This window comes from Herbiconiux sp. VKM Ac-1786, from assembly GCF_015350805.1.
In the GTDB taxonomy this organism is placed as follows: domain Bacteria; phylum Actinomycetota; class Actinomycetes; order Actinomycetales; family Microbacteriaceae; genus Herbiconiux.
In genome coordinates this window covers 394246-505478 of sequence record NZ_JADKSG010000002.1, presented here as the reverse complement: position 1 = coordinate 505478, position 111233 = coordinate 394246, and the positions used below count along the sequence as shown (strand labels likewise).

Genomic DNA, 111233 nt, shown 5'->3' with positions numbered 1-111233 from the left:
GCGCGCACCCAGAGGCCGATCTTCAGCCACTTCGCGACGCCGCCGCCGATGTCGCCCGGGAAGAGCAGGAAGCCGGAGGCGGACCCGGCTGCGGGCCCGGCGGTGGTCGGTGCGGTCATGGTGTTCCCCCTCGTCCGTGCGCGCACTCCCGTCGCGCCTGCGGCAAATCTAGCGGACCCTTGGGGCGCGGTGGGAGTACCCCGAGAGCCGCCGCGCCGCCGACCGCCATGGTCTACCGTGATGCCGAGCAATCGTCATCTTCGGAGGAATCATGCACCAGTCGTCCGCCCGCCCCAGAGGCCGGCTCCGTCTCTCGGCCTTCTCGACCGCAGCCGTCGCAGGAGCCGTGCTGCTCGCCCTCTCGGCCTGCACCGGGGGAGCGCCCGGCACCGATGCGCCGCCCACCTCGGAGTCGCCGCTCGCACCGTACTTCGACGCCATCTACGGCGGCAGCTCCGACGAGGAGATGCAGCTCCGCAACGACACGATGCAGACCGCGGCGGCCGCGTGCATGAAGGAGCAGGGCTTCCCGTACGAGCCCGACACCTCCTCGGGCATCTCGATCGACGACGCGGCCGGTGGAACCGTCGAGTGGGGGAGCCGCGAGTTCGCGGAGCAGTACGGCTACGGCGTCGTGAGCAGTCCGTACTCCTCGCCGACCGTCGACCACGACTGGGTCGACCCGAACGCCGACTACCTCGCGGGGCTGAGTGACAGCGAGCGGGCCGCCTGGGAGGAGGCGCTCTACGGGATGCCCGTCGAGGCGGCCACCGGGCCGGTGCCCGACTGGGACTGGACGACCGCCGGCTGTATGGGCGCGGCAGCCCACGAGGCCGACCTCGCGGCGGGCGTCGCCGTGGGCGATCCCGAGTCGCAGGGGCTGATCGACGAGTTGCAGGCGCTGCCCGACCGGGCGGCATCGGCGGATGCGGTGGTCGACGCCGAGCGGGACTGGAGCGACTGCCTCGCCGCCGCCGGGCATCCCGGGTACGAGCACAAGGGCGACCCGATGACCGACTTCAGCGATCGCTACGGCGTCCTGGCCCGCCCCGAGACGGCGCCCGTCGACGGGGCCCAGCCGGCGGACGTCGACGAGGCCGCACTCTCCGCCCTGCAGGAGGAGGAGATCGCCGTCGCGGTCGCCGACCTCGACTGCGCGGAGTCGAGCCACTACGACGAGCTGCTCGCCGCCGAGCAGCAGCGCCTCGACCAGGACTTCGTCGACCGCAACCGGGCGGCGCTCGACGCTCTGGTGGCGACCCATGACGACTGACGCGGCCGAGGTGGCGCGGCCGGGCCGTTCGCCTCTCCGCGGGTCGCGACTCGTGATCGTGCTGGCCTGCGTGGCGCTGCTGTCGCTCGTCGCCGGTGTGGCGATCGCGCAGCTCGTGGTCTCGCCTGCCGAGCTGGCGGCCCGGACGAAGGCGCCGGAGGCCGGCCCGATCTTCGCACCGGTCGAGCAGCGGGTGATCGAGAACCGGGTCACGGCCCGCGCCGACGTCGGTTTCGCCGACGCCGTCGACGTCACGATCGACACCTCCGGCCTCACCGGGCCCGCGGTCGTCACCGGGCACGTGCCCGAGGCAGGCGCGGAGGTCACCGCGGGCGGGGTGGCGCTCGAGGTCGCCGGCCGGCCGGTGCTCGCACTGCCTGGGGCGCTGCCGGCGTACCGCACACTGCGGGCCGGACTGTCCGGCCCCGACGTGCTGCAGCTCAAGGCGGCCCTCGCGGGGCTCGGCATCGACCCGGGAGACACGGCCTCGTCGAGTTACGACGCCGCGACCGCGGCGGCCGTCGGCGAGCTGTACCGGCGGGCCGGCTACACGCCGCCCTCCCCGTCGCCCGACGCCGCGGCGACGCTGCGCTCGGCCCAGGCGACCGAGCGCGCGGCCGAGTCGGGCGTGGCACAGGCCCGAGCCGCACTCGACCGCGCCGCCTCGCCGGCTCCGGCCGCCGCGCAGCTCGAAGCCGAGAACGGGGTGCGTCAGGCGGAGCGGGCGCTCGGCGACGCGGTGGCGGCCGGGGAGTCGCCGAGCATCCTGGACCGGCTGCGCGACGAGCTGGCCCTCGCGGCCGCCCGCCGGGACGCGGCGCTGGCGCCGGGGGACACGAGTGCCGAGAGCGCCGCCGTCGACGCCGCCCTCGAGCAGCTCGCCGACGCTCAGCGTGACCGGGCCGAGGCCGAGACGGATGCCCTCACCGCCCTCCCGGCCGCCGAGGTCGTCTACCTGCCCACGCTGCCCCGCCGGGTCGACAGTGTGCAGGCCGTCCGCGGCGAGATCGTCAAGGGGGCGACGATGAGCGTCTCGGGCGCGGCGCTGAACCTCGTCGGGACACTCACCGAGCAGGATGCGGCCCTGGTGAAGCCCGGGATGCCTGCCACGTACACCGGCACAGATGGCACGGCGCGGCCCGCGACGGTGAAGTCGGTCACGCCGAAGAAGCCGGCCGAGGGGGAGAAGGCCACGAAGTCCTCCGAGCTGGTGCTCGATCCGGAGGCTCCGGCGCCCGACGTCGCCGAGCGCCTCCGGGGCAGCAACGTGCGGGTCGACGTGCCGGTGCAGGCCACGGCCGGCGCCGTGCTGGCGGTTCCGGTGGCCGCGCTGAGCGCGGGGCCGGGCGGCGAGAGCCGGGTCGAGCTCGCGGTCGAGCATCCGGAGGCACCGACCACGACCGAGATCGTCACCGTGACGACCGGGCTCGCCGCGGGCGGCTACGCCGAGGTGCGGAGCGACGACGACCGGCTCGTCGCCGGCGCGCGCGTGGTGGTGGGACGATGACGAGCATCCCCGGACTGATCGAGCTGCGCGGAGTGACCCGCGCCTTCACGGCGAACGGACAGTCGCTCGAGGTGCTGCGCGGCGTCGACCTATTGGTCGATCGCGGCGACTTCGTCGCCATCACCGGGTCGTCGGGAGCCGGCAAGTCGACCATGCTGAACATCCTCGGGCTGCTGGACCGGCCGACGTCGGGGGAGTACCTCTTCGACGGGCGGCCGACCGCCGCCCTCGGTGACCGTGAACGGTCGGGGGTGCGCGGGGCGGGGGTCGGCTTCGTGTTCCAGTCGTTCCATCTGCTCTCGGCGCGAACGGTGCGGGAGAACGTGCTGCTCGCGTTCGTCTACGGCGAGACGGAGGAGCGACCCCGCTCGACGAGCGAGCGGCTGGCGCTGGCCGAGGACGCCCTGAGCCGGGTCGGCCTGGCGCGACGGTCGGCCGCGCATCCGGGAACCCTGTCGGGTGGGGAACGGCAGCGGGTCGCGATCGCCCGCGCGATCTGCACGAGGCCGCGGCTGCTGCTCGCCGACGAACCGACGGGCAACCTCGACCGGCGCAACTCGGATGCGGTGCTCGACCTGGTCGAGGAGCTGAACGCCGACGGGCTGACGGTCGTGGTCATCACGCACGACGAGGCCGTGGCGCGGCGGGCGCATCGGCACCGGGTGCTGGAGGGTGGGCGGCTGTCGTGAAGGCGGCTTCCGTTGTGACGGCTGTCGTGAAGGCGGTGCGGCGGCGCGGCGCGGCGCACCTCGGGGTCCGGACGCGGCTGCTCCGCGACATCGGGGGAGAGGCGCTGGCGAGCGTCGGTGCCCGGCCGGGGCGGCTGCTGCTCGGCGTGCTCGGAACGCTCGTCGGGATCGGCGCGCTCGTGATGACCCTGGGGCTCGGTCAGACGGCCTCGGGCCAGCTGTCGTCGCGCTTCGACGCGGTCGCCGCCACGCACGCCGAGGTGGAGCCGGCCACGGCCGAGGGGAGTGACGGCACCGCGCGTCCCGTCGCCGCGTTCCCGGACGACTCGCTCGCCCGCGTCACCGGGCTGGCCGGAGTCACCGCAGCGGCGCTGCTCGCGCCCGTCGATCTGGGTGGTCGCGAGATCACGACCGTCCCGGTGCTCGACCCGGCCCGCGCGCCCACCACGCCGCCCGCCGTGGTGGCGGCATCCGGAGATCTGCTCACCGCGGTCGGCGGTCGGCTGGAACGCGGGCGGATGTTCGACCGCGGCCACGACGAACGGCACGACCGGGTCGCCGTACTGGGCGCCGAGGCGGCCGAACGCCTGGGGATCACGTCGATCGACTCACGGCCGACGGTGTTCATCGGGGAGCACGCCTATGCGGTGATCGGCATTCTCGCGAGCAGTGAGACGCGTCGGTCGCTGGAGTCGGCGGTGATCCTGCCCCTCGGCACCGCGCGGGCGGAGTTCCCGGGCGTGACGGCCTCGACGCTGGCCCTCGGCATCGCGCTCGGTGCCGGCCGGCTCGTGGCGCATCAGGCGCCGATCGCGCTCGCCCCGTCAGCTCCCGAGGCATTCTCGGTTTCGGCGCCGGGGGAGCCGACGACGTTCCAGACCGGGCTGCAGGGGGATCTCGACCTGATCTTCCTGGCGATCGGTGTCATCACGCTGCTCGCCGGGGCCGTCGGGATCGCCACGACGACGCTCAGCGGCATCGCGGAGCGGATCGGCGAGATCGGCCTGCGCCGGGCGCTGGGGGCGACCCGCGGGCAGATCGCGGGGCAGTTCCTGGCCGAATCGGCCGCCGTCGGGTTGCTGGGTGGCCTGATGGGGTCGGCGGCCGGCGTCGTCGTGGTCGTCGGCGTGTCGGTGGCTCAGGGCTGGACGCCGGTGCTCGACCTGGGGCTGGCGTTCGGTGCGGCGGCGGCTGGCGGTGTCGTCGGGCTGCTGGCGGGGCTCGTGCCGTCGTCTCGTGCGGCGGCGATCGAGCCCGCGGATGCGCTGCGGACGACCGCGACCTGACCGGGTCTCGATTCGCTGATAATGCACATTATGTCAAGTAAGTGGGATCGGGCAGGACGGGGGCTCACCGCCCCATCGGCTTCCACTTCGGCAGGGCGATCGGTTCGGCGACGGTCTCGGGTGGGTTCTCCAGCAGGCGAAGCGACGAGCGGACGTTCAGCACCGCCAGTGTCGCGTCGACCATCCCCGACCTCCTCATCACCATGGCGGGCAAGAGCGTGAACTACCCTCACGGCACGGCGAACCTGGCCGAGATCTTCCGCTCGTGGAGGGAGACCACGCGGGCGCTGCACGAGGCCGTGACCGTTGCCGCGCATCCGCCCCGCCCGTGGAGCAACTCGTCGACCGCGACCATCTACCACCACGCCAACGACCGGCCGATGGGCCAGATCGGTGAGGGCTTCTCGGTGAACGTCGCGACGAGCTGGGAGGCCCAGTTCTTTTGCGGCGAGCTGGCGATGACCCGCCGATTGGCGCTCGGCCGGGCGTCAGCCGGCTGCGGCTTGGGCGTCGCCTGCAGCATCGGCGTCGGCGTCGGCGTCGGCCTGGCGGATCGAGAAGAGGTTGCCGAAGGGGTCCAGGAGCTGGCAGAGGCGTTCGCCGGTGAAGACGGTCTTCGGGCCGCGGTGGGCGGTGGCACCGTGGGCCGTCCAGTCGTCGACGAAGGCGTCGACGTCGGGGACGGTCCAGTACGGGCTGGTACCCGACGGGCCGGGTGTGTTGAGCTCGTCGGTGCGATGCAGGGTCAGCCGCGTGCCGTCGATGTCGAAGGCGACGAGCGCTCCCCCGCGCGCGACGGGCTCACGGCCGAGTCGCGCGGTGTACCACTCCACTGCGGCGTCGAGATCGTCGACGAAGTAGAAGACGTTGCCGACACCGGCGAAGGTCGGGGCCGTCATGCGGCACCGGCCGGGGCGGCGCCGAGGCGGGATGCCAGCCGGAGGGCGGTGGCGAGGGCGGTCGCCGTGGACGTGGCCGTGTCACCGTGCGGCCACTCCCCTGTCCCGGTGCGGCGGTCTTCCGCAGCGCAAAGCGCCGATCGCCTGTCCGACATGCGAGCCCCTCTCGGTGAACAGTTGCGCTGCGGATCAGCGCCGCACCCCGAGCCTACGAGTCGGCCGGCCATCGAGGGACACCCTGCCAGGGCCACCCTGCGCGCCCGGAACGCGGCACGACCCCGCCCGTCCGCCCTCGACTACACCTGATGATCGCACTCGGGTTAGAGTTGCGCTCATTGCCACGTCACGCCCGCGCAGCGACCCGCCGAGGAGGGGATCTCCCGGGGTCTCCCGCGCCCTCTCCGCCGCCTCCACCCTCGCCTCGCTCGCCGTCGTGGTGGCGCTGACCGCGGCCGTGCTCGTGGGCGTCTCGGGCTGGGTGGCCCGGGCGACGGCCGACGCATCGGGTGAGGCGGTGGCCTCGGCGGTGGGTGCGGCCGGTGCGCTGACGGTGTCCGCACCGACGGCCTCGACCAAGGGCGACGACTCGGGCGCGGCGGCGACGGCTCAGGATGCGGCCGTCACCACCTTCCTGCGCGACCGGTTCGCCGGGGCCGGGGTGCAGCTGTCCCACACGACGGCGGTCGCCGCGGTCGCACTCGCGGTGGTGCCGGATGCGGCGGCGACCGAGGGAACAGGAGGCACCGCTGCGCGCGCACTCGCGGTCGCCGACGACACGCTCCCCGACGACGCCGCGCTCGTCGACGGCGCCTGGCCGGGCCCGGGCGAGACCGCGGTGCAGGCAGCGGCAGCCCGAGCGCTCGGCATCACGGTCGGCGACACCGTGACGCTCGGCGGGGCGGCGACGTCGCCCGGCTCGGGCACCGTCCTGACCGTCAGCGGAACCTGGCAGCCGCAGGATGCGCTCGCACCCCGCTGGGCCGGGCGGCCGGCCTTCACCTCGGGTCACGACGGCGCGGATGCGGGCCCCTTCGTCGTCACCGGTGAGCAGCTGATCGCGTTCGGCGGCACCCCGAGGTCCTCGTGGGTCGTCGCACCCGACGGCCGGCCCGACCCCGCGCAGGTGCGCGCGATCGCCGAGGCCGCCGAGGCGAAGGCGCTCGAGGGGGCCCTCGACGTCGCCGGGGTGATCGGCACCGATCCGGTGGCGATCACGGGCGGCCTCGGTGACACGGCCCGGCGCGCCGACGCCGCCGCCACGGCGGCCACCAACCTCACGGCCGCCGCCCTGGTGCTGCTGGTGCTCGTGGTGGCGCTCGGCAGCAGCCGCCTGATCGTGCTCGGATCCCGCCGCCGCGAGAGCACCGACCTGCTGCTGCGGGCCCGCGGCGCCTCCCGGGGCCAGCTCGTGCGCTGGTCGGCGGCCGAGACCGCCGCGGCCGTGCTGCCGGCCGCCGCGCTCGGCGTCGCGGGCGGCTGGGCGGCGCTCGCCGTCCTCGGCGTCGCCGCAGGCAGCGGCGCGAGCGACGGCACCGTCGGTGGCGCAGTCGACGATGCCGTCGGCGGCGCAGTCGGCGGCGCCGCGCTCGACCCGGTCGGCCTCCTCGCCACGGCGGCTCTCGTGCTCGCCCTGCTCGGCACGGCGGCCGCGCAGCCCGTCCCGCTGCCCCCGCTCGGCCGGCGCGCGGTGCCGGCCGGCGCCCTGCGCATCATCGGCCTCGCCGTCCTCGTGGTGGCGGCCGGCGTGGCCGTGGGGCAGCTCATCTCCTCCCCCGGCGAGCTCGGCTCGGCGGGCATCGCCGCGGTGCCGCTCGCGCTGCTGGCCGCGTCGGTCGCCGCCTCGGCCGGGGTCGCCGCGTGGGCCCGGCGCCGCACCGCGCTCGGCGGGCGCGCCCGCTCCGTCTGGCTCTTCACCGCGTTGCGCTCCCTCCGCGTGCGCGCGTCCTGGTTCACGGCGGTGGCGCTCGTGGTCATGCTGGCCTCGGCACTCTGCGTCGTCGCCTCCGCGCTCCCCGGCTCGGTGCAGGCAGCTCAGGATGCGCGGGCCTCCGACAAGGTCGGCGCCGACGCCGCCCTGCAGCTCGACACCCCGACCGTGGTCGCGGTGACCCCCACCGCAACCACGACCGCCGACTCGACCGCGACCACCGGCACCGGCACCGCCACCACCCACACCGCGCCCACCGCCGCCACCCCCGCCGCCCCCACGCTCCTCGCCGCCCTCCGCGACACCCCCGGCACCCGCACCGTCGCGGCCGTCCTCGCCACCACGGTCGCGGTCGGCCGCGAGAACATCCGCGCCATCGCCCTCCCCGGCGACGCAGCGGAACCGCTCACCGGCGAGGCCTTCCTCCCCGACTCCCCCCGGCCCTCCGGCGTCGGCCCCACCACCGAGACGGTGAGCGTCCGGGTCACGGCCGAGGAGCGCGACCGCCCCGGCTCCCTCTCGGGCACCGCCTGGCTCGCGGCCACCGACGGCGCGCTGGCGGCCGTCGACCTCGGCACCGTGACGCTCGCGGCCGCCGGCGGCGCCGAGCTCGCCGCCGCGCTCCCGACCGGTTTCGCCGACGCCGAGCTGCTCGGAGTCGACCTGCGCTACGACGCCGCCGGCGACCCCGACAGCGAGCACGTCACCGTCGACGGCGTGGCCGGGCTCGACGCCTCGGGCACCGTCACGAGCGGCTACGGCACCGACCGGCTCTCGAAGTCCGAGCTGCAGCTGTCGTCGAGCCAGGCCGTCGGCCGGGTGCTCGTCGACGATCCGGATGCTCCCCTGAACGTCACCCTGAGCACCGACGCCGCGGCGAAGCTCGGTCTGGCGGTGGGCGACGACTTCGGCTTCACCCCTGCCTCCGGACGCAGTCTCGACGCCACCGTGCAGCGCCTCGTGCCGAGCGTGCCCGGCGCCGGCGGCTCCCCCGCCCTCGCGCTCGACACCGCCGACCTCGCCCGCGCCTCCCTCGGCGCCTCCAGTTCGCTGCTCACGCCGGCCACCGTCTGGGTGGCGACGAGCGACACCGACGCGGTGGCCCTCACCGCGGCCGCCCGGAGCGACGCCCCCTGGAGCATCGCCACCCGGCAGGCGGCCGGGGCATCCGGATTCGTGTCGACCGGCGTCGCGGTCTGGCTGCTGGTCGCCGGCGTGGCCGTGCTGATGGCCTTCGTCGCGATCGCGGCGAACGGGGCGGTGCTGCGCCGGGCGCGCCGGGGCGACGAGACCACGCTGCGCGCCCTCGGCTTCGTCGACCGGCAGCGCCGCCTGCGCCGCCTGGCCGAGACGGGGGCGGCCGTGGCGGTGTCGGTCGTGGCGGGTCTGCTGGTCGGGGCGCTCACGGCCGCCCTCTGCACCCCGGTGATGGGCACCTCCGCCGTGGGCGGCCGCACGGTGGCCCCGCCGTTCGCCGACTTCGCGCTGCCGGTGCTCGCCGCGATGCTCGCGGCCCTCGTCGTGACGCTCGCCGCCGCCACCCTGCTCGCCGCCGCGGAACCCCGATCGGAGCGGGCCCGATGAGCCGCCCCGGCCGCCGACCCGGTGGCGGGGTCAGGCGCGGGCAGGCACTCCCCACGACGACGGCCGAGGGGCGACGGATGCGCGCCGCGACCCCGAAGCGCGCACCCCGCGTTCCGGGCACCGCCCGCTTCGCCCGGCGCGCGGTGGCGGCCGCACCGGCCATGACGATCGCGCTCGCCTCCATCGGCTTCATGCTGCTCGCCGCTCTGGTGCTCGGACCCGCCCTGCTGACGCAGTCGGCCACCGCCGCCCTGCGCTCCGACCTCCACGCCGCGGGTGCGGCCCGCACCGACGCCGTCACCGAGGGCATCCAGGGCGTGGACGCGGGCCCGGCCCCCCAGGGCACCGGCGACTCCCCCGCCGACACGGACGGCGCAGCGGGCCCGGCCGGCACGGCGGGCGCACCAGGCCCGGCCGACGGCGCCCCCGCCCGCAGCGACGAGGTGCAGGCCGTCTGGGGCCGCCTCGACTCCTCGCTTCGCGCCCTCCGCGCCGAGCAGCCCGAGCCCCTCGCCGGCGCCCTCGGCGACCCCGGCGAAGCCCTCGTGTTCGACGCCCTGGCGGTGGCGCCCCTGGTCGCGGGCACCCCCCTCCGCGACTCGGAGCTGTCACTGGCCCTCGACCCCGACCTCGCGAGCGACGTCACACTGGTCTCGGGCGAGCTGCCCGGCCCCGCGCTCGCCCGCGAACCGGTGCCGATCGCGCTCTCGACCGCCGTCGCCACCGAGATGGACTGGCCCGTCGGCGAACAGCGGATGCTCCCCGCACTCGGCGGCAGCCCGATCATCGTGCAGCTGAGCGGCATCGTCGAGGCCGCCGACGCCGACGCCCCCGTCTGGAGCCACATCGCCGAGACCCTGCGCCCGGCCCTCGTCGCCCGGAGCGACGGCGGCACCTACGCCCGCGGCACCGCCCTCGTCGACCCCGCCTCCCTGGAGCGCCTCAGTCTCGTGGGGCCGGGCTCGCGCACGCTCGCCTGGTTCCCCGTGGCCGTCGACCGGCTCGACGCCCCCGACGCCGAGCTGCTCGCCCAGCAGACCCGGGCGTTCTTCGGCACTCCGCGCGAGCTCGCGGGCGGCAACGACCCGCGCTACTCCTTCGGGGGCGAGCTGCCCGCCCTGCTCGACGACTCCGTCGCCGCCCAACGCGAGACCGACTCCTTCGTCTGGACGGCCCTGAGCGGCCCCGCCCTCGGCGGCGCCGTCGTGCTCGGCCTGCTGCTGACCCTGCTGGTGCGCACGCGCCAGGGCGCCCTCCGCCTGCTCGAGGCCCGAGGCGCCTCCACCCCGCGGCGACGCCTCGTGCTCGGGGCGGAGGCGGCACTCGCAGTGGCGGCGGGTGGCGCCCTGGGCGCGGTGCTCGCCCTGGGCGCCTCGTGGTCAATCACCGGCGGCGTGCTGATCGCACCGTGGGCGGCCGTGACCGCCGTGGCGCTGGTCGTCGCGGTCGGGTGCGGAGCCGCTCTCGGCCACCGCCCGGCGCTCACCCGCCCGCGCCCGGGAGCCCCGGCATCGGGAGGGTCGCCCGCCGCGGCGACGACCCGGCTGGTCGGCGAGGCCGTGCTCGTGCTGCTGACCGCGGCGACCGTGCTCGCGCTGGTGCAGTGCGTGCCGGTGCCGGCCGTGCCGGTGCTCGCGCCGGTGCTCGTCGCCCTCACCGTGGGCGTGCTCGCCGCCCGCGCCCTGCCCGCACTCCTCGGTGTCGTGCGGCGCCGTGCCCGACGCTCCGCCGGGGCGATCCGGATGCTCGGCTCCTCCCTCTCGACCGGTGCCTACAGCGCCCCGGTGGTGATCGGCGTCGCGAGCGCCCTGGCCCTGACCCTGTTCTCGGGCGCGCTGCTCACCACCTCCCGGGAGGCCGTCGTGGACGGCGCCGTGGCCGAGGTCGGCGCCGACCTCGCCCTGCGCGGCCCCGGCCTCACCGCCGACGTGGTCGACCAGGTCGCCGCGACCCCCGGAGTCGACGCCCTCGCCGCGGTCGTGGTCGACCTGCCCGTCACCGTCACGGTCGGCGCCGGGGCGTCGCGCCAGAAGCTCCGGCTCGTGGTGACCGACACCGCGGCACTGCAGCGGGTGCAGTCCGGCGAACCCGGCAGCACTCCGGTGCCCGAGGGCCTGGCGACGGTCGGGTCCGACGGTTCCCTCCCCGTCGTGGTCTCCGCGTCCGCCGCCGAGGCCGTGGGCGACGCGGAGCTCAGCCTGCGCGGTCACACGCTCGAGATCGTCGGCACCGCGCCCGATCGCTCCGCACTCACCTCGGCGGGCACCTGGATGCTCGTCGACTCCGCCGCCGCCTCGGCCGTCATCGGCATCAGCGGCACCGCCGACGTGGTGCTGGCCGACCTCGACGGCTCCCGGCCCGAGGCGGAGGTGCGGGCGGAGCTCCGCACGCTGCTCGGCGACGACGTCACGATCCGGTCGCCGACGGCGCAGGCCGAGCAGGCCTTCGCGAGCCCGCGCATCGGGGCCGAGCAGACCGCCCTGGTGAGCGCCGTGGTGGGCGGCATCGCGGCGGCAGCGGGCGCCGTGCTCCTCGCCGCCCTCGCGGCGGCCGGCGCGCGCCGGCGTCGTGAGACGGTGATCGCCGCCCTCGGCGCGCGGCGCCGCCAGCTCTCCGCGCTCGCCGTCTGGGCGGCCGCCCCCGCCGCGGCCGTCGGCACGGCGGCCGGCCTCGTCGCCGGTCTCGCGCTGCCCCCGCTGCTCATCCCCCTGCTCGGCCTGCCGTCGCTCGACGGAGCCGACGGAGCCGACGGAAACGTCGGAGCCGGCGGAGACGCAGCAGCCGGCAGCGCAGCCGCCGCCGTGCACCTCGACTCCGTCCTCGCCGTCGTGACCGTGGCCGCCTTCCTCCTCGCCGCCGCCGCGGCCGTGCTCGTCACGGCCGCGCAGAAGGGAACACCCCGATGATCTCCCCCGCCCCCTCCCGCGCGCGTTCCGCACCGACCGCCGTGCCCCGGGACGCCCCCGCCGTGCTCTGCGCCGGTCTGGTGCGCATCTTCACGACCGCCGGCGTCGAGGTGCAGGCCCTGCAGGGCCTCGACCTCCTCGTGGAGCGCGGCGAGCTGGTCGCCATCGTCGGCGCCTCCGGCTCGGGCAAGTCGACCCTGCTGAACGTGCTCTCGGGCCTCGACACGCCGACGGCCGGCCAGGTCGAGGTGGCGGGACGCGACGTGCTCGCCCTCGACGAGCGGCAGCGCGTCGACTTCCGCCGCCGCACCGTCGGCTTCGTCTGGCAGCAGACCGGCCGGAACCTCCTCCCCTACCTCACGGTCGAGGAGAACGTCGCCGTGGTCGCCGCGATCGCGGGCACGCCGAAGCGGCAGCGGGCCGGGCGTGTCGACGACGTGGTGGGCCTGCTCGGTCTCGACGGCATCCGCGACCGCCGCCCCGCGCACCTCTCGGGCGGCCAGCAGCAGCGCGCGGCCATCGCCGTGGCCCTCGTCAACGAGCCCGAGGTGCTGCTCACCGACGAGCCCACCGGCGAGCTCGACGAGGCCGCGACGGCCGACGTGCTCGAGGCCCTGCGCGGGGTGAACGCCGAGCGGGGCGTGAGCACGGTGATCGTGACGCACGACGCCGGGGTCAGCGACCATGTCGGGCGCACGGTGCGCATCCGAGACGGCCGCACCTCGACCGAGACGCTGCGCCGGTGGGACGTCGACGCGGAGGGCGACGAGCTGCACGTCGCCGAGGAGTTCGCGGTGCTCGACCGCTACGGCCGCCTCCAGCTGCCCGAGGAGTTCACCGGCGCGCTGGGGCTGAAGGAGCGGGTGCGGCTGGGACTCGAGCCCGACCACATCCGGGTGGAGCAGGGCCACGAGCGGTCCCGGCCCGTGCCTCGGCGTGGACGCCATGCCCTGGGCGGGGAGGAGGAGTGATGTCCGTGGTGCTGGAGGGTCAGGGGCTCGGCCGCGTGTACCGCACGCCGGCGGGCGACGTGGTCGGCTGCGAGGGGGTGTCACTCACCGTGGCGGCCGGCGAGCTCGTGGTGGTGATGGGCGCATCCGGAGCCGGCAAGAGCACGCTGCTGTCGATGCTCTCGACGCTCGACCGGCCCACCTCGGGCCGGGTGCTGGTGGCGGGGCAGGACGTCGCCGCCCTCGACGAGCGGCGCCTCGCCGAACTGCGCCGGCGCGACGTGGGCATCGTCTTCCAGGACTTCGCCCTGCTGGACGACCTCACCGCCCAGGAGAACGTGGAGCTCCCCCTGCGGCTGCTCGAGGTCGACCCGGCCGAGCGCGACCGGCGTGTGGCCGAGGTGCTCGCCCAGGTCTCGCTCGCGGATCAGGCGGCGCAGCGACCGGAGGAGCTCTCGGGCGGACAGCGCCAGCGGGTGGGGATCGCTCGCGCGCTGGTGGCGGGCCCGTCGCTCCTGATCGCCGACGAGCCCACGGCCCAGCTCGACAGCGGCAACGCGGCCCTCGTGCTCGACCTGATCCACGAGGCCGTGCGCTCGCGCTCGCTCGCGGCGGTGGTGGCCACCCACGACCCGGCCTTCGCCGAGCGGGCCGACCGGGTCATCGTGCTGCGCGACGGCCGAGTCGACCCCCGCTGACCGGTCGGGGCTCTTCGGTCGTCGCTGTTCAGTCGTCGCCGATCACGTCGTCGGGCGGCTGGCCGAACTCGAGCTCCCACTGGATCGCCTCGGGCGTGGCGTCGCCCTGCCACTCGGCGTAGCGGGTGCGCCAGGCCTCCACCGCCTCCTCGGGCCACAGGGCAGGGTCGTGAGCGAGGCCGAACTCGTCGACGAAGCCGTCGTAGAGATCGGGGTAGCGGGGTCTGTCCATGCATCCAGCGTTCGGACGATCGCCGCGGATCCGCCACCGCCTTGACAGCGGCGGCCGGTTCCCGCTCGCCGGGCGGGGCTTGTGCCCGCGGGGCACTTCGCATACTGGACAGGCGGCCCCGCAGCCCCTTCTCCCCACCGGGCCCGGGTCGGAGGATCGGATGATGGACGGCGACGACGGGCACGGGTCTCCGCCTCCGCCGCCCTCCCGCCCCGAGTCGCTCGTGACCGGCCGACACGGGCGGCTGCTCGTCCTGACGCTCGGGGAGCCGGCCGTCTGGACCGTCCGGCGTTCGGGCGCGCGCCCCACGCTGGCGCTGCTCAGCGACGAGACGCACGACGACGCCCGGGGTGGCATCCGCTACACGCTGCGCGGCCCCGGCCTCGACCTGACCGGCCCGGACTGGCGTGCCCTCCTCGACGCGCTTCCCTAGCGGAGCCGGTCGACGGGCGGGGTCGCCCCAGCGCGCGGACGGCGCGCACGTCACCCCGCCGAGATCTCCTGCCGCCGGGCGGGCAGATAGAGCAGAGCCCCGACCACACTGAACGATCCGGCCACGACGAAGGCGACCCCGGTGCCGAGCGCGTCCGCCAGCGGGGTGAGCAGCAGCAGCCCGAGACTGTAGCTGCCGCCCGCGACCATCGAGTTCATCGACAGCACCACCGCCCGGTTGGCCCCGGTCGCCTGCCGGTGCAGCAGCGCGGCGTGCATCGGCCCGGCGGCCCCGTGCGTCAGGTAGGCCAGCCAGAACGCGGCGATCAGCCCGACCGGCCCGGCGACCAGCCCCATGGCCACCACCATCAGGCCGTTCAGGATGCGCGCCCCGATCGCCGTGGCCGAGACGCCGGCGCGCCGGCTCACCAGCCCGGCCACCGCCGATCCCGCGGCGAACAGTGCCCACGCGGCCGCCGCCGAGGGGCCGAACAGCGCGCCGGCCGCGTCCTCGCCTCCGACGAGGGTGGCGAGCCGCACCGGCGTCAGCGTCTCGAAGGCGATCATCGCGAAGCTCCAGAACACCTCGACGAGCACCAGCGACCTCAGCACGGGTGCCGTGCGGAGCATCCGGAGACCGGCCAGGACGACCCGGGGAGCATCGGCGGCGACCCGCCGGCGGCCCTCGGAGACCCGGGGATGACGCGGCTCGCGCACGAGCACCGCCACCAGCACGGTGTGCCCCGCGGTCAGCACGGTCGCCACCACGAACGGCGGCACGAGGGAGGACCAGGCGTGCACCGGGTGCCAGGCGATCAGCGCCCCGCCCGCGAGGGCTCCGCCGGCGATGGCGACGCCGAGCGCGGTGGCGGCGCGGCTCAGTCCGCGTTCGACGGGTGCCGCCGGATCGGCCGCGTGGGCGGTGTCGACGAACCAGGCCTCGAGCGGACCCGAGTCGAGCGCCCGGAAGACGCCTTGCAGCACCAGGGCGGCGGCGAACATCCAGAACCCCGACGCGGTGACGAACAGGAGGGACGACACCACCGCCAGCCCACCCGCGACGATCAGCAGCGGGCGCCGGCCGAGGGCGTCGGCGAGACCGCCGGTGGGCAGCTCGAGGGCCAGCACCACGAATCCCTGCACGGCCAGCAGCGTGCCCACCTCGGTCAGGCCCAGGCCGCGTTCGAGGGGAAGCAGCACGGTGAGGCCGAAGACGAGCCCGACGGGCAGCCACCGGGTGACGGTGAGCAGCACCAGCCGGCGCTCGGCGGCGGCGACGGTCAGCGGGGCGGGCGCGGGCACTCCGGTGTCACCGCCGGGGTCATCGCCCGGGGTCATGGCTCGTTGTCACTGCTCAGGGTCACGGGTCGGCTCGGGTTCGCCGTCCTCGGGCGGGTGCGGGTCGAGCGGGCTGGTGTGCCGGTAGAGGAAGACGCGTCGGGCCCGGGGATCGCCGGCACCGAGCATCCGGTACCGCTCGACGACGGCGGCGAGCTCGGCGTTCAAGTCGGCCGTCTGCTCGGGCGTGACGGTCACGACGGTGTCGCTCTGGCCGAGCACGTCGACCCACTCGGCCGGCCACGCCGAGGCCGAGTCGTGCCACTGCTCGGCCCGGGCGGCGAACTGCCGCAGGTAGTCGCGCTGCAGCCAGTCGAGCGCGGTGCGCGCGTCGGGGTCGTCGGCGAAGTCGGACTCGGTCCAGGAGTGGAAGTCGGTGGCTGCGCGCCAGAGCCGCCGCCGGCCCTCCCCCGCACCGGTGTCGGCGACCAGGCCCACCTGCTCGAGGGCGCGGAGGTGGTAGCTCGTCGCGCCGGTGTTGGTCTGCAGCCGGGCGGCCAGCTCGGTGGCGGTGGCGGGACCCTCCGTGCGGAGCCGGCCGAGCAGCCGCGACCGCAGCGGATGTGCGAGCACCCGCACCGCGCGCTCGTCCAGCTGCACCCCGACGTACTCCCCCGACGCATCGCTCATGACCCCACCCTGTCATGCAGAGAATCTATGCACAAGTAGTGTGCATGGCATTGAGGTGCCCTATTGGGCGGTGGCCGGCTCCTCGTCGAGGATGTACAGCGTCACGTCGTCGAGCTCGAGCACCTCGACGGTGTCGTCGTCGATGACCGCCTCGACCGCCGGCTCGACGGGGAACCGGGGCGACTCCCGGGTCGCGACGGCCACGATGTCGGGGTCGTCCGGATCGGTCGTCCAGTGCCCGGCGAGGTAGGTGGTGTACTCCCACGGCGCCATCCCGCCGACCAGCACGTCGCCCTCGGGCACCCCCTCCGCGTCGAGCGACGGCAGCACGAGCGCCATGCCGACGGCCCGCTCGGTGGCGATCACGCCCGAGACCCAGAGCGACGACCCGACCGCCACGATCACGAGGGCACCCGCCAGCAGTCGCAGCAGTCGCGTGCGCGACGCCAGCAGCACCGACACCCCGATGCCGGCCAGCACGCACGCCGGCCACACCCAGACGTAGTAGTAGTGCGAGAGCATCACCCGCGACACGAACAGGTGGAACACGAGCAGGAACGCCATCCCCGCACCCACGTAGAGGGTGAGGGCGGGCGGCCGCAGCCGGAACGCCGCGATCATCCCCACGACGAGCACGGCCGTGGCCGCGATGCCCATGCCCTCGACGGAATACAGCAGGTTCGTCCACCACGGCGGGTCGGTCGTCGCGACCCCCGCGACGACGACGAGGTGCCCGGCGGCGTTGTGCTCCGACTGCATCTGCAGCATGTACGACACGGCCGAGCGGAGGCCCATCGGCAGGTAGAGCAGCACCGAGACCACCCCGAAGACCGCGACGAACACGATCGCGCCGGCCACCGCATCCGCCACCCGTCGCGCCAGGAGCGGCAGCAGCAGGATCGCGGGGATCATCACCGCCGTCGACACCTTCGACGTCACCGAGAGCGCCATCGCGACCGCCGAGACGACGAGCCACAGCCAGGGCAGCCAGGGCCGGCTCCCGGATGCCCGTTCCGCCCGTGACCGCAGCCGGAACCACTGCCAGGCCGCCGCGAACGCGCAGATCGCGAAGAGCACCATGAACGGCTCGAGCACGGCGAAGCGGTCGAGCCGCGGACCGCTGGTGACGCCGTGGGGCATCAGCATCCACGCCCCCGAGGCGAACAGCGCCCCGGCCCAGCCGATCTCGCGCTTCAGCCAGAGATAGATCACGACTCCGGCCAGCAGCACGGTGACGGCGACGGCGATGCGGCCCGCGAGTGCGCCCTGCCCGAGCACGAGCTGCGCGAGCCCGATCAGCAGCTTGGCGGTCGGCGGATGCTCACGGTTCGCCGAGAAGTCGCCGTGCACGTACGACCAGCCGGCCTCGACGTAGATCGGCTCGTCGGAGTTGTAGTTGGCGGCGCCGAGGTTCCAGAAGGCCTGGTACGCGGCCCAGGCGAACACGATCCCCACCGCGACGAGCCGCGCCCCGCGCCGCGCCGGCACCCCCGGGCGCGCCCTCACGCCCCCTTCGGTCACAGCGGCACGGCTCACCCGCCAATCCTAACCGACCGGTGGGCGAAGTCGACACAACCTCATTACTCCGCTAGATTGCCCGGGTGACCGATGCCTCCCCTGCGCCGCGGCCCCGGATCGCCAGCCTCGATCTCGTGCGCGGGCTCATGCTCGTCTGCTCCGTGGCGATGAACAGCCTGCTGGTCACCCCCGAGTGGCTCGACCATGCCCCCTGGGCCTCCGTCCATCCGATCGACCTGGTGTTCCCGGTGTTCGTGACCCTGAGCGGGTGCGGCCTCGGATTCGCACTGGGACGGGGGGTCGGGTTCGGGGAGCTGGCGCGCCGAACCGCGGTGCTCCTCGCAGCCGGGCTGCTCTACAACGCCATCGTGTCGGCATCCTGGAACCTCGACACGTGGCGGGTGACCGGCGTGCTGCAGACCTATGCGATGGTCGTCGTGGTGATCGGGCTGCTCCACCTGCTGACCCGCGGCTGGCGCGGTTGGGCCGCCATCACAGGGCTGTTCGCCGTCGCCCACACGGTCCTCCTCGCCGGCTGGGCGGAGCGGTGCGTGGGCGGGGTGCTCACCCGGGAATGCAATCCCTCCGGGGCGATCGACACGCTCGTCTTCACGGCCGACCACATCTATCAGCTCGGGGCCGGCGGCCACGATCCGGAAGGGCTGGTCGCCCTGCTGGGCACGCTCGTCAGCGCCTCGGCGGGAGCCACGGTCGGCCATCTGCTGCTCTCGGTGCGACGACGGGCGCTCGCGCGGTCGGCGGGGGTCGGCGCGGCCGTGCTGCCCCTGGTCGCCCTGGCCGCCGCTTTCCTGGCTGCGGCGTTCGTTCTGACCTGGGCGCCCACGCTCGTCGGGGCGCGGCCGGTGCCGATGATGAAGCGCCTCTGGTCGCCGCCCTTCGCCCTCGCGCTGGCGGCGGCGACGACGATCGCCCTGCTGCTCGGGCACCTGCTCGTCGACCGCGCCGGCACCGGGCGCGTGCTCCGCGGCCTCAGCTACCCGATCCTGGCGCTCGGACGCAACAGCCTGCTGGTCTACTTCGGATCCCACGTGCTGATGGGTCTGCTCAGCCGCCCCCTGCCTGACGGCACGGTCCCGGCCGAGACCATCGCGGCGACGATCGCGGTCGCCGGCCACGTCCAGGCCACCTGGACCGCAGCCCTCCTGCTCTTCTGGATCCTCCTCACCAGCCTCCTCCACCGTCACCGCCTCTACCTCCGCCCGTGACCGCTCCACCGCGCCCATTTCGCCCGCCGCGCCCACCGCAGCCGCCCGTCGCCCGGATGCTCGGCCGCCTTCTCGGCTGGCTCGGTGCGACCGCGGCGATGACCGCCGCCGTGGTGAGCGGCCTCGCGCTGGCGCCGAGCCCGACCGGGCCACCCCGCAGTGCGGTCTACGTCGTCGTGCCCCACCCCGACGACGAGTTCCAGGTGTGGTCGCTGATCGAGCAGTACACGGTCTTCGTGGTGCTCACGCACGGGGAGCAGACGGAGTACTGCGAGCCGTCCGAGTACGAGACGTCGGCGCAGCCCGACCTCGAGCACCCCGCCGATCCGCTCCCGACCGGCAGGTGGTCACCCGCCTGCAGCGAGGCGCGGCAGAACTCTCTCCTGCGCTATCTCGGCGACATGTCGGCGACGGATGCCCGCATCCCCGGCGACTTCGCCCCGCCGGTGCGCACCGCACCGCTTCCGCTGACCGACGGCCCCGTCTGCCGCTCCGACGGCGCCGACGAGTGCACCTCCGCCGACTCCACGGCGGAGGTCTTCGTCGATCGTCGGAACCGCGGGGCCGTGGTCTTCTTCGACCTGGGCGACGGAGACCTCACCGAGGACGAGGCCGTCTGGGGCATCCGCACCGCCCTCGACCAGCGAGCCGCCCTGGGGCTCGACACGTCCCTGCCGGTCAGCGCCGTGCTCGGCGCCTACGCCGACGACGACGGCGGCACGGGCGGCAGCAGCGGTCAGAGGTGCTTCCCGTACGCGCCTCCGGATCACCTCGCCCTGCACCGCGCCCTCTGGAACGTCGACTTCCACGCCGGGCTGCAGGCAGCGGCCACCTGCGCCGACGATCCGCACCGCTCCATCGCCGCGACGGTCAGCGACGCCGCGGTCGACGCCGCCTTCCGCATCGGGGAGGGCGGCGAACGCCTCGGCGCCCACGTGAAGAACTACGGCTGGCTCTGGCCCGACTACTACCACGTCGCGCGGGAGGGCGAACTGGACCTTTTCACCCAGCAGCAGTACTTCTGGGTGCGCTTCGACGAGTGACGGCACCGCGCAAGTGGGCGGCGGGCGGCTGGGCCGCCGGGCGGCGGGACGGCGGACGGCGGGCGGCGGGGCGGCGGGCTAGCGGCGGGCGGCGGCCCAGGCGCGGTCGCTCTCGGGCGAGCGGAGGTAGTCGAAGAAGGCCGCCTTCGCGTCGGCGAGGGTGTGGTGCTGCCCGACCTCCTCGTCGACGAAGGTGTAGCCGGCGTCGACGTGGGCGAGCGTCCAGCCGAGGCGGCGGGCGACCGCGTTCATCCAGATGTCCTCGAGGAAGAGGTAGGGCAGGGGCAGTGCCGTGAAGAACCGCCGGTCGTCGACGATCGAGGCGTCGAGCACGCTGCCGCCGGTGCCGACGTAGGTGGCGTCGTCACCGGTCGCCGGGGTGCGGTCCCAGTAGCCGGTGCCCTGCGTCCAGGCCCAGACCCCGTGCACGGTCCTCGGGGCGAACGCGGCGAGCAGCGCGGCCACGAAGGTCGGCGCGATCTCCTGGTCGTCGTCGAGCAGGATGACCGGGCCCGCGAAACCCGTGCGGCGCAGCCGCGCGAGCAGGTAGAAGCGCGCGATGCCGCCGACGTTGATCGGGCTCTGCACGAGCTCGACGCTCGCGAGCGCCCCCTCAGGGGCTCGGCGCCGCAGCACCTCGGCGTAGCGGGCGCGGTCGCGGCGCTGGTTGTTCCAGAGCATCAGCCGCACCGGACGATCGCTCTGCTGGGCAGCGAGGCCGTCGAGCACGGCCTCGAGCCGGTCGGGCCGGTTCCACAGGCACATCACGACCGGAACCGCGGACGCCACCGGAGCGCCCACCACCCGGCGCGCCGGGACGAGCCCCCGGGCTCCGAGTCCCATGAGCACCGAGCGGGCCACCAGCCCCAGTCGTCGACGGATCATCGGCCCCATTCTCGTGCACCCACCGCTCCGTCCGCGAATCCCCCTCGACGAACGGCGGCGGCTCGGTGCCGCCTCGGCCGCCCGGCGCCCGGGGTAGGCGCCCGTAGGCCGAGGCCGTAGCATCGTGTCGTGACCCGCCGCATCCGCTCGCTCGTGATCGCCCTGCGCGTGGCCTACGCCGCCAGCCTCGGCACCTTCGTGCTCGCGGCGGTCGTCGCCGCCGGCGCGGCCGTGACCACGTTCTCGAACGAGCCGGGCGGCGGCTTCGACATCGCGTTCGACGTGCCCGACGACTCCCCCGCCCTCGTGCCGACGTTCTGGCTGGCCCTGCTCGCCTTCGCCTTCGCCGCCGCCGGGGCGCTGCTCACGGTGCTGGCGCGGGTCTCGTCACCGGACTACTCCGTCGACGAGCACTGAGGCGCCACTGACAGCCGGGTCGCCGTCCCCACTCACGACCGCAGGTCGAGCCGCATGAGCACGCGCGGGAACCCGTTCAGCACCGAACCCGTCTCCGCCGCCACCTCGAACCCGGCCCGCTCGAACAGCGCCCGCGTGCCCACGTACGCCATCGTCAGGTCGACCTTCGCCCCCCGGTTGTCCACGGGGTAGGCCTCGACCGCCGGCGCACCGTGCTCCCGCGCGAACTCGACGGCTCCCGCGACGAGCCGGTGCGCGAGCCCCTGCCCGCGGTGCCCCGGCCGCACCCGCACGCACCACAGCGACCAGACCGGCAGCTCGTCGACGTGCGGGATGCGGCGGTTCCGCGCGAAGGTCGTGTCGGCCCGCGGATGCACGGCCGCCCATCCCACGACCTCGCCGTCGTCGTAGGCGAGCACCCCCGGCGCCACGTCCTCGGCGACCAGCTCGCGCACGAGCTCCCCGCGCTCGACTCCCCGCAGCGCGTTGTTGCGGGCCGACGGGATGCGGTAGCTCAGACACCAGCACACCGACGCGTCGGGCCGCTTAGGACCCACCACCGCCGCGACGTCCTCGAACACGGTCGCCGCCCGCACCTCGATCGCCATACCGGTCAGCTCCGGTAGAGACCGTCGGCGTAGGACGCCCCGTAGTACCGCGCGAGCTCCTCGAGAGGTTCATCGGGGCGCTCGACCGCCTTCGCGATCTCGGGGCGGGACGGCACCGCGTCGGGATGCCAGCTCGACGGCTCCCACAGCTCCGAGCGCAGGAACGCCTTCGCGCAGTGGAAGTACACCTCCTCGACGTCGACCACGAGGGCGACGAGCGGCCGGTGGCCCTTCACGGCCATCTCGTCGAGCAGGGCCGCATCCGTCGACAGGCGCGCCCGCCCGTTGACCCGCAGGGTGTCGCCGCGGCCCGGCACGAGGAAGATCAGGCCGGCGTGCGGGTTCTCGAGCACGTTGTGCAGGCTGTCGGCGCGCCGGTTGCCGGGCCGCTCGGGCAGGGCCACGGTGCGCTCGTCGAGCACGACGGCGAACCCGGGCGGGTCGCCCTTCGGCGACACGTCGCAGCGGCCCTCGGCGTCGGAGGTGGCGACGAGGCAGAACGGGGAGGCGGCCAGCCAGGCGCGGTCGACCTCGTCGAGCACCGGCCGGGCCTTGTCCCGCGTGCGCGGAAGGGGCGAGCCGAGCAGCGCCTCGAGCTCGTCGTGGGTGCGGGGCGCGATACCGGGTTCGAGGGGAGTCACCCTCCGATCCTGGCGCACCGGGCTCGAGCTGTCAGCCCCCGGGGAGCGCCGCGGCCTTGGCGAGCAGCACGGCGCGGGCCCGTTCGTTGCGGGTCAGCCCTGCCGCCGCGACCAGCTCCGAGCGCGCCTCCGGCACCCGGCCGAGCTGCGCGAGCAGTTCGCCGCGCACGCTCGGCACGAGATGCGAGCCGGCCAGTGCGCCCGTGGCGACGAGCTCGTCGACCATCCGCAGGGCGGACGCCGGCCCGACCGCCATCGACACGGCCACCGCCTTGTTCAGCTCGACCACGGGGTTCGGCGCCAGCGCTCCGAGCGCCTCGTAGAGCAGCACGATGCGCTCCCAGTCCGTCCCGGCCACGTCGGGAGCCACCGCATGGCACTCGGCGATCGCCGCCTGCAGCGCGTACGGCCCGCGACCCCGGCCGCGTCGCCGGGCCGCCTCGTCGGATCGGGCGAGCGCCGCCCGGCCGCGCCCGAGCCGAGCCCGGTCCCAGCGCCGCCGGTCCTGGTCGGCGAGCAGCACCGGGCTGCCGTCGGCGGCCGTGCGAGCGGGGAAACGCGCCGCCTGCAGCTCCATCAGGGCGAGCAGCGCGTGCACCTCCGGCTCGCGCGGCAGCAGACCGGCGAGCACGCGGCCGAGGCGCACCGCCTCGTCGGCCAGCTCGGGCCGCAGCCACCGCTCGCCGGAGGTCGCCGAGTACCCCTCGGTGAAGATCAGGTACAGCGCCGCGAGCACCCCGCCGAGCCGCCCGGTCCACTCGGCGGGCTCGGGGCTCTCGAACGGCACGTTCGCGGCGGCGAGCGTCTTCTTCGCCCGCACGATGCGCTGCTGCACCGTCGCCACGGGCAGCAGGTACAGCCGCGCGATCTCCTCGCTGGTCAGCCCGCCGACCACCCGCAGCGTCAGCGCCACCTGCGCGTCGCGCCCGAGCACGGGGTGACAAGCGATGAAGACGAGCCCGAGCACCTCGTCGCCGACGAGATCGCCGGCCCGAGCATCCGCCCCGCCGCCGACACCGGTACCGACACCGGCATCAGCCCCGGCGGCCAGCGACGCGTACCGCTCGTCGAGGCCGCTCCCCCGCCGCAGCGCGTCGACCGCCCGCCGTTTCGCCACCGCCGTCAGCCAGGCGCCGGGGTTCCGCGGTTCGCCCTCGACCGGCCACTGCACGAGCGCCTGGGCGAGGGCGTCCTGGGCGGCGTCCTCGGCGAGGCCGAAGTCGCCGAACGCCCGGGCCAGCCCGGCCGTGATGCGCGCCCCTTCGATGCGCCACACCGCCTCGACCGCCCGCCGCGCAGAGGCGGCGGCAGCAGCACCCGCGCCGGCACCCGCGCCGGCGCCATCGGCCGCACCGGCAGGATCAGCCACGCCACTCCTTCTCCTTCTGGATGAACTCGTTGTCCGCGAACTCGGCGAAGTCGCTCTCGTCGGTGATCCGCCGCACCTCGAGCTTCGAGCCGGCCCCGAGCGGTGCTCGCTTCGCCCACTCCAGCGCCTCCTCCTTCGTGGCCACCTGCACGATCCAGAAGCCGTTGAACAGCTCGTGCACCTCGCCGTAGGGCCCGTCGGTCACCGTCGGGGCCTCGCCCGAGAAGTCGACGACGAAGCCCTCCTTCGCATCCGACAGCCCGTCGCCGCCGATCAGCACGCCGGCGGTGATCATCGACTCGTTGTAGGCGCCCATGGCGTTGATGACCTCCGTGAAGTCGAGGTCCTTCGACGCCTCGAGGGCCTCGGCGGTGGTGCGCATGATGAGCATGTACTTCATGGGTGTCTCCTTCGTGGGTGTCCGTCGCGAGGCGCTCCGGTGCACCTCCTACTATCGCGTCGAACGGCGCGACGCGATATCGACATCGCCCCGAAAAAAGATCAGCGGATGCGCGGCGCCCTCATCTCCCGCCCCGTTTCCAGTACCCGCAGAACGTGACGTCCGCCTTGGGCACCCCCCGCTCCGCGACCAGGTGTCGCCGCACCCCGGTCGCGACGGCGGACTCCCCCACGGCGAACGCCGCCACCCGCCCCTCGAGGGCCGGCAGCCCCCGCACCGCCGGCAATGCGGCCTCCCCGGGAGCGGCCCCCGGCGACCTCGTCACCCAGTGCACCTCGATGCCCTCGGGCGCGTCGACCTCCTGCCGGTCCCGCTCGTCGAAGAGCTCGATGACCGCGTGCCCGCCGGCGTCGCGGGGCAGGTCGCGCAGGATGCCCGCCACCGCCGGCAGCCCGCTCTCGTCGCCGACGAGCAGCACGCTGTCGTGCGGCCCGCCGTCGTGGTGCCGTGGCGTCCAGCCGCAGCCCTGGTCGATGAACGCGACCTCGGCGAGCGGCGATCCGGGCTCGACGGCGCTCGCCCAGGGCCCGGCGACCCCGGCGTCGCCGTGCACCACGAAGTCGACGTCGAGCTCGGCCGGCTCGGCCCGGTACGCGCGCACGGTGTAGTTGCGGATGACCGGCCGGGTGCCCTTCGGCAAGGTGAGGTACTTCAGGTAGCCGCCGAGGCCGAAGCTGTCGGGCAGCCGCTCGAAGCGGGTGCCGTCGCTGACGGGCACGGCGAGCCGGAACCACTGATCGAACCCGCGGAAGCGGAACCGCTCGAGATCGCCCCCGCCGAACGTGAGGCGCTGCATGTGCGGGGTGACCCGCTCCGATCGCAGCACCGTGGCCCGCACGAGCCCCGACTCGGCGTGCGTGACGGTGATGTTGCTCATGCGCTCCCCCTCCGCTGGTAAGGCTACCCTAAGTTACCTCAGCGCTGCAGGGCCCGACGCAGGGCGGCGCTCCCGAGCAGGGTGACGTCGTCGGCCGGTTCGGCGACGACGGCGAGCTCGCGCGAGGCCTCGACGAGCGGATGCGCGGGCGCCAGTACCGCGGCCCCCCGCGCCACGGCCGATCCGACGAGGCTCCGCAGCTCCCGTCCGAGCCGGCCCTCCGCGCCGGTCGCGACCCGCGCCTCGGCGGGATCGAGCCACAGCAGATCGTCCTCCCGCAGATCGCCGAGCAGCTCGAACGCCGGCTTCGTCACGAGGGTGACGTCGCGGTCGGCGAGCAGCCGGGCGAGCATCCGCAGCCCGGTCTCGTCGATCGGCACGGCGTCGCGACCGTACTCGACGGGCGGCGCGTCGTCGGGGTCGGCGGGGTCGGGCGTGACGACGCGGGGCTGCGCGCCCCGGGCATCCGGTCTCGCCGTGCCCCGCAGGTAGACGTAGCGCGCCGCGCGGTCGGCGGGCGCGAGCGACACCGCCGCGACGGGGTCGAGGTCGCGATCGCGCACCCCCGCGAAGAAGGCGGGCGAGTGCCGCTCGGCGAGCCACCGGAGCGCGCGCACGAGCGCTTCGACGTCGTCGCGCACCACCTGCCAGACCTCGACGACGGCCGCGTTCTGGCCGGCCAACGTCGCCGAGACCTCAGGATGCGCGGACAGCACCGCGATCGCGGTCGCCCCGCCGTCGAGGAACGGCTCGGCGTAGCCGTCGAGCTCTGCGGGCACCGACTGCAGCGCGAAGCCGGCCAGGCGCCGCGCCGAGGCGCTCTCGAGGAAGGGCGCCGGTGGCCGACGGCTCAGCGGCGCGGCTCGTCGAAGTAGGAGAAGCCGATGGCGTTGCGCTCGCGCGCGGCCTCGGCCCGCTCCTCGCGAAGACGCTCGGACCGCTCCCGTCGCTCCTTGAGCACCTCGGGGTCGACGTCGAGCTTGCGCACCGTGACGCCGCCCTTGGAGGCGGGGCTGGTCTTGGCCGTCTTCGAGGCCGGCCGCGTGCTCGACGCGCCGGCGGACGAGCCGCCGCGCACCGGCGTGGACGGGGTGACCCCCGTGCCGCGGCACCGCTCGTTCAGCTTGTTCTCGTGCTGGATGAGGGTCTGCGACACGAAGCCCACCGCCACAGACTTACCGCAGACCGGGCATTTCGCTGTCGCACCGCTTGCCATCAGTTGATCAGATCCTCTCGAACGTTCGTCGTGCCCCCGCTGTCCCCTCTTCTATGGTCGCACGGAACGGGCCCACGTTCACCCCCGGGCCCCTCGTCGGGGTCGACCGTCGTACGATCGTGACATGCCTCTCATCGGAGAATACGAACCGGGAACCAGCGACTGGGCGCGTGAGCAGCTCGAGACCTACGAGGGCTCGGGCGGTACGAAGGGCACCACCCTCCGGGGCATGCCCGTCATCATCCTCACCACCGTCGGCGCGAAGTCGGGGAAGCTCCGCAAGACGCCGCTGATGCGCGTCGAGCACGACGGGGAGTACGCCGTGGTCGCCTCGCTCGGCGGAGCCCCGAAGCACCCGGTCTGGTACTTCAACATCGTCAAGGAGCCGCACGTCGAGCTCCAGGACCGCACCGAGAAGCACGACTACCTCGCCCGCGAGGTCACGGGCGAGGAGAAGGCGGTGTGGTGGCAGCGCGCCGTCGAGACCTACCCCGACTACGCCGACTACCAGACGAAGACCGACCGGGAGATCCCGCTGTTCGTCCTGCGCCGGATGGACGAGGGCTAGCGGCAGCTCCGCTGTCGGCTGCGGCCGGCACCGGGGCGGCTACTCCTCGCCGAACCCCGACTCGACGAGGTCCGCGAGCGCGTCCACGGCGTCGCCCGCCGCCGGGTCGGTGCTGGCGATCTCGACCGTCGCGCCCTTCACCAGGCCCATCGACATGATGCCGAGCAGGCTCTTGGCGTCCTTGCCGTTGACGGTCACCTTCTGGTCGAAGGTGCTCGCCAGCTTCACGAACTCGGCGGCTGGTCGCGCGTGCAGCCCGTCGCGGTTCACGATGGTCACCGTGCGCGACGGGGTTCCGGATGCGGTGGCCGGCTCCTCGAAGACCGGCACGACCGCGTTCGCCCCGGCCCCCGCATCGCTCTCGCGTCCGGGCTCGCCGAGAGGCCCCGCAGCCGACCGCGCGGCCGTCACGACCTCGTCGAGCGTCGCGCCCGACTCGGCGGCCACCGCCGCGGCGACGCCGCCCTCCACGAGCGGCGCGTCGACGATGCGCACCCGCACCTGCACCTCCTCGTCGAGGAAGTCGAGCGCGGTCTCGGCCGTGAGGATCGCGGAGCCGAGGTCGCAGAGCACGGCGACCCCGTGACCGGAGTCGGCCTCGGTGACGGCGGCGCTGACCTTGTCGAAGCTCGTGCCGATGCCGCCCTCGTCGGTGCCACCCGCGGCGACCAGGCTGGTCGAGCCGGCCATCTGGGCCGCGAGCTCGACGAGCCCCTCGGCGATCTTCGCGCTGTGCGAGACGAAGACGACGCCGACCTTGCCGGGGGTGCCCGCCATCAGGCGGCTCCCCCGGTGCTGGCTCCCCCGGTGCCGGCTCCCCCGGTGCCGGCGGCCGAGTCGGCCGCGGCCCGCAGGATCAGCGACGACGACTGCGCGCCCGGATCGCGGTGCCCGATCGCCCGCTCGCCGAGGTAGCTCGCGCGACCCTTGCGGGCGACGAGCGGCTCGGTCGCCTCGGCGCCCTTCTCCGCGGCGTCGGCGGCGGCCGCCAGGATCTCGGCGGGCGACCGGCCCTCCGCCTCCGCGGCGGCCGCGGCGTCGACCGCCGGGGTCCAGGCGTCGATCATCGTCTTGTCGCCCGGCTCGGCCTTGCCCCTCAGCACCACGCCGTCGCGCGCCGCGGTGAGGAAGGCCACCACGGCGGCGCCGTCGAGCTGCTCGTCCTTGCCGACGGCGGCGGCGCCCTTGAGGTAGGCGGTGCCGAGGAGCGGCCCCGAGGCACCGCCCACCGTCGAGATCAGCGTGGTGGCGACGAGTTTCAGGGCGTCGCCCGGAACCGCGTCGTCGGCCAGTGTGTCGAGCTTGGCGAGCACGGCCGTGAAGCCGCGGTCGAGGTTCTCGCCGTGGTCCCCGTCGCCAATCTCGCGGTCGAGCGTCACGAGCTCCACCCGGTGGTCGTGCACCACCTGCGCGGTGCGCCGGATCCAGTCCGTCGTCCAGTCGATGCCCAGAGCGTCAGCCATGCCCTCTACCTTCCCCAGCGCAGAGCAGCCGTCTGCACCGGTGCGTCCCACAGTCCGGTCAGTTCCTCGTCGAGCTTCAGCACGCTGATCGACACGCCCTGCATCTCGAGCGACGTCACGAAGTTGCCCACCAGCGAGCGGGTCACCGTGATGCCCTTCTCAGCCAACACCTCCGCGGCGTGCTTGAACACGATGTAGAGCTCGACCTGCGGGGTTCCGCCCATGCCGTTCACGAGCAGCAGCACCTCGTCGCCAGAGGCGAACGGCAGGTCCTCGAGGATGGGCCCGAGCAGGCGGTCGACGATCGCGTCGGCCGGCTCCAGCTTGATCCGCTCCCGGCCCGGCTCGCCGTGGATGCCGATGCCGATCTCGATCTCGTCGTCGGCGAGCACGAAGCTCGGCTCGCCGGCGTGCGGCACCACGCAAGGGGTCAGCGCGACGCCCATGGTGCGCACCTGACCGTTGACCTTGGTGGCGATCGCGGCGACGGCGTCGAGGTCGTCGCCCCGCTCGGCGGCGGCGCCGGCGATCTTCTCGACCAGCACGGTGCCCGCGACGCCGCGCCGGCCGGCCGTGTACAGGGAGTCCTTCACGGCGACGTCGTCGTCGACGATCACGGTGCGCACCTCGATGTCCTCGGCCGAGGCCAGGTCGGCGGCGGTCTCGAAGTTGAGCACGTCCCCGGTGTAGTTCTTCACGATGTGCAGCACGCCCTTGCCGCCGTCGACGGCCTTGGTGGCGGCGAGGATCGGGTCGGGGGTCGGGGAGGTGAAGACCGGTCCGGGAACGGCGGCGTCGAGCATCCCGAAGCCCACGAAGCCGCCGTGCAGGGGCTCGTGCCCGCTGCCGCCACCGGAGACGAGACCGACCTTGCCGGCCACGGGAGCGTCTTTGCGCGCGATGTAGATGGGGTCGTGCGAGACGGTGACGAGGTCGCCGTGCGCGGCCTCGAAGCCGACGACCGCCTCGTCGACGACGTTCTTCGGATCGTTGATGAGCTTCTTCATTGAAAATCCCTTCGGTCTCCGTGCGTCAGCGCGACGGGAGTCGGCGCCAGGCCGCCCGAGACGAATCTACGCCGGTCAAGCATGTACCTGGCAACTTCCTGGGGATACTGTTGGCACGAGCCGGTCACCCCGGAGGCCGCAGCGAGCGGCCGAACAGTGCGAAGGAAGGTCATCGTGGACAATCTCGGTATCGATTTCTTATCGGAGCTCGTGGGCACCGCCATGCTCGTGCTCCTCGGCTGCGGCGTCGTCGCGAACGTCGCCCTCGTGCGCACCAAGGGCTTCAACGGCGGGTTCCTGATGGTCAACATCGGCTGGGGCCTCGCGGTCTTCGCCGGTGTGATCGTGTCGTACGCCTCCGGGGCGCACCTCAACCCCGCCGTGACGCTCGGCCTGCTCGCCAACGGCGCGACCTCGTTCGGCTCGGAGGCCACCGCGGTCGACGTCAATTTCCTGTCGGTGATCACGTACATCGGTGCGCAGCTGATCGGTGCGATCATCGGCGCCGTGTTCGTCTGGCTGGCCTACAAGCAGCACTTCGACGAGGAGCCCGACGCGGCCAACAAGCTCGGCGTGTTCTCGACCGGCCCGGCCATCCGCTCCTACGGCTGGAACCTGGTCACCGAGATCATCGGCACCTTCGTGCTCGTGTTCGTCGTGATCGGCTTCGGCGGCGGACGCCAGGGTGACGGGGGCCTCGCGGCCCTCGGCGCCCTGCCGGTGGCGCTGCTCGTGATCGGCATCGGCGCCTCGCTCGGTGGCCCGACGGGCTACGCCATCAACCCGGCCCGTGACCTCGGGCCGCGCATCGCTCACGCCCTGCTGCCCATCAAGGGCAAGGGCACGAGCGACTGGTCGTACGCGTGGGTGCCGGTCGTCGGACCGATCATCGGCGGCGTGCTCGCGGGACTGCTCGCCATCCCCCTCCTGCCGATCCTCACCTAGCACCCAGCGGGCCGGGCCACGATGACGTGGACCGGCCCGCTCCCTTTCCGCGTCACCTACGAAGGAGTTGTCATGACGGACTACATCATCGCGATCGACCAGGGAACGACGAGCACCAGGGCGATCGTCTTCGATCACTCGGGCTCGATCGTCTCGACCGGCCAGCTCGAGCACGACCAGATCTTCCCGAAGGCGGGCTGGGTCGAGCACGACCCGAAGCAGATCTGGGACAACACCCGCGAGGTGATCGGCCAGGCGCTGTCCAAGGCCAACATCACCCGGCACAACGTCAAGGCCGTGGGCATCACCAACCAGCGCGAGACCGCCGTGGTCTGGGACAAGAACACCGGCGAGCCGGTCTACAACGCCATCGTCTGGCAGGACACCCGCACCCAGGGCATCGTCGACCGACTGTCGGAGGACGGCGGCGCCGAGCGCTTCAAGGACGTCGTGGGCCTGCCCCTGTCGACCTACTTCGCCGGCACGAAGATCGTCTGGATCCTCGAGAACGTCGAGGGTGCCCGGGAGCGCGCCGAGGCAGGCGACCTGCTCTTCGGCACGACCGACACCTGGGTGCTCTGGAACCTCACCGGCGGGGTCGACGGCGGCGTGCACGCGACCGACGTCACGAACGCCTCGCGCACCCTGTTCATGGACCTCGAGACGCTCGAGTGGCGCGACGACATCCTCGACGTGTTCGGGGTGCCGAAGTCGATGCTCCCCGAGATCAAGAGCTCGTCGGAGATCTACGGCACGGTGCACACCTCCTCGCTCCTTCGCGAGGTGCCCGTCGCGGGCATCCTGGGCGACCAGCAGGCGGCCACCTTCGGCCAGGCCGCGTTCGACGCCGGCGAGGCCAAGAACACCTACGGCACCGGCAACTTCCTCATCTTCAACACCGGCACCGAGATCGTGAAGTCCAAGAACGGACTGCTGACGACCCTCGGCTACAAGCTCGGCGACGCCGAGCCGCACTACGCCCTCGAGGGCTCGATCGCCGTCACCGGCTCGCTCGTGCAGTGGCTGCGCGACAACCTCGGTCTGATCAAATCGGCCCCCGAGATCGAGGAGCTCGCCGCCACGGTCGAGGACAACGGCGGCGCCTACTTCGTGCCGGCGTTCTCGGGCCTGTTCGCGCCGTACTGGCGGTCGGATGCGCGGGGTGCCCTCGTGGGCCTCACCCGCTACGTCAACAAGGGGCACATCGCCCGCGCGGCACTCGAGGCGACCGCCTTCCAGACCAAGGAGGTGCTGGACGCGGTCAACGCGGACTCCGGGGTGCCGCTGACCGAGCTCAAGGTCGACGGCGGCATGATCGCCAACAACCTGCTGATGCAGTTCCAGGCGGACATCCTGGACGTACCCGTCGTGCGGCCGGTCGTCGCCGAGACCACCGCGCTCGGAGCGGCCTACGCGGCCGGCCTCGCCGTCGGCTACTGGGCCGACCTCGACGAGCTGCGCGCCAACTGGCAGGAGGACTCGCGCTGGACGCCCGACCTCGACTCGGCCGAGCGGGACCGTCTGTACCGCAACTGGAAGAAGGCCGTCACGAAGACCCTCGACTGGGTCGACGACGACGTGCAGTAGCCCGTCGGATCTCTACGCGCGGGTGGCCGCGATCCAGTCGTCGAGCTTCTGGGTCGCGGCCCCCGTGTCGATGGCGGTGGCCGCGATGGCCATCTTCTCGGCCAGGCGCTCCACCATGGCGCGGTCGACCTCGGCCGGGTCGGACGCCAGCTCGAACGCCACGAGCCCCGCCGCGGCGTTCAGCAGCACCATGTCGCGCACCGGCCCGGCGTCGCCGGCGAGGGTGCGGCGCACGATCTCGGCGTTGTGCTCGGCGTCGCCCCCGCGCAGCTCGTCGATGGTCGAGGTGCGGATGCCCAGGTCCCGCGGGTTGAGGTCGTGCTCCTTCACCGACCCGCGTGAGACCTCCCAGATGTGACTGTGGCCCGTGGTGGTGAGCTCGTCGAGACCGTCGTCGCCGCGGAAGACCAGGGCGGTCGCGCCGCGGGTCTGGAAGACGCCGGTGATCAGCGGCACCCGGTCGAGGTGGGCGACACCGACGGCCGAGGCCTCGGCGCGGGCCGGGTTGCAGAGCGGGCCCAGGAAGTTGAACACCGTGGGCACACCGAGCTCGGCACGCACCGCCCCGGCGTTCTTGAAGCCGGGGTGGAACTTCGCGGCGTAGGCGAAGGAGATGCCGGTCTCCAGCAGCACCGCGGCGACCCGCTCGGGCTCCAGCTCGAGGTCGATGCCGAGGGCGCGCAGCACGTCGGAGGAGCCGCTCAGCGACGACGCCGCCTTGTTGCCGTGCTTGATCACGGGCACACCGCTCGCCGCCGCGACGATCGACGCCATCGTCGAGACGTTGACCGAGCCGTAGCTGTCGCCGCCGGTTCCGACGATGTCGAGCGCGAACGGGTCGACCTCCAGCGGGAGGGCATGATCGAGGATCGCGTCCCGGAAGCCGACGATCTCGTCGACGGTCTCGCCCTTGGCCCTCAGCGCCACCAGGAAACCTGCCAGCTGCGCCTCAGTCACCTCTCCTAGCATGATGCGGTCCATCGACCAGGTGGCCTGCGAGATCGAGAGATCCCGCCCGGTCAGCAGTCGAGCGATCATCGAGGGCCAGGTGAGCGTTTCAGCCATGGGAGCGATCCTACGGGCCGCTCCGAACCGGACACGCCGGTCGTCGGGCCCAATGGTGCGCCGAATGCAAAACCACGCCCCGATATCGGACATAATGGAACAGTGACGAGCAGCTCATTGACCCATTCTCAGAGTGCCCCTGTGGTCCAGCGCCCCAACACCGTGGCGGTGGGCACCATCGTGTGGCTCGGCAGCGAGGTCATGTTCTTCGCGGGCCTCTTCGCCATCTACTTCACGCTGCGCTCCACGAACCCCGGAGCCTGGGCCGAGCAGGCCGGTGTGCTGAACGTGCCGTTCGCGGCCGTCAACACGATCATCCTGGTCATCTCGTCGTTCTGGTGCCAGTTCGCCGTCTGGGCCGCCGAGCGCGGCCAGGTCAAGCGCACCAGCTGGGCCCCCAAGGACTGGGGCCTGACCGAGTGGCTGTTCCTCACCTACGCCTTCGGCGCCGTCTTCGTCAGCGGCCAGGTGCTCGAGTACGCGACCCTCGTCTCCGAGGGCATCACCATCGACGGCAACGCCTACGGCTCGGCCTTCTACCTCACCACCGGCTTCCACGCCCTGCACGTCACCGGCGGCCTCATCGCGATGCTGCTCATGCTCGGCCGCGTCTTCGCCGTCAAGAACTTCGGTCACAAGGAGGCGACGTCGATCATCGTCGTCTCGTACTACTGGCACTTCGTCGACGTGGTCTGGATCGGCCTGTTCTTCGTCATCTACGTGCTGAAGTAGCGCTTCACCCGATCAACCCGATGCAGCACCCGCAGTACCGAAAGAGAGTTGAGAGAATGGCCCGCAGGAGCAGGAAAGCAAACAGACGCCACCCCCTGGCGACTGTGCTGCTGATCGCTATCGGCCTCGTCGTCACGGGCGGCGGCTACGCCGCGTTCAGCAGCACCACCGCTGCGACCGCCGAGACGGACATGTCGAGCCAGCAGGTCATCGACGAGGGCGAGAAGCTCTTCGCCTCGAACTGCGCCACCTGCCACGGCATGAGCCTGCAGGGCACCGACGACGGCCCGAGTCTGATCGGCGTCGGCGCGGCCTCGGTCAACTTCCAGGTCGGCACCGGTCGTATGCCGCTCGCGATGCAGGGCCCGCAGGCCATGCAGAAGCCCGTGCAGTTCACCGACGAGCAGACGGCCGCGATGGCCGCCTACGTCGCCTCCATCTCCCCCGGCCCGGCCATCCCCGACGCCAGCCTGCTGCAGGCCGACGGCGACGCGGCGAACGGCGGCGAGCTGTTCCGCATCAACTGCGCCATGTGCCACAACGTCGCCGGCGCCGGCGGTGCGCTCACCGAGGGCAAGTACGCCCCCGAGCTCACCGGCGTGCTCGCCACGCACATCTACGAGGCCATGCTCACCGGCCCGCAGAACATGCCCGTCTTCAACGACGACAACCTCACGCCCGAGGACAAGCGCGACATCATCACCTACCTGAAGTACGTCGAGAACAACCCGTCGCCCGGTGGCTTCGAGCTCGGCAACCTCGGCCCGGTCGCCGAGGGCCTCTTCGCCTGGATCTTCGGCCTCGGCGCGATCATCGGACTGATGGTCTGGCTGACCGCCAAGTCCAACTGATCCGCGTGACCACAGCAATCACCAGCAGCAGCTCGAAAGGGATACACAATGGCACATGACGAGGTGAGCGGCATCGACTCAGCCGCCTCCGATTCGTCGGCCGTCGAGACGAGTCATCGCACTTCGGCGGGTACAGCGGTCATTGGCTCCGACGTGGAGAACCCGGGAGAGCCGCCGCACCGCGCGCGCGTCACCGATCTCGACCCGGCGAAGGCGAAGCACGCCGACCGCACGGTCTACACCCTGTTCTACCTCTCGATCGCGGGCAGCATCTTCGCCCTCGCGGCCTACATGGCCTTCCCGATCGAAGACGGCGACCCCGTCGCCCTGCGGCTGAACACCCTGTTCATCGGCCTCGGCTCCGCCCTCGCCCTCTTCGGCATCGGCCTCGCCGCCGTGCACTGGGGCAAGGCGCTGATGGTCGACAAGGAGGGCATCGACGTCCGCCACCCCGTGCGCGGCACCGACGAGACGCGGGCCCGGGCCGTCGAGATCTTCGACCAGGCCGACAAGGAGTCGGGCTTCGGACGACGCACCCTCATCCGGAACAGCCTGATCGGCGCGATCATCGCCTTCCCGCTGCCCGGCCTCGTGCTCTTCCGCGGCCTCGGCCCGCAGGACCAGGACCCGGTCGAGCTGCTCAGCCACACGATGTGGAAGAAGGGCTCGCGGCTGACGCTCGACCCGAGCGGCATCCCGGTGCGGGCATCCGACATCACCATCGGATCGGTGTTCCACATCATCCCCGAGGGCCTGAACGAGCGCGAGGACCTGCTCGAGCAGAAGGCCAAGGCCGCGGTGCTGCTCATGCGCCTCGACCCGGCCGACCTGAACATCAGCCCGGAGCGCGAGGGCTGGTCGTACGACGGCATCGTCGCGTACTCCAAGATCTGCACGCACGTCGGATGCCCGGTGGCACTCTACGAGCAGCAGACCCATCACCTCCTCTGCCCCTGCCACCAGTCGACCTTCGACGTGGTGAACGAGGCCAAGGTGATCTTCGGGCCGGCCAAGCGGCCGCTGCCCCAGCTGCCCATCGAGGTCGACTCGGAGGGCTACCTCGTGGCGCAGAGCGACTTCCACGAGCCCGTCGGACCTAGCTTCTGGGAGCGTTCATGACCAGCACGATCGAGAGGACCGAGGCCGCAGAGTCTCCGGCCACTCCGAAGAAGGGCGGCGGCATCACCGGCGCCGCCGCGAACTACCTCGACGAGCGCACGAGCATCTCGGCGGTCGTCAAGGAGTTCGGCCGCAAGATCTTCCCCGACCACTGGTCGTTCATGCTCGGCGAGGTCGCGCTCTACAGCTTCGTCGTCATCATCCTGTCGGGAACGTTCCTGACGTTCTTCTTCCAGGCCTCGATGGTCGAGACGCACTACGAGGGCGCGTTCGTGCCGCTCAAGGGCGTCGAGATGTCGGCCGCCATGGACTCGGCGCTGCACATCTCGTTCGACGTGCGCGGTGGCCTCCTGGTTCGCCAGATCCACCACTGGGCGGCGCTGCTGTTCATCGCCTCCATCGGCCTGCACATGCTGCGCGTGTTCTTCACGGGTGCGTTCCGCAAGCCCCGTGAGCTGAACTGGATGATCGGCTTCGTGCTGTTCGTCCTCGCCATGGCCGAGGGCTTCACCGGCTACTCGCTCCCCGACGACCTGCTCTCGGGCAACGGCCTCCGCATCATCGACGGCCTGATCAAGGGCATGCCGGTGATCGGCACCTGGACCTCGTTCCTGCTGTTCGGCGGCGAGTTCCCGGGCACGGCGATCGTGGGGCGCCTGTACACGCTGCACATCCTGCTGCTGCCGGCCATCCTGGTCGCCTTCCTGGCCCTGCACCTGGTGTTCGTGGTCGTGCACAAGCACACCCAGTTCGCCGGCCCCGGCCGCACCGAGAAGAACGTGATCGGCTACCCGATCCTCCCCGTGTACGCGGCGAAGGCCGGCGGCTTCTTCTTCCTGGTGTTCGGTGTCATCGCCCTGATGGCGTCGTTCTTCACGATCAACCCGATCTGGAACTACGGCCCCTACGACCCCTCCCCCGTCTCGGCCGGAACCCAGCCCGACTGGTACATCGGCTTCGCCGACGGCGCTCTGCGACTCATCCCGCCGGGCCTGGAGTTCGTCTGGCTGAACCACACCTGGTCGTTCAACATCATCATCCCGGTGATCGCGCTGGTGCTGCTGCTCCTGTTCGTCGCCATCTACCCGTTCGTCGAGAGCTGGGTCACGGGCGACAAGCGCGAGCACCACATCCTCGACCGCCCGCGGAACGCCCCGACCCGCACCGCCATCGGCGCGGCCGGCGTCACGTTCTACGCGGCGCTCTGGGCGGCGGCCTCGTCCGACCTCATGGCGACGCACTTCCAGCTCTCCATCGAGGGCGTCATCCACGTCGTCCAGGCGTGGGCGGTGCTCGGCCCGTTCATCGCGTACTTCATCACGAAGCGCGTCTGCATCGGACTGATGAAGAAGGACCGCGAGATCGTGCTGCACGGCTACGAGTCGGGCCGCATCGTCCGCCTCCCGGGCGGCGAGTACATCGAGGTGCACGAGCAGCTCGACGACTACGAGCGCTGGAAGCTGGTCGACTACGAGTCCTTCGAGCCGATCATGCTGCGCCCGAACTCGAACGGCAAGATCACCCCGGTGATGCGCCTGCGGTCGGCCATGTCGAACTGGTTCTTCGAGGACCGCATCGCCCCGGCCTCCCGCGCGGAGCTCGACGCGGCCCACGGCCACGGCCACGCCCCCGCTGTCGGCACCGGCTCCCCCGCCCGCGGCGAGCTCGAGGACCAGACCGGCGGCAACACGCACCACTGACCGCGCGCGGGCACCCGCCCGCCGCAGCTCCGCCCAGCGCCCGTCCCCTCCCGGGGCGGGCGCTTCGCGTTGTGTGAGTAGCAATTGCTCCTCACACCCTGTGCTTCTCGGGCATCAGTCTCAGATGACCTATACCACCGAAAGAAGGACAGGCCCGTGAACACTCCCCCGCGCCACCGATCCCGCAGCCGCGGGTCACTGATAGCCACATTGACACTGGCAGCCGTCGCGCTGTCAACAGCTGCCGGGACACCGCTCGCCGCATCGGCCGCCGGCGGCCCCTGGTTGATCTGTCCCCCCGCGGTCACCAAGATCGGCGCCACGGTGAATTTCGAGACCGCGGACAACGAGAACGGATCGGGCTTCGACGGGACCATCATCGCCGGTGCCCTCCCCGACGGTCTGAAGATCGGAGCGAGTCCTCGCGGTGGGGCGCCGGTGATCACGGGAACACCCACGAAGGTCGGGAGCTTCCCTTTCACAATGGAGGCCCGCAACAACGTCGGCAGCTTCAGCAGCAAAGCCTGCACGATGGACATCGTGCCCGCAGCGTCCATCGTCGAGCGGATATCCGGCGAAGACAGATATGACACGGCGAGCCAGATCGCCGGTTACAAGAAGACTCCGCTCGTCTACATCGCCAGTGGGGAGAACTATCCCGATGCGCTGAGCGCCGCCGCAACCGCCGCAGAACGCCAAGCACCCCTCCTGCTGACCACGAAGAAGGAGTTGCCCTACTACGTACGCACCCAGCTCTCCGCCTACCTCAAGCCGGAGAACATCGTCGTCGTCGGGGGTGAAGCCGCCGTTTCCGCCGATGTGATCGCTGATCTCTCCGGCCTGTCCAACCACCCGACAGTCACGCGAATCGCAGGAGCTGATCGCTTCGAGGTGTCACGCAACCTGATCACTCATCCGACCATCGGAGCACCGTCGTCGTCGTCGGTGTTCGTGGCGACCGGGCTCAAGTTCCCTGACGCGCTGAGTGCCAGCCCGGCTGCGGCCAAGACCCAGGCGCCGGTGCTGCTCGTGAACGGTGCCAGCACCGGTCTTACGCCGCAGGAAAAAGCCTTGCTGACCGCCCGAGGAGTGTCCAGTAGCACAGTCATCGGTGGCGAAGACACAGTCTCTTCCGGAATCGCCGCTGACCTTTCCGTCCTCGGAGCCAAGGTGACACGGCTCGACGGTGACGATCGATTCCTGACCGCGGCAAAGGTCGTGTCCGCGACGTTCACCGCACCGGTGGATACCGTGTACCTCGCGACGGGCTCCGACTTCCCCGATGCTCTTGCAGGAGGGGTGCTCGCAGGGCGGAACAACTCACCCGTGCTGCTCGTCCGCAAGGAGTGCCTGCCTGCAGAGGTCGCTGCACAAGTCCGCGCCCTGGCACCGAAGCACCTCGTCCTGCTCGGCGGACCGGCTGTCCTCGACGCCACCCTCGGCACTATGCCGCTGTGCAACTGACGAGCTGACCTGACAACGATGAAGGCCCGCGCCCCTGAGGGCTGCGGGCCTTCTCCCAGTCGAGGAAGGCCGACAGCACCGCGCAAGGCTGATGCCGACCGTGTCGACCCACTCGAGCTGGCCTTGGTACCAGATCAGCAACTCATGGGGCTACTTCACCTTGTCACTCATGAGGTGGTACGTCGGGGCATCGGGCGTGTCCGTCGCCGGGCGCACGCCAACCGGGATGCCGGCCTCGGGGTGGCAGAGGTCGAACTCCGACGGCTCCGACCGGAAGCGCGGGTTGGAGGTGAAGTTGTGCCGCGGCGGTGGGCACGAGGTTGCCCACTGACCAGGCGCGACCGTCCTCAGCGCGAATCTGGAGAACCTGCCGATCTGCCCGTGACAGGAGGAGGGGGTCGCTGAACTCGTGTCAGCGCACCGTCCGCCGAAGCGCTCGTCCCTTCCTGGGGCGGGCGCTTCGTCGTTCCCCAGGAGCGTCCGGCCCAGGAAGGCACGACCGTTCGGCTCGGCGCCAGCGACATCGACCCGCTGCTGCGGCAGAGCGTGGGTGTGAGCTTGCCACGCCCCGTGGAACGCAGAAGGCCCGCTCCGGGTGGGAGCGGGCCTTCGGGGTGGTGCGGGGAGTGGTCAGCGGGCGAAGTAGCCGCGGTAGTACTCGTAGGTCCAGCCGACCACGGCGACGAGGACGAGGGCGCCGGCGAGGAAGCAGATCCAGAAGCCGACCGCGAGGCCGAGCATGAGGAGGGCGCCGCCACCCGCGAGGATGATGGGCCACCAGCTCCAGGGGCTGTAGAAGCCGATCTCCGGGTCGCCGTCGTCGATGTTGGCGTCGAGGCGGTCTTCGGGTAGTTCCGCGCCCTGGGCCTTGTGCACGCGGCTCAGGTAGAAGGCGAGGAAGGCCGACAGCACCGCCGCGAGGCTGATACCGACGGTGCCGACCCACTCGAGCTGGCCGTCGTACCAGATCAGCGACCACACGGTGTAGGCCGCGGCGGCCAGCACCATGAAGACGGTCAGGATCCAGAAGAGGTTGGTATTGGCTCTCATGGGGCTACTTCACCTTGTCGTTCACGATGTCGTACGTCGGGGCGTCGGGGGCGTCCTTCGCCGGGCCCACGCCGACCGGGATGCCGGCCTCGGGGTGGTTGAGGTCGAACGCCGGCGACTCCGAGCGGATGCGCGGGATGGAGGTGAAGTTGTGCCGCGGGGGCGGGCACGAGGTCGCCCACTCGAGCGATCGGCCGTAGCCCCAGGGGTCGTTCACCGTGACCTTCGGCGCCTTGCGGGCCGTGACGTAGACGTTCAGGAAGAACGGGATCATCGAGGCCGCGAGGATGAACGAACCGATGGTGGAGAGCTGGTTCATCCAGGTGAAGCCGTCTTCGGGCTGGTAGGTCGCGTACCGTCGCGGCATGCCCATGACGCCCAGCCAGTGCTGGATCAGGAACGTCGTGTGGAAGCCGATGAACAGCAGCCAGAAGTGCCAGTGGCCGAGGCGCTCGTTGAGCATCTTGCCGGTCCACTTGGGCCACCAGAAGTAGAAGCCCGAGAACATCGCGAACACCACGGTGCCGAACACCACGTAGTGGAAGTGCGCCACCACGAAGTAGGTGTCGGAGACGTGGAAGTCGAGCGGCGGCGACGCCAGGATGACGCCGGTGAGGCCACCGAAGGTGAAGGTGATGAGGAAGCCGATCGCCCAGACCATCGGGGTCTCGAACGTCACCGAGCCGCGCCACATCGTGCCGACCCAGTTGAAGATCTTCACACCCGTCGGCACCGCGATGAGCATCGTCATCAGGGCGAAGAACGGCAGCAGCACCGAGCCGGTGACGTACATGTGGTGCGCCCAGACCGTGACCGACAAGGCGGCGATCGAGATCGTCGCGTAGATCAGGGTCTTGTAGCCGAAGATCGGCTTGCGGCTGAAGACGGGGAACACCTCGGAGACGATGCCGAAGAACGGCAGCGCGATGATGTAGACCTCGGGGTGGCCGAAGAACCAGAACAGGTGCTGCCAGAGCAAGACACCGCCGTTGGCGGCGTCGTAGATGTGGGCTCCGAAGACGCGGTCGGCGCCGAGGGCGAAGAGCGCGGCGGCGAGCACCGGGAAGGCCATCAGCACGAGGATCGACGTCACCAGGATGTTCCAGGTGAAGATCGGCATGCGGAACATGGTCATGCCCGGGGCGCGCATCGTGATGATCGTGGTGATGAAGTTCACGCCACCGAGGATCGTACCGAAGCCCGAGAGGCCGAGGCCGAAGACCCAGAGGTTTCCGCCGTCTCCTGGTGTGAACGTCGTCGACGACAGCGGCGCGTAGGCGAACCAGCCGAACGAGGCGGCGCCCTGCGGGGTGAGGAAGCCAGAGACCGCGATCAGCGAGCCGAACAGGAACAGCCAGAAGGCGAACGCGTTCAGACGCGGGAACGCCACGTCGGGCGCACCGATCTGCAGCGGCATGATCACGTTGGCGAAGCCCGCGAACAGCGGCGTCGCGAACATGAGCAGCATGATCGTGCCGTGCATGGTGAACAGCTGGTTGTACTGGTCCTTCGTCTGCAGCAGCTCGAGACCTGGCTCGAACAGCTGGGCGCGGATGACCAGGGCCATCACTCCGCCCAGGCAGAAGAACAGGAACGACGAGATCAGGTACATGTACCCGATGGTCTTGTGGTCGGTGGAGGTGATCCACTTGACCAGGATGTTGCCCTTGCGGCCGACCGTCTTGGAGGGGGTCGGAGTGGGCGCCGGGAGAGCTGCGCCGCTCGCGGGCGCAACGTCGACGGTTGCAGTCATGTCGCGTTCCTACTCTTCTTCGTGCGCGGGCTCGCCGATGCCCGGGAGGTTCTGGTTGCGGTCGTACTCGTGACCGAGCTGGCCCTCGTTGCCGGCGGCACGGAGGGACTCGATGTAGCTGTCGTACTCCTGCTGGGAGACGACCTTGACGTTGAAGAGCATCATCGAGTGGTACTCGCCGCACAGCTCGGCGCACTTGCCGGTGTACGTGCCCTCCTTCTCGGGCGTGACGTACATGTAGTTCGTCTTGCCGGGCAGCATGTCCTTCTTGTAGAGGAAGTCGATGACCCAGAAGGAGTGGATGACGTCGCGCGACTCGAGCTGGATCTCGATCTGCTTGCCGACGGGCAGGTACAGGGTCGGGATCTCGGACTCGACGAGGTTGCCGTTGTCGTCGTCGGGGTCGTCCTGACCCTGGACACCGGCGTAGTAGACGTCGTCGTTGGTGTAGTTGAAGTCCCAGGCCCACTGCTTGCCGAACACCTGGATGGTGTAGTCGGGCTTCTCGTAGGCCGCCTCGATCGCGCTCTGGTCGCGCGCCGTGAAGGCGAAGAAGCCGAGAACGAGGATGAGCGGCACGACCGTGTAGAAGATCTCGATCGGCATGTTGTAGCGCAGCTGGGCCGGCAGACCGGTCTGGCCCTTGCGACGGCGGTAGACGACGATCGCCCAGATCGTGAGGCCCCAGGTGAGCACACCCACGATGAGGAGCACGATCCACGACGTGACCCAGAGGCCGATGACGCGGTCGACGTTGTTCGTGGTGCCGGGCTCGGTGGGAAGCCAGCCTTGGAGCTGGTCCTGCGTGCAGCCGGCGAGGACAACGGACATGAGCGCCGCGATAGGGATCGCGGCCCATCGGAGACGTCGGTTAGAGCGCACCAGAGACCTTTCGGGAAGCTACACCATCAGTGTATTTGACCTTCTCCTAGCCTACTGTGTCGATTTACCGGTCGGAGCCACAGCCACCCCGCATCCGAGGGTGGTAGCGCGCGAAAAAGGGGCCGTCCCGGTGTGGAACGGCCCCTTCTCGGATGCGCGGGGATCTGCGCTGACGGCGTGGCGACTAGTGGAACGAGTCTCCGCACGCGCAGCTGCCCGAGGCGTTCGGGTTGTCGATCGTGAAGCCCTGCTTCTGGATGGTGTCTTCGAAGTCGATGGTGGCGCCCTCGAGGTAGGGGACGCTCATCTTGTCGACGATGACCTCGACGCCGTCGAAGTCGACCGCCGCGTCGCCGTCGAGCATGCGCTCATCGAAGTACAGCTGGTAGATCAGGCCCGAGCAGCCACCGGGCTGGACGGCGACGCGCAGACGCAGGTCGTCGCGGCCCTCCTGCTCGAGCAGGTTCTTGACCTTGGTGGCGGCGGTGTCGGTGAGACCCACCTTGTGAGCCGGCGCCTCGACGGCAGCCGTCAGGATCGTGTCGCTCATGTGCACTCCTTGTCGATCGGAAGGATGGATGAAGTCTAACTCCGTGAACCCGGGACCCGGCTCAGGAATTCCCGCCGCGCCCGTCGAGCCTCAGCAGCAGCAGCGCCTCGGTCTGGATCGCCCGCTTGAAGACGCCGAGGTGGAGCGACTCGTTCGGGCTGTGCGCCCGGGTGTTCGGGTCTTCGACGCCGGTGACCAGGATCTGCGCCTCGGGGAAGACCCGGGCGAGGTCGGAGATGAACGGGATGGACCCGCCGATGCCGGCCTCGACCGGCTCGGCGCCCCACGCGTCGCGCATCGCGTCTTTCGCGGCGGTGACGGCCCAGCCCGAGGTGTCGACGAGGAACGGGTCTCCGGTGTCGACGTCGTCGATGGCGACGTGCGCCCCGAACGGGACGTGGCTGCGGATGTGCCGCTCGATGGCCTCGTAGGCCTGCTGCGCCGGCTGGCCGGGGGCGATGCGAGCGCTGATGCGCACCGAGACGCTGGGGATGAGGGTGTTCGAGGCGTTCGCCACCGACGGCGCGTCGATGCCCGTGACCGTGACCGTCGGCTTCGCCCACAGGCGGGACAGCACCGACCCGCTGCCGAGCGGGGTGACGCCGTCGAGCAGGCCTGCGTCGTCGCGGAGCGTCTCCTCGCTGTAGGGCGGGGCGTCGATCTCGCGGCCCTCGAGCCCCTCGACCGCGACCGCACCCGTCTCGTCGTGGAAGGACGCCAGCAGGCGCACGGCGGCGACCATCGCGTCGGGCGCCGCTCCCCCGAACATGCCCGAGTGTGAGGCGTGCGCGAGCGTGGACACGGTGAGGCGGAAGGTGACGTTGCCACGGAGGCTGACGGTGAGCGACGGCGTCTGCGCATCCCAGTTGTCGGAGTCGGCCACCACGATGACGTCGGCCGCGAGCTTCTCGCGGTGCGCCTCGAGGAAGTTCGCGAAGGAGCGGGAGCCGAACTCCTCCTCCCCCTCGATGAAGAGGACGAGGCCCAAGTCGAAGTCGGGGCCGGCGACCTCGGTGAGCGCACGGATGGCGGACAGGTGCGACTCGACCCCCGCCTTGTCGTCGGCGGCGCCCCGGCCGTAGAGGCGGTCGCCGCGGACGGTCGGCTCGAACGGCGGCGACTCCCACTCCTCGTCGCGCCCGGGGGGCTGCACGTCGTGGTGCGCGTAGAGCAGCACGGTGGGCCGCCCGTTGCGGGCCGCGCGGGTGGCGAGCACCGCGGGCTGGCCGAGCTCGCCCGGCTGCCCGTCGGCGTCGGCCATGGGGGCGCGCAGGATCTCGACCGACTCGAAGACGCCGAGCTCGCGGGCGTGACCCGCCACCGCCTCGGCGCTGGCCGCCACGTGGGCCGGGTCGAACGCCGACCACGACACCGAGGGGATGCGCACGAGCGCACTCAGTTCGGCGATGCTCGCCGGGAGCGCGAGCTGCACCGCCTCGACGAGGGCGGCCTCACGGTCGGTGAGACCGCGAGCAGCATTCTGAGGCAACGAGGAGTCTGGAGCGTCTGTCATGAAGGTAATCTTAAGAGACCGACGAACGAGGACACCGTGGCCAGAAAAAGCAGTGCAGCAGAACCCGTGATCGAGGCTCCTGTGGAGGAGCAGACCGGAACGGGCAAGGGGCACGCGACGCCGACCCGCAAGGAGCGCGAAGCGGCCAACAAGCGCCCCCTGGTTCCCAACGACCGCAAAGAGGCGACGAAAGACGCCCGCCGCCGCCAGCAGGAGCTGCGCGAGCGCGCCCGCGTCGGCATGGCGAACGGCGACGAGAAGTACCTGCCGCTGCGCGACAAGGGCCCCCAGCGCCGTTACGTGCGCGACTACATCGACGCGCGCTTCAACCTCGGCGAGTTCATCATCCCCGCGATGTTCGTCGTCATCCTGCTCACGCTGGTGCCCGCGCCCGAGCTGCAGGCCGGCGTCATGCTCGGCCTCTACGCCTTCGTGCTGATCGTGATCGGCGACTGCGTGTTCGTGAACTTCCGCCTGATGAAGAAGCTGCGCACGAAGTTCGGCGCCGAGAACGTCGAGCGCGGTCTGCGCTGGTACGCGACCATGCGCGCGCTGCAGTTCCGCCGCCTGCGCCTGCCCAAGCCGCAGGTCAAGCGCGGCGAGTTCCCCAAGTAGCCGAACCCCCGGCGTTCGAGACCGCGGCAGCCGACCCCGAAGCCTGACCGTGGTCGGGCGGAGGGGCTAGGCCCTCGACAGCCCGCGGTTGATCTCGCGGGCCCAGAGCGGACCCCGGTAGAGGAACGCCGTGTATCCCTGCACCAGCGTCGCCCCGGCATCGAGCCGCGCCGTGACGTCGGCCGCGGTCTCCACTCCCCCGACCGAGATGACGCACATCGACGCGGGCACGACCGAGCGGATGCTCCGCAGCACCTCGAGCGACCGCGCCGCCAAGGGCGCCCCCGACAGCCCACCCGCCCCGGCCGCCTCGACGACCGAGGCCGGCGTGCGGAGCCCCTCGCGGGAGATGGTCGTGTTCGTGGCGATGATGCCGTCGAGCCCGAGCTCCACCGCGAGCGAGGCGATCTTCGCGACCTCGTCGTCGGTGAGGTCGGGCGCGATCTTGACGAGGAGCGGCGTCGAGCCCGCCTCGCCCTTCACCGCCGCGAGCAGCGGTCGCAGCCGGTCGAGCTCCTGCAGCCCGCGCAGGCCGGGCGTGTTGGGCGAGCTGACGTTCACGACCAGGTAGTCGGCCATCGGCGCCAGCGCCCGCGTGCTCTCGAGGTAGTCGTCGACCGCGTCGTCGACGTCGACCACGCGGCTCTTGCCGATGTTGACCCCGATGACGGGTCGCGGATGCTCGGCCGAGCGCACCCGCGCCAGCCGCAGCGCCGCGGAGGCCGCCCCGTGGTTGTTGAAGCCCATGCGGTTCACGACGGCACGGTCGGCGATCAGCCGGAACAGCCGCGGCCTCGGGTTGCCGGGCTGGGCCCGCGAGGTGATGGTGCCGACCTCGACGTGGCCGAAGCCGAGGGCGCCGAAGCCCCGGATGCCCTTCGCGTCTTTGTCGAACCCGGCCGCGAGCCCGAAGGGCGTCGGGAAGCGCAGGCCGAGCGCCGTCACCGAGATGTCGGTCGTGGGCCGGGTGAAGCGGGCGACGAGCTTCTCGAGCCCGACCCGCGGGATGCCCTCGATGACCGAGAAGGCCAGGTGGTGCGCCGCCTCCGGATCCATCTTCGACAGCACGTGCCGGAAGAGCAGGCCGTAGGCGCTCACTCGGCCGTGCGAGCGGTGTCGCCCCCGGCCGCGGCCGCCTGCTCGTGCTCGACCCGGAGCAGCGTGATGGCCGCCTCGAAGTCGTCGAGCGAGTCGAAGCCCTGGTAGACGCTGGCGAAGCGGAGGTAAGCGACCTCGTCGAGCTCGCGGAGGGGCTGCAGGATGGCGAGACCGATGTCGTTCGCCTCGATCTGCGCGGCGCCGCTCAGCCGCACGGTCTCTTCGACCCGCTGCGCGAGCACCGCGAGGTCGCTGTCGGTGACCGGGCGGCCCTGGCAGGCCTTGCGCACACCGCTGACGATCTTCTCGCGGCTGAACGGCTCGACCACGCCGGAGCGCTTGATGACGTTGAGCGAGGCCGTCTCGGTGGTGCTGAAGCGGCGACCGCAGTCGGGGCACTGACGGCGGCGGCGGATGGCGAGGCCGTCGTCGGTGGTGCGCGAGTCGACGACGCGGGAGTCGGGGTAGCGGCAGTAAGGGCAGAACATGGCCCCTCCAGGGTACCGGCTCGCACGCGCATCCCGGCCGCACCGCGCACGCCTGGGGAGAACACCGCCGCCCCGCGGCACGGTGCAGGAGCCGTGCCGGAGCGGCTGGGACTACCGCGCGAACCGCGCCGTGACCGCCTCGCCGTGCGCCGGCAGGTTCTCGGCGTCGGCCAGCGCCACGATGCGGTCGGCGACTTCGCGCAGGGCCGAGGAGGAGTAGCGGATGACCTGCTGCGGCCGGAGGAAGGTGTACGCCCCGAGCCCGGAGGAGAAGCGCGACTGCCCGCCGGTCGGCAGCACGTGGTTCGACCCGGCGAGGTAGTCGCCGAGGCTGACCGGCGAGTAGGCGCCCACGAAGATGGCGCCGGCGTTCGTCAGGAGGGCGAGCGCCGCATCCGGATCGGCCACCTGCACCTCGAGGTGCTCGGGGCCGTAGGCGTTGCTGAAGGCGGCGGCCAGCTCGATCGAGTCGACCAGCACCACGGCCGACTGCGGGCCGTCGAGGGCGATCGCCACGCGGGCGGCGTGCTTCGTCGACGCGGCCACCGAGTCGAGCTGCGCGAGCACGGCGTCGGCCAGGGCGGGCGAGTCGGTGACGAGCACCGCGGCGGCGAGCTCGTCGTGCTCGGCCTGGCTGACCAGGTCGGCGGCGACGAACGCGGGGTCGGCGGTGCCGTCGGCGACGATCAGGATCTCGGTGGGGCCGGCCTCGGAGTCGATTCCGACCACGCCGCGCACGACGCGCTTGGCGGCCGCGACGTAGACGTTGCCGGGGCCGGTGATCACCTGCACCGGGTCGAGCCCGATCTCGTCGACGCCGTGGGCGAGGGCACCGATCGCGCCCGCTCCCCCGATGGCGTAGACCTCGGTGACGCCGAGGAGCCCGGCCGCGGCGAGGATCGTCGGGTGCACGCGTCCGTCGAACTCCCGCTGCGGCGGGGAGGCGATGGCGATCGATCCGACGCCGGCCAGCTGGGCGGGCACCGTGTTCATCACGACGCTGGAGGGGTAGACGGCCTTGCCGCCCGGCACGTAGAGCCCGACGCGATCGACCGGCTGCCAGCGCTGCTGGACCACGGCGCCGTCGGCCAGCTCGGTGGTGCGGGCATCCGGGATCTGGGCCGCGGTGGCCTGGCGCACCCGCACGATCGCCTCGTCGAGGGCGGCGCGCACGGCGGGCTCGAGGCCTGCGACGGCCTCGTCGATGTGCTGCTGCGGCACCCGCACGTGCTCGGGCTCGACGCCGTCGAAGCGGCGGGCCTGGTCGCGCAGGGCGACGAGACCGTCGCTCCGCACCGCCTCCACCAGGGCGGCGGCGGCCTCGTGGGCCACCGAGACGTCGGTGTCGGCGCGCGGCACCAGCTGCACGAACTCGGATCGGGTGGGGGTCTGGCCGCGGAGGTCAATCGTTCGGATCATGGCGGTACCAGCCTACCGGCGGGCGGCGGGCGGCTGGCGGCCGGCTCAGACCGGCGGCCGCCCGTGCACCCGCTCGAACGCCCGGAACCAGCGCGCCCGCGCCCCCGCGATGACGAGCATCATCACCCCGGCCCCACCCGCAAGGATGAGCAGCCCCGCGCCGACCACGGCCGCACCGGCGGACTCCTTGCCGATCGCCGACACCCCGAACAGGATGCCGACGCCCAGCAGGAGGACGCCCAGCAGCGCTTCGCTCAGCGGCTTCTTCAGCGTCATGCGGAAGCGTCCGGACGGCGAGTTGGTGCTCATCCAGGCGAACGGCTCCGGCGGCAGGCCGTCGGGACGGGGTGCGGGCGCGTTCATGCGGCGGGAGGGGCGGGGAGGTCGGGGAGGGCGACGAACGCGGCCAGCCGGTCGAGCAGCGCCGCGTCACCGACGTCGTCGCTGCGGCCGTCGCCCGGCGCCTCGGCGTCGGCGAGATCCCAGCGGCGACCGAAGGGGTCGGGTGCCGCGCTCGGCCGCACGAACAGGTGGTGCTTCGGCGAACCCGGCACCTCGGTGCCGAAGTACGCGGTGCCGAGCGGATGGCGAGCCGCGTTGTCGGTCACGAGCCGCGCGAGGAACTGGGCATCCGTGTAGGCGGGGGCCCTGACCACCATGGTCCACGTGCTCATCGCGGCGGGCGAGAGCAGCATCGACAGCCCGGGCGTCTGCAGGTAGACGGCCGCCTCGACGTCGCCCTCGTTCATCATGGCGATCTCCGTCCAGCGCACGGCCGTCTGGATCGCGGCGATCAGCAGGCGGATGCCGCCGCGCGGCTCGAGCACGTCGCCGTCGACGGTCAGCTCGCCGCGGGCCACCAGGCTCGACGCGCCGAGCGCCGCGGTCTGGTCGGTGACGAAGCCGGGCTTCACCTGCAGCATCTTCTCGGCCTGCGCGCGCGCCGGGCCCTCGGCCAGCGACAGGGCGTAGGCGAGCTCACCGGCGCCGTAGCTCGGGGCATCGACGGTGGAGGCGGCGGGCTCGGCTGCGTCCCGGGTGCGGGTGTCGTTCATCTCTGCTCCCTGGTTGTGAGGCGGTCCCTGGTCATGAGGCAGTCCCTGGTCATGAGGCGGGCGTAAGGGGGAAGGCGGTCAGTTACCGCGGCGCTCACCACGGCCACAGGTCCTCCGCCACGTCGGCGACGCCCTCGGCGAAGTCCTGGGCGCCCTCGGCGATGGCCTCGCCCGCGTCGCCGATGGCCTCGGCCGTGTTGTCGACCGCGTCGTGGAAGATCGGCACGTTGTCGTAGAGCAGTCCGCCGAGGGCCATGCCGCCCGAGACGGCGCCGAGCACGAGGCTCGCCGGCGGGGGCGTGAACAGGGCGATCGCTCCGATGGTGGTGGCCACCCCGTCGTAGCCCGCGCGCACGTAGTCGCCGTTCTGGTAGCTGTTGTAGGCCCCGGCGTAGCCGAGCACGACACCCGCGGGACCGAGCACCTTGCCGGCCGTTCCGAGGAACTCGGCCGCCGAGCCCACCCGGCTCGCCAGGGCGCCGTCGCCGAGCACGTTGCTGAGGCCCTGGGTGAGCGAGCCCCAGTTGTTGCCGCCGAAGAAGTCGCTCGCCGTGTTGAAGCCGCCGGCGAAGGCCCGGAAGTCCAGTGCCGCGTCGAGGGACGAGAAGGCCCCGCCCAGCCGCAGCTGGAGCAGCGCGTCGATGCCGCCGACGATCCCGGCCGCGTCGAGGTAGTCCTGCAGCGACCCGACCACGGGGCTGTTCAGGATGTCGTCGAGCAGCGAGCCGTCATCATCCGTCTCGCCGCTGCCCGAGCCGTTCGCCCCGGGGAAGGGGTTGTCCCCCTGGTCGTCGCCCTGCCCGCTGCCGCCGGGCCCCGATCCCCCGGGCCCGCCCCCGCCGTCGACCGCGCTGGCCTGCTCCTGCTGGTCCGCGTTCTTCACCAGAGCGGATGCCGCCGCGACGAGCGCCTGGTTCGCACTCGAGAGCGAGACCCGGTAGGTGCTGTTCCAGTCGTGCTTGAACAGGGCCGCATCCGGACCCGACCAGGCGCCGGCGCCGTTGATCGAGGCGGTGAGCGTGCTCGCCATGCCCGCGAGCTGCGTCGCCTTCTGGTCGAAATCCTTCGCCAGCGCGCGCAGCTGGTCGGCGTCGGCGCCCCAGAAACCACCCGTCATCTCAGCCGTCCCCTCCCCCGGTCATCGGGCCCCCGGTCATCGGGCCCTTCGAACCCACCGGAATCCTCGCACGCCTCAGCCGGGAGTGCAGCCCGCGAGGGTGGGGACCACTCCCCATTGCGCTCCGCTCAAACCAGGCAGTTGGGCCCGAGCAGCGACTTCAGCTCGCCGTACAGATCAGCCGTGACGCGCACCTGGTAGGGCACCTCGAACACGCGCACGTTGTCGCTCTTCATCAGCCTGAGCCGCACCTCGGTGTCGCCGGCGTGCCGGATCAGCACGTCGTTCAGCGCCTGCACCGTGTCGGTCGTCGCCCGCGTCTCGGCGAGCGAGATGTGCAGCGGCCCCGAGCCGCCGACCTGCGACAGCGCCGGCTGGAACAGGCTGTACGCGTGCAGGTTCATGCCGTCGTCGCGCATCGACACGCGCCCGCGCACCACCACGATGGCGTCGTTCGTGAGCGCCGGACCGAACTCCTGGTAGGTCTTGCCCATGAACATCGCGGTGATCTCGCCGCCGAAGTCCTCGACGGTGATCATGCCGTACTGGTTGCCCGACTGCTTGGCCACGCGGTGCTGCACGCTCGTGATCAGCCCGGCCACGGTGACCTGATCGCCGTCGTTCACGTGGTCCGACTCGATCAGGTCCAGGATGCTCGTGGACGCGTGCTTCGCGAGCTCGATCTCGAGGCCGGCCAACGGGTGGTCGCTGACGTAGAGGCCGAGCATGTCCCGCTCGAACGCGAGCTTGTCGCGCTTCGCCCACTCGGGCCGCGCCGGGATGTCGTGGACCTCCTCGGGTGCGTCCCACAGCGAGTCGAAGTCGAAGCCGACCTGGCCGTTGGCCTCGTTGCGCTTCTGCGACACGGCGTTGTCGATCAGGCCCTCGTGCACCTCGATCAGCGAGCGGCGGGTGTTGCCCAGCGAGTCGAAGGCGCCCGCCTTGATCAGCGACTCGATGGTGCGCTTGTTCGTGGCGCCGAGCGGGATCTTCTTCAGGAAGTCTCCGAAGGAGGTGAAGGCGCCCTTCTCTTCCCGCGCCTGCTTGATCAGCTCGACCACGTTCATGCCGACGTTCCGCACCGCACCCATGCCGAAACGGATGTCGGTGCCGACGGCGGTGAAGAAGCCGATCGACTCGTTGACGTCGGGCGGCAGCACTTTGATGCCCATGCGGCGGCACTCGGACAGGTACATCGCCATCTTGTCCTTGGAGTCGCCGACGCTCGTGAGCAGGGCGGCCATGTACTCGGCCGGGTAGTGCGTCTTGAGGTAGGCGGTCCAGTAGGAGATGACACCGTAGGCCGCGGAGTGCGCCTTGTTGAAGGCGTAGTCCGAGAAGGGCAGCAGGATGTCCCACAGCGTCTTGACGGCGGCCTCGGAGTAGCCGTTGTCGTGCATCCCCTTCGAGAAGCCCGCGTACTGCTTGTCGAGCTCGCTCTTCTTCTTCTTGCCCATCGCGCGGCGCAGCAGGTCGGCCTGCGCGAGCGTGAAGCCCGCGAGCTTCTGCGCGATCGACATCACCTGCTCCTGGTAGACGATCAGGCCGTAGGTGCCGCCGAGCACCTCCCGCAGGGGCTCCTCGAGCTCGGGGTGGATGGGGGTGATCGGCTGGATGCCGTTCTTGCGCAGGGCGTAGTTGGTGTGCGAGTCGGCGCCCATCGGGCCCGGGCGGTAGAGCGCGAGCACCGCCGAGATGTCCTCGAAGTTGTCGGGCTTCATCAGCCGGAGGAGGCCGCGCATCGGCCCGCCGTCGAGCTGGAAGACGCCGAGCGTGTCGCCCCGGGCGAGCAGCTCGTAGGAGGGCTTGTCGTCGAGCGTCAGGTCTTCGAGCACGAGGTCTTCGCCCCGGTTCGCTCGGATGTTGTCGAGCGCGTCGTCGATGATCGTGAGGTTGCGCAGCCCGAGGAAGTCCATCTTGATCAGGCCGAGCGACTCCGCGGCGGGGTAGTCGAACTGGGTGACGATCTGGCCGTCCTGCTCCCGCTTCATGATCGGGATGATGTCGATCAGCGGGTCGCTCGACATGATGACGCCGGCCGCATGCACGCCCCACTGGCGCTTGAGGTTCTCGATGCCGAGGGCGGTATCGAAGACCGTGCGGGCCTCCGGGTCCATCTCGATGACGGTGCGGATGTCGACAGCCTCTTTGTAGCGCGGGTGCGCCTTGTCGAAGATGCCGGAGAGCGGGATGTCCTTGCCCATGATGGGCGGCGGCATCGCCTTGGTGAGCTTCTCGCCCATGCTGAACGGGAAGCCGAGCACGCGGCCCGAGTCCTTCAGGGCCTGCTTGGCCTTGATGGTGCCGTAGGTGACGATCTGCGCCACGCGCTCGTCGCCGTACTTCTCGGTGACGTACTTGATGACCTCGCCGCGGCGCCGGTCGTCGAAGTCGACGTCGAAGTCGGGCATGGAGACGCGGTCGGGGTTGAGGAAGCGCTCGAAGATGAGCCCGTGCACGAGCGGATCGAGATCGGTGATCTTCATGGCGTAGGCGGCCATCGAGCCGGCGCCGGAGCCACGGCCGGGGCCCACGCGGATGCCGTTGCGCTTGGACCAGTTGATGAAGTCGGCGACGACGAGGAAGTAGCCCGGGAAGCCCATGCCCTTGATGACGCCGACCTCGTAGTCGGCGCGCTCGCGCACCTCCTGGGTGACCCCGTTCGGGTAGCGCTCCTTCAGGCCCGCCTCGACCTCCTTCTCGAACCACGTCGCCTCGGTCTCGCCCTCGGGCACCGGGTAGCGCGGCATGTAGTTGGCGTTCGTGTCGAAGGCCACCTCGCAGCGCTCGGCGATGAGCAGGGTGTTGTCGCAGGCGTCGGGGTAGTCGCGGAAGAGCTGGCGCATCTCGGCGGCGGACTTGAGGTAGAACTCGTCGGCGTCGAACTTGAAGCGGTTCGGGTCGGAGAGGGTCGATCCCGACTGCACGCAGAGCAGCGCCGCGTGGCTCGTGGCGTCGTGGGCGTGCGTGTAGTGCAGGTCGTTGGTGGCGACGAGCTTCAGGTCGAGCTGCTTCGCGAGCCGGATCAGGTCGGGCATGATCCGGCGCTCGATCTCGAGCCCGTGGTCCATGATCTCGGCGAAGTAGTTCTCCTTGCCGAAGATGTCGCGGAAGTCGGACGCCGCCTTGACGGCCTCGTCGTACTGGCCGAGACGCAGGCGCGTCTGCACCTCGCCCGACGGGCAGCCGGTCGTCGCGATCAGGCCCTTGCCGTACTGGCTGAGCAGCTCCCGGTCCATGCGGGGCTTGAAGTAGTAGCCCTCGATCGACGCCTTCGAGGACAGCCGGAAGAGGTTGTGCATGCCCTCGGTCGACTCGCTCAGGAGCGTCATGTGCGTGTAGGCGCCGGCGCCGGAGACGTCGTCTCCCCCGCCGTTGCCCCAGCGGATGCGCGTCTTGTCGGTGCGGTGGGTGCCGGGCGTGAGGTAGGCCTCGGTGCCGATGATGGGCTTGATACCCGCCTCGGTGGCGGTCTTCCAGAAGTCGTAGGCGCCGAAGACGTTGCCGTGGTCGGTGACCGCGACCGCCGGCATGCCCTGCTCTTTCGCGGCCTCGATCAGGGGTTTCACGCGGGCCGCGCCATCCAGCATCGAGTATTCGCTGTGGACGTGCAGATGCACGAAGGAGTCGTTCGAGGGCACTGATTCTCCGGCTGTCTCGGCGTGGGGTCCAAGTCTAAACGCCGCCCGCACCGACCCGTCGGCGTGTCGCGGAGCACTTCGGCGAGGAGGGAGAATCGAAGGCGAGACCCACCCCCGAGGAGGACCTGATGGCCGAGATCGAGAGCTTCACCCTGGACCACACCGCCGTGCTGGCGCCCTACGTGCGGCGCATCGGCGTCGAGCACGGGCCGGGCGGCGGAACCATCACGAACTTCGACGTGCGGCTGACCCAGCCGAACGTGCAGGAGATCCCGACCGCGGGCATCCACACGCTCGAGCACATGCTCGCCGGGCTGCTGCGCGACCGCATCGACGGCGTGATCGACATCTCGCCGTTCGGCTGCCGCACCGGCTTCCACCTGCTGATGTGGGGCGAGCCCGAGGTGTCCGACGTGGTCGCGGCGCTCACGTCGAGCCTGCGGTTCATCGCCGACGAGGCCGTCGAGTCCGACGTGCCGGCCGTCTCGGCGCTGGAGTGCGGCAACTACCGCGACCACTCGCTCCACACCGCCCGCGAGTGGGCGAAGGTCGTGCTCGACGCGGGCATCAGCCTCGACGCCTTCCGCCGCGTCGGCGTCTAGCGAGACTTTCCCGCGCCCTCACGACCAGGGACTGTCGTCGCGCCACGGAGCGAGGTCGACCTCGTTGCCCTCGGGGTCGGCGAGCGTCCACCACTCGGGCGCGTCGGTGTCGCGCACGATGCGGCCGCCCGCGGCGAGGGCGGCCGCCAGACGCTGCTCGACGACGTCGGTGGGCACGTAGAGGTCGAGGTGCACCGTGTTGCGCTCGGGGCGCACGGCGTCGATCTGCTGGATCCAGACGTTGGGCAGGATCCCCAGCGGGTCGCTGAGGTCGCCGTCGTCGACCGGGTCGTGGCCGAGCACCGCCTGCCAGAACCGTCGCACGGCCGCCACGTCGACCGCGTCGATCGCGATCTGGAGACTCTGCACGGCGGCCGGGTCGGCGGCGATTCCCTGCTCGGCGGCCAGCGTGGAGATCGCGCGGGCGAGCGCGAGGTCGCGCCGGCTGAGGTCGCCCACGTCGTGGCTGATCAGGCGCACCGCCACCGCGCCGTAGCGGAGGTCGACGTCGGGGTGGTGGTCGGCCGTGTCGGCGAGCTCGGCGATCGCGGTCGCGAAGGCGGCACCCTTCGTGAAGGATGCGGTGCGGAAGACGGCCCGGGCGCCGTCGCCGACCACCCGCCAGTCCCCCGTGCCCTCCGACTGCCGGAAATCCCGGGGCGAGATCGCGTCTGTCATGCCCCCGTTCTACTCCGCCGCCGCCCGTCGGGGGAAGGGGAAGGGCAGGAACGGTGCGTCAGGGGCGGGTGGGCGGCGCGTGCTGCGGGGCGAGCTCGGCCGCCAGCAGGCGGAAGAGGTCGGTGGCCCGGTTGCCGACCGCTCCCGACCCGTCGAAGGCGCTCTCGTCGAAGGTGACCACGACCGCGAGCGCGACGTCCTCGCCCGGGAGGTAGGCCTCCACCGCGGCCGTGCCGCTGAACATCGGGTTCTGCAGCACCCAGTCGCCCATCATCACGACGCCGATGCCATAGGTGTAGATCTCCGAGTGCGGGAAGCAGGCCGGGCATCCGTCGATCGGCGACGCGAACGCCCGGGTGTCGAGATTCAGCTGCTCGGCATGCAGCTCGGGGCTGAGCAGCTCGCCCGTGCCGACCGCCTCGGCCGTGCGCAGCAGGTCGTCGAGCGTGCTGTACTGCACGGCGCCGCGCGTGATGGTCCAGGACGGGTTCCAGAACGTCGAGTCCTCGAGGAACGGCACCCCGTCGGGCACGCCGAGGTACTCGCGCCGCTCGGCCGTGTACGCGTGCAGCACCGGGTCGGGGATCGCCGCGGTTCCGGGTGCCGCGGTGCCCGTCAGCCCGAGCGGGCCGATCACGCGCTCCTCGATCAGCTGGTCGACCGGCTTGCGGGTGATCGCCTCGAGGGCGAGGCCGAGCAGCAGGTAGTCGGTGTGCGAGTAGTTCCAGTTCGTCCCGGGCTCGTAGACCAGCGGCTTCGACGTGCCGTAGGCGGCGAGCTCCTCGGGCGTCCACTGGCGGAACGGGTCCTCCTCGAGCAGGTGCAGCAGCTCGGGGTCCCAGAGGTAGTCGGCGTAGCCCGCGGTCATCTGCGCGAGCTGGCCGAGCGTGACCTCGTCGGCGTGCGGCACCTCGGGCAGCCAGGTGCCGAGCCGGTCGTCGAGCGAGACCTCACCCTCCTCGACGAGCTGCAGCAGCACCGTGGCGACGGAGGAGATGGCGACCGCGCCGTTCCGCACGTGCATCCCGGTGGTCGCGGGCACCCCGGTCATCGACTCCCCGAAGGCCTCGCGGATGACCGGCCGCCCCTTCACCGTCGCCGACACGAGCACCGCGCGAAGGCCCCACTCCTCGCGCTTGTCCTCGATGATGCTCCGGATGCCCGCCGCCCCCGCCTGGGCGTCGGCCGCCGCGGTGGGCGCGCCGCCCGACGCGGGAGGGGCCGGGGCTGCCGCCGTGCATCCCGTCAGCACCAGCGCGCCCACCACCAGGACGGCCACCCCCGCCGCACCTCGCGCCCATCGCATGGGCTTAGGGTAGGGGCGGCGGAGCGCGGGCACCATGGACCCAGGTCTCCCCGGGCCCTGCCGCTCCCCGCTCCCGGCTCGCGCCGGACGGCCCCGGGTAGGGTGAGACCCGATCCGCCCGCCCGACCCGAAGGAGCCTCCGTGCCCACCACCGTGACCGGCGTCATCGCCCGAAAAAAGGGCGCGCCCGTCGAGCTCACGCGCATCGTCGTGCCCGATCCCGGCCCGGGCGAGGCCGTCGTCGACATCGAGACCTGCGGCGTCTGCCACACCGACTACCACTACCGCGAGGGCGGCATCGGCGACGACTTCCCCTACCTCCTCGGGCACGAGGCGGCCGGCCGGGTGAGCGCGATCGGCGAGGGCGTGACCCACGTCGCGGTCGGCGACTTCGTGGTGCTGAATTGGCGGGCCGTCTGCGGCGAGTGCCGTGCCTGCGTGCGCGCCGAGCCCTGGTACTGCTTCGATACGCACAACGCGAGCCAGAAGATGACCCTCGAGGACGGCACCGAGCTGAGCCCCGCGCTCGGCATCGGCGCGTTCGCCGAGAAGACGCTGGTTCACGCGAAGCAGTGCACCAAGGTCGACCCGGCCGCCGACCCCGCCGCCGTGGGCCTGCTCGGCTGCGGCATCATGGCGGGGCTCGGTGCCGCGATGAATACCGGCAACGTCGGGCGCGGCGACTCGGTGGCCGTGATCGGCTGCGGCGGGGTCGGCACCGCCGCGATCGTCGGTTCGGCCCTCGCCGGCGCCGGCACGATCATCGCGATCGACCGCGACCCGAAGAAGCTGGCGGCGGCCGAGCGGCTCGGGGCGACGCACGGCATCGACTCCAGCGACCTCGACGAGGACGGCGTGGTCGCCGCCGTGCAGGCGCTGACCGGCGGCTTCGGCGCCGACGTCGTCATCGACGCGGTCGGCCGGCCCGAGACCTGGCGGCAGGCGTTCTACGCCCGCGACCTCGCCGGCACCGTGGTGCTGGTGGGGGTTCCGACGCCCGAGATGACCCTGTCGATCCCGCTGCTGGACGTGTTCGGTCGCGGCGGATCGCTGAAGTCGAGCTGGTACGGCGACTGCCTGCCCGAGCGCGACTTCCCGATGCTGACCGGATTGTTCCTGCAGGGCCGGCTGCCGCTCGACGAGTTCGTCAGCGAGCGCATCCGCATCGACGAGATCGAGCAGGCCTTCGGCCGCATGGCGACGGGCGACGTGCTGCGCTCGGTGGTGGTGCTCTGATGGGCGGCTTCGGCTCGGCCGGCCCCGCCGCCCGCATCGACCGGGTCGTCACCCACGGCACCTTCAGCCTCGACGGCGGCACCTGGGAGGTCGACAACAACGTCTGGGTCGTCGGCGACGACACCGAGTGCGTGATCATCGACGCCGCGCACGACGCCGGCGCCATCCTCGAGGCGGTCGGGCAGCGCACGGTGCGCGCCATCCTGCTGACCCACGCCCACGACGACCACATCGACGCCGCGGCCGAGCTGCAGGCGGCGACCGGCGCCTCCGTTCACCTGCACGAGGGCGACCGGATGCTCTGGGCCGTCGTGCACCCGGACGCCGACGCCCCCCTCCCCCTCGCCGACAGCCAGACCCTCGGCGTGGCGGGCGTCGAGCTCGAGGTGCTGCACACCCCCGGCCACTCCCCCGGAGCCGTCTGCTTCTCGGTGCCCGCGCTCGGAACGGTCTTCACCGGGGACACCCTCTTCCAGGGCGGACCGGGCGCGACCGGGCGCTCCTACAGCGACTTCCCGACGATCATCGACTCGATCACGGCGAAGCTGATGACGCTGCCCGGCGACACGGTCGTGCTCACCGGACACGGGGACGGCACGACGATCAGCGCCGAGGCGCCGCATATCGACGAGTGGATCGCGCGCGGGCACTGACGGCGGCCTCCTCCATCAGCCGACTTCGCAGTCGGGCCCGCTCATCTCGCCGGGTGAGAGCATCTCGATCACCGAGACGGTCCACCACTGCGGGGTGTCGTCGCAGAGCTCACGCGAGGTCACCTCGGCGACCGTGACGAACTCCGCCGTGCCGAACGGGTCGGGCACGAACACGCCGTTCGAGCCCTGAAGCAGGATGAAGCCGGGCTTCGCCTCGGCGCCGTCGATCGAGACCAGCTCGAGCGGGGCGAAGCGGATCGGCTGCGTGAGGATGGCCACGCCGAACAGGGCGACGAAGCCGATGATGCCGGTGAAAGCCAGCCGGGTGACCGACTTGGCGTGGGGGGCGCGGATCTCCACCGCTCGGGCGTTCCACTCCTCGGCGACGTCGGCGAGGTCGCGGGGTTCGGGCGGCGCGGCGTTCTCGGCCGGGGCCGGGGCGGATGCCTGATTCACCGGCGTCACGGCCGCCGCTGTTGCTGCCGCTGTGCCGGCCGCTGGTGCCGCCTTGCGTCGCCGGTGCGGCTTCCGGGCCGCCTGCGCCTCGACGGCGGTCACGGGCAACGGCTCCGGCGACTCGGCCCGGAGCAGCGCCCGCCCCTCGACCCAGAGCGTGCGGAGCCCCGAGTCGACCGGCGGCTCGGAGTGCCGCAGAGCATCCTGCACCGTCTCCTCGGTGAACTCCTCCTCGTCGTCGTGGTGCCGCCGTCGCACGACCACGCCGACGACGACGAACGCGACCGCGAGGGCCGCCAGCAGCAGCCACGACGCCGTGTTGAACAGCACGGCGCCGAGCAGCACGACGACGGCGGTGCCGATCACCCTGGTCCAGACGTTGTAGTCGGGATCGAAGACGAGCGGCATCGCGGCCGCCATGATGCCCACCATGATGTAGACCGCCAGGTTCAGCAGCACGACGACGAGCAGCCCGCCGAAGGTGAGGTTCTGGGCCACCGCCACGGCGAGCCCCACGTCGCCGCGCACCTGCACGAAGAGGTTGATCGTGATGACCAGCGCCCCGATCAGCGGCAGCCGGGTGAGGGCGTTCTTGACGAACGTCGCCCGCACCGCGGCGTGCTGCTGCGCCTCGACCGCGAGATCCCGCGGCGCACTCTTCTTCGTCATGCCGTCCCCCTCGCCCCCGCGCCGGCGCCGACGCCGTGGCCCCACGTTAGGGCACGCGGAGGCTCCGCGGAATCACCGCCGGGTCACAGCCCCAGTTCCTGAGCGGTGTAGAAGCCGCTGTCGACCAGGACCTCCTGCACGTTGTCCTTCGTCACGTTCACCACGGGCGACAGCTTCGTCGGCACCTCGACCGAGTTGTTGTCGGTCGTGGTGTCGGGCTCGGGCCAGTCGCCGCCGTCGAGCACGTCGGAGACGATGGTCACCGCGCCGTTCGCCAGCGTGATCACGTCGATCCAGGCGGAGCTGTACTGCTCCCCCGCGAGGATGGACTTGATCGAGTCGAGCTCGCCGTCACCGCCCGGCAGCACGGGCCAGGCATCGGTGCCGGGCTGGATGCCGGAGGACTTCAGCGCGGCGATCACGCCGCGGGTCATTCCGTCGAAGGGCACCCACACGGCATCGAGCTTCGTGCCATCGGAGTAGGTCGAGGTGATGATGTTCTCCATCCGGCTCTGCGCGCCCTCGCCCGTCCAGTTCAGCGTGGAGGACTGGTCGAAGGTGCTCTGTCCCGAGGGGATCGTGAGCACGCCCTCGTCGACGTAGGGCTGGAGGGTCTCCTCGTAGCCGGCCCACATGTCGTAGGCGACCGAGTCGGTCGGGCTGCCGTTGACGATCTCGATCGAGAACGGCCCCTTCTCACCCGTCGGGTTGCCGTCGGCGTCCTCGACACCGAGGGCCGAGAGGATGGAGTGACCGCTGGCGGCGCCGTAGGCCTTGTAGTCGAAGGTCGTGTAGTAGTCGACGGCGTCGGTGTCCGAGAGCAGACGCGTGTACGACAGGATCGGGATGTCCGCCGCCTTCGCGTCGGCGAGCGGGCCGCCGAGCGACTGCACGTCGACGGCGACGACGATGAGGGCGTTCACCCCCTGCGTGATCATGTCCTCCATCTGCTGCACCTGGGTGGGGGCGTCGTCGTTGGCGAACTGCACCGCCGTGTCGTAGCCGCGCTTCTCGAAGCCCTCCGTCATCGTCTCGGCCTCGATCTGCCACCGCACGCTCTGCACGCCGGGCATCAGGATGCCCACGGTGCCGCCGGCCCCGCCCCCGGCACCGTCATCCGCACTGCAGCCGGTCAGTCCGACGGCGAGCGTGGCGGTCGCCACCGCCAGTCCCAGGATCGTCCTGATCGTGGATCGTCGTCCACCTGATGTGATTGCCATGGTGCTGTCCTCATTCCTCTGGGGTGGGTGTCGTGCGGTTCGGGGGGGGGGGCTCAGCGTCGGGTGCGCCGGCCCTTGTTCCAGATGTCGAAGGCCACGAACAGCAGCACGACGACGCCGAGCACCGTCTGCTGCCACTGCGTACCCAGGCCCATGATCGACATGCCGTTGTTGATGATTCCGATGGTCAGGCCACCGACGAGCGCTCCCGCGATCGAGCCGGTGCCGCCGGCCACGGCGGCCCCGCCCACGAACGCCGCGGCGATGGCCTCGAGCTCCAGCCCGGTTCCGCCGCCCGAGGTGGCGAGATTCAGGCGCGCGGTGATGATGACGCCGGCGAGGGCCGCGAGCACGCCCATGTTGACGAACAGGAAGAAGTCGATGCGGCGGTCCTTGACGCCCGACAGCTGCGCCGTCTGCCGGTTGCTGCCGACCGCGTAGATGTGCCGGCCGATGACGGTGCGGGTCATCAGCACCGTGTAGCCGACTCCCAGCACGACCAGGATGATGAGCACCACCGGCAGTCCGCGGAAGCTCGCGAGCGAGTAGCTCAGCCAGAGGATCGCCGCCGACACCACGACGAGCCCCGCGACGAAGACGACGGTGCTGCCGGGCTTCTCCCCGTGCCGCGTGCGGCGTCGGCGGGAGACGACCTGCCAGCCGACGATCCCGGCCACGATGAGCACGCCGATCGCGAGGGTGAGGAGGTCGGGCCCGGACTCGGCTCCCGTGCTGACGTAGCCCGCCCCCAGGAAGACGAACGGCTCGGGCAGGTTGCCGATGTTCCGCGCCCCGATCAGCGCGATGGTGAGACCGCGGAAGATGAGCATGCCGGCAAGGGTCACGATGAACGAGGGCACCTTCGCGTAGGCGACCCAGAAGCCCTGGAACGCCCCCGCGAGGCCGCCGACCACCAGGCTGAGGATCAGCGCGAGCCACCACGGCACCTGGTACTGCACCATCAGGATCGCCGCCGCCGCCCCGGCGAAGCCGGCGATCGAGCCCACCGACAGGTCGATGTGCCCGCCGATGATGACCATCACCATGCCGATCGCGAGGATCAGGATGTAACCGTTCTGCACCACCAGGTTGGAGATGTTCTGGTCACGCAGCAGGATGCCCTTCGTGGTGAGCGCGAACACCACCACCACCAGCACCAGGGCCACCGCCATGCTGTAGCGGTTGAGGAACCGCGAGCCCCGGGCGGAGAGCGTCTCCCTGGGCCGGGCCGTCGCCGGCCTCGTCGTCGTTCCGCTAGTCGTCATCGCTTGTCCTCTCGAGGGTCATGAGCTCCATGAGCTTCTCGGGTGTGGCCTGATCGATCGGCAGCTCGCCGGTGATCTCGCCTTCGTGCATGGCGACGATCCGGTCGCACATGCCGAGGAGCTCGGGCAGCTCGGACGAGATGAACACCACCGACTTCCCGCTCGCGGCGAGCTCCTGGATGATCGTGTAGATCTCGAACTTGGCGCCCACGTCGATGCCGCGGGTGGGCTCGTCGAGGATGAGCACCCGGGGGTCGGTGAAGATCCACCGGCTCAGCACGACCTTCTGCTGGTTGCCTCCCGACAGCTGACCGACGGGGGCGAAGATCGACGGCGTCTTGATGCGCATCGACTCCTTGAAGGCGTTCGCGGCCCCGATCTCGGCGTCCTCGTCGACGAAGCCGCGCCGGCGCAGCCGGGGCAGGCTCGGCAGGGCGATGTTCTGCACGACGTCGTCGTCGAGGTGGAGCCCGAGGGTCTTCCGGTCCTCGGTGACGTACGCGATGCCCGCGGCGATCGCCTTGCTGACGGTCGAGACGTCGCGCTTCACCCCGTCGACGAAGACGTCGCCGGAGAACCCCGAGCCGTAGGACCGGCCGAAGACACTGAGCGCGAGCTCGGTGCGCCCGGCCCCCATCAGCCCGCAGATGCCGACGATCTCTCCGGCGCGGGCGACGAGATGGGCGTCGCGCACCCGCCGTCTCGACGGGTCGGCCGCATCCTGCACCGACCAGGCCTGCACGCGCAGCACCTCGTCGCCGACGCTCTTCTCGACGCGCTCGGGGAACAGATGGTTGATGTCGCGGCCGACCATGCCGCGGATGATCCTGGCCTGCGTGATCTCGGCCTTGGGCAGGGTCTCGACGACGGCACCGTCGCGGATGACCGTGACCCTGTCGGCGATGCGCTCGATCTCGTTGAGCTTGTGGCTGATGATGATGGAGGCGATGCCCCGCTGCTTCAGCTCGGCGATCAGCCCGAGCAGGTGCTCCGACTCCTCGTCGGTCAGAGCGGAGGTCGGCTCGTCGAGGATCAGGATGCGCACGTCCTTGCTGAAGGCCTTCGCGATCTCGACCAGCTGCTGCTTGCCCACGCTCAGTTCCGCCACGAGGGTCGACGGGTTCTCGTTCAGCCCCACCGTGGCGAGGAGCCCCGCCGCCCGGCGGCGCGTCTCCTCCCAGTCGATCAGGCCGAGCCGCCCCCGCACCTCGTTCCCGAGGTAGATGTTCTCGGCGATCGACATGGTCGAGGTCAGGGCGAGCTCCTGGTGGATGATGACGATGCCGCGGTCCTCGCTCTCCGCGATCCCGTTCATCTCGACGGCCTCGCCGTCGAGCCGGATCTCGCCGGTGAAGCTGCCGTGGGGGTAGACGCCGCTGAGCACTTTCATCAGCGTCGACTTGCCCGCGCCGTTCTCGCCGCAGATCGCCAGCACCTCGTCCCGGCGGAGATCGATCGTCACGCCGTCGAGCGCCTTGACGCCCTGGAAGTCCTTGGTGATGCCGCGCATCTCGAGTAGGTCTGTCGGCTCCATTGCCACCGCTTCCCCCGGGAGAATGTCCCGTAATGATGAACACGAACAGCTCCACTGAACACAATGACCTCGTTAAAGTCAACCGGGTGCCAGTTGTTCATCCACACTTGACGACCTATGACATGCTGGAGGGAGGGACGGTGTCGTCGGGCATCCGTCTACCGCTCACCGGTCGAGGAGGATCACATGACTGAAGCCACACGCACTGCCGTCGTCACCGGCGCCGCCGGCGGGATCGGGCGGGCCATCGCCGTCGCGTTCGCCCGGCGCGGCGTCTCGGTGGTGGTCGCCGACATCCGGCCCGAGGCGGCCGAGCGGACGGCGCGGGAGATCGCCGAGGAGACCGGGGCCGAGACGCTCGGCATCGCGGCGGACGTCACCGACTCCGCCTCCGTCGGAGAGCTGGTACGGGCATCCGTCGACCGGTTCTCGCGGATCGACCACGTCGTCAACTGCGCCGGGATGTCGCTGAGCGGCCCGAGCATCGAGCACTCCGACGAGGCCTGGACCAAGGTGCTCGACCTGAACCTCTCCGGCACCTTCTTCGTCTGCCGCGGGTTCGCCCCGGCGCTCATCGAGACCGAGGGCACGATCGTCAACATCTCGTCGATCGCCGCCTTCTCGGCGACGCGGCCCGAGGTGCACGTCGGCTACGACGCGACCAAGGCGGCGATCGCGGCGCTCACCCGCACCCTCGCGGTCGAGTGGGCGCCCCACGGCGTGCGCGTGAACGCCGTCGCGCCGGGCTACACCAACACCGAACTGCTGAAGGACGTCGGCTCGGCCGATCCCGAGACGATGGACGCCTGGATCGCACAGACCCCGCAGCGCCGGCTGATGGAGCCGGCGGACATCGCCGAGGTCGTGCTCTTCCTGTCCTCGCCCGAGTCGCGCGCGATCACCGCGCAGACCATCCTCGCCGACGGCGGCTACACCGCCGCGAAGTAGGGCGCCCGGCGCCCGGCCGTCACCGCCAGCCGAGTGCGGGGGCGACCTCCGTGAGGATGGCGTCGATGACGTGGGCGTTGTACTCGACCCCGAGCTGGTTCGGCACCGTGAGCAGGAGGGTGTCGGCCTCCGCGATGGCCTCGTCCTTCGCGAGCTGCTCGACGAGGCGCTCGGGCTCCGCGGCGTAGCTGCGGCCGAAGATCGCGCGCATGCTCGCGTCGATGTTGCCGATCTGGTCCTCGCTGTCGCCGCCGCCGCCGAAGTAGGCGCGGTCGAGGTCGTTCGTGATCGCGAAGATGCTGCGGCTGACCGAGACGCGGGGCTTGAAGTCGTGGCCCGCATCCGCCCACGCCGCCCGGAACTCGCGGATCTGCTCGGCCTGCTGCACGTGGAACGGCTGACCCGTCTCGTCGACCTTGAGGGTCGAGGACTGCAGGTTCATGCCGAGCTCGGCCGCCCAGCGCGCGGTCGCGTTCGAGGCGGCGCCCCACCAGATGCGCTCGCGGAGGCCCTCGGAGTGCGGCTCGAGGCGCAGCAGCCCGGGCGGGTTCGGGAACATCGGGCGCGGGTTCGGCTCGGCGAAGCCCTCGCCCTTCAGCACCTCGAGGAAGACCCGGGTGTGCTCGCGGGCGAGGTCGGCGTCGTCCTGACCGTCACCGGGGCGGTAGCCGAAGTAGCGGTAGCCCTTGATGACCTGCTCGGGTGATCCGCGGCTGATGCCGAGCTGCAGCCTGCCGCCCGAGATGAGGTCGGCCGAACCCGCGTCCTCCGCCATGTAGAAGGGGTTCTCGTAGCGCATGTCGATCACGCCCGTGCCGATCTCGATTCTCGAGGTGCGGGCGCCGACGGCGGCGAGCAGCGGGAAGGGCGAGGCGAGCTGGCGCGCGAAGTGGTGCACCCGGAAGTAGGCGCCGTCGGCCCCCAGCTCCTCGGCCGCCACGGCCAGGTCGATCGACTGCAGCAGCACGTCGGCGGCGCTGCGCGTCTTCGACTGGGGTGACGGCGTCCAGTGCCCGAAGGAGAGGAAGCCGATGTTCTTGCGGTTCGTTGCGGTCACGGGGTGTGCAACAGCGACGAGCGGATGCGCATTCCGCGCGGCCCCGCACGGCCTCCGCGCACCGGCCTCCGGGTCACGGCCGGCGCGTCACCGTCTTCGCGTCACGGCCGGCGCGTCACCGTCTTCGCGTCACGGCCGGCGCGCGACCTCGCCCCAGTGGCTGCGCAGCGCGGAGCCGACGAACACGTTCACGAGCAGCGGGAGCACGGCGAACAGGATGAGGCCGAGCAGCCCCACGTCGGTCAGCCGAAGGCCGAGGAACAGCAGCACGGCCAGCACCGCGCCGCCGACCGAGGCGAGGATGGCGTTCCGGCGCGTCGCGACCGACCAGCGGTCGCCGATGCCGATCATCACGAGGCCCGCGACCCAGCCGATGACGGGCACGAGGTACCAGCCGGCCGTCAGCACGACCGCGGTCAGGGTCGGGTAGGTCTTCGAGACCGGCAGCAGCTCGGGCGCGGTGCGGTTCTCGGCCAGGGCGTCGGCGGCGATCGCGCGGGGGTCGCCGAGGGCGGCGATGCGTTCGCCGCTCTGCGCCTCGTCGAGGCCGCTCAGCTCGCTCCGGATGTCGCCGACGATCTCGGCGCGGAGCGGCACGGGCGCGGTGGCCAGCGCGGTCTCCAGCTCGCGGAGGTAGCGGCGTGCAGCACCGCTCAGGGGCTCGGTGGTGCTCATCATGGTCATCCTTCGTTCGGGGGTCGTTCGGGAGAGATCACCGCGTCGACGGCGGCCGCGAAGGGCTGCCACTGGCCGCGGAAGACGTCGAGCTGGGCCTCGCCGGCCGCAGTGAGCGTGTAGTACTTGCGGGGCCGTGCGGAATCGGGCGAGTCGGCGTGGCTGACGATGAGGTCCTGCGCGCGGAGGCGGGCGAGCAGCGGGTACAGCGTGCCGATGCTGCCGATCAGGCCGAGTGCGGTGAGCCGCTCGGAGATCTCCCAGCCGTACGCGGGCGCCTGCTGCAGGAGGCCGAGCACGCAGTACTCGACGACCCCTTTCCTCAGCTGGGCTCCCACATCACTTGTCATGCATCACATTATATGCGGTGATGCATGATGTCAGCTTGGAATCCGCTGTTGACCGCGCACTTGTTTTTTGCAAGTATCGTCCGCATGACCTCCTTCTTCGTGAACCTGCCCGTCACCGACCTCGAGCGCGCCAAGGCGTTCTACACCGCGATCGGGGGCACCGTGAATCCGCTCTTCACCGACCACAACGCCGCCTGCGTGGTGATCGAGAAAGAGCACAGCGCCTTCATGCTGCTCACCCGCGACTACTTCCAGACCTTCACCGAGCTGCCCATCGGCGACCCCTCGGTGAGCCCCACGGTCTCGATCGCGATCTTCGTCGACAGCCGTGACGAGGTGGATGCCCGAACCACGGCCGGTCTCGCGGCGGGCGGCACCGAGGCGCAGGCCCCGTCGGACTACGGCTTCATGTACCAGCGTCAGCTCGCCGACCCCGACGGCAACCTGCTCGAGTTCGGGTGGATGGAGCCGGTGGCGGCCGAGAAGGGGCCCGAGGCGTTCCTCGGACAGCAGGCCTGAGGCGGTCGTGGCCGCACGCGACTACGGGCAGTACTCGGGCATCTCGCGGGCCATGGAGCTCGTGGGTGAGCGGTGGGCGCTGCTCATCGTGCGCGACCTGCTGGTGGGGCCGCGCCGCTACGGGGAGCTGGCGGCGGGGCTGCACCGCATTCCGAGCAACATCCTCGCCGCGCGGCTGAAGGAGCTGCAGGCGGCGGGGGTCATCCGGCGGGCACCGCGGTCGCGGGTGATCGTGTACGAGCTCACCCCCTACGGGCGCGAGCTGGAGCCGGTGGTGCTCGCGCTCGGGGCGTGGGGGTTCAAGGCGATGGAGGAGGCGCGCGACGAGCAGGTCATCACCGCCGAGTCGATGACGATGGATCTGCGGAGCGCGTTCCGGCCGCGCACGGCGCTCGAGCTGCCGACGACCTCGTACGCGGGGCGGTTCGGGGCGGTTGATCTGCTGATCCGGGTCAACGGGGATGCGCTCGAGGTGACTCCCGGCGGCGATCCGGCGGTGGCGGCGGGCGGCGGGGTCGGCGCGGGCGGCGAGGCGGGCGCGGCCGGTGGGGTGAGCGGGGTCGGCGCGGGCGGCGGGGTGGGGGCGGTCGATCTCGCCTTCTCGGCCGGCACGGGCATCCGTCGCCTGATCACGGGCGAGCTGGCGGCCGGGCGGGCCATCGAAACAGGCGTCGTCGAGGTGCTGGGCGGCCGGGTCGAGCTGCTCGACCGCTTCGCAAGCACCTTCCGCGTGGCGGCCTGAGCCGCGGCGGGTGGCGGTGCGGCTGTGGCGGTGCGGCTGTGGCCGGGTCAGATGCCGAAGCGGTCGATGTGGCGCCAGAGGGAGTGGAACATCGCCTCGATGGCGGCGGCGTCGGCGGTGAAGAGCCGCTCCCCCGCGTCCGAGGTCTCGCGCACGAGGCCGGCGGCCACCAGCTCGTCGACGTCGCGCTGCAGGGCTTCACCGTCGCTGAGCCCCGCCGCCTCCGCGGCCGCCTCGACGGTGGTGGGGCCGAGGGCGAGCAGGGTGCGCAGCAGCTCCGGGCGGGCCGGGTCGATGCCCAGCACGCTGTAGACCACTTCGACGTCGCAGACCGGTAGAGCTCCCATCGTCCGAGCCTCCCACCGCGCGGAGCGGGTCGGCGGTGCACGTCGCGATGCGAACGGAACCGGTCGCCGGGGTGTCGACCGAGGCCGCGCCGGGGCGGACCGGGGGCCGCGACTGTCCGGAAACGGGCATCCGGAACCCGCTCGGTTTGCATCGGTGGCCGCTGCAGGTCACGATGAGCCCACGGCACCCGACTCCGGTGTGCCGTCGGGGGCACCGGAGCCACGAGGGACGGCATGGACGACGAGACGCTGTTCGCCGTGATCCTGCGCGGACGACCCGAGACGGTCGACGAGGTCGCGGCGCTCGCGCACCTGCCGGTCGACGAGGCCCGGGCCCGCGTCGAGGTCTTCCGCGAGCGCGGTCTGCTCGGGGGCCGGGGCGCCGAGCTGTCCTACGTCAATCCGGCGTCGTGGGCGGCCGGGACCGTGGCCGAGCAGTCGTCCGAGCTGCGCCGCCGGGCCGAGACGGCGCTCGCCGACATGGAGTCGGTGGTCGCGGAGCTGCCCGCCCTGCTGCGCCACTGGGCCGTCGGCGAGGCGTCGGGCGACCCCGTGCCGGTCGCCACCCGGCACGGCCGGCACGCCTCGGAGGACCTCTGGTACGAGACGGTGCGCCACGACAGCGGAACGCTGAACGCCCTGCTGCCCGAGGTCGACCGCTTCCTGCAGCCCGACCCCGAGCGCGCGGCCCGCTTCGGCCGGGCGATGGCGGGCAAGGACCGGGTGCGGGTGATCATGCCGACCTGGGCCGGGGACGACCCGCTCGCCCAGCAGCGGATGGTCGCCTACCGCAAGGTCGGCGTGGAGTACCGGCTGCTCGACTCGCCGCCCAGCTGGTTCTGGGTCGACGGCGACCAGCTCGCCCTGCCGTTCGAGTGGGGCGAGGGCCGGCCGACGAGCGTGCTCGGTGTCCGCAACGCGGCGCTCGCGGGGATGGCAGAGCAGTACTTCGAGCTGCTCTGGCAGCGCGCCACCCCGGCCGAGCCGGCGGACGTGCCCTGGGCGCCCCTCCTGGTGCTGATGCGCCAGGGCGTCACGCTCGAGACGGCCTCGCGCCGGCTCGGCATCAACCCCCGCACGGGCCGCCGCCGCGTCGCCGCGGCCATGGAGCACTACGGCGTCTCGACCCTCTTCGCCCTCGGCGTCGCCTTCGGCGCCGACGCCCCCCGCTGACCCGGCGGGGTCAGCGGCCGCGCCGGCAGGTCGCGGCGGGGCGGGGCGGGTCAGTGGGAGACGTCGTTCTCGATGTCGTCGGCGATGTCGTCGATGGTCTCGGGGCGCAGGTGCACGCCCGCCTCCTCGAGGCGCTCCTCGAGGACGTCGGAGACGTCGTCCTCCACCTCGCCGTGGCGGATGGAGTCGCGCACCTCCTCGGCGACCTCGTCGACGCTCGCCGCCGTCTCGATCTCGTCGAGCTGCGTGTCGTCGTCGGTGCCGTGGGCGGGGTTCTGGAACGGGGTGTCATCGGTCATGGGCCCAGCATGCGACGACCGGGCTCGTCGGCCAACCCCCTTGCGCCGCGGTCGAGCCCCGTCCGCAACCGCGGGGCGGGTCGTGCGCTCAGCTAGCCGGTGCTGAAGCCGGCCGCGTGACAGGCGGGCCGCCCCGTGTCCGCCCGCATCTCCAGGATAACGGAGGGCACGGGGCTTGCCGCAAGGCCCACCTGACCAGGCACAATGGCGGGCCGCCCGAGCGACACCGGGCACCCGCGCCGGGGCTCGGGGCGGCAGGAGGAGGGTCGGATGCACGACGTCGTCATCAGCGGAGGCGGACCCACCGGTCTCATGCTCGCCAGCGAACTGCGGCTGCACGGGGTCGACGTGGTGGTGCTCGAGCGGGAGGCGCAGCCGAACCCGGCGGTGCGCTCGCTCGGGCTCCACGCGCGGAGCGTCGAGGTGCTGGCGCTGCGCGGGCTGCTCGACCGGTTCCTGGCGCACGGGCAGCGCTACCCCGGCGCGGGCCGCGGTCTCGCGGGGCTCGAGGGGGCGACGGTCGAACTCGACTCCGACCACGACTACGTGCTGGGCATCCCGCAGCCCACGACCGACCGGCTGCTCGCCGAGCGGGCGGCCGAGCTGGGCGCCCAACTGCGCCGCGGCGCCGCGCTCGAAGCCTTCCAACAGGATGCGGACGGCGTCCTCGTGCTGCTCGCGGGTGGGGACCGGCTGCGAGCCCGCTGGCTGGTCGGCTGCGACGGCGGGCGCAGCACGGTGCGGCGGCTCGCGGGGATCGGCTTCCCGGGCGAGCCGGCCTCGACCGAGTGGCTGCTCGGCGAGATCGAGCTCGACGGCTCGGTCGCGCCCGAGGAGGTCGCGCGCATCGCGTCCGAGGTGCGGGTGCTCCATCGCGGCTTCGGCATCGGCCCCGCGGGCGACGGGCTGCACCGCGCGGTCGTGCCCGCCGCCTCGGTCGCCGAGGACCGCACGGTGCCGCCGACGCTCGAGGAGTTCCGCACGCAGCTGCGCGCCTACTCCGGCACCGACTTCGGGGTTCGTGCGACGCGCTCGCTCACCCGCTTCACCGACGCCACGCGCCTCGCGGAGCGCTACCGGGCGGGCCGGGTGCTGCTGGCGGGCGACGCCGCCCACGTGCATCCGCCCCTCGGAGGCCAGGGCCTGAACCTCGGCCTGCAGGACGCCTTCGCCCTCGGCTGGCGGCTCGCGGCCGAGGTCGCCGGCTGGGCGCCGCCCGGGCTGCTCGACGGCTACGAGGCCGAGCGCCGCCCGGTGGCCGAGCAGGTGCTGACGCTCACGCGGGCGCAGAGCGAGCTGCTCTCCCCCGAGCCCGGCCCGCAGGCGGTGCGGCACCTGCTCGGCGAGCTGCTGCAGCTCGAGCCGGTGGCCCGGCTGCTGGCCGGGCGCATCACGGGGCTGGGCATCCGGGACGAACCGGCCGAGGGCGACGACGACCCGTTCGACCTGGTGGGGCGACGGATGCGCGACCTCCCCCTCGGCGACGGCCGACGCCTCTCCGACCTCACGCACGCCGGGCGCGGACTGCTGCTCGACGGCACGGGCACCCTCCCGCTCGAGGGCTGGCCCGACCGAGCCGACCGCGTGGCGCTGGCCCCCGACCGGGCAGCCCTTCCCGCCCCCGCCCTGCTGCTGCGCCCCGACGGCCGGGTCGCGTGGGCGGGCGATGACGGGGAGGGGCTCGAACGAGCGCTCGAGCGCTGGTTCGGCGAACCGCAGCCGGCGAGCGACCACCTCAGCGGCGCCGTCGGATGACGATCTGCCGCACCACCCGGAGGAGCCCCAGGAACCCCAGGAACCCGATGAAGGCGCCGAACAGGTCGAACAGCCGCAGCCCGTCGGTGACGAGCGGCCCGCCGTCGGTGACGATCAGCACGAGCGCGATCACGACCGCCGCGATGGCGATCAGCGTGCCCACCAGCTCGGAGGCGATCGACTGCACGAAGCCCTGACCGGCGTCGTCGCTGAACGCCTTGAGCTTGAGCGAGAAGGTGCCGTTCTCGACGCCAGAGAGCAGCGCGTCCAGCCGCCCCGGCAGGGTGCGCAGCCGGGCGGCACCGACCGCGGCCTGCGCCTGCACGCTGGTGACGGTGCGGTGCACGGACAGGTCTCGGCGCAGCAGCTTCGGCACCATCGGCAGCGCCTGCTCGAACATGTCGAAGCCGGGGTCGAGCACCTTCAGGCAGCCCTCGAGGGTGGCGAAGCTGCGGAACGCCGACGCCAGGTCGCCGGGCAGCGCGATGTGGTGCTGCCGGATCACGTCGAGCAGCCGGGTGAAGATCGACTGGCTGCCCTTCGGCCGGAACCGCTCGGTCGTGATCACGACGCCCACGTCGTGGCGCAGGGCGTCGAGGTCGGCGTCGGCCGGCACGTCGACGATCAGCAGCAGCGCCTCGGTGGCGGCGATGTCGTCCTCGCTGACGGCCGCGAGCATGAGCGCCGTGAGGTAGCTGCGCTGGCTGCGCTCGATGATGCCGACGGCCCCGAAGTCGATCAGCCCGAGCTCCCCGTCGGGGGTCAGGATGACGTTGCCCGGGTGCAGGTCGGCGTGGAAGACGCCGTGTACGAGGATCTGCTCGAGCACCGCCATCATCAGCCCGTTCGCGAGGGCCTGCCTGGCCTCGGTGCTGAGCGTGGCCAGCTCGTCGGCGGCGCCGCTGAGCGGCACGCCCGCGACCAGGTCCATCGTCAGCACCCGCGCGCCCGAGGCCGCTGGATAGACGTGCGGCACCGCGATCGTGACGCCGTTCCCGTGCCCGTCGTCGGCGGCCGCGTGCTCGAGGGTGCGGCGGATCATCTCGACGTTGGTCGCCTCGATGCGGTAGTCGAGCTCGTCGAGCAGGGTCGCCGTGAAGCCGCGGGCCACCGACTCCAGCCGCAGGTCGTGGCCGGCCTGGGTGCGCTGCTCAGCGCGGTGCGCGAGGCGCACGATGATGTCGACGTCGGCCTCCACCTGTGCCCGGGCGGCGGGCCGCTGCACCTTGACGACCACCGCGGTGCCGTCGAGCAGCACGGCCCGGTGCACCTGGGCGACGGATGCCGCGGCCAGCGGCTCGGGGTCGACCGACGCGAACACGGTCTCGAGCCCGGCGCCGAGGGCCTCCTCGATGACCGGCCGGATCGTCTCCCACGGCAGGGTGGTCGCCCCCGACTGCAGGGAGGCCAGGGCGCTGAGGTAGGGCTCGGGCACCAGGTCGCGGCGGGTCGAGAGCACCTGGCCGAGCTTGACGAAGGTCACGCCCGACTCGTTGATGGTCGCGACCAGCGCCCTAGCCCGCTGCTCGCTGGTGGTCAGCTCGTGCTGCACGCGGGAGTGGCCGTGAAACAGCCAGCCGGCGCCGTGCCGGGTGGCGATGCCGACGATCGCGAGGTAGCGGCGGGTGCGCTTGCGGCGGCGGATCGCCGCGCGCACGGTGTCGATCGGATTCGGCAGCGGCCGGGTCGGCACGATCGCCTCGAGGGCAACGAGCACCCCCACCCCGAGGGCGAACACCCACGCGACCGCCAGCAGCACCACGGCGAGCACCGTCAGGGCGACGCGGACGTCGGCGGTGCGCCCGTCGGTCAGGAGACCCGTCTGGTCGACGAGCCAGGAGGCGAACGGCAGCCCGGTGGCGAAGACGATGAGGCCCACGACGATGCTGCGCGGCCAGCCGACCGGGGTGTCCAGGATGCGCCTGGCCACGAAGCCCACGAGCACCGCCGACACGACGGCCAGCAGCACGGTCAGTACGTCGGTGATCATGCGTCCGGTCCCCCTGCCGGCCGGGCACGGCCCCGGCGTCTGGTGCCCAGGGTAGCGGGCGGGCCGAGTTCGCCGCGCGGTGCGGGAATGCCCGGGCATCCGTCGCCGTTCTACGGCTCGTGAATGTGATCGAGTGGCTCTTCGACGCCCAGCTGCACATCGGTGACCAGACGGTGCTGTGGCGCGAGGTGGTGGGCAACGTGTTCGGCCTCGCCAGCGCCCTCGGCGGCATGCGGCGGAGGGTCTGGGCCTGGCCCGTCGGCATCGTCGGCAACGTGCTGCTGTTCACCGTGTTCCTCGGCGCCGTGTTCGGCACGCCGAACCCCGTGAACCTCCTCGGGCAGGCGGGGCGGCAGGTGATGTTCATCATCGTGTCGGTCTACGGCTGGTACCAGTGGCGGAAGGCCCGCGGGGAGTCGGGAGCCGCGGTCGTGCCCCGCTGGGCGAGCGGGCGCACGCGCATCCTGCTCGCCGTCGGACTGGTGGGCGGCACGGCGCTGCTGACCCCTGTGCTCACCGCACTGGGGTCGTACGAGCCGGTCTGGTCGGACGCCTGGGTGTTCGTCGGCTCGCTGCTCGCGACCTACGGCATGGCCAAGGGCTGGACGGAGTTCTGGCTGATCTGGGTCGCGGTCGACGTGGTCGGCGTGCCCCTGCTGATCAGCGCCGGCTACTACGCCTCGGCGTTCATGTACCTCTTCTACGGCGTGTTCACCCTGATCGGCTTCTTCGTCTGGGCGCGTGCCCGCACCGGCAGTAGATTCGAGAGCAAGCGCGTCCCGGTGTAGCCGGCGCGACGGACGATCCCCAGGAGAGAACATGGCCGAATCGGCGCCCCTCGACCCGACCTCAACCGACGCGTGGAAGGCCCTGCTCGGCACGGCCGACGGCTTCGAGCCCGACCTGCGGGGCTGGTTCGCCGCCGAGCCCGACCGGGCCGAGCGCTACACCTTCCAGGCCGCCGACCTGACGGTCGACCTGTCGAAGAACCTGCTCACCGACGACATCCTCGCCCAGCTGCTGCAGCTCGCCGAGGACGCCGGGGTCGCCGAGCGCTACCGCGCCATGATCTCGGGCGAGCACATCAACGTGACCGAGAACCGGGCCGTGCTGCACACCGCCCTGCGGCGACCGGATGGCGGGACCCCCGACGGTGAGGGCCTCGAGCCGCCGGCGGGCTTCGTGGTCGACGGCGCCGACATCGACGCCGAGGTGCACGGCACGCTCGACAAGGTCTACGCCTTCGCCGACCGCGTGCGCTCGGGCGAGTGGACCGGCGTCACCGGCAAGCGCATCGCGACGGTGGTGAACATCGGGATCGGCGGCTCCGACCTCGGCCCCGTGATGGTCTACGAGGCGCTGAAGCCGTACGTGCAGGCGGGCCTCGAGGTGCGCTTCGTCTCGAACATCGACCCCTCCGACATCTACGAGAAGACCGCCGACCTCGACCCCGAGTCGACGCTGTTCATCGTCGCTTCGAAGACCTTCGGCACGCTGGAGACGCTGACCAACGCCCGCCTGGCCCGCCAGTGGCTGTGGGAGCGGCTCGGCGCATCCGGAGCCATCGACGACAGCGACGAGGCCCGCACGGGCGCCGTGGCCAAGCACTTCGTGGCCGTGTCGACCGCGCTCGACAAGGTCGCGGCCTTCGGCATCGACCCCGAGAACGCCTTCGGCTTCTGGGACTGGGTGGGTGGCCGCTACTCGGTCGACTCGGCCATCGGCACCTCGGTGGCGATCGCGATCGGGCCCGACGGGTTCCGCGACTTCCTGGCCGGCTTCCACGCCATCGACGAGCACATGCGCACCACGCCGCTCGAGCGGAACGTGCCCGTGCTGATGGGCATGCTGAACGTCTGGTACTCCAACTTCCTCGGCGCGCAGAGCCACGCGGTGCTGCCGTACGCGCAGTACCTGCACCGCTTCCCGGCCTACCTGCAGCAGCTCACGATGGAGTCCAACGGCAAGAGCGTGCGCTGGGACGGCTCCCCCGTCACCACCGACACCGGCGAGATCTTCTGGGGCGAGCCGGGCACGAACGGCCAGCACGCGTTCTACCAGCTGATCCACCAGGGCACGCGGCTGATCCCGGCCGACTTCATCGCCGTGGCCAACCCCGCGCACGGGCTGCGCGACCAGGTCGGCGACGGTGCGGCGGTGGCCCCCGGTGCCGACGTGCACGCGCTGTTCCTCGCGAACTTCTTCGCCCAGACCAAGGCGCTCGCCTTCGGCAAGACGGCCGACGAGGTGCGCGCCGAGGGCACCGACGAGGCGGTCGTCCCGGCCCGCGTGTTCAGCGGCAACCGGCCGACGACGTCGATCCTCGCGCCGGCGCTCACACCGAGCGTCGTGGGCCAGCTGATCGCGCTCTACGAGCACATCGTGTTCACCGAGGGCACCATCTGGGGCATCGACTCCTTCGACCAGTGGGGCGTCGAGCTCGGGAAGCAGCTCGCGCTGCATATCGCGCCCGCGGTCGACGGCGACCAGGCGGCGCTCGAGGAGCAGGACTCCTCGACGAAGTCGCTCATCGCGAAGTACCTGGCGCTCCGCTCCTCCTAGCCGGTGGCCCTGGCTCCCGCGGCACGCGCGGTAGCCAGCAGCGCACCGCGCGGCGGTAGCGGTCGAAGTCGGCGCCGAAGCGCTCGTGGAGGTCGGCCTCCTCGAAGGGGCGGATGGCGTAGTTCCAGACGAGCGACCCCGCCAGGGCGTAGACGACCACGAGCCACGACGAGAGCACGAGGCCGACCGCGACGCCCTGGGCGATGCCGGCGATCGCCATCGGGTTCCGCACCCAGCGGTAGGGCCCGGCGATCACGAGCCGGTTGGTCGAAGCGCTCGGAAGGGGTGTGCCCTCGCCGAGCGTCGACATCGTGACGGCCGACCAGATGCCGAGGGTGCTGGCGAGCACGAGCAGCACCACGCCGGCGCCGACGACGACCGCGACGACGGCTGCCGGCAGCGCCGGCGCCACCCGCCAGCGCTCCTCGAGCGCGGCGAGCACGAGCGGCACGACGACCAGGCAGACGCCCCAGAACAGGACGATCTGACCGAAGGTGGTGACCACGTTGCGCGCGGCACCCGCACCCGGCCTGACCGGTGCGGGCCGGAAGGCGAACGGCCCGCGCACGAGCCACTCGGTCGGGATGCGGCCGACGAGCAGCAGGCACGCGGCGAGCACCGAGCCGGCCGCGGCGGGCACCATCGCCAACACGCCCCACCCGGCGAGCCCGGTCACCGTCGCGTAGCCCGCGAGGGCCACCGCGACGAGCACCGTCCAGGCCGCGGCCACGACGACGGCCCGGCGCAGGCCGGCGGCCGCCAGTGCCGACGCGATGACGAACAGCGGCACGTCGAGCACGGCCGTGACGACCGGGTCGAGCCCGCCCAGGGTGGCGTCCCGCACCCAGGGCACGGTGAACACCGTCAGCCACCAGACGGCACCGGCGACCGCCTGCACGGCGAAGTAGGAACGCGCCCCCGCGCGCTGTCTGCTCATCGGCTCAGGGCAGCACGAGCGAGATCAGCAGGGTCATCCCGAGCGCGATCACCGACGCGAGCGAGACGCCCACGGTGACCGTCTTGAGGGTGCCGCGCACCGACTGGTCGAGGAAGGTCTGCAGCAGCCAGAACGTGTTCGAGGTGACGTGGATGCAGAACAGCGCCCCAGAGCCGGCGGCCAGCGCGATCAGCAGCGGGTCAAGCCCCATGGTCGCCGCCACCGGCGCGATGATGCCTGCGGCGGTGATGGCCGACAGCGTGACCGAGCCGACCGCGATGTGCAGCACGGCCGCCATCGCCCAGACGAGCAGCAGCGGCGCGAACGAGGTGGCCGAGAAGTAGCCCTGCAGCACGGCGCCGAGGTCGCCCTTCGCGATCACGGCGGCGAGCGATCCGCCGATGCCGGTGAGCAGGAAGATCTGCCCGCCGTCCTGGAAGCCCTTCACCACCGCCTTCTCGATGCGCTTCGTGCCGACGGCCGCCCGTCCGATCACACCGGTCGCGATGACGGCGAGCAGCAGCGCGATCACGGGGCTGCCGAGGAACTGCATCACGGGCACCTCGACCTCGGCCACCGAGAGCACGGCCTGGGCGGCGATCAGCAGCAGAGCGACGAGCATCGGGGCGAACAGCAGCACGAGCGGCTGCTCGCGCTCCTCGCGGTCGACGGGCCGGTTGCCCGCCGGGCCCCGCGGCACGCCGCCGACGCGGGTGCGCACCGACCCGGTCTCTGTGCTGACGAGCAGCGGGTCGTGGCCGGTCGCGACAGCCTGCGCCGTGCCCCCGGTGGAGACCGCGGCGACCGCCTCGTCGTCGTCGCGCACCACGACCTGCTCGTCCCGCTCGGGGTTCCAGAACCCCAGCCGGAAGAACAGCGACATCAGCAGGATGGTCAGCACCACGGTCGGCGCGACCACCGCGAACCCGCCGAGCATCATCACGCCGAGCGGCACACCGAGGAGTCCGGCGAGGGCGACCGCGGCGAAGCCCGGAACCATCATCACGATGCCCATCTCGAGCCCGACGGCGAAGGTGACCCCGACGATGCCGGTGCCCACCCGGCCGAGCCGCGGGGCGATGCGCCGGGCGAGGGGCGCCGCGATCACGATCAGCACGTCGACGAAGATGGTCTGCAGGTAGGTCGCGAGCGACAGCCCGAGCGCGTACGGGATGCCCCGTCGGCCGAACACCCGCATCAGGCTCTCCACCAGCCGGGTGATGGCGCCGAGCTCGTTCAGCATGGCGCCGATCAGCACGCCCCAGCCGATCAGGATGCCCGCCTCCATCATCACGTCGCCGAAGCCCTGGGTCATCGTCGAGACGGTGTCGACGGGCCCGAGCCCGGTGAGCAGACCGATCGCCGCGGCGCCGAGCGCGAGCGCGATGACGGGATTGACGCGGAACCGCACGATCACGACGACGACCGCCACGATCACGAGTGCGACGACGCCGAGGGTGTACCACTCGGGCATGACGGGCCTTTCGACGACGGCGCGCCCCCTGCGCGACTCGTCACAGGATAGGGCCGTGCGGCACCCCGGCGGGTCTCCCCCCTTCGGGGACCGCGTTCCGCGGCTTCCGGTGGGCGGGAGGGACCCAGGTCTATTGCGGGCTCCACCGCCCGGCTGGGACCGTGGGGGGCGCCACACGGGTAGCCGACGACGGCAGGAGACGAGCCGATGACGACGCGATCGATCGGGGCGTCGCTGGTCGCGGCGACGACCCTGACCCTGCTGCTGGCCGGATGCGCGTCCGCCTCCCCCGGCACGGCCGACGGCACCGCCTCCGGAACCCCGGCGCCCGCCGCCACCCGGCCGGCCGCCCCCGAGGGCGAGCTGCCCGCCGAGCTGCGGAGCGCGCTGCAGGAGGTCGTCGACGACACGATGGCCGAGTACGCCGTGCCGGGGGCGGCCGTCGGCGTCTGGATCCCCGGGGAGGGCTCCTGGACCTCGGCGACCGGGCTCGCCGACGTCGAGAAAAAGCTCCCCGTCTCGACCGACATGCTCTGGCCCATCCGCAGCGTCACGAAGTCGTACACCGTCACCCTGCTGCTGCAGCTCGTCGACGAGGGCCGCGCGAGCCTCGACGACACGATCGACGAGTACCTCGACGGCGTCACGAACGGCGACACCATCACGCTGCGCGAGCTGGCGGGCATGACGAGCGGCAACGCCGACTACACGAACGAGGCCTTCCAGGACGTCTTCGTCGAGAACCCGGCCCGCATCTTCACGCTCGACGAGCTGAACGCGTTCGCGCTCGGCCGGCCGGCCCTGTCGGCTCCCGGGGCGACGCGCGCCTACAACAACGCGAACATCAACTTCCTCGGCGCCGTCGTCGAGAAGATCACGGGGCAGCCCTACGCCGAGGTGCTTCAGGAGCGCATCCTGGACCCCCTCGGGCAGACGGGCACCGAGTTCATCGTCGACACGACGACCTGGGCCGAACCGCACCCGACGGGCTACATCGTCGACGACGGCGTGCCGGTGCCCCAGGAGGAGAACTCCTCGGTGCTGCAGGCGGCGGGCTCGATGTTCTCGACCCTCGAGGACGGCCGGGCCTGGGCCGACACCCTTGGCGACGGGACGCTCGTCGCCCCGGCGACCCAGACCGAGCGCCGGCAGGGCGGACCGCTCGTCACGGGCCCGCCCTACGACCTCTACGGTCTCGGGATGGGCGAGACCGGCGGCTGGTGGGGCCACAACGGCGAAGGTCTCGGCTTCACGGCCGCGGTCTTCCACGATCCTGAGAGCGGAGCGAGCATCGTCGTGTACATGAACGAGTCGAACATCCCCGAGGTGCACCCGGCCGACCAGACCTTCCGGCGGCTCGCCGCGGTGCTCGCGAACGGGGCGGGCGCATGAACCGGGCGACCCGGCGCGCGGCCGGCGTACTCGCGGTCGTCGTCACCGCGGCCGTCACGACGGCCTGCGTCGGCGGGCCGGCCGCGCCGTCGCCGAGCGCCGACGGCTCCGTACCCGGGCTGCCGGCCGCCGCCCTCGAGGTGATGCAGCAGCCCCAGTACGCCCAGGGCCGCTGGCTCGTCTCGGTGCAGGACATCGACACGGGCGAGGTGCTGATCGACCTCGACGCCGACACGATGGCCGAGCCCGGCTCGTTCGTGAAGACCTACAGCGCCGGTGCCGCCTGGGTGAAGTGGGGGCCCGACCACACGGTCACCACGCCGGTGAAGCAGAACGGCACCCTCGCCGGGGGGACCCTCACCGGCGATCTCGTGCTCGTGGGCCAGGGCGACCTCACGCTCGGCGGGCGCACGAAGGCCGACGGCACGGTCGACTACGCGAACCTCGACCACAACGACGCCAATCCGCTGCCCGGTGCGACGCTCACCCCCGAGGATCCGCTGACGGGGCTCGACGAGCTCGCCACGCAGGTCAAGGCCTCGGGCATCACGACGGTGCAGGGCGACGTCGTCGTCGACGACCGGCTCTTCCAGGGCACGCTCGCCCGGCAGCCGATCACCCCGATCATCGTCAACCAGAACCTGCTCGACCTCCTGGTCACGCCGGGAGCGGCCGCCGGCGACCCCGCGACGGTCGCGCTGACCCCGGCCGTCGCACCCTGGACCGTGCGGAACGAGGTCACGACGGTGGCCGCCGGCGAGACGGCGAAGCTGGAGGACCCCGAACTCGATCCCGGCGACCCGCACACGATCGTGATGCAGGGCACGGTCGCCGCCGGCAGCGATCCGGCGCTGAAGGTCTGGGCCTTCGACGATCCCGCCACGTTCGCCCGCACCGCGTTCATCGAGGCGCTCGGGCGCGCCGGGGTGACCGTCACGGCCGACCCGCTCGCCGACAACCCCGACGCGTCGCTGCCGGCCGAGGACGCCGTGACCGCGCTGCCGTCGGTGGCCGAGCTGGAGTCGCTGCCGCTCGGCGAGGAGGTGACCTACGTGATGAAGATCAGCTACAACCGCGGGGCGCAGACGCTGATCTGCCGGCTCGCGGCCGCGGCCGGCGATCCCACCTGCGAGGAGGGGCTCGGGCAGGCGCAGGAGATCTGGGCCGACGCCGGCCTCGACACCCTCGGCGCGTCGCTCGTCGACGGATCGGGCCTCGAGGGCAACTTCATCACGCCCCGGAACGCCGTCGACATTCAGACGATCATGGCCGACCGTCCCGACGCCGAGCGCTGGAAGGCGACCCTGCCGATCCTCGGCGTCGACGGCTCGCTCTCCGACGTGCAGCCCGACAGCCCGGCCGCCGGGGAGGTCTTCGCCAAGACGGGCACGCTGCTCGCCGGCGACAGCTTCAACGGGCGCTACCGTCTCGTCACGAAGACCCTCGGCGGCGTCATGGACACCGCGGGCGGGCGGCATCTGGCCTTCACGATCATGGTGAACCAGGGCTTCGTGCCCACCCTCCAGGGCGTCTTCCAGGCCAACGACGACGTGGGCGCGGTGGCCGCGGCGATCCAGCAGGCCTACTGAGCGGCGGCCTCCGAGAGGAAGCGGATGACCGCCAGCACCCGCCGGTGGTCGTCCGCGTCGACCGGCAGCCCGAAGGCGTCGTAGATCTTCGAGGTGTGCTGCACGACCGCCTTCTCGGAGGTGCCGAGCCGCGCCGCGATGTGCGCGTTGCTGCGCCCCTCGGCCATCAGCCCGAGCACCTCCAGCTGCCGCGGGGTGAGCGCTCGGGCCGGGCCGCCCGCCTTGGCGGCCCGCGTCAGCAGCACGGCGACCACCTCGGGGTCGAGCGCCGTGCCGCCCGCCCGCACCCGCCGGAGGTCGGCGGTGAAGGTGCGCACGTCGGCGATCCGCTGCTTCAGCAGGTAGCCGACGCCGCCCTCCCCCGGCCCGAGCAGCTCGCCCGCGTAGCGGCGCTGCACGTGCTGCGAGAGCACCACCACCGCGGTGCCCGGGTGGGCACGACGGATGCGCACGGCCGCCTGCAGACCCTCGTCGGTGTGCGTCGGCGGCATCCGGATGTCGGTGATCACGAGGTCGGGCGCCAGGCGGGCGACCTCGGCCTCCAGCTCGGCCGCGGTGCCGACCGCGGCGAGCACCTCGATGCCGTCGGCCTCGAGCAGGTGGATCAGTCCCTCCCGCAGGAGCAGCTCGTCCTCGGCGATCACGACCCGCACGGCAGCTCCGCTCTCAGTCGCGTGCCGGCTCCGGGCGCAGAGGTCAGCTCGAACGAGCCGCCGAGGGCGTCGACCCGGTCGGCGAGGCCCTTGAGTCCGCCGCCCTCGGCGATCCGCGCTCCCCCGGCCCCGTTGTCGCCGACGGTGATCTCGAGCACGCCCGAGCGCTGCCGGAGGCGCACCGCGACCGAGCGTGCTCCGGCGTGCTTGACGGCGTTGCTCAGCGACTCGGCCACGATCAGGTAGGCGGTGCGGGCGGTGGCGGCCGGCAGAGCGGCGTCGTCGACGTCGCTGTCGAGGGTCGCCGGGATGTCGAGGCGGTCGATCAGGTCCTCGGCGGCCGCGGTCAGTCCGCGCTCGATCAGCCCCGACGGCAGCACCTCGTGCACGAGGTGCCGCAGATCGGCCGCCGCCTCGTCGATCCGCCGTCGCAGCCCGGTGGCCGCGGCGGCCGTCGCGGCGGTCGTGCCGTCGGCGTGGGCCAGCTGCTGGGCCTCGAGGGCGAGCAGCACCAGCTGCACCTGCAGGCCGTCGTGCAGGTCGCGGGCGATGCGCGACCGCTCCCGGTCGGCGGCCTCGACCAGGCGCACGCGCGACAGCCCGAGCTCGGCGTTGCTCGCCGAGAGCTCGGCGGTGAGCCGCTCGCGGTCCAGGGCCAAGGCGAGCACCCGGCCGGCGCGGCGAACGGCCTCGGTGTCGGCGACCATGCGTCCGTCGTAGTCGATGGCTCCGACGAGGCGGGACTCCACCCGCACCTCCTCGCGGAGCCGGGCGCCCGGGGCCTCCTCGAGCTCGGCCCCTGACGCGTCGACGAAGACGCCCTGGGCCTCCGACCAGTACGAGACCCGCAGCGAGTCGTCGCCGAGCGAGCGGGCGAGCGCCTGCTCGACCGCCGAGCGCGGGGAGCCGGCGACCCCGAGCCACGAGCTCAGGGCGTCCGCCTCGACCGTCGGCGAGAATCCACCGGCCAGCACGCCGATCAGGAACGCGATCGGGATGCCGCCCGTGATCGCGAGCTGGGCGGCGACCACCCCGACGGGGTCGGCGCCGAGGAGCGGCAGCAGGCTGCCCGAGACCGGGATGAGCAGCACCGCGAGGATGCCGTAGAGATCGAGCGGCAGCAGCACCCGCCGGTTGCGCGGGTCGGCGGTGCGCAGGCGGCCGACGAGCAGCACGGCCGCGGCGACCACGACCACGAGCCCGAGCAGGCTCTGCATCGTGGACACGACGCCGAGCAGCGTCTCCTCGTCGGGAGGCAGCAGGAAGAGCGGCGCCTGCAGCACGATCGAGTTGACGTAGCCCAGCACGACGGTGACGACCGGCACGCGTCCGCGCAGCCGGCCCGACGGGAACGCGAGCAGCAGGTGCACCGTCACGGCGAGGAGGGTGGTGGCGAACATCGCGGCGATGGCCTCGAGCACCGGATGCCCGAGATTGCCGACCCCGGCCGCGAACATGGCCAGCGACCCCAGCAGCAGCAGCGCCCCGAGGAACGAGGTGGGGCGCCGCCACCAGGCGGCGAGGCCGGCGACCGCCCAGGTCCAGAACAGCAGCGTGAAGACGGGGATCACCCACTCCGGCACACCGGGAGCGGCCCCGACGACGAGCTGCACCACGCCCAGCACGAGGGCGAACAGGGCGATCAGCAGCAGCACCGCGCGCAGGGGCGCCGGGCGCGCGGGTGCCGGGCGCGGCGCCGCCTCCCGCCGCATCCGCCCTACCGCCCGTCGATGATCGACATGAACCCGGCGAAGGCGAAGATGCCCGGCACGGGGTAGAGCAGCACGAGCAGGGCGAACCAGCCGATCGTGCCCGCGAGGGCCTTCGTGGCGCTCCAGCCGTCGCGGAGGACGAGCCGGCGTCCGTCGGGTCCGATCCGGGGCACCGGCTCGATCCAGGGCAGCTCCGGATGCTCGCGCTCGGCCTCGAGGCGCGCGAGCAGCCGTGGCGTCTCCTGTCCGGGCACCCGCTCGTCGTAGTACCGCTCCGCCTTCCGCACCACGCGCGGGACGACCTCGGACAGCAGCGCGCCCACGGCCTGCCACGCCGTCGGCTCGTCGAAGTCGGTGGATCCGGGCCGGAACAGCACCAGCCGGTCGTCGAGGATCTCGACGTCGAAGGCCGAGGCGTGGTCGATCAGCGCGGCCATCAGGTCGGGCGTGAGCACGTAGAGGGCACCGGTGCGGTACTCGACGGGCGAGTAGACGCGGAAGTGGGCGTCGAAGCCGCCCTCGAGCCGGATCAGCTGGCTGCGGTCGACCCCGGTCGGCAGGTCGCTCTCGAGCAGCCGGTCGTTCGCCGTGGCGTCGAGCACGAGGTGCGGCAGCGGCGCCGGCAGGGTGACCGCGAGGTAGGTCCAGCGGTCGCCGGCCCTCCCGGCACCGCCGGTGAGCACACCGAACTCCACTCCGGGGGCGGTGAAGCGCGGGTAGGAGCGCACCCAGCTGCCCGGCCCGCGGCCGTGCCCGCCCGACGACAGCGGACGCCCGCCGGTCGTGATCAGCGCGGCGAACGCGGCACCCTGGGAGGGGCGCGGCTCGAAGCCGTTGGCCAGGGCGGTCAGCGTACGGCGCCACTCGGCGAGGCGGGCCCGGGCCGACGGCGGGCGGGCGGCCCAGCGCCGCAGCAGCACCGTGCCGGCGAGCCAGATCGCCAGCACGATCGCGGCCCCCGCGAGCGTCCAGACGTCGGCGACCCGCACGGTGCCGTCCTGCGCCGTGTCGACCCGCACCCCGACGGTGAGAAGCACGATCGCGAGGTACCAGATCAGCAGGCAGGTGTTGACGTGCACCAGCAGCTGCCGCCGGCTCGGCAGCCAGCGCGGCCGGGACGTGCGGCGCTCGGTGGCCATGGCCGACTCGACCGCCCCGGCGTCGGCCGACAGCCACGCGACATCCATCCCGCTCACACTCCATCGTGGCACGGCGCGAGGGCCGGCCGCGCGTCCGGTAGCGTGGGCGCATGGGACGGGCTCGGGCCTTCGACGAGGCGGCGCTCCTCGATGCCGCGATCGAGGTCTTCTGGGTGCGCGGCTACCGGTCGGCGTCACTCACCGAGGTCTCGGCCGCCTCCGGGGTCACCAACGGCAGCCTGTACCAGGCCTTCGGCAGCAAACGGGAGCTCTTCCTCGCCGCCTACCGCCGCTACTGCGCCCGGCGGGCCGCCGTCGTGGAGTCGGTGTTCCTCGTGCCGCACGCCGGGGTGCAGGAGACCGTCGCCGCCTACTTCGACACCATCGTCGACGACTGCCTGGCGCATCCCGACCGCCGCGGCTGCCTCATGCTCAACACCGTCTCCGAACTCGGCACCGACGGCGAGATCGCGGGCATCAGCTCCCGCACCGTCGATGCCATGGAGGCGGCGGTCGCCCGGGCGCTCGGCGCGGTGGCCCCGCGTTCCCTCGACCCGGGCGAGCTGGCGCTGTCGGCGGCGCAGATCGTCGCGCTCTCGCAGGCGCTGATCCAGCTCTCGCGGATGGGGCGCGACCCGGAGGAGCTCCGCCGGATGGGGCGTCGCGCCGCCCGGTCGGCCGAACGGGTGCTGCGCGCCGCCTGAGCGGGGAATGCTCCCGCCCCCTCGAGGGGTTGGATGGTGGCATGAGATCGATCGTGTACTCCGAGACCGGCCCGTCCGACGTCCTGCGCCTGGAGGAGCGCCCCGTTCCCGAGCCCGGCCCCGGGGAGGTGCGCGTGCGGGTCGTGGTGTCGGCGGTGAACCCGACCGACTGGAAGAACCGCAGCGGGGGCGGCGCGGCGGTCGCCGAGCTGCAGACCCCGAACCAGGACGGAGCGGGTGTCGTGGACGCCGTCGGCCCCGGCGTCACCGCCTTCGCCGAGGGCGACCGCGTCTGGACGTTCCTCTCGGCCTACCAGCGCCCGAGCGGAACCGCCCAGGAGTTCACCGTGCTGCCCGTCGAGCGGGTCGTCCCCCTGCCCGCCGGTGCCTCCTTCGACGCCGGCGCCTCGATGGGCGTGCCGGCGATGACCGCCCACCGGGCGCTCACCGTGCACGAGTCGGGCCCCGCACGCCTGTCGCCCGGATCCCTCTCCGGCCGCACCGTCCTGGTGGCGGGAGGAGCGGGCGCCGTGGGGCACGCGGCGATCCAGCTCGCGCACTGGGCGGGCGCGACGGTGATCACGACGATCTCCTCCGACGCCAAGGCGGAGCTCGCCCGGGCGGCCGGAGCCGACGTCGTCGTGAACTACCGCACCGACGACGCCGCCGACCGCATCCGTGAGGCGGCACCCGACGGCGTCGACCTCGTGGTCGAGGTCTCCCCTGCCCGGAACGCCGGGCTGAACGCCCGGGTGCTCGCGAACCACGGCAGCATCGCCGTCTACGCGAACGACGGCGGCGACGAGATCACCCTCGACGTGCGCGGCCACTTCGCCATCAACGCCCGCTATCAGTTCCTGCTGCTGTACACGGTGGGTCAGGATGCGCTGACCGCCGCCGCGGAGGACATCACCGCCGCCCTGTCCGACGGTGCCCTCGGTGTCGGCGAGGAGCACGGGCTCCCGCTGACCCGCTTCCCGCTCGAGCGCACCGCGGAGGCGCACGACGCCGTCGAGCAGGGCACCGTCGGCAAGGTGCTGATCGACGTCCGCTAGGCGCGGCGCCGGCGACGACGGGCGAGCAGCAGACCGGCTCCGGCACCGAGCGCCAGCAGCGCGGCCAGCACGACCGCGGCCGCCTGGCTCCCGGTGGCGGCCAGTCCGCCGCCGGGGCCGGAGCCTCCGGCCCCGCCCGCGCCGGGGCCCTGGCCCTGGCCGGGGCCGGCACCCGGCCCGGGGGCTCCGGGGTCACCCGGCGGGCCCGGCTCCCCCGGCTCCTCACCCGGGCCCGGGTCGACGACCGTCACCCCGAACACCGAGGCGAGCAGCCTCACGGCCTCCACGGGATCGCCGCCGAGCAGCACGTGCTCCGCGTCGGCGGTGACGGCCGCCGAGGCGTCGCCGGTCACCGCGCGGTCGGCCACGATCGCCGCCTGGGCGAGATCGCGCACCACCGAGACGACCGGATCGGCCTGGCTGAAGGCGGCGGTGCCGGACAGCGTCGCAGCGGCGTCCGCGGCGGCCTGGGCCACCGCGGCCCGCGCCTCGTCGGAGTCGATCACCGCTCCGGCGTCGGTCCAGACCGGCCGGGCGACGAGCGCCTCGACCTCGGCCCGGGCGGCGGAGTCGGCGGGCAGCGCCTCGGCGAGGGCGGCGAGACGCTCCCGCGGCGCATCCGTCCGCTCGCCCCAGCCGTAGGCGTACAGCGGCTGGTAGTCGTCGTCGCCCACGTTGATCGGCACCTGTTCGGCGCTGGCCGGCCAGCTCAGCGGCAGCCGCCCGGTGAAGGGCACCTCGCCGAACAGGGTGTCGGCGACGCCAGCCCCCTCGCTGCCGGGGAGGAACGAGGCCACGAGGCCGTCGATCTCCGCCAGCTGGTCGGTGACGAGCTGGGTGCGGCCCGCGACGACGAGCACGACGCAGTCCATCGCCGCGCAGACACGGTCGATGCTCGTGCGGTCGGTCTCGGTCAGCGACAGGCTGTGCCCGTTGTTGCCGACGTCGCCCTGCCCTTCGGCGTAGGGCGTCTCGCCCACGACCACGACGCCGACCTGGCCGGCCGCCATCGGGGCCGAGGCGTCCTCCGAGAAGGTGACCGCCGCATCCGGGGCCACCTCGAGGATGCCCTCGAGGATGCTCGTGCCGGTCGTGGCCGTCGGGCCGGAGCCGCCCTGCCAGGAGATCGTCCAGCCGCCCATCTGGTTGCCCAGGTCGTCGGCGTTCGAGCCGGCGACGTAGAGCGAGGCGTCCGCCGCCAGCGGCAGCACGTCGTCGTTCTTCAGCAGCACCTGCGACTCGGCGGCCGCCCGACGGGCATCGGCCCGGTGGTCGGCGCCGCCGAAGGCGTCGGCCTCGCTGCGGTCGGAGAACGGGTTCTCGAACAGGCCCAGCTCGAACTTCTGGGTCAGGATGCGGCGCACCGCGTCGTCGACCCGGCTCTGCTCGATCGTGTGCGAGTTGGTCACCGCGTCGGTCACGCTCGTGATGAAGGCGCCGAAGTTGTACGGTGCCATCGCCATGTCGAGACCTGAGTTGACCGAGCGCACGACCTTCTCGGCGTACGTGCCGCCCGGCAGCTTGTCGATGCCCTCCCAGTCGCTGATGAGGAAGCCGTCGAAACCGAGCTCGCCCTTCAGGAGGGTGGTGTTCAGAGCGGTGTTCTCGTGCATCCGCACGTCGCCCGACCCGGCGATGTCGACCCCCGAGTACGACGGCATGATGCTGCCGACCCCGGCGGCGATGGCCGGCAGGTAGGGGTCGACGTGGGTCGTCATGAAGTCCTCGAGCGAGGGCGACACGGTGAGGCCCTGGTCGATCGGGTAGCCGTTGCCCGCCTTCGAGGCGTCGTACTCCGTGCCGCCGTCACCGACCCAGTGCTTCGCGGTCGCGAGCACCTCGTCGGCGGCCGACTTGTCGGTCGGGTCCTCGCCCTGCAGGCCCACGATGCCCGCCTCCGAGAATGCAGTCACGAGGGCCGGGTCCTCCCCGAACGACTCGTAGCTGCGGCCCCAGCGCTCGTCGCGGGTGACGCACAGGCACGGGGCGAAGGCCCAGTTGACGCCGGTGGTCTTCGTCTCGATCGCGGTGTCCTCGGCCAGGGTCTGCACGAGGGCCGGGTCGCGGGTCGCGCCGAGCCCGATGTTGTGCGGGAAGATCGTCGCGTCGAGCACGTTGCTGTGCCCGTGCACGGCGTCGGCGCCGTACAGCAGCGGGATCTGCAGCGCCGTCGACAGCGCCTCGGCCTGGAAGCCGTCGACCATGTCGGCCCAGGCCTCCGGGGTGTTCTCGGCCGGGGTCGAGCCGCCGCCCGAGAGGATCGAGCCGAGCCCGAGGTCGGCGATCTGGCTGGGAGAGGTCAGGCCGAGCCGCTCGGCCTGGGCCATCTGACCGACCTTCTCGGCCAGGCTCATCCGGCCCATCAGGTCGTCGACCCGCGCCGCCGTCGGCAGCGACTCGTCGAGGTAGGGCAGACCGTAGGCGTTCACGACGACCTTGGGCGCGTCCGCCGGCAGCTCGGCCCCGTCGGCGTCGAGCTCCACCGGCACCGAGCGGGCCTGGTCGCCCGCGGCGCCGGCGGGCAGCGCGGTCACGTCGAAGCTCCTGGTCTCGCCCGAGGCGGTGCCCGCCGGGAACTCCAGGGTGCCGCCGAATCCGGCGACGTGCGTGCCGATCTCGGCGGTGCCCGCACCGGGGCCGTAGTCGACCTCGACGGCCTGGTCGAGCGGTTCGCCGTTCGAGGTCGAGACGGTCACGCCGACCTGGGCGGTGTCGCCCGGGTTCAGCAGGTACACGGCCTCCGAGGTGCCGACGGTGAGGTTCGCCGCCTGCTCGGGCGTGCCGTAGAGCTGTACGTCGTCGACCGCCCAGCCGGTGCTCGTCGGCTTGCCGGGGGTGAAGGTGACCGCGAAGCCCCAGGCGCTCGTCAGGTCGAGCGACCCGTTCTGCGTCTCGGCGCTGCCCGGCTGGTACGAGCCGATCGAGAAGGCGCTGAGCGGCAGCTCCACGAGCTTCCAGCGGCTCGTCGAGCTGCCCCAGTTGTCCTTGAAGGTCGCGGTCCAGAGCTCGGAGTGCTCGCCGTCGGGCCCGCCGTCCTTCAGCTCGACCTTGATGTCGTCGCCGGCGGTCGGCGAGGCCGGGTTCGAGGCCTGGGAGGCGTACCACCAGAACCGGATGCCCCGGTAGCTGCTCCAGTCCTGGGAGGAGGCGAGGTTGTCGCTGAAACCGGCGTAGCCGCCGGACGGGATCAGGTAGTCGCCCGAGAGCACCCGGTTCTCCGGCACGTCGCCGCGCTCCTGGGCGGTCACCTCCATGCTGGTCAGCCCCTCGTCGGATCCCCAGGTGAAGAAGCCGACGGGGTCGGCGGAGGTGCTGAGCGGCACGTCGCCTTGAAAGTCCTCGAGCGTGGTGACGCGCTCGAACAGGGCCACGTCGTCGAACGCCCAGCTGCCGGCACCGAGGCCGGTCAGCGTCACGGCGAAGCCGGTGGAGGCCGAGGGGTCGAAGCGCGCCGGGTCGTCGGGCGAGCCCTTGACGCGCAGCTCGGTGAACAGCACGGCGATCCAGCGCCAGCCGACGCTGTCGTCGACGACGGTGCGGTCGAACAGCTTCCCGTCCGACTTCACCTCGTAGCCGAGGGTGCGGTCGCTGCCGGTGCCGAGGAACCAGAAGCCGAAGCCGTCGGCGGCCGACCAGTCGGTGGCCGCGGTGTCGTTCGTGAAGCCGAACCAGTCGGCGGCGGTGGGTTCGCCCGACACGGTCGCGACGAGCACGTCGTTGCCCGCGGCGGCGCCGGGCACGGTGTCATCGGCGGCCGTCGTCAGAACGGGCTTCAGTGCATCCGTGCTCGACCAGGTGGTGAAGCCGGCGGGCACGCCCGACTCGAAGTCCTGCAGCACCGTGCGGGGGCCGTCGTTCGGCAGCTCGCCGGTGGGGCGGATGCTCACCACGGCGGTGTCCCGCGCGCCGAGCGTGATCCCGTCCGACGGGTCGGAGAGCTGCAGCGTGAAGGTGCGCACGGGCGTCAGCGGCCCCTGCGAGACGGTCGGGATCGTGACGGTCGCCGAGGTCTCGCCGGCCGGCACGGTGACGACCTGGTCGACCGCGGTGAAGTCGGTGCCCGCGACGGCGCTGCCGTCGGTGCTCGTGACGTGCACGGTCTGGTCGGTGTCGGCGGTGCTGTTCAGCGTGACGTCGAGCACCGCGTCGGAGCCGGCGGCGACGTCGACGGTCTGACGGTCGAAGCCGGCGGTTGGCACGGCCACGGTGCCGTGCACGGCGAAGGTGTAGACGGAGTAGCCGTACCAGTGCAGCACCGGCGCCTCCCAGGTGGCGGCGGTGCGCTTCAGCATCGCGAGCCGCACGTAGCGGGCCTGGGCGGGGGCGTCGAAGACGATCTCCTCCGTGCCGCCGGCACCCGCCGTCTCCGAGGCGGCGGTGCTCCAGCTCGCCTCGTCCTCGGGCGCGGAGGTCGCGACCTGCACGTCGTAGGCGGCCGCGAAGGCGGCCTCCCAGGTGATCGAGACGCCGCTGACCGTCGCCACCGAGCCGAGGTCGCTGGTCAGGCTCGCGGTGAAGGTGGTGTCCTCGTCGGGGCCGTTGCCGCTCGCCCAGCGGGTCGAGTCGTCGCCGTCGGTCGCGTTCGAGGCGGGGAAGTCCCCGTCCTTGTCGTTCTGCGAGGCCGAGGCGGTGGTCGTGCCCGTGCGGGCGAGGTCGGGCTCCGCGGCGTGGGCGGTGGCACCGCCTCCGGCGACCAGGCCGGCGCCGAAGAGAGCGGTGACGAGCGCGGCCGCCAGCGTCTGACGGCCTGAGCGGGGCCGCGAGGGCCGACGTCGGGATTCTCGGATGGCGGCGGACCTCTGACCGGCTGCGGGCACTGTCACTCCTTCATGACCTCACGACACGCGTTCATCGCTGAACGGATGCTCCAGTGAAGCCGGTGAATTCGTCCGGACCCAGGACGAATGCGCACTCGCCCCCGGCAGTGCGCTTCCGGATGCCCAGGCCGCCGACACCGCCCGGTCGACGATGCCCACCAGCTCCGCCCGCGCCCCCAGCGCGGCGACCCTCACCTCGACCCGCGACTCCCCCGGAGGCGAGAACCGCGCCATCGCCTCCCGCACCCCCTCCACGAGCGGCCCGCCGGCCGCGCCGAAACGGCCGCCGAGCACGACGACCGAGGTGTCGACGAAGGTGCCCAGCTGCGCGACGGCACGCCCGACGCGGAGCCCTGCCAGGTGCTCGTCGGGCAGGCTCGCGGCCACCACGGTCTCGAGGCAGCCGTGCCCGCCGCAACGGCAGAGCAGGCCGCCCGGTTCGACCTGGATGTGTCCCATCTCCCCTCCGGTGCCGCGCGCACCCGCGAGCAGCCGCCCCCCGACCACGAGCCCCGCGCCGATGCCGTCGCCGAGCTTGACGTAGAGCATGTCGTCGAGGGCCGTGCCGCCGTGCATCCGCTCGCCCCAGGCCCCGAAGTTGGCGTCGTTGTCGGCGACGATCGGCCCCGAGTAACCGGCCGGCCGCACGCTCTCGGCGGTCACGCCCTGCCAGCCCGAGAGGGCAGCCGGCGCCCGCACGACTCCGCTCGCCCGCAGCACCGGGTAGGGGAACGACACCCCCAGGGCGGCGACGTCGGCCACGACGGCCCCCGCCTGGGCGAGCGCGTGGCCGGTGAGCCGGCGGAGCGCCCGGATCGTCGGAACCGACCCGTCGTCGACCGGCAGCTCCAGCCGGGGCTCGGCCACGATGCGGCCGCGCAGATCGGCGACGGCGACGGTGACGTGCCGGTGCCCGATGTCGAACGCCAGCGCGACGCCGGGCTGGCGGGCGAGCTCGAGCACCGCGGTGGGCCGGCCTCGCCTGGTCGCGGCGGCCGGACTGCGCTCGACGAGGAGACCGCGTTCGATCAGCTCGGAGACGGTCTGGGCCACGACGCTGCGGGACAGCCCGGTGTGCTCGGCGATCGCCCGCCGGGTCGTCTGGCCCGCCCGGCGCACGAAGTCGACCAGACCCGCGCGGCCCGGGCCGCCCGCCCACGAAGCTGTCACCGTGCATCCCCTTCGATGACCGACGTCCACCCACGGCGTCACCCTCGAACAGGGGTCAGCGCCGACTGGATTCATTGAAGCACACCGGCGGACGCGCCGTGACCCCCTGGCCCGCGGCCTCCGCCCGTGCCGTCGGCTAGCGTGGTCGGATGTCTGAGAACCATGTCATCGTGCTGCCCGGGGGCGGCTACCGGATGCTCGCCGACCACGAGGGCGAGCCCGTGGCCGAGTGGCTGCGCGACGTGGGGGTTGCGTCGAGCGTGTTCCGCTACCCGGTGCTGACCGGGCATCCGGGGCCGCTGGAGGCCGTGCGGGCCGAGATCGCCCGGGTGCGGGCGGCGGGTGCCGAGCGGGTCGGCGTGCTCGGCTTCAGCGCCGGGGGCCACGCGGCGGGCCTGGCGGCGCTCGCGCCCGCCGACGGGCGGCCCGAGGGCGTCGCCGACCTCGCGATCCTCTGCTACCCGGTGGTGTCGATGACGGCACCGAGCCACAGCGGCTCGCGGGACGTGCTGCTCGGCGAGGACGCCTCCGACGAGCTGCGGCGCGCCACCTCGCTCGAGCTGCTGGTCACGCCCGATTCACCGCCCGTGTTCGTCTGGCACACCGCCGACGACGAGGCGGTCGACGTGCGGCCGGTCTACGACCTCGCCCGGGCGCTCGCCACGGCCGGGGTGCCGCACGCCGTGCACGTGCACCCGTCGGGGTCGCACGGGCTGGGGCTCGCGGAGGGGTCGGGCCTGCCGTCGCGCTGGCCCGACGAGGCTGCCGCCTGGCTGCGCGACCTCGGCTGGGCGCGCTGAGCCGCCGGCCCGCCAGCGCTCCGGCCGGTGTTCGGCCGAGACCTCAGAGGCGCGGAGCCGGCAGGCGGCGCGCCGTCGACCGGAACCGCCGGCGGCGCAGCGAGAACACGATCGCCAGGGTGGGGAGCGCCACGAACGCCGCCCAGAAGAGCACGACCCCCACGATCCAGGCGGTGCGGGTGGTCGCGACGGCGCTCTCCGCGTCGTCCACGGTGGCCGGGGTCACCTCGTCGACCGTTCCGACCGGGCCGTGCTCGATCGCGTACGGCTCGTCGTCGAGCACCACGAGGAAATCGAGGCGGGCCGGGTGCTCGGGGTCGGGCGGGAAGCCCCAGTGGCTGTCGCCGCGCACGGTGGCGGTCGCGGTGGCGCCGGGCCGCGCATCCGGGATCGTCACCTCGTAGAGCCCCGTGTTGGTCGGCAGGCCCGAGTTCGTCTCGACGTCGACGAGGGTGCCCGTGAGCACCGCGCTGCGACCGACGACCTCGCGCTCCTGGCCGAGCCGGTCGGCGGCGGTGTCCTGGGCGGCTCCGAGCACCGACAGCACGACGAGGCCCGGCAGGATGATCAGCACGAACGCGAGCCAGAACGGCCACCCGGGGGGCGGTCGCCGGGCGGGTGCGGTGCCGGGGAACGGCGGCGCGGGAACGGTCACGGGGTCAGGCCCGCAGGATCGAGGTCATCTTCTTGCCCCGGGCGACCTCGTCGACCAGCTTGTCCATCCAGCGGATCCGCTGCATCAGCGGATCATCGATCTCCTCGACCCGGATGCCGCAGATCAGGCCCGTGATGAGCGGGGCGTTCGGGTTCAGGGCCGGCGCCTCGGCGAAGAAGGTCTCGAAGTCGGTCTGCTCGGCGACGGCGCGGTCGAGACCGTGCTGGTCGTAGCCCGTCAGCCAGCGGATCACCTCGTCGACCTCGGCCTTCGTGTGGCCCTTGCGCTCGGCTTTCGCCAGGTAGTGCGGATAGACCGCCGCGAACGGTGTCTGGAAGATGCGGTGCGCCATGACTCCCCCGTCCTCTGGCCGCCGCAGCCTGCGCCGGTGCCTCCAGGGTAGAGCAGGGCGGCGCGCGGGGTCAGGCCGCCGCCGTCACGATCAGCTCGCGGATGCGCGGCAGCGCGTCGTCGTCGAGCCGCTCGAGGCCGTAGGAGGTGGGCCAGAACCCGGTCTCGTCGTCGAGGGCCGCGTTCTCGCTGAAGCCGAGCGTGGAGTAGCGGGCCTTGTCCATCAGCCCGCTGCGGAAGAACACGACGACCTTGCCGCCCTTCGCCCAGCCGGGCTGGCCGTAGTACAGCTTCGGCTGCAGCTCCGGTGCCGCCTCGGCGACCAGGGCGTGCAGCCGCGTCGCCATGGCCCGATCGGACTCGGGCATCTCGGCGATCTTCGCCTCGACCGCTGCCGCGTCGGCGGCGGCCTTCTCCGCGGCCTTGCCGCTTCGCGCCTCGGCCTTCAGTTCGGCCGCCCGGCTCTTCATCGCCGCGCGCTCCTCGGCCGAGAAGCCGCCGTCCGATCCCTGTGCTGCGCTCATCGCGCACCGCCCTTCCTCGTCGATGCCCCCACGCTAGCGGCGCACCGCTCGGCACGGCTTCTCGATTCCCGACCGATCCCGGCCCGGCCACTCCGGTGCGGGCCGATCCCGGCCGGAGCGGTCAGCGCATCGTCGTGAGGTCGAGCAGCACTTTGGGGCGTCGTCGCTCCCCCGCGGTGAGCGCGGCGAAGGCCGCCTCGGCCTCGTGCCAGGGCAGCACCCGGTCGATCAGCTGCGCCGCCGGGAAGCCCGCGGTCGCGATCAGCTCCGCCATCCGCCCGTAGTGGTCGAGGCCGTGGAAGATGCCGTGCAGGGTGAGGCCCTTCATCGTGATCGGCGCCGGGTCGAAGTCGGGCACCCCGCCGGTCACCACCCCGACCAGCGCCGCGCGGCCGCCGGGGCGGAGGATGCGCCCGAGCATCGCCACCCCGCTCGCCCGGCCGGCCGCCTCGATGGCGACGGTGTACGAATCGGCGACCACCGCATCCGCCCCGAGCGCCCGCTCGGCGCCCAGTTCGACCGCGAGCCCGAGCCCGGCCTCGCTCGAGCCGATCACGTCGACGTGCGGCGTGATGCGCCGGGCGACCGCCAGAGCGAGCAGGCCCAGGGTGCCCGTGCCGAGCACCGCGACGCGGTCGTCGAAGCGGATGCCCGTGGTGACCACCGCGTTCACCGCCGTGACCCCGGGCTCGATCAGCACCGCCTCCGCGAGCGAGGCCCCCTCGGGCAGCCGCGTCACCGACGTGGACGGCATCGACACGTACCGCGCCGCCGCCCCCTGCCGGCCCACCAGCCCCACCTCCTGGCGGTGCTCGCAGCCGTCGCGGAACCCGGCCTGGCACGGCCCGCACGCCCCGCAGGTGACGACGGTCTGCCCGACGACCCGGTCGCCCGGCAGCACCGACTCGACGCCGTCGGCCACGGCGACGACGGTGCCGGTGAACTCGTGCCCGAAGATCAGCGGATACGCGGCCAGCCCTTCCCGGATGAAGTAGCTGTCGCCCCCGAGGAGGTCGAGGTCGGTGCCGCAGATGCCGAGGAAGGCGACATCGACGAGCACCTCGCCCGGGCGTTCGGGCGGCACGGGGGCGACCCCGGGCGTGACCCGACCCGGGCTGATCCTCAGCACGGGCATCTCACCGGTCGGCCAGGTCATCGGCGGTCTCCTTCGACGCGGGCGTCGTCGCTCGCTGAGCCGAGGCTACCGGGTGAGCGTTCTCCCGGCGCGGCACCGCCGGTCACCAGCGCTCCCGGTGCCGCTCCTGGTCGACCACCGCGTCGCGATCAGCCAGCCGCCGGAGCCCCGCGAGCGGCTGCGCCATGCGGTGATTGCCGCGGATGCGCGGCTCGACCCGGTCGAGGAACGCCCAGTACCCCGCGGTGAACGGGCACGCGTTCTCGCCGAGCCGCACCTTCGGGTCGAAGACGCAGCTGCCGCAGTAGTCGGACATCTTCGCGATGTACGCGCCGCCCGAGGCGTAGGGCTTGGTGGCGACGATGCCGCCGTCGGCGTGCTGCGACATGCCGATGACGTTGGCGGGCATCACCCACGGCGTGCCGTCGACGAACATGTCGACGAACCAGTCGTTCAGGGCGACGGGGTCGTAGCCGTGCTGCAGCGCCCAGTTGCCGAGCACCATCAGCCGCTGGATGTGGTGCGCCCAGCCGTGCCGGCGCATGCCGTCGATGGTCTCGTGCAGGCAGTTCGACTCGACGGCCGCCGGATCGAGCTGGCGGAACGCCTCCGGCAGCGGTTCGTGGGCGCCGAGCGCGTTGCTGCCGGTGCGGTAGCCCTCGCCCAGGTGCCAGTACAGGTGCCAGACGTAGTCGCGCCAGCCGATGATCTGCCGGGTGAAGCCCTCGACGCTCGCGAGCGGGGCGTTGCCCGCGTGGTACTCGGCGACCACCGTCTCGACGACCTGGAGCGGGTCGAGGAGCCCCAGGTTCATCGGCGCGCTGAGCAGGGAGTGCGCCATCGTCCAGTCCCCGTCCAGCATGGCGTCCTCGAAGGGGCCGAAGTCGTTCAGCCGCGACTCGACGAAGTCGGCCAGCGCCCGCTCGGCCTCGTGGTGCGTGGCGGCGAACCGGCGCGGCCCGTCGTCGCCGACGAGGGTGACGTGGCCGTCGCGCTGCCAGGCGTCGAGGTCGGCGCGCACCTCGCGGTCGATCTCGTCCTCGACCGGCCACCAGGGGTCGGGGAGGCCAAGGCGGGCGGCGTTCTTCGGCGGCGGGGTGCGGTTGTCGTGGTCGTAGTTGAAGCGACCGCCCTCGGGCTGGTCGCCTCGCATCAGGAGACCCGTGCGCTCGCGCACGGTGCGGTAGAAGTCCTCCATCAGCAGCCGCTTGCCCGCCCGGGTCGCCGCCCATGCGGCGAAGTCGTCCTCGGAGGTGACGAAGCCCCGGCTCGGCAGCACCGCGATGCCGCGGCGGCGCACGAAGCGGCGGGCGGCCCAGCTCGTCGGGTCGATCACCTCGAGGTCGTCGCGCCCCTCGACGACCTCGGAGTAGCGCTCGACGCGGTGGTACTCGACCCGGTCGCCCAGTTCGGCGGCGCGATGCCGCATCGCCGACAGCAGCAGGTGGGCCTTGGCCCGGTGCATCGGCCGGCGGCCGAACACCGACCGCGCCTCGACGATCATGATCGGCCCGCCGTCGTCGAACAGCGGCCCCAGCTGCCCGGCGAACAGCCACCGCGTACGTCGGGGGGCGGAGTCACCGGTCGAGGTCATGACCTCTGTCTACCCGGCACCGCCGACATCCGCAGGCATCCGCGGCCATCCACCGGCATCCGTCGGGCCGAGACGGGATGATGCGGCATGCGGACAGCCGCGTCAAGCCGCTCGCGGCCCGGCGGGAGCGGACGAGGCTGGTGCTCCCGAGAACCCCACCGACCGGACGGCTCTCCCTGTCCTCGCTCGGCTGGGCGAAGTGGGCGCCCGTGCAGCTGACCGCCATCGTGGCCCACGGCATCGGCGGCGCCGGGCTGATCCTCGGCAACAAGGGCCGGCTCGCCGCGCAGCCCGAGGCGCGAACGAACACCGTCGTCAAGCTGACGATCACCCTCGTCGCCGCCGGCGCGAGCCTGTACTCCGGCCTCCTCGGCGCGAAGATGGGCGAGAACGCCGGCGAGGGCACCGAGGGCGTCACCGAGCCGTCGCCCGACGCGTCGGCCGCGCTGAAGGCGGCGCAGACGAAGCAGCGCGCACTGTAGTGGGTGACCCCGGTGCTCACCGGCGTGCTGGTCGTGATGGCCGCCCAGCAGGGCGAGCAGCAGCGCCCGGCCGCCGGCTGGCTGCACCGCGTCACGAAGCACTGAGCCGGGCGCGCGGCCCGGCACGCCTCAGCCCCCGAACAGCTCCCGGTAGTACTCGCACTGCCCCGGGTGGTAGTCGGCGAAGTCGACCGTCGCGACGTCGCCGCCCGCGAGCACCACGGTGAGCCGGTCGAGGTAGTACTCCCAGCCGGGCCCGACGTCGGCCATCGCCTCCGCGTCGTCGACGAAATGGGCGAAGGTCAGCACCGTGCCCGGGCCGGCGGTCTCGATCGCGAGCTCGAGGCGCCAGCCCTCGCCGAGGCTGACGGCGAGGAGCGAGCGCGGCTCGCACGCCGAGACCGTGACGGGCTCGGCGGGCACGTCCTCGCCCTCGGCCGTCATCGCGAACTCGACCGTGCCCGAGGCCGGGTCGCCCGACCAGGTGCCGATCCAGCGCTCGAGGCGGGCCGGCTCGGTGATCGCAGCCCAGACCGCGTCGGCCGCATCCGGGAACGCCCGCTCGAGCACGAGGGCGTCGGACCCGCCGCGCGCTTCGCGGCGACCGGTGGGAGTGCGTGCGGTGCCCATGCATCGATCATCCCGAGGGCGCGGCCGGAAGTCCAGAGCGCCGGGTGTGCACGCTCTTCCGACGACGGTCGGAAGACGCGGGCGGTCGGGCGGGGTAGACAGGAGCCTCCGATGAAGGAGGAACCATGTCGCAGGACGATGTCGAGACCTATCACCAGGACGGCTCCTGGTACAACCGCGAGGCCGGGGAGTCGCGCAACGTGAGCGGACCGTTCCGCACCAAGGAGGAGGCCGTCGAGGCCGGACTCCGCTACGGCGGCCGCCGGCGCGGCGAGCATCACGAGCACCACGGCTCCGATCACCACGGCCCCCGCGACCACGGCACCGTCCGCGACACCGACCGCCTGGAGTGACCGCGATGACGGCAGGCACCGGCGGCCGTGGGCATCCGGGCGCGCCGCCGCGCCTCGACATCGCGGTGGTCGGCGGCTCGCTCGGCGGCCTGTTCGCCGCCGCCCTGCTCAGCCGGGCCGGCCACCGCGTCACGGTGTTCGAGCGCTCCGTGCACGGTCTCGCCCGCCGCGGCGCCGGCCTCGTCGCGCAGCAGGAGCTGTTCGAGCTGCTGCACCTGATCGGCCGCGACGACGCCGGCCGGATCGGCGTGGTCGCCCACGAGCGCATCACCCTGAACCGCGAGGGCACGGTCGTGCACCGCGATCCGACGCCGCAGACGCAGCTCTCCTGGGACCACCTCTACGAGGTGCTGCGCGCCGCCGTGCCGAGCGACTCGTACCGGCTCGCGAGCCGCGTGCGCAGCGTGCACGGCACCGAGCAGCAGGCGGTGATCGAGCTCGACGGCGACCGGCGCGAGGCGTTCGACCTCGTGATCGGCGCCGACGGGCTGACCTCTGTGACGCGCGACGCCGTCGCGCCCGGGCGCACGGCGAACTCCCCCGCCGGCTACGTCACCTGGCGCGGACTCGTGCCCGAATCGGCGCTGCCGGCCGCGGCGGGCTCGGTGCTGCTCGAGCGCTTCGGCTTCTTCACCGGCCCCCGCGCGCACATGCTCGGCTACCTCGTGCCCGGGCCGGCCGGTGAGATCACCCGGGGCGACCGGCGCTACAACTGGGTCTGGTACCGGCCGATGACACCGGATGCCCTCGCCGCCCTGATGGACGCGACCGGCCGCCCCGCCACCGACGTGTCGCTCGCTCCCGGACAGCTGCCGTCGCCGCTCCGCGACGAGCTCGTGCAGGCGGCGGCGCACGAGCTCCCGCCGCCCTTCGCCGACGCCGTGGCCGCGGAGCCCCGCCCCTTCCTGCAGGCGATCTTCGACTACGGGCCGCCGCGGCTCACGCAGGGGCGCGTCGCGCTCCTCGGCGACGCCGCCGTCGTGGTTCGGCCGCACACGGCGATGGGCGCGGCCAAGGCGGCGGGCGACGCGATCGCGCTCAGCGCGCTGCTCGACGAGCTGCCACTCGGGCGCGCGCTCGCCCGCTACGACGCCGAACGGCTCGCCGTGGGCCGCGCGGTCTCCGACTACGGTCGCCGGCTCGCGGCGTCCCTGCCCTTCGCCCGCTGACCGCCTCGCGCGGCCGACCGGCCCCCGCCTCACGCCCGCACCACCCCACCAGCGCCCTGCGCACCCCGCACCACCCGCACCACCACCGAACGGAGAACACCATGTCCCTTCCCAGCGACCCCGACCAGACCGGCATCGAGTTCGCCGGTGTGCCCGACTCGCCCGACCCCACGGGGGCGATCCTCGAGGAGGGCATCCCCGACACGTCGGGCGACGGCGTCGAGCGCACCGATGACGGGGCCGACGAGCCCGACGACGCCGACGACGACGAACCCGACGCCGCGAGCGCGCCCGGCGACGCGCGACCCGACTGGCGCGACTTCAGCTCCGAGATCCTCGAGCCCGACCAGTCCCAGCCCTTCGGCGACAAGGCGCCCGACGACCTGCGCGACTGAGGGCGTTCACGAGTCGGAGGAGCCCGAGCGTCCGGCGTCTCCCGAGCAGGCCGTCGGTGACCGTGGGCAGCATCCGGAACGTCAGCTGCGCCACCACGTCCCCTGCGGCCGCGTGCACGCCGGGGGCGTCCGGCGCGCCGAGCGTGCGCAGCGCCTGCGAGTGCACCGCGCGCAGCAGCAGGCGCCCGGCGAGCGTGCCCTGCATGTCGCCGAGCGCGGTGTCGAGGGTGAAGCGGCCGGGCGGGGCGGTGCGGTTCGGCGGGAGGGGGCGGCCGAGCATCCGCTCGAAGTCGGCGCGGGGGAAGCCGAGGGCTCGCGTCGGCGCCCGGTAGACCTCGGGGAGTTCGGCGACGACCGCGGGGACGGCCACGGGGACGGCGGCTTCGCCCGGCGGCTCGACCGGCAGCCGGTGCACCACGTCGCGGGACGAGCGGGCCAGCCGCAGCTCGAACGGCCCCGGCGAGAGCCGCCGGTCCGCGGCCTCGCGGCTCCACCACGAGAAGGCGCGACGCCCGAGCGTCAGCGAGAGGGTCTCGCTCGCACCGGGCGCGAGCGTCGTCTTCGCGAAGCCCCGCAGCTCCTGCTCGGGCCGGAAGGTCTCGGTCGAGGAGTCGTGCAGGTAGAGCTGCACGACCTCCGACCCGGCGCGCTCCCCCGTGTTCGTCACGGTCAGCCGCACCGTCACGGCGTCGCCCGAGCGCTCGACGGTCGGCTCGCCCCACGCGAAGCGCGTGTACGAGAGTCCGTGGCCGAAGCAGAAGGCGACGTGCTCCTGGGCGGTGTCGAACCAGCGGTAGCCGAGGTACACGCTCTCGCGGTACTCGACCGTCGCGGGTCCGTTCGGCAGGTGGGCGAGCGGATGATCGTGGTAGCGCTCGGGGAAGGTCTCCGCCAGGCGCCCGCCCGGCTCGGCGACGCCGAGCAGCACGTCGGCGAGGGCGCTGCCGCCCGCCTGGCCGCCGAGGTAGCCCTCGACGATCGCCGCGACACCCGCCCGCCACGGCAGCTCGACCGGAGCACCGTTCTGCAGCACCACCACCGTGCGCGGGTTCGCCGCGCGCACCGTCTCGACGAGCCGGTCGTGGTCGACGGGCAGCCGCAGGTGCTCGCGGTCGACGCCCTCGGTCTCGTAGGTCTCGGGCAGCCCCACCACCACGACGGCCACGTCGGCCGCCGCGGCGACCCGCCCCGCCTCGGCGAGCTGCGCCTCGCTCGCGCGGTTCGTCGCACCGTCGTACCCCGCCGCGAACGTCACGCTCCCGCGACGCCCGCCGACGCCCCCGCCGGCCGCTCCGCCCTCGCGCACCGTCGCGCCCCCGCCGGCCGCCGCGCCGGCGCCCGCACCGGAGCCCGCGCCGGCGACCGCCTCGCGCAGCGAGCCGAGCAGCGTGTCGAGGCGGGTGGGCACCACGTGCGAGCTGCCCGCCCCCTGGTAACGCGGCTCGGCCGCCATCGCCCCGATCACCGCGATCGTCGCCCCCGCCGCGATCGGCAGCACGCCGTCGTTCTGCAGCAGCACCGTCCCGGCGGCGGAGGCCCGCCGCGCCAGCGCGTGATGCGCCTCGAGATCGGGCTCCGGCGCGCCGACGGCGGCTCCCGCGTGGGCGTCGACGAGCCGCAGCACGCGCCCCACCGCCGCGTCGAGCGCCTCCCGCACGCGCGGCGCCGGGCGCGCATCCGTCGCCCAGGCCCGCCGCACGAGGGCGTCGTCGCCCCGCCCCACCCCGGGCATGCTCAGGTCGGTGCCCGCCGGCACCGAGAGCGTGCGGTCCCACGACGCCCCCCAGTCCGACACGACCGCCCCCGCGAAGCCCCACTCCCCGCGCAGCACGCCCGTCAGCAGCCACCGCGACTCGATGCAGTGCTCCCCGTTCAGCCGGTTGTACGCCGCCATCACGGTCGCCGGCCGCGCCGACCGCACGATGTGCTCGAACGGCGCGAGGTACAGCTCCCGCAGCGCCCGCTCGTCGACGATCGCGTCGATGCCGTACCGGCGCTGCTCGGTGTCGTTCGCCGCGAGGTGCTTCACCGACGCCCCCACGCCCGTGCCCTGCACGCCCTCGACCCAGGCGGCGCCGAGCCGCGCCGAGACCAGCGGATCCTCGGAGAAGTACTCGAAGTTCCGCCCGCCCACCGGCGTGCGTTTGAGGTTGACGCCCGGCCCGAGCAGCACGCCGATGCCGTGCGCGGCGGCCTCCCGCCCGAGGGCCGCGCCGACCTCGCGCACGAGCGGCTCGTCCCAGCTCGCGCCGAGGGCCGCCGCGGTCGGGAAGCACGTCGCCGGATGCGAGTCGAACATCGACAGCCCCGAGCCGTCGCGCGGGCGCCGCACCCCGTGTGGTCCGTCGCCGAGTCTGAGCGGCGGGATGCCGAGCCGCTCGACACCCACCGTCGTCCACGCGTCGGCGCCGGCGGTCAGGGCGATCTTCTCGGCGGTGGTCAGCCGCGCCACGCGCGGGTCGGCCCCGCCCGCCGTCGTCCCGTCGCCCGTGCCGCTCACCCCGCCCACGCTAGTGCTCCGGATGCCCGTCCCCGCGCATCCGCGACACGACCCTCATCTGCACCTGTCGCCCGGCGCCCCCGCTCTGCCAGACTGACGGCACCGACCGCCCCCAGCCCGAAGGATCCGACGTGACCGACACCCTCGCCCCGCTCCCCGCCGCTGCGCTCCCGTCGGTCTCGATCGTGATCCCGGCGTACAACGAGGAGGCGGGCATCCGGCACTGCCTCGTCGCGGCCATCGAGCAGACCGTGCCCGCGCACGAGATCGTCGTGGTCGACAACCGCTCGACCGACGGCACCCGTGCGGCGGTCGAGGCGATGATCCAGGCGTTCCCGGCGGCGAACATCCGCCTGATCGAGCAGGACGCCGAGCAGGGCATCACCCCCACCCGGAACGCCGGCTTCGACGCCGCCACCGGCACCGTCATCGGCCGCATCGACGCCGACACCGCCCTCGCCCCGAACTGGGTGGAGCAGGTGCAGCTCGCCTTCTCGACCGGCGACTTCGTGGCCGCCAGCGGCCCGGTCGAGTACTACGACATGCCGATGCGGCGCTTCGGACACCACGCCGACGACACCTTCCGGAAGCTGCAGGTCAAGCTCGCCGGCGACTACGTCTTCCTCTTCGGCACGAACATGGCCATCACGAAAGAGGCCTGGCTGGCGGTGCGCGGCGACGTCTGCGCCGACCGCGAGGACCTGATGCACGAGGACCTCGACCTCGCCGTGCACCTCGCCCTGAAGGGCCTGAAGGTCGGCTACGTCTCGGCGATGACGGTCGGCATGTCGGCCCGCCGCCTCGACTCCTCACCGCGGGACTACTTCTACTACGTCGAGCGCTTCCAGCGCACCTACGCGGCCCACGGCATCCACGACGTGCGCCTTCTCGCGCCGATGGCCGTGTTCCTCGGCATCTACCCCGCGCTCCACGCCGAGCGCGCCCTGCACGAGCACCGCACGGCCCAGCGCTGGGGCGGGGTCCCCCACCCCGCCCCAGCCCCCGCCCTGGACCCGGCCCCCGCGGACTGACCGCCGGGGTCGCGCAAAGGGCCCTTCAACTGCGCGCCAAGGGCCCTTTGCGCGACCCGAAGCGCGAGCCCAGGCCCGGGCCCGCTCAGGTGTACCAGGTGGGCTCGGGGATCTCGTTGAGCAGCACGTACTGCCCCACTTCGCGGCGCTTGTAGGGCGCCGGGTCGTGCAGCGAGTGCGTGCGGAGGTTGCGCCAGAAGATGTCGAGCCCCACCGAGTTCGCCGTGGCCCGCGCCCCGGTCAGCTCGTAGACCTTGGTCGCGGTCTCGAGCCCGTCGTCCGAGATGCGGGCCTTCGCCGCCGCGATCCGCACCGCGATCTCGCCGCGCCGCCGCTCGGTGAGCTCCTCCCGCGGCGCGTGCAGCACCGCGCTGATCTCCTCGCCGACCGCGTCGATCAGCGCCTCGTCGGCCCAGAGCTTCGACTGAAGCGACCCGTACCCCTCGAGCAGGTACCACTCGTCGGATGCCCGCGCCTTGTCGTCGCCGCCGTACGGCCAGGGGCGCGTCGTCGACCGCGTGTAGGCCGCGGCGGTGGCGAGCGCGCCCTGGGCGATGCCGAGGTAGAAGTTCGCGAACACCAGCTGGATCGTCGGCACGTTCAGCGTGTTGTACGTCAGCGGCTGGAACACCCGGTCGACGAACCCCGCCGCCGCCGCCCAGTCCACCCGCACGTCCCGGATCTCGACCGACCCCGACTCGGTCAGCCGCTGCCCGAGGCTGTCCCAGTCGTTCCCGAACACGATGCCCGGCTGATCGGTCGGCACGATCGCGAAGATGTGCGTGTCCGTGCCCTCGAGCACGCCCTCGAGCACGGTCAGGTCGCTGACGACCCCGCCCGTCGAGAACGACTTGCGCCCCGAGAACACGAGGGTGTCCCCTTCCGAGCGGATGCTCAGATCCGAGTCCCGCGGATTCACCGCGCCCCCGAACAGCAGGTTCTGGGAGGTGTACAGCTCCTCGACGGCCGCGATCTGCTCCTCGGTCGCGACGAGCCGCGCCGCCCACGCCCAGAGGTAGTGGTAGCCGAGCAGCTGGCCGATCGAGCCGTCGCCCCGGGCGACCGTGCGGATCACCTTGTACGCGGTCGCCCACGTCTGCCCGCCGCCGCCGTGCTCGACCGGCCCGAGCAGCGTCACGAGCCCGGAGGCCTTCAGCAGCGCCACCTCCCGGTGCGGCGCCAGCCCGGCACGGTCGCGCTCCACGGCGTCGGCGGCGAGGATGTCCGACACATCCGCGGCGCGGTCGAGCCAGTCGGCGCTAGTCTGTGGGCGGGCTGCGTCCCGCCACCGGTCGGTCGAGGGGTCGGTCGTCTGGTCTGTCAGGGTCACGATGATGCTCCTTGTTCGGTGTGCTGGATCGCCCGGGGAACCGGGCGGTGGATCGCCGGGAGCCCGTTGCCGCGGGCTTCCGACGAGGAATCAGACGGTGGCGGGGCGCAGCTCGCCGGTGCGCTCGAGCTCGGCCTCGAGCTCCCGCACGATCGGGATGACGGTCGTGCCGAAGTGCTCGAGCTCCTCCTGGAAGTGCAGGAAGCCGAGCAGGAACAGGTCGACCCCGCGCTGCTTGTAGGCGATGATGCGCCGCGCGACCTGCTCGGCGTCGCCGATCAGCTGGGTGCGGAAGCCGTCGTTGTACTGCACGAGGTCCTCGAACGACGAGTCGGCCCACATCCCCTTCCTGTCGGCCGTCGAGGCGCCCGCCTGCTGCACGGACGCCCGGAACCCCTCGACCGACGGCTTGTCGGCCTTCGCGATGATCTCCCGCAGCTGCTCCCGCGCCTCGGCCTCGGTGTCACGGATGATCGTGAACGCGTTCAGGCCGAACCGCACCGTGCGCCCGTGCTCGGCCGCGATTCGCGTCACCTCGTCGTACTGCTCGGTGAAGCCGTCGAAGTCCTTCCCGTTCGAGAAGTACCAGTCGGCGTGCGCCCCGCCGTTGAAGCGGGCGGCCGTCGAGTTGCCGCCCTGGAAGATCTCCGGATGCTCGCGCCCCTCCACCGGGAACGGACCCGGTCGCAGGGTGAAGTCGTTCACGCGGTAGAAGTCCCCCGCGAACTCGACGTTCTCCTCGGTCCAGAGCTTCCGCAGCACCTGGATGAACTCGGCCGAACGGCGGTAGCGCTCGTCGTGCTCGAGCCAGGGCAGTCCGAGCTTCGTGTACTCGTCCTTGAACCAGCCGCTGACGACGTTGACCGCGGCCCGGCCGTGCGAGAAGTGGTCGGCGGTGAGGATGAACTTCGCCAGCACCGCTGGCTCCCAGAGGCCCGGGTGCACGGCGGCGATCACCTTGAGCTTCTCGGTCGCGAGCAGCAGCGCCAGGCTGATGCTCGTCGACTCGTGCTGCTGGGCGGCGCCGTAGCTCGAGAGGTAGCGCACCTGGCTGAGCGCGTACTCGAAGCCGACGCGCTCGGCGGTCTGCGCGAGCGTGACGTTGTAGTCGTAGTCCCACGAGGTGCGCTGCTCGATGGTCGACACGACGAGCCCGCCGCTGACGTTCGGCACCCAGTAGGCGAACTTGAGGGGATCGGTGGTCATGGTGGCTCCAGCTGCTCGGGCGATGCTCCGCGGCTGCGGAGTCGTGCCACTGTAGGCAGCGCGGTCAGAGCGCCGTGCCGGTCCTACGCTTTATGACGCAGCACCTCGTCGAGTTCCCGCCAGCCCTCGTCGAGGAACGCCGCGAGGGGCCGGGTCGGCGGCGAGTCGAGCCACGCGTCGAGCGCCCGCTCGAACACGAGCACGGCGACCGAGGCCACCAGCCGGGCCCGCTCCGGGGCCACCGAGCGCTCGACGAGCCCGCCCGCGATCGCGTCGGCCAGGTGCGCCGACTTCAGCAGCTCGCGCTCCCGCAGCTGGTCCTCGGCCCGGATGATCGCCCGGCGCCGCAGGATCGGCTCCCGCCAGCCCTCCAGCGGCGACACCGCACGGGCGATCCCCTGCCGCACCACGTCGACCGCGTCGGCCCCCGCGGGCACCCCCTCGACCGCGTCGGCCCCCGCGGGCGCCCCCTCCAGCGCCGCCGCGATCACCCGCGGGAACTCGCGGTCGCGCAGGAAGAACACGTCCCGTTTGTCGGCGAAGTGCCGGAAGAAGGTGCGGGTGGTGAGCCCGGCCCGCGCGGTGATCTGCGGCACCGTGGTCGCCGCGTACCCCTGCTCCTCCACGAGGTCGAGCGCGGCCGCCTCGAGTCGCAGTGCCGCATCCGGAGCCCATCGAGTCATGCTCCCACTCTATGACATTCCGTGTCATCATGGTCATGGCACGTCATGTCATCACAAACCACGAACAACCGACCAGCCCTGGAGATCCGGATGCCCGCCAGCACGTCCCCCAACACCGCCGCGTGGCTCGACGCCCCCTACGCCGACCTCACCGTGCGCGAGTCCCCCGTGCCGGTCGCCGGTCCGACCCAGCTCCTCGTGCGCGCCCGGGCCGTCGCGGTCAACCCGCTCGACGCGGTCATCCAGTCCAACGGCCGGATGATGTACCGCTGGCTCGACTCCCCCGCCGTCCTCGGCGAGGACGTCGCCGGCGAGGTCGTCGCCGTCGGCGCCACGGTGACCCGGTTCGCGAAGGGCGACCGCGTCGTGGGCTACGCGCTGGGCGTCGAGAAGGGCCGCGACCACGTCGGCGAGGGCGCCTTTCAGCACCACCTCCTGCTCGAGGAGGCGCTCACCGCCCCCGTCCCCGACGGCAAGGCCTTCGAGGATGTCGTGGCCCTGCCCCTCGCGGTCTCGACGGCGGCCGTCGCGCTGTTCCAGAGCGACCACCTGGCCCTCGCGCATCCGCAAATCGGGTCCGACCGCGTGGCCGAGCGCAGCGGGATCGCCCCCGCCCGCGGGGAGACCGTGGTGGTCTGGGGCGGCGCCACGAGCGTCGGCCTGAACGCCGTGCAGCTCGCGGTCGCCGCCGGCTACCGCGTCGTGACGACCGCCTCCCCCGCGAACCACGCGCTGCTGCTCGAACTCGGAGCGGCTGTGGCGATCGACTACCGCGACCCCGACGTCGTGGCGAAGGTCGTCGAGGCCGTCGGCGGGCAGCCGGTCGCCGGTGTGATCGCCATCGCGACCGGCTCCGCCGAACCGTGCGTCGCGATCGCCGCCGCGACGGGCGCGAGACGCGTCGCCCTCACCAGCCCGTCGGTGTCGTTCTACGACCAGCCCCGCCGCGCCGGCCTCTCCCGCCGCCGCGTCGGGATGATCGCACGGCTCGTGGCCGGCAACGTCGCCCTGCAGCTGCGGTGCCTTCGCCACGGCGTCCGGGCCCGCTTCGTCTGGGGCAGCACCCTCGTCGACAACGAGGTCGGCCGGATGCTCTGGACCGACCACCTCCCCGCCGCCCTCGCCGAGGGCCGCCACCGGGTGCTGCCCCGGGCGGAGGTGGTGGGGACCGGGCTGCCGAGCATCCAGCCCGCCCTCGACCGCCTGCGCGGCGGCGTCTCGGCCACGAAACTGGTGGTGCTGCTGCCCTGAGGCCCGCTAGTCGCCCCGCACGACGTCGAGCGCGTGCTGCAGATCGGCCGGGTAGTGGCTCTCGAACGAGACGTACTCGCGGGTGCGCGGATGCACGAAGCCCAGCCGCATCGCGTGCAGCCACTGCCGACCGAGCCCGAGCCGCGCGGACAGCACGGGGTCGGCCCCGTACATCGAGTCACCGACGCACGGGTGCCGCTGAGCGGCCATGTGCACCCGGATCTGATGGGTGCGCCCGGTCTCGAGATGGATCTCGAGCAGCGTCGCCGCCCGGAACGCCTCGAGCGTCTCGTAGTGCGTGATGGAGTGCTTGCCGTCGGCGGTGACCGCGAACTTCCAGTCGGAGCGCGGGTGCCGGCCGATCGGCGCGTCGATGGTCCCGGCGAAGGGGTCGGGGTGGCCCTGCACGAGCGCGTGGTAGATCTTGTCGACCTCGCGGTCGTGGAAGAGGCGCTTCAGCCAGGTGTAGGCCTCCTCGCTCTTCGCGACGACCATCAGGCCGCTGGTGCCCGCGTCGAGGCGGTGCACGATGCCCGCACGCTCGGCCGCTCCGCTCGTGGCGATGCGGTAGCCGGCGCCGACGAGGGCGCCGAGAACGGTCGGCCCGTCCCAGCCGACCGACGGATGCGCGGCCACGCCCACGGGCTTGTCGACCACGATGATGTCGTCGTCGTCGTACACGACGTCGAGCTCGGGCACGATCACCGGCACGATGCGCGGCTCCTCCTTGGGAGCCCACTCGACCGAGAGCCAGGTGTCGCGGCGCAGCCGGTCGCTCTTGCCGACGGGCCGACCGTCGACGCTCACGCCGCCGGCGTCGACGACCTCGGCGGCGAAGGTGCGCGAGAAGCCGAGCAGCTTCGCGATGCCGGCGTCGACCCGCGTGCCGTCGAGTCCGTCGGGCACGGGGAGGGTGCGCGACTCCATCGCTACGACTTCTCCGGCTCGGCCAGCGGATCGGCCCCGGGCTGGACTCCGGGCTCTGCACCAGGCGCGGCTTCGGGCTCGGACGCCACCGGCTTCTCGCCGCGCGTGCCGTCGAGCCCCACGCCCCGGAGGGTCAGGATGAGGAACAGCACCATCGCGCCGGTGATGCAGACGTCGGCGATGTTGAAGATCGCCGGCAGCAGCGGGATGGTGAGGAAGTCGATGACATGCCCCACACCGAAGCCGGGCTCCCGGAAGAGCCGGTCGATCAGGTTGCCGATCGTGCCGCCGAGCAGCAGTCCGAACACCCAGGCCCAGGCGATCGAGCGGATGCGCCGGGAGAACCAGACGATCACCACGGTCACGGCGGCCGCCAGGATCGAGAAGATCCAGGTGTACGCGTTGCCGATCGAGAAGGCGGCTCCCGAGTTCTTCACGAAACGGAACTGGATGAGGTCGCCCACGACGGGGACGACCTCACCCAGTTCGAGGTTCGAGACCACGAGGAACTTCGTGAACTGATCGATGGCGATCGCCGCAGCTGCGACGACCGCCAGAACGATCAGTACCCGGGGGCGAGCCTTCTGGGTCTGACTATCCGCCAAAGCCGCTGAAGCTGGAGGACGGGGTCTTCTCGTTGTCGACGCTCGAGGAGGTCAGGTCTTTCAGCTGGTCCTCGATGTAGCCCTTGAGGCCGGCGCGGTAGTCCTTCTCGAAGGTGCGCAGCTCGTCGATGCGGTGCTCGATGCCGGCCTTCTCCTGGTTGAGACGGGCGAGCTCGTTGCGCTGCTTGGTCTCGGCCTCGGCGACGATGCGCGCGGCGGTGGCGTGACCCTCGGCGATGAGGGCGTCGCGCTTGTCGGCACCCTCCTTGACGTGCTCGTCGTGCAGACGACGCGCCAGCTGGAGCAGGTTCGTGGTGGAGACCGCGTCGTCCTCGACCTCGGCAGCCGGAGCCGGCGTGGAGACGGCGGCCGGAGCCGCGGCGACGGGTGCGGGCACCTCGGCGACGGGTGCGGGGGCCGGCGTCTCCTCGGCAACGGCCGGAGCCGGAGCCGCGGCGACGGGAGCGGAGCCGCTCTCGAGCTGGGCCTTCAGCTCCTCGTTCTCCTGCGTCAGGCGACGGAGCTCGACCACGACCTCGTCGAGGAAGTCGTCGACCTCGTCCTGGTCGTATCCTTCACGGAACTTGGTCTGAGAAAATCTCTTGTTAACAACATCTTCCGGAGTTAACGCCATGGTCTTC

104 protein-coding genes and 1 pseudogene (1 of these 105 running past the window's edge) are annotated in these 111233 nt (G+C 72.4%); 42 read left to right on the top strand and 63 right to left on the bottom strand.

Features of this window, described 5'->3' with window-relative positions; translation table 11 throughout:
- Window positions 1–119: the 5' portion of an HdeD family acid-resistance protein gene (locus ITJ64_RS13345; protein ID WP_194681268.1), read on the bottom strand. It extends 502 nt beyond the left edge of the window; the window shows 119 of its 621 coding nt (coding positions 1–119); the start codon lies at window positions 117–119; the stop codon falls past the left edge of the window.
- 152 nt (window positions 120–271) lie between these two features.
- Between ITJ64_RS13345 and ITJ64_RS13340 the strand changes: the two genes are divergently transcribed.
- From ITJ64_RS13340 to ITJ64_RS13325, 4 genes are read left to right on the top strand one after another with little or no spacing between them, the layout of a single operon-like run.
- The gene (locus ITJ64_RS13340; RefSeq protein ID WP_194681267.1) at window positions 272–1273 is read left to right on the top strand and encodes a hypothetical protein; all 1002 of its coding nucleotides are present in this window, start codon (window positions 272–274) and stop codon (window positions 1271–1273) included.
- Window positions 1263–2780, top strand: coding sequence for a hypothetical protein (locus ITJ64_RS13335; protein ID WP_194681266.1), 1518 nt, complete (start codon window positions 1263–1265; stop codon window positions 2778–2780). Before ITJ64_RS13340 ends, ITJ64_RS13335 begins: the two co-directional genes overlap by 11 nt.
- The gene (locus ITJ64_RS13330; protein ID WP_194681265.1) at window positions 2777–3469 is read left to right on the top strand and encodes an ABC transporter ATP-binding protein; all 693 of its coding nucleotides are present in this window, start codon (window positions 2777–2779) and stop codon (window positions 3467–3469) included. The genes ITJ64_RS13335 and ITJ64_RS13330 overlap by 4 nt, the downstream gene beginning before the upstream one ends.
- A 14-nt stretch (window positions 3470–3483) precedes the next feature.
- The gene (locus ITJ64_RS13325) at window positions 3484–4755 is read left to right on the top strand and encodes an ABC transporter permease (RefSeq protein ID WP_370545183.1); all 1272 of its coding nucleotides are present in this window, start codon (window positions 3484–3486) and stop codon (window positions 4753–4755) included.
- A 488-nt stretch (window positions 4756–5243) separates the two neighbouring features.
- Here the strand turns inward: ITJ64_RS13325 and ITJ64_RS13320 are convergent, their stop codons facing one another.
- Entirely contained in the window at window positions 5244–5654 is a 411-nt protein-coding gene (locus tag ITJ64_RS13320) for a VOC family protein (protein ID WP_194681264.1), read from the bottom strand.
- Window positions 5655–6087: 433 nt separating this feature from the next.
- Between ITJ64_RS13320 and ITJ64_RS19160 the strand changes: the two genes are divergently transcribed.
- The 4 genes from ITJ64_RS19160 to ITJ64_RS13300 all read left to right on the top strand — a co-directional run bounded on the left by ITJ64_RS19160 (window position 6088) and on the right by ITJ64_RS13300 (window position 13719).
- Complete coding sequence (locus ITJ64_RS19160) at window positions 6088–9165, top strand: FtsX-like permease family protein (RefSeq protein ID WP_194681263.1); 3078 nt, start codon at window positions 6088–6090, stop codon at window positions 9163–9165.
- A gap of 77 nt (window positions 9166–9242) precedes the next feature.
- Window positions 9243–12071, top strand: coding sequence for an ABC transporter permease (locus tag ITJ64_RS13310; RefSeq protein ID WP_194681262.1), 2829 nt, complete (start codon window positions 9243–9245; stop codon window positions 12069–12071).
- A complete protein-coding gene (locus ITJ64_RS13305) occupies window positions 12068–13042 on the top strand; it encodes an ABC transporter ATP-binding protein (protein WP_194681261.1) in 975 nt (324 codons plus the stop codon). The genes ITJ64_RS13310 and ITJ64_RS13305 overlap by 4 nt, the downstream gene beginning before the upstream one ends.
- Complete coding sequence (locus ITJ64_RS13300; RefSeq protein ID WP_194681260.1) at window positions 13042–13719, top strand: ABC transporter ATP-binding protein; 678 nt, start codon at window positions 13042–13044, stop codon at window positions 13717–13719. Before ITJ64_RS13305 ends, ITJ64_RS13300 begins: the two co-directional genes overlap by 1 nt.
- A 28-nt stretch (window positions 13720–13747) precedes the next feature.
- Here the strand turns inward: ITJ64_RS13300 and ITJ64_RS13295 are convergent, their stop codons facing one another.
- A complete protein-coding gene (locus tag ITJ64_RS13295; RefSeq protein WP_194681259.1) occupies window positions 13748–13951 on the bottom strand; it encodes a hypothetical protein in 204 nt (67 codons plus the stop codon).
- 163 nt (window positions 13952–14114) lie between these two features.
- On the opposite strand from ITJ64_RS13295, the gene ITJ64_RS13290 reads away from it, so the two are divergent.
- Window positions 14115–14384, top strand: coding sequence for a hypothetical protein (locus ITJ64_RS13290; protein WP_194681258.1), 270 nt, complete (start codon window positions 14115–14117; stop codon window positions 14382–14384).
- A 50-nt stretch (window positions 14385–14434) separates the two neighbouring features.
- Here ITJ64_RS13290 and ITJ64_RS13285 read toward each other — a convergent pair whose 3' ends face one another.
- From ITJ64_RS13285 to ITJ64_RS13275, 3 genes are read right to left on the bottom strand one after another with little or no spacing between them, the layout of a single operon-like run.
- Window positions 14435–15721, bottom strand: coding sequence for an MFS transporter (locus ITJ64_RS13285; protein WP_194681257.1), 1287 nt, complete (start codon window positions 15719–15721; stop codon window positions 14435–14437).
- A gap of 9 nt (window positions 15722–15730) precedes the next feature.
- Entirely contained in the window at window positions 15731–16351 is a 621-nt protein-coding gene (locus ITJ64_RS13280) for a helix-turn-helix transcriptional regulator (RefSeq protein ID WP_194681256.1), read from the bottom strand.
- Between the two features lie 60 nt (window positions 16352–16411).
- Window positions 16412–17887 (bottom strand): glycosyltransferase family 39 protein, encoded by a 1476-nt coding sequence (locus ITJ64_RS13275; RefSeq protein ID WP_194681255.1) that lies wholly within the window; start codon window positions 17885–17887, stop codon window positions 16412–16414.
- Between the two features lie 65 nt (window positions 17888–17952).
- On the opposite strand from ITJ64_RS13275, the gene ITJ64_RS13270 reads away from it, so the two are divergent.
- A complete protein-coding gene (locus tag ITJ64_RS13270; protein WP_194681254.1) occupies window positions 17953–19095 on the top strand; it encodes a heparan-alpha-glucosaminide N-acetyltransferase domain-containing protein in 1143 nt (380 codons plus the stop codon).
- Between the two features lie 56 nt (window positions 19096–19151).
- Window positions 19152–20138 (top strand): hypothetical protein, encoded by a 987-nt coding sequence (locus ITJ64_RS13265; protein WP_194681253.1) that lies wholly within the window; start codon window positions 19152–19154, stop codon window positions 20136–20138.
- Window positions 20139–20216: 78 nt separating this feature from the next.
- Here the strand turns inward: ITJ64_RS13265 and ITJ64_RS13260 are convergent, their stop codons facing one another.
- Window positions 20217–21023, bottom strand: a complete 807-nt coding sequence (locus ITJ64_RS13260; RefSeq protein ID WP_194681252.1) for a glycosyltransferase — start codon at window positions 21021–21023, stop codon at window positions 20217–20219.
- Window positions 21024–21152: 129 nt separating this feature from the next.
- Here ITJ64_RS13260 and ITJ64_RS13255 point away from each other — a divergent pair, with 129 nt between their 5' ends.
- On the top strand, window positions 21153–21440 hold the full coding sequence (locus tag ITJ64_RS13255; protein WP_194681251.1) for a hypothetical protein: 288 nt from the start codon (window positions 21153–21155) through the stop codon (window positions 21438–21440).
- 32 nt (window positions 21441–21472) lie between these two features.
- Here the strand turns inward: ITJ64_RS13255 and ITJ64_RS13250 are convergent, their stop codons facing one another.
- From ITJ64_RS13250 to ITJ64_RS13220, 7 genes are all read right to left on the bottom strand, one after another.
- A complete protein-coding gene (locus ITJ64_RS13250; protein ID WP_194681250.1) occupies window positions 21473–22048 on the bottom strand; it encodes a GNAT family N-acetyltransferase in 576 nt (191 codons plus the stop codon).
- A 5-nt stretch (window positions 22049–22053) separates the two neighbouring features.
- Complete coding sequence (locus ITJ64_RS13245; protein ID WP_194681249.1) at window positions 22054–22689, bottom strand: pyridoxamine 5'-phosphate oxidase family protein; 636 nt, start codon at window positions 22687–22689, stop codon at window positions 22054–22056.
- Between the two features lie 31 nt (window positions 22690–22720).
- The gene (locus ITJ64_RS13240; RefSeq protein ID WP_370545269.1) at window positions 22721–23965 is read right to left on the bottom strand and encodes an RNA polymerase sigma factor; all 1245 of its coding nucleotides are present in this window, start codon (window positions 23963–23965) and stop codon (window positions 22721–22723) included.
- 85 nt (window positions 23966–24050) lie between these two features.
- Window positions 24051–24458: a YciI family protein gene (locus tag ITJ64_RS13235; protein WP_194681247.1), complete on the bottom strand. Its 408-nt coding sequence runs from the start codon at window positions 24456–24458 to the stop codon at window positions 24051–24053.
- A 121-nt stretch (window positions 24459–24579) separates the two neighbouring features.
- A complete protein-coding gene (locus tag ITJ64_RS13230) occupies window positions 24580–25395 on the bottom strand; it encodes a siderophore-interacting protein (protein ID WP_194681246.1) in 816 nt (271 codons plus the stop codon).
- A gap of 38 nt (window positions 25396–25433) precedes the next feature.
- Complete coding sequence (locus ITJ64_RS13225; RefSeq protein WP_194681245.1) at window positions 25434–26174, bottom strand: hypothetical protein; 741 nt, start codon at window positions 26172–26174, stop codon at window positions 25434–25436.
- A 71-nt stretch (window positions 26175–26245) separates the two neighbouring features.
- Window positions 26246–26551, bottom strand: coding sequence for a hypothetical protein (locus tag ITJ64_RS13220; RefSeq protein ID WP_194681244.1), 306 nt, complete (start codon window positions 26549–26551; stop codon window positions 26246–26248).
- A gap of 184 nt (window positions 26552–26735) precedes the next feature.
- Here ITJ64_RS13220 and ITJ64_RS13215 point away from each other — a divergent pair, with 184 nt between their 5' ends.
- Window positions 26736–27179, top strand: a complete 444-nt coding sequence (locus tag ITJ64_RS13215; protein ID WP_194681243.1) for a nitroreductase family deazaflavin-dependent oxidoreductase — start codon at window positions 26736–26738, stop codon at window positions 27177–27179.
- A 39-nt stretch (window positions 27180–27218) separates the two neighbouring features.
- Here the strand turns inward: ITJ64_RS13215 and dhaM are convergent, their stop codons facing one another.
- The 3 genes from dhaM to dhaK are packed head-to-tail and all read right to left on the bottom strand — an operon-like array spanning window position 27219 to window position 29649.
- The gene (gene dhaM / locus ITJ64_RS13210) at window positions 27219–27956 is read right to left on the bottom strand and encodes a dihydroxyacetone kinase phosphoryl donor subunit DhaM (RefSeq protein WP_194681242.1); all 738 of its coding nucleotides are present in this window, start codon (window positions 27954–27956) and stop codon (window positions 27219–27221) included.
- Complete coding sequence (gene dhaL, locus ITJ64_RS13205) at window positions 27956–28642, bottom strand: dihydroxyacetone kinase subunit DhaL (RefSeq protein WP_194681241.1); 687 nt, start codon at window positions 28640–28642, stop codon at window positions 27956–27958. Before dhaL ends, dhaM begins: the two co-directional genes overlap by 1 nt.
- Before the next feature lie 5 nt (window positions 28643–28647).
- Window positions 28648–29649, bottom strand: a complete 1002-nt coding sequence (dhaK, locus tag ITJ64_RS13200) for a dihydroxyacetone kinase subunit DhaK (protein WP_194681240.1) — start codon at window positions 29647–29649, stop codon at window positions 28648–28650.
- Between the two features lie 174 nt (window positions 29650–29823).
- Here dhaK and ITJ64_RS13195 point away from each other — a divergent pair, with 174 nt between their 5' ends.
- Window positions 29824–30594, top strand: a complete 771-nt coding sequence (locus ITJ64_RS13195; RefSeq protein ID WP_370545182.1) for an MIP/aquaporin family protein — start codon at window positions 29824–29826, stop codon at window positions 30592–30594.
- 72 nt (window positions 30595–30666) lie between these two features.
- On the top strand, window positions 30667–32181 hold the full coding sequence (glpK, locus tag ITJ64_RS13190; RefSeq protein ID WP_194681238.1) for a glycerol kinase GlpK: 1515 nt from the start codon (window positions 30667–30669) through the stop codon (window positions 32179–32181).
- Window positions 32182–32193: 12 nt separating this feature from the next.
- Here glpK and trpD read toward each other — a convergent pair whose 3' ends face one another.
- Window positions 32194–33246: an anthranilate phosphoribosyltransferase gene (trpD, locus tag ITJ64_RS13185; protein WP_194681237.1), complete on the bottom strand. Its 1053-nt coding sequence runs from the start codon at window positions 33244–33246 to the stop codon at window positions 32194–32196.
- 141 nt (window positions 33247–33387) lie between these two features.
- Between trpD and ITJ64_RS13180 the strand changes: the two genes are divergently transcribed.
- From ITJ64_RS13180 to ITJ64_RS13160, 5 genes are all read left to right on the top strand, one after another.
- Window positions 33388–33978, top strand: coding sequence for a heme-copper oxidase subunit III (locus tag ITJ64_RS13180; protein WP_370545181.1), 591 nt, complete (start codon window positions 33388–33390; stop codon window positions 33976–33978).
- Window positions 33979–34034: 56 nt separating this feature from the next.
- Window positions 34035–34829, top strand: a complete 795-nt coding sequence (locus ITJ64_RS13175; protein ID WP_173180883.1) for a c-type cytochrome — start codon at window positions 34035–34037, stop codon at window positions 34827–34829.
- A 48-nt stretch (window positions 34830–34877) separates the two neighbouring features.
- The gene (locus ITJ64_RS13170) at window positions 34878–35948 is read left to right on the top strand and encodes a ubiquinol-cytochrome c reductase iron-sulfur subunit (protein WP_194681236.1); all 1071 of its coding nucleotides are present in this window, start codon (window positions 34878–34880) and stop codon (window positions 35946–35948) included.
- The gene (locus ITJ64_RS13165) at window positions 35945–37648 is read left to right on the top strand and encodes a ubiquinol-cytochrome c reductase cytochrome b subunit (RefSeq protein WP_194681235.1); all 1704 of its coding nucleotides are present in this window, start codon (window positions 35945–35947) and stop codon (window positions 37646–37648) included. Before ITJ64_RS13170 ends, ITJ64_RS13165 begins: the two co-directional genes overlap by 4 nt.
- Before the next feature lie 156 nt (window positions 37649–37804).
- Window positions 37805–39112 carry a cell wall-binding repeat-containing protein gene (locus tag ITJ64_RS13160; RefSeq protein WP_194681234.1) on the top strand — a complete coding sequence of 436 codons (1308 nt, stop codon included), beginning with the start codon at window positions 37805–37807 and terminating at the stop codon, window positions 39110–39112.
- 150 nt (window positions 39113–39262) lie between these two features.
- Here the strand turns inward: ITJ64_RS13160 and ITJ64_RS18955 are convergent.
- The 6 genes and pseudogenes from ITJ64_RS18955 to ITJ64_RS13135 all read right to left on the bottom strand — a co-directional run.
- A pseudogene (locus ITJ64_RS18955) lies at window positions 39263–39442 on the bottom strand (cytochrome ubiquinol oxidase subunit I); the annotation flags it as partial.
- A gap of 300 nt (window positions 39443–39742) precedes the next feature.
- Window positions 39743–40162, bottom strand: coding sequence for a cytochrome c oxidase subunit 4 (locus ITJ64_RS13155; RefSeq protein WP_194681233.1), 420 nt, complete (start codon window positions 40160–40162; stop codon window positions 39743–39745).
- A 4-nt stretch (window positions 40163–40166) separates the two neighbouring features.
- A complete protein-coding gene (ctaD, locus tag ITJ64_RS13150; RefSeq protein WP_228508675.1) occupies window positions 40167–41915 on the bottom strand; it encodes a cytochrome c oxidase subunit I in 1749 nt (582 codons plus the stop codon).
- Window positions 41916–41924: 9 nt separating this feature from the next.
- A complete protein-coding gene (coxB, locus tag ITJ64_RS13145) occupies window positions 41925–42797 on the bottom strand; it encodes a cytochrome c oxidase subunit II (RefSeq protein ID WP_370545180.1) in 873 nt (290 codons plus the stop codon).
- A 184-nt stretch (window positions 42798–42981) separates the two neighbouring features.
- Entirely contained in the window at window positions 42982–43347 is a 366-nt protein-coding gene (erpA, locus tag ITJ64_RS13140; protein WP_173180876.1) for an iron-sulfur cluster insertion protein ErpA, read from the bottom strand.
- A gap of 61 nt (window positions 43348–43408) precedes the next feature.
- Window positions 43409–44860, bottom strand: a complete 1452-nt coding sequence (locus ITJ64_RS13135) for a dipeptidase (protein WP_194681231.1) — start codon at window positions 44858–44860, stop codon at window positions 43409–43411.
- A gap of 36 nt (window positions 44861–44896) precedes the next feature.
- Between ITJ64_RS13135 and ITJ64_RS13130 the strand changes: the two genes are divergently transcribed.
- On the top strand, window positions 44897–45475 hold the full coding sequence (locus ITJ64_RS13130; RefSeq protein WP_194681230.1) for a DUF3043 domain-containing protein: 579 nt from the start codon (window positions 44897–44899) through the stop codon (window positions 45473–45475).
- Window positions 45476–45541: 66 nt separating this feature from the next.
- Here the strand turns inward: ITJ64_RS13130 and ITJ64_RS13125 are convergent, their stop codons facing one another.
- From ITJ64_RS13125 to dnaE, 7 genes are all read right to left on the bottom strand, one after another.
- On the bottom strand, window positions 45542–46573 hold the full coding sequence (locus ITJ64_RS13125; RefSeq protein WP_194681229.1) for a quinone-dependent dihydroorotate dehydrogenase: 1032 nt from the start codon (window positions 46571–46573) through the stop codon (window positions 45542–45544).
- Window positions 46570–47061 carry a transcriptional regulator NrdR gene (gene nrdR, locus ITJ64_RS13120; protein ID WP_173180872.1) on the bottom strand — a complete coding sequence of 164 codons (492 nt, stop codon included), beginning with the start codon at window positions 47059–47061 and terminating at the stop codon, window positions 46570–46572. Before nrdR ends, ITJ64_RS13125 begins: the two co-directional genes overlap by 4 nt.
- A 111-nt stretch (window positions 47062–47172) precedes the next feature.
- Entirely contained in the window at window positions 47173–48480 is a 1308-nt protein-coding gene (hisD, locus tag ITJ64_RS13115) for a histidinol dehydrogenase (RefSeq protein WP_194681228.1), read from the bottom strand.
- A 45-nt stretch (window positions 48481–48525) separates the two neighbouring features.
- Window positions 48526–48843, bottom strand: coding sequence for a hypothetical protein (locus ITJ64_RS13110; RefSeq protein ID WP_194681227.1), 318 nt, complete (start codon window positions 48841–48843; stop codon window positions 48526–48528).
- On the bottom strand, window positions 48840–49535 hold the full coding sequence (locus ITJ64_RS13105) for a hypothetical protein (RefSeq protein WP_194681226.1): 696 nt from the start codon (window positions 49533–49535) through the stop codon (window positions 48840–48842). Before ITJ64_RS13105 ends, ITJ64_RS13110 begins: the two co-directional genes overlap by 4 nt.
- 94 nt (window positions 49536–49629) lie before the next feature.
- Window positions 49630–50652 carry a hypothetical protein gene (locus tag ITJ64_RS13100; protein WP_194681225.1) on the bottom strand — a complete coding sequence of 341 codons (1023 nt, stop codon included), beginning with the start codon at window positions 50650–50652 and terminating at the stop codon, window positions 49630–49632.
- A gap of 128 nt (window positions 50653–50780) precedes the next feature.
- Complete coding sequence (gene dnaE / locus ITJ64_RS13095) at window positions 50781–54242, bottom strand: DNA polymerase III subunit alpha (RefSeq protein WP_370545268.1); 3462 nt, start codon at window positions 54240–54242, stop codon at window positions 50781–50783.
- A gap of 179 nt (window positions 54243–54421) precedes the next feature.
- Between dnaE and ITJ64_RS13090 the strand changes: the two genes are divergently transcribed.
- Entirely contained in the window at window positions 54422–54895 is a 474-nt protein-coding gene (locus tag ITJ64_RS13090; RefSeq protein WP_194681223.1) for an S-ribosylhomocysteine lyase, read from the top strand.
- An 18-nt stretch (window positions 54896–54913) separates the two neighbouring features.
- On the opposite strand, the gene ITJ64_RS13085 is transcribed toward ITJ64_RS13090, so the two are convergent.
- The gene (locus ITJ64_RS13085) at window positions 54914–55573 is read right to left on the bottom strand and encodes a VOC family protein (RefSeq protein ID WP_194681222.1); all 660 of its coding nucleotides are present in this window, start codon (window positions 55571–55573) and stop codon (window positions 54914–54916) included.
- 58 nt (window positions 55574–55631) lie between these two features.
- The gene (locus ITJ64_RS13080; protein WP_194681221.1) at window positions 55632–56879 is read right to left on the bottom strand and encodes a serine hydrolase; all 1248 of its coding nucleotides are present in this window, start codon (window positions 56877–56879) and stop codon (window positions 55632–55634) included.
- A 141-nt stretch (window positions 56880–57020) separates the two neighbouring features.
- Between ITJ64_RS13080 and ITJ64_RS13075 the strand changes: the two genes are divergently transcribed.
- Together ITJ64_RS13075 and ITJ64_RS13070 are read left to right on the top strand one after the other, a co-directional pair.
- Window positions 57021–58115: an S-(hydroxymethyl)mycothiol dehydrogenase gene (locus ITJ64_RS13075; protein ID WP_194681220.1), complete on the top strand. Its 1095-nt coding sequence runs from the start codon at window positions 57021–57023 to the stop codon at window positions 58113–58115.
- Entirely contained in the window at window positions 58115–58768 is a 654-nt protein-coding gene (locus ITJ64_RS13070; RefSeq protein WP_194681219.1) for an MBL fold metallo-hydrolase, read from the top strand. Before ITJ64_RS13075 ends, ITJ64_RS13070 begins: the two co-directional genes overlap by 1 nt.
- Before the next feature lie 15 nt (window positions 58769–58783).
- Here ITJ64_RS13070 and ITJ64_RS13065 read toward each other — a convergent pair whose 3' ends face one another.
- The 4 genes from ITJ64_RS13065 to ITJ64_RS13050 all read right to left on the bottom strand — a co-directional run bounded on the left by ITJ64_RS13065 (window position 58784) and on the right by ITJ64_RS13050 (window position 63912).
- On the bottom strand, window positions 58784–59893 hold the full coding sequence (locus tag ITJ64_RS13065) for a hypothetical protein (RefSeq protein WP_194681218.1): 1110 nt from the start codon (window positions 59891–59893) through the stop codon (window positions 58784–58786).
- Window positions 59894–59976: 83 nt separating this feature from the next.
- A complete protein-coding gene (locus tag ITJ64_RS13060) occupies window positions 59977–61113 on the bottom strand; it encodes a sugar-binding protein (RefSeq protein ID WP_194681217.1) in 1137 nt (378 codons plus the stop codon).
- Window positions 61114–61166: 53 nt separating this feature from the next.
- Window positions 61167–62378: a multiple monosaccharide ABC transporter permease gene (gene mmsB, locus ITJ64_RS13055; protein ID WP_194681216.1), complete on the bottom strand. Its 1212-nt coding sequence runs from the start codon at window positions 62376–62378 to the stop codon at window positions 61167–61169.
- Window positions 62368–63912, bottom strand: a complete 1545-nt coding sequence (locus ITJ64_RS13050; protein ID WP_194681215.1) for a sugar ABC transporter ATP-binding protein — start codon at window positions 63910–63912, stop codon at window positions 62368–62370. The genes mmsB and ITJ64_RS13050 overlap by 11 nt, the downstream gene beginning before the upstream one ends.
- Window positions 63913–64098: 186 nt before the next feature.
- Here ITJ64_RS13050 and ITJ64_RS13045 point away from each other — a divergent pair, with 186 nt between their 5' ends.
- The gene (locus tag ITJ64_RS13045) at window positions 64099–64860 is read left to right on the top strand and encodes an SDR family NAD(P)-dependent oxidoreductase (RefSeq protein WP_194681214.1); all 762 of its coding nucleotides are present in this window, start codon (window positions 64099–64101) and stop codon (window positions 64858–64860) included.
- 19 nt (window positions 64861–64879) lie between these two features.
- On the opposite strand, the gene ITJ64_RS13040 is transcribed toward ITJ64_RS13045, so the two are convergent.
- From ITJ64_RS13040 to ITJ64_RS13030, 3 genes are all read right to left on the bottom strand, one after another.
- Complete coding sequence (locus ITJ64_RS13040) at window positions 64880–65917, bottom strand: LLM class flavin-dependent oxidoreductase (RefSeq protein ID WP_370545179.1); 1038 nt, start codon at window positions 65915–65917, stop codon at window positions 64880–64882.
- Window positions 65918–66046: 129 nt separating this feature from the next.
- A complete protein-coding gene (locus ITJ64_RS13035; protein WP_194681213.1) occupies window positions 66047–66595 on the bottom strand; it encodes a hypothetical protein in 549 nt (182 codons plus the stop codon).
- A gap of 2 nt (window positions 66596–66597) precedes the next feature.
- Entirely contained in the window at window positions 66598–66942 is a 345-nt protein-coding gene (locus ITJ64_RS13030; protein WP_194681212.1) for a PadR family transcriptional regulator, read from the bottom strand.
- Between the two features lie 84 nt (window positions 66943–67026).
- Here ITJ64_RS13030 and ITJ64_RS13025 point away from each other — a divergent pair, with 84 nt between their 5' ends.
- Together ITJ64_RS13025 and ITJ64_RS13020 are read left to right on the top strand one after the other, a co-directional pair.
- Window positions 67027–67461, top strand: coding sequence for a VOC family protein (locus ITJ64_RS13025; RefSeq protein ID WP_194681211.1), 435 nt, complete (start codon window positions 67027–67029; stop codon window positions 67459–67461).
- Between the two features lie 7 nt (window positions 67462–67468).
- Window positions 67469–68203 (top strand): winged helix-turn-helix transcriptional regulator, encoded by a 735-nt coding sequence (locus tag ITJ64_RS13020; RefSeq protein WP_194681210.1) that lies wholly within the window; start codon window positions 67469–67471, stop codon window positions 68201–68203.
- A gap of 47 nt (window positions 68204–68250) precedes the next feature.
- On the opposite strand, the gene ITJ64_RS13015 is transcribed toward ITJ64_RS13020, so the two are convergent.
- Window positions 68251–68550: a helix-turn-helix transcriptional regulator gene (locus tag ITJ64_RS13015; protein ID WP_194681209.1), complete on the bottom strand. Its 300-nt coding sequence runs from the start codon at window positions 68548–68550 to the stop codon at window positions 68251–68253.
- 234 nt (window positions 68551–68784) lie between these two features.
- Between ITJ64_RS13015 and ITJ64_RS13010 the strand changes: the two genes are divergently transcribed.
- Window positions 68785–69723 carry a hypothetical protein gene (locus ITJ64_RS13010; RefSeq protein WP_194681208.1) on the top strand — a complete coding sequence of 313 codons (939 nt, stop codon included), beginning with the start codon at window positions 68785–68787 and terminating at the stop codon, window positions 69721–69723.
- 50 nt (window positions 69724–69773) lie between these two features.
- Here ITJ64_RS13010 and ITJ64_RS13005 read toward each other — a convergent pair whose 3' ends face one another.
- The gene (locus ITJ64_RS13005; protein ID WP_228508674.1) at window positions 69774–70022 is read right to left on the bottom strand and encodes a hypothetical protein; all 249 of its coding nucleotides are present in this window, start codon (window positions 70020–70022) and stop codon (window positions 69774–69776) included.
- Between the two features lie 270 nt (window positions 70023–70292).
- Between ITJ64_RS13005 and ITJ64_RS13000 the strand changes: the two genes are divergently transcribed.
- Complete coding sequence (locus ITJ64_RS13000; RefSeq protein WP_194681207.1) at window positions 70293–71777, top strand: FAD-dependent monooxygenase; 1485 nt, start codon at window positions 70293–70295, stop codon at window positions 71775–71777.
- Here ITJ64_RS13000 and ITJ64_RS12995 read toward each other — a convergent pair.
- Window positions 71758–73767, bottom strand: coding sequence for an AarF/ABC1/UbiB kinase family protein (locus tag ITJ64_RS12995; protein WP_194681206.1), 2010 nt, complete (start codon window positions 73765–73767; stop codon window positions 71758–71760). The genes ITJ64_RS13000 and ITJ64_RS12995 overlap by 20 nt on opposite strands.
- Window positions 73768–73886: 119 nt before the next feature.
- Here ITJ64_RS12995 and pnuC point away from each other — a divergent pair, with 119 nt between their 5' ends.
- Both pnuC and pgi read left to right on the top strand, forming a co-directional pair.
- Entirely contained in the window at window positions 73887–74555 is a 669-nt protein-coding gene (pnuC, locus tag ITJ64_RS12990; RefSeq protein WP_194681205.1) for a nicotinamide riboside transporter PnuC, read from the top strand.
- Window positions 74556–74586: 31 nt separating this feature from the next.
- On the top strand, window positions 74587–76329 hold the full coding sequence (gene pgi / locus ITJ64_RS12985; RefSeq protein WP_194681204.1) for a glucose-6-phosphate isomerase: 1743 nt from the start codon (window positions 74587–74589) through the stop codon (window positions 76327–76329).
- Here the strand turns inward: pgi and ITJ64_RS12980 are convergent.
- Window positions 76295–77266, bottom strand: coding sequence for an isoprenylcysteine carboxylmethyltransferase family protein (locus tag ITJ64_RS12980; RefSeq protein WP_194681203.1), 972 nt, complete (start codon window positions 77264–77266; stop codon window positions 76295–76297). The two genes, pgi and ITJ64_RS12980, sit on opposite strands and share 35 nt — an antisense overlap.
- Before the next feature lie 4 nt (window positions 77267–77270).
- On the bottom strand, window positions 77271–78740 hold the full coding sequence (locus ITJ64_RS12975) for a GntP family permease (RefSeq protein ID WP_194681202.1): 1470 nt from the start codon (window positions 78738–78740) through the stop codon (window positions 77271–77273).
- A 207-nt stretch (window positions 78741–78947) separates the two neighbouring features.
- Here ITJ64_RS12975 and ITJ64_RS12970 point away from each other — a divergent pair, with 207 nt between their 5' ends.
- Window positions 78948–80132, top strand: a complete 1185-nt coding sequence (locus tag ITJ64_RS12970) for a serine hydrolase (protein ID WP_194681201.1) — start codon at window positions 78948–78950, stop codon at window positions 80130–80132.
- Complete coding sequence (gene dacB, locus ITJ64_RS12965; protein WP_194681200.1) at window positions 80129–81721, top strand: D-alanyl-D-alanine carboxypeptidase/D-alanyl-D-alanine-endopeptidase; 1593 nt, start codon at window positions 80129–80131, stop codon at window positions 81719–81721. The genes ITJ64_RS12970 and dacB overlap by 4 nt, the downstream gene beginning before the upstream one ends.
- Here dacB and ITJ64_RS12960 read toward each other — a convergent pair.
- The 3 genes from ITJ64_RS12960 to ITJ64_RS12950 are packed head-to-tail and all read right to left on the bottom strand — an operon-like array spanning window position 81715 to window position 85282.
- On the bottom strand, window positions 81715–82374 hold the full coding sequence (locus ITJ64_RS12960; RefSeq protein WP_194681199.1) for a response regulator transcription factor: 660 nt from the start codon (window positions 82372–82374) through the stop codon (window positions 81715–81717). The genes dacB and ITJ64_RS12960 overlap by 7 nt on opposite strands.
- Window positions 82362–84086: a histidine kinase gene (locus tag ITJ64_RS12955; RefSeq protein WP_194681198.1), complete on the bottom strand. Its 1725-nt coding sequence runs from the start codon at window positions 84084–84086 to the stop codon at window positions 82362–82364. Before ITJ64_RS12955 ends, ITJ64_RS12960 begins: the two co-directional genes overlap by 13 nt.
- A gap of 5 nt (window positions 84087–84091) precedes the next feature.
- Window positions 84092–85282 (bottom strand): hypothetical protein, encoded by a 1191-nt coding sequence (locus ITJ64_RS12950; protein WP_194681197.1) that lies wholly within the window; start codon window positions 85280–85282, stop codon window positions 84092–84094.
- Between the two features lie 53 nt (window positions 85283–85335).
- Here ITJ64_RS12950 and ITJ64_RS12945 point away from each other — a divergent pair, with 53 nt between their 5' ends.
- Both ITJ64_RS12945 and ITJ64_RS12940 read left to right on the top strand, forming a co-directional pair.
- Window positions 85336–85929, top strand: a complete 594-nt coding sequence (locus ITJ64_RS12945; protein WP_194681196.1) for a TetR/AcrR family transcriptional regulator — start codon at window positions 85336–85338, stop codon at window positions 85927–85929.
- 41 nt (window positions 85930–85970) lie between these two features.
- Window positions 85971–86984 carry an NADPH:quinone reductase gene (locus ITJ64_RS12940; protein ID WP_194681195.1) on the top strand — a complete coding sequence of 338 codons (1014 nt, stop codon included), beginning with the start codon at window positions 85971–85973 and terminating at the stop codon, window positions 86982–86984.
- Here ITJ64_RS12940 and ITJ64_RS12935 read toward each other — a convergent pair.
- On the bottom strand, window positions 86981–91807 hold the full coding sequence (locus ITJ64_RS12935) for a glycoside hydrolase family 3 N-terminal domain-containing protein (RefSeq protein WP_194681194.1): 4827 nt from the start codon (window positions 91805–91807) through the stop codon (window positions 86981–86983). The genes ITJ64_RS12940 and ITJ64_RS12935 overlap by 4 nt on opposite strands.
- A 12-nt stretch (window positions 91808–91819) precedes the next feature.
- The gene (locus tag ITJ64_RS12930) at window positions 91820–92971 is read right to left on the bottom strand and encodes an ROK family transcriptional regulator (protein ID WP_194681193.1); all 1152 of its coding nucleotides are present in this window, start codon (window positions 92969–92971) and stop codon (window positions 91820–91822) included.
- Between the two features lie 149 nt (window positions 92972–93120).
- Here ITJ64_RS12930 and ITJ64_RS12925 point away from each other — a divergent pair, with 149 nt between their 5' ends.
- Window positions 93121–93771 (top strand): alpha/beta hydrolase, encoded by a 651-nt coding sequence (locus ITJ64_RS12925; RefSeq protein WP_194681192.1) that lies wholly within the window; start codon window positions 93121–93123, stop codon window positions 93769–93771.
- Window positions 93772–93814: 43 nt separating this feature from the next.
- On the opposite strand, the gene ITJ64_RS12920 is transcribed toward ITJ64_RS12925, so the two are convergent.
- From ITJ64_RS12920 to ITJ64_RS12900, 5 genes are all read right to left on the bottom strand, one after another.
- Window positions 93815–94426 carry a hypothetical protein gene (locus tag ITJ64_RS12920; protein WP_194681191.1) on the bottom strand — a complete coding sequence of 204 codons (612 nt, stop codon included), beginning with the start codon at window positions 94424–94426 and terminating at the stop codon, window positions 93815–93817.
- A 4-nt stretch (window positions 94427–94430) separates the two neighbouring features.
- Window positions 94431–94778, bottom strand: coding sequence for a DUF2200 domain-containing protein (locus tag ITJ64_RS12915; protein ID WP_194681190.1), 348 nt, complete (start codon window positions 94776–94778; stop codon window positions 94431–94433).
- A gap of 70 nt (window positions 94779–94848) precedes the next feature.
- Window positions 94849–95301 carry a DUF1801 domain-containing protein gene (locus tag ITJ64_RS12910; RefSeq protein ID WP_194681189.1) on the bottom strand — a complete coding sequence of 151 codons (453 nt, stop codon included), beginning with the start codon at window positions 95299–95301 and terminating at the stop codon, window positions 94849–94851.
- Between the two features lie 121 nt (window positions 95302–95422).
- Complete coding sequence (locus ITJ64_RS12905; RefSeq protein WP_194681188.1) at window positions 95423–96457, bottom strand: zinc-binding dehydrogenase; 1035 nt, start codon at window positions 96455–96457, stop codon at window positions 95423–95425.
- A gap of 82 nt (window positions 96458–96539) precedes the next feature.
- On the bottom strand, window positions 96540–98030 hold the full coding sequence (locus ITJ64_RS12900) for a cryptochrome/photolyase family protein (protein WP_194681187.1): 1491 nt from the start codon (window positions 98028–98030) through the stop codon (window positions 96540–96542).
- Window positions 98031–98170: 140 nt separating this feature from the next.
- On the opposite strand from ITJ64_RS12900, the gene ITJ64_RS12895 reads away from it, so the two are divergent.
- Window positions 98171–98512 carry a hypothetical protein gene (locus ITJ64_RS12895; RefSeq protein ID WP_194681186.1) on the top strand — a complete coding sequence of 114 codons (342 nt, stop codon included), beginning with the start codon at window positions 98171–98173 and terminating at the stop codon, window positions 98510–98512.
- A gap of 129 nt (window positions 98513–98641) precedes the next feature.
- Here ITJ64_RS12895 and ITJ64_RS12890 read toward each other — a convergent pair whose 3' ends face one another.
- Window positions 98642–99142 carry an SRPBCC domain-containing protein gene (locus tag ITJ64_RS12890; protein ID WP_194681185.1) on the bottom strand — a complete coding sequence of 167 codons (501 nt, stop codon included), beginning with the start codon at window positions 99140–99142 and terminating at the stop codon, window positions 98642–98644.
- A gap of 125 nt (window positions 99143–99267) precedes the next feature.
- Here ITJ64_RS12890 and ITJ64_RS12885 point away from each other — a divergent pair, with 125 nt between their 5' ends.
- The 3 genes from ITJ64_RS12885 (at window position 99268) to ITJ64_RS12875 (ending at window position 101059) form a co-directional block, all read left to right on the top strand.
- The gene (locus tag ITJ64_RS12885) at window positions 99268–99495 is read left to right on the top strand and encodes a DUF2188 domain-containing protein (protein WP_194681184.1); all 228 of its coding nucleotides are present in this window, start codon (window positions 99268–99270) and stop codon (window positions 99493–99495) included.
- 5 nt (window positions 99496–99500) lie between these two features.
- Window positions 99501–100664 carry an FAD-dependent monooxygenase gene (locus tag ITJ64_RS12880; RefSeq protein WP_194681183.1) on the top strand — a complete coding sequence of 388 codons (1164 nt, stop codon included), beginning with the start codon at window positions 99501–99503 and terminating at the stop codon, window positions 100662–100664.
- 101 nt (window positions 100665–100765) lie between these two features.
- Window positions 100766–101059 (top strand): hypothetical protein, encoded by a 294-nt coding sequence (locus tag ITJ64_RS12875; protein ID WP_194681182.1) that lies wholly within the window; start codon window positions 100766–100768, stop codon window positions 101057–101059.
- Here the strand turns inward: ITJ64_RS12875 and ITJ64_RS12870 are convergent.
- Window positions 100986–103559: a glycoside hydrolase family 3 C-terminal domain-containing protein gene (locus ITJ64_RS12870; RefSeq protein ID WP_194681181.1), complete on the bottom strand. Its 2574-nt coding sequence runs from the start codon at window positions 103557–103559 to the stop codon at window positions 100986–100988. The two genes, ITJ64_RS12875 and ITJ64_RS12870, sit on opposite strands and share 74 nt — an antisense overlap.
- A gap of 131 nt (window positions 103560–103690) precedes the next feature.
- Between ITJ64_RS12870 and ITJ64_RS12865 the strand changes: the two genes are divergently transcribed.
- Window positions 103691–104590, top strand: coding sequence for a glycosyltransferase family 2 protein (locus tag ITJ64_RS12865; protein WP_194681180.1), 900 nt, complete (start codon window positions 103691–103693; stop codon window positions 104588–104590).
- Between the two features lie 85 nt (window positions 104591–104675).
- On the opposite strand, the gene ITJ64_RS12860 is transcribed toward ITJ64_RS12865, so the two are convergent.
- From ITJ64_RS12860 to ITJ64_RS12850, 3 genes are all read right to left on the bottom strand, one after another.
- Entirely contained in the window at window positions 104676–105920 is a 1245-nt protein-coding gene (locus ITJ64_RS12860; protein WP_370545178.1) for an acyl-CoA dehydrogenase family protein, read from the bottom strand.
- 90 nt (window positions 105921–106010) lie between these two features.
- Entirely contained in the window at window positions 106011–107126 is a 1116-nt protein-coding gene (sfnG, locus tag ITJ64_RS12855) for a dimethylsulfone monooxygenase SfnG (protein WP_194681179.1), read from the bottom strand.
- 83 nt (window positions 107127–107209) lie between these two features.
- Window positions 107210–107809: a TetR/AcrR family transcriptional regulator gene (locus ITJ64_RS12850; protein ID WP_194681178.1), complete on the bottom strand. Its 600-nt coding sequence runs from the start codon at window positions 107807–107809 to the stop codon at window positions 107210–107212.
- 90 nt (window positions 107810–107899) lie between these two features.
- On the opposite strand from ITJ64_RS12850, the gene ITJ64_RS12845 reads away from it, so the two are divergent.
- Window positions 107900–109060 (top strand): zinc-binding alcohol dehydrogenase family protein, encoded by a 1161-nt coding sequence (locus ITJ64_RS12845; protein ID WP_194681177.1) that lies wholly within the window; start codon window positions 107900–107902, stop codon window positions 109058–109060.
- Window positions 109061–109066: 6 nt separating this feature from the next.
- Here the strand turns inward: ITJ64_RS12845 and ITJ64_RS12840 are convergent, their stop codons facing one another.
- The 3 genes from ITJ64_RS12840 to ITJ64_RS12830 are packed head-to-tail and all read right to left on the bottom strand — an operon-like array spanning window position 109067 to window position 111226.
- Window positions 109067–109987, bottom strand: coding sequence for an RluA family pseudouridine synthase (locus tag ITJ64_RS12840; protein ID WP_194681176.1), 921 nt, complete (start codon window positions 109985–109987; stop codon window positions 109067–109069).
- A gap of 2 nt (window positions 109988–109989) precedes the next feature.
- Window positions 109990–110592, bottom strand: coding sequence for a signal peptidase II (gene lspA, locus ITJ64_RS12835; protein WP_228508670.1), 603 nt, complete (start codon window positions 110590–110592; stop codon window positions 109990–109992).
- Window positions 110582–111226 carry a DivIVA domain-containing protein gene (locus tag ITJ64_RS12830; protein ID WP_194681175.1) on the bottom strand — a complete coding sequence of 215 codons (645 nt, stop codon included), beginning with the start codon at window positions 111224–111226 and terminating at the stop codon, window positions 110582–110584. Before ITJ64_RS12830 ends, lspA begins: the two co-directional genes overlap by 11 nt.
- Window positions 111227–111233 lie beyond the last annotated feature (7 nt).

Excerpts from the sequence above, each read along its gene's own strand:
- ITJ64_RS13340 (WP_194681267.1), top strand. The coding sequence starts at position 272 with ATGCACCAGTCGTCCGCCCGCCCCAGAGGCCGGCTCCGTCTCTCGGCC.
- ITJ64_RS13335 (WP_194681266.1), top strand. The coding sequence starts at position 1,263 with ATGACGACTGACGCGGCCGAGGTGGCGCGGCCGGGCCGTTCGCCTCTC.
- ITJ64_RS13330 (WP_194681265.1), top strand. The coding sequence starts at position 2,777 with ATGACGAGCATCCCCGGACTGATCGAGCTGCGCGGAGTGACCCGCGCC.
- ITJ64_RS13320 (WP_194681264.1), bottom strand. The coding sequence starts at position 5,654 with ATGACGGCCCCGACCTTCGCCGGTGTCGGCAACGTCTTCTACTTCGTC.
- ITJ64_RS13310 (WP_194681262.1), top strand. The coding sequence starts at position 9,243 with ATGCGCGCCGCGACCCCGAAGCGCGCACCCCGCGTTCCGGGCACCGCC.
- ITJ64_RS13305 (WP_194681261.1), top strand. The coding sequence starts at position 12,068 with ATGATCTCCCCCGCCCCCTCCCGCGCGCGTTCCGCACCGACCGCCGTG.
- ITJ64_RS13300 (WP_194681260.1), top strand. The coding sequence starts at position 13,042 with ATGTCCGTGGTGCTGGAGGGTCAGGGGCTCGGCCGCGTGTACCGCACG.
- ITJ64_RS13295 (WP_194681259.1), bottom strand. The coding sequence starts at position 13,951 with ATGGACAGACCCCGCTACCCCGATCTCTACGACGGCTTCGTCGACGAG.
- ITJ64_RS13290 (WP_194681258.1), top strand. The coding sequence starts at position 14,115 with ATGGACGGCGACGACGGGCACGGGTCTCCGCCTCCGCCGCCCTCCCGC.
- ITJ64_RS13285 (WP_194681257.1), bottom strand. The coding sequence starts at position 15,721 with ATGACCCCGGGCGATGACCCCGGCGGTGACACCGGAGTGCCCGCGCCC.
- ITJ64_RS13280 (WP_194681256.1), bottom strand. The coding sequence starts at position 16,351 with ATGAGCGATGCGTCGGGGGAGTACGTCGGGGTGCAGCTGGACGAGCGC.
- ITJ64_RS13265 (WP_194681253.1), top strand. The coding sequence starts at position 19,152 with ATGCTCGGCCGCCTTCTCGGCTGGCTCGGTGCGACCGCGGCGATGACC.
- ITJ64_RS13260 (WP_194681252.1), bottom strand. The coding sequence starts at position 21,023 with ATGATCCGTCGACGACTGGGGCTGGTGGCCCGCTCGGTGCTCATGGGA.
- ITJ64_RS13250 (WP_194681250.1), bottom strand. The coding sequence starts at position 22,048 with ATGGCGATCGAGGTGCGGGCGGCGACCGTGTTCGAGGACGTCGCGGCG.
- ITJ64_RS13235 (WP_194681247.1), bottom strand. The coding sequence starts at position 24,458 with ATGAAGTACATGCTCATCATGCGCACCACCGCCGAGGCCCTCGAGGCG.
- ITJ64_RS13230 (WP_194681246.1), bottom strand. The coding sequence starts at position 25,395 with ATGAGCAACATCACCGTCACGCACGCCGAGTCGGGGCTCGTGCGGGCC.
- ITJ64_RS13215 (WP_194681243.1), top strand. The coding sequence starts at position 26,736 with ATGCCTCTCATCGGAGAATACGAACCGGGAACCAGCGACTGGGCGCGT.
- dhaM (WP_194681242.1), bottom strand. The coding sequence starts at position 27,956 with ATGGCGGGCACCCCCGGCAAGGTCGGCGTCGTCTTCGTCTCGCACAGC.
- dhaL (WP_194681241.1), bottom strand. The coding sequence starts at position 28,642 with ATGGCTGACGCTCTGGGCATCGACTGGACGACGGACTGGATCCGGCGC.
- dhaK (WP_194681240.1), bottom strand. The coding sequence starts at position 29,649 with ATGAAGAAGCTCATCAACGATCCGAAGAACGTCGTCGACGAGGCGGTC.
- glpK (WP_194681238.1), top strand. The coding sequence starts at position 30,667 with ATGACGGACTACATCATCGCGATCGACCAGGGAACGACGAGCACCAGG.
- trpD (WP_194681237.1), bottom strand. The coding sequence starts at position 33,246 with ATGGCTGAAACGCTCACCTGGCCCTCGATGATCGCTCGACTGCTGACC.
- ITJ64_RS13175 (WP_173180883.1), top strand. The coding sequence starts at position 34,035 with ATGGCCCGCAGGAGCAGGAAAGCAAACAGACGCCACCCCCTGGCGACT.
- ITJ64_RS13170 (WP_194681236.1), top strand. The coding sequence starts at position 34,878 with ATGGCACATGACGAGGTGAGCGGCATCGACTCAGCCGCCTCCGATTCG.
- ITJ64_RS13165 (WP_194681235.1), top strand. The coding sequence starts at position 35,945 with ATGACCAGCACGATCGAGAGGACCGAGGCCGCAGAGTCTCCGGCCACT.
- ITJ64_RS13155 (WP_194681233.1), bottom strand. The coding sequence starts at position 40,162 with ATGAGAGCCAATACCAACCTCTTCTGGATCCTGACCGTCTTCATGGTG.
- ctaD (WP_228508675.1), bottom strand. The coding sequence starts at position 41,915 with ATGACTGCAACCGTCGACGTTGCGCCCGCGAGCGGCGCAGCTCTCCCG.
- erpA (WP_173180876.1), bottom strand. The coding sequence starts at position 43,347 with ATGAGCGACACGATCCTGACGGCTGCCGTCGAGGCGCCGGCTCACAAG.
- ITJ64_RS13135 (WP_194681231.1), bottom strand. The coding sequence starts at position 44,860 with ATGACAGACGCTCCAGACTCCTCGTTGCCTCAGAATGCTGCTCGCGGT.
- nrdR (WP_173180872.1), bottom strand. The coding sequence starts at position 47,061 with ATGTTCTGCCCTTACTGCCGCTACCCCGACTCCCGCGTCGTCGACTCG.
- hisD (WP_194681228.1), bottom strand. The coding sequence starts at position 48,480 with ATGATCCGAACGATTGACCTCCGCGGCCAGACCCCCACCCGATCCGAG.
- ITJ64_RS13110 (WP_194681227.1), bottom strand. The coding sequence starts at position 48,843 with ATGAACGCGCCCGCACCCCGTCCCGACGGCCTGCCGCCGGAGCCGTTC.
- ITJ64_RS13105 (WP_194681226.1), bottom strand. The coding sequence starts at position 49,535 with ATGAACGACACCCGCACCCGGGACGCAGCCGAGCCCGCCGCCTCCACC.
- ITJ64_RS13100 (WP_194681225.1), bottom strand. The coding sequence starts at position 50,652 with ATGACGGGTGGTTTCTGGGGCGCCGACGCCGACCAGCTGCGCGCGCTG.
- dnaE (WP_370545268.1), bottom strand. The coding sequence starts at position 54,242 with ATGCTGGATGGCGCGGCCCGCGTGAAACCCCTGATCGAGGCCGCGAAA.
- ITJ64_RS13090 (WP_194681223.1), top strand. The coding sequence starts at position 54,422 with ATGGCCGAGATCGAGAGCTTCACCCTGGACCACACCGCCGTGCTGGCG.
- ITJ64_RS13085 (WP_194681222.1), bottom strand. The coding sequence starts at position 55,573 with ATGACAGACGCGATCTCGCCCCGGGATTTCCGGCAGTCGGAGGGCACG.
- ITJ64_RS13080 (WP_194681221.1), bottom strand. The coding sequence starts at position 56,879 with ATGCGATGGGCGCGAGGTGCGGCGGGGGTGGCCGTCCTGGTGGTGGGC.
- ITJ64_RS13070 (WP_194681219.1), top strand. The coding sequence starts at position 58,115 with ATGGGCGGCTTCGGCTCGGCCGGCCCCGCCGCCCGCATCGACCGGGTC.
- ITJ64_RS13065 (WP_194681218.1), bottom strand. The coding sequence starts at position 59,893 with ATGACGAAGAAGAGTGCGCCGCGGGATCTCGCGGTCGAGGCGCAGCAG.
- ITJ64_RS13060 (WP_194681217.1), bottom strand. The coding sequence starts at position 61,113 with ATGGCAATCACATCAGGTGGACGACGATCCACGATCAGGACGATCCTG.
- mmsB (WP_194681216.1), bottom strand. The coding sequence starts at position 62,378 with ATGACGACTAGCGGAACGACGACGAGGCCGGCGACGGCCCGGCCCAGG.
- ITJ64_RS13050 (WP_194681215.1), bottom strand. The coding sequence starts at position 63,912 with ATGGAGCCGACAGACCTACTCGAGATGCGCGGCATCACCAAGGACTTC.
- ITJ64_RS13045 (WP_194681214.1), top strand. The coding sequence starts at position 64,099 with ATGACTGAAGCCACACGCACTGCCGTCGTCACCGGCGCCGCCGGCGGG.
- ITJ64_RS13035 (WP_194681213.1), bottom strand. The coding sequence starts at position 66,595 with ATGATGAGCACCACCGAGCCCCTGAGCGGTGCTGCACGCCGCTACCTC.
- ITJ64_RS13030 (WP_194681212.1), bottom strand. The coding sequence starts at position 66,942 with ATGACAAGTGATGTGGGAGCCCAGCTGAGGAAAGGGGTCGTCGAGTAC.
- ITJ64_RS13025 (WP_194681211.1), top strand. The coding sequence starts at position 67,027 with ATGACCTCCTTCTTCGTGAACCTGCCCGTCACCGACCTCGAGCGCGCC.
- ITJ64_RS13015 (WP_194681209.1), bottom strand. The coding sequence starts at position 68,550 with ATGGGAGCTCTACCGGTCTGCGACGTCGAAGTGGTCTACAGCGTGCTG.
- ITJ64_RS13010 (WP_194681208.1), top strand. The coding sequence starts at position 68,785 with ATGGACGACGAGACGCTGTTCGCCGTGATCCTGCGCGGACGACCCGAG.
- ITJ64_RS13005 (WP_228508674.1), bottom strand. The coding sequence starts at position 70,022 with ATGACCGATGACACCCCGTTCCAGAACCCCGCCCACGGCACCGACGAC.
- ITJ64_RS13000 (WP_194681207.1), top strand. The coding sequence starts at position 70,293 with ATGCACGACGTCGTCATCAGCGGAGGCGGACCCACCGGTCTCATGCTC.
- ITJ64_RS12995 (WP_194681206.1), bottom strand. The coding sequence starts at position 73,767 with ATGATCACCGACGTACTGACCGTGCTGCTGGCCGTCGTGTCGGCGGTG.
- pgi (WP_194681204.1), top strand. The coding sequence starts at position 74,587 with ATGGCCGAATCGGCGCCCCTCGACCCGACCTCAACCGACGCGTGGAAG.
- ITJ64_RS12980 (WP_194681203.1), bottom strand. The coding sequence starts at position 77,266 with ATGAGCAGACAGCGCGCGGGGGCGCGTTCCTACTTCGCCGTGCAGGCG.
- ITJ64_RS12975 (WP_194681202.1), bottom strand. The coding sequence starts at position 78,740 with ATGCCCGAGTGGTACACCCTCGGCGTCGTCGCACTCGTGATCGTGGCG.
- ITJ64_RS12970 (WP_194681201.1), top strand. The coding sequence starts at position 78,948 with ATGACGACGCGATCGATCGGGGCGTCGCTGGTCGCGGCGACGACCCTG.
- dacB (WP_194681200.1), top strand. The coding sequence starts at position 80,129 with ATGAACCGGGCGACCCGGCGCGCGGCCGGCGTACTCGCGGTCGTCGTC.
- ITJ64_RS12955 (WP_194681198.1), bottom strand. The coding sequence starts at position 84,086 with ATGCGGCGGGAGGCGGCGCCGCGCCCGGCACCCGCGCGCCCGGCGCCC.
- ITJ64_RS12945 (WP_194681196.1), top strand. The coding sequence starts at position 85,336 with ATGGGACGGGCTCGGGCCTTCGACGAGGCGGCGCTCCTCGATGCCGCG.
- ITJ64_RS12940 (WP_194681195.1), top strand. The coding sequence starts at position 85,971 with ATGAGATCGATCGTGTACTCCGAGACCGGCCCGTCCGACGTCCTGCGC.
- ITJ64_RS12925 (WP_194681192.1), top strand. The coding sequence starts at position 93,121 with ATGTCTGAGAACCATGTCATCGTGCTGCCCGGGGGCGGCTACCGGATG.
- ITJ64_RS12915 (WP_194681190.1), bottom strand. The coding sequence starts at position 94,778 with ATGGCGCACCGCATCTTCCAGACACCGTTCGCGGCGGTCTATCCGCAC.
- ITJ64_RS12910 (WP_194681189.1), bottom strand. The coding sequence starts at position 95,301 with ATGAGCGCAGCACAGGGATCGGACGGCGGCTTCTCGGCCGAGGAGCGC.
- ITJ64_RS12905 (WP_194681188.1), bottom strand. The coding sequence starts at position 96,457 with ATGACCTGGCCGACCGGTGAGATGCCCGTGCTGAGGATCAGCCCGGGT.
- ITJ64_RS12900 (WP_194681187.1), bottom strand. The coding sequence starts at position 98,030 with ATGACCTCGACCGGTGACTCCGCCCCCCGACGTACGCGGTGGCTGTTC.
- ITJ64_RS12890 (WP_194681185.1), bottom strand. The coding sequence starts at position 99,142 with ATGGGCACCGCACGCACTCCCACCGGTCGCCGCGAAGCGCGCGGCGGG.
- ITJ64_RS12885 (WP_194681184.1), top strand. The coding sequence starts at position 99,268 with ATGTCGCAGGACGATGTCGAGACCTATCACCAGGACGGCTCCTGGTAC.
- ITJ64_RS12880 (WP_194681183.1), top strand. The coding sequence starts at position 99,501 with ATGACGGCAGGCACCGGCGGCCGTGGGCATCCGGGCGCGCCGCCGCGC.
- ITJ64_RS12875 (WP_194681182.1), top strand. The coding sequence starts at position 100,766 with ATGTCCCTTCCCAGCGACCCCGACCAGACCGGCATCGAGTTCGCCGGT.
- sfnG (WP_194681179.1), bottom strand. The coding sequence starts at position 107,126 with ATGACCACCGATCCCCTCAAGTTCGCCTACTGGGTGCCGAACGTCAGC.
- ITJ64_RS12850 (WP_194681178.1), bottom strand. The coding sequence starts at position 107,809 with ATGACTCGATGGGCTCCGGATGCGGCACTGCGACTCGAGGCGGCCGCG.
- ITJ64_RS12845 (WP_194681177.1), top strand. The coding sequence starts at position 107,900 with ATGCCCGCCAGCACGTCCCCCAACACCGCCGCGTGGCTCGACGCCCCC.
- ITJ64_RS12840 (WP_194681176.1), bottom strand. The coding sequence starts at position 109,987 with ATGGAGTCGCGCACCCTCCCCGTGCCCGACGGACTCGACGGCACGCGG.
- ITJ64_RS12830 (WP_194681175.1), bottom strand. The coding sequence starts at position 111,226 with ATGGCGTTAACTCCGGAAGATGTTGTTAACAAGAGATTTTCTCAGACC.